This window comes from Variovorax sp. GrIS 2.14, from assembly GCF_046115955.1.
Taxonomy (GTDB): Bacteria; Pseudomonadota; Gammaproteobacteria; order Burkholderiales; family Burkholderiaceae_C; genus Variovorax.
The window spans coordinates 166,418-272,887 of record NZ_JBJXIA010000007.1 but is presented as its reverse complement, the minus strand read 5'-3'; the positions used below and the strand labels follow the sequence as shown (position 1 = coordinate 272,887).

90 protein-coding genes and 1 tRNA gene (1 of these 91 running past the window's edge) are annotated in these 106,470 nt (G+C 63.2%); 41 read left to right on the top strand and 50 right to left on the bottom strand.

The window, feature by feature from the left end:
* Positions 1-220 precede the first annotated feature (220 nt).
* Positions 221-490, top strand: a complete 270-nt coding sequence (locus tag RCH10_RS14275; RefSeq protein ID WP_187051385.1) for a glycine zipper domain-containing protein — start codon at positions 221-223, stop codon at positions 488-490.
* A 24-nt stretch (positions 491-514) separates the two neighbouring features.
* On the opposite strand, the gene RCH10_RS14270 is transcribed toward RCH10_RS14275, so the two are convergent.
* The 8 genes from RCH10_RS14270 to RCH10_RS14235 all read right to left on the bottom strand — a co-directional run bounded on the left by RCH10_RS14270 (position 515) and on the right by RCH10_RS14235 (position 7,788).
* The gene (locus RCH10_RS14270; RefSeq protein WP_409052856.1) at positions 515-1,186 is read right to left on the bottom strand and encodes a DedA family protein; all 672 of its coding nucleotides are present in this window, start codon (positions 1,184-1,186) and stop codon (positions 515-517) included.
* Between the two features lie 52 nt (positions 1,187-1,238).
* Positions 1,239-1,970: an SDR family oxidoreductase gene (locus tag RCH10_RS14265; RefSeq protein WP_323496173.1), complete on the bottom strand. Its 732-nt coding sequence runs from the start codon at positions 1,968-1,970 to the stop codon at positions 1,239-1,241.
* 15 nt (positions 1,971-1,985) lie between these two features.
* The gene (locus RCH10_RS14260) at positions 1,986-2,834 is read right to left on the bottom strand and encodes an ATP-binding cassette domain-containing protein (protein WP_409052855.1); all 849 of its coding nucleotides are present in this window, start codon (positions 2,832-2,834) and stop codon (positions 1,986-1,988) included.
* On the bottom strand, positions 2,827-3,762 hold the full coding sequence (locus tag RCH10_RS14255; protein WP_409052854.1) for an ABC transporter ATP-binding protein: 936 nt from the start codon (positions 3,760-3,762) through the stop codon (positions 2,827-2,829). Before RCH10_RS14255 ends, RCH10_RS14260 begins: the two co-directional genes overlap by 8 nt.
* A gap of 14 nt (positions 3,763-3,776) precedes the next feature.
* On the bottom strand, positions 3,777-4,625 hold the full coding sequence (locus tag RCH10_RS14250) for an ABC transporter permease (RefSeq protein WP_323496176.1): 849 nt from the start codon (positions 4,623-4,625) through the stop codon (positions 3,777-3,779).
* A complete protein-coding gene (locus RCH10_RS14245) occupies positions 4,622-5,614 on the bottom strand; it encodes an ABC transporter permease (RefSeq protein WP_409052853.1) in 993 nt (330 codons plus the stop codon). Before RCH10_RS14245 ends, RCH10_RS14250 begins: the two co-directional genes overlap by 4 nt.
* Positions 5,615-5,618: 4 nt before the next feature.
* Entirely contained in the window at positions 5,619-7,175 is a 1,557-nt protein-coding gene (locus tag RCH10_RS14240; protein WP_323496178.1) for an ABC transporter substrate-binding protein, read from the bottom strand.
* A 76-nt stretch (positions 7,176-7,251) separates the two neighbouring features.
* Positions 7,252-7,788, bottom strand: coding sequence for a VOC family protein (locus tag RCH10_RS14235; protein WP_187051377.1), 537 nt, complete (start codon positions 7,786-7,788; stop codon positions 7,252-7,254).
* A gap of 131 nt (positions 7,789-7,919) precedes the next feature.
* Between RCH10_RS14235 and RCH10_RS14230 the strand changes: the two genes are divergently transcribed.
* From RCH10_RS14230 to RCH10_RS14195, 8 genes are all read left to right on the top strand, one after another.
* Positions 7,920-9,149, top strand: coding sequence for a dienelactone hydrolase family protein (locus RCH10_RS14230; protein WP_409052852.1), 1,230 nt, complete (start codon positions 7,920-7,922; stop codon positions 9,147-9,149).
* A 48-nt stretch (positions 9,150-9,197) separates the two neighbouring features.
* Positions 9,198-11,078: a DNA mismatch repair endonuclease MutL gene (mutL, locus tag RCH10_RS14225; RefSeq protein WP_409052851.1), complete on the top strand. Its 1,881-nt coding sequence runs from the start codon at positions 9,198-9,200 to the stop codon at positions 11,076-11,078.
* Positions 11,079-11,215: 137 nt separating this feature from the next.
* Positions 11,216-12,100: an alpha/beta hydrolase gene (locus tag RCH10_RS14220; protein ID WP_187051374.1), complete on the top strand. Its 885-nt coding sequence runs from the start codon at positions 11,216-11,218 to the stop codon at positions 12,098-12,100.
* Between the two features lie 129 nt (positions 12,101-12,229).
* Complete coding sequence (locus RCH10_RS14215; RefSeq protein ID WP_409052850.1) at positions 12,230-13,444, top strand: multidrug effflux MFS transporter; 1,215 nt, start codon at positions 12,230-12,232, stop codon at positions 13,442-13,444.
* A gap of 91 nt (positions 13,445-13,535) precedes the next feature.
* Positions 13,536-14,435 (top strand): tRNA (adenosine(37)-N6)-dimethylallyltransferase MiaA, encoded by a 900-nt coding sequence (gene miaA, locus RCH10_RS14210; RefSeq protein ID WP_409052873.1) that lies wholly within the window; start codon positions 13,536-13,538, stop codon positions 14,433-14,435.
* Complete coding sequence (locus tag RCH10_RS14205) at positions 14,432-15,097, top strand: ABC transporter ATP-binding protein (protein WP_409052849.1); 666 nt, start codon at positions 14,432-14,434, stop codon at positions 15,095-15,097. The genes miaA and RCH10_RS14205 overlap by 4 nt, the downstream gene beginning before the upstream one ends.
* A 7-nt stretch (positions 15,098-15,104) precedes the next feature.
* Positions 15,105-16,394, top strand: a complete 1,290-nt coding sequence (otnK, locus tag RCH10_RS14200) for a 3-oxo-tetronate kinase (protein WP_323502262.1) — start codon at positions 15,105-15,107, stop codon at positions 16,392-16,394.
* A 2-nt stretch (positions 16,395-16,396) separates the two neighbouring features.
* Entirely contained in the window at positions 16,397-17,089 is a 693-nt protein-coding gene (locus tag RCH10_RS14195) for an aldolase (protein ID WP_409052872.1), read from the top strand.
* Between the two features lie 16 nt (positions 17,090-17,105).
* On the opposite strand, the gene RCH10_RS14190 is transcribed toward RCH10_RS14195, so the two are convergent.
* Entirely contained in the window at positions 17,106-18,080 is a 975-nt protein-coding gene (locus RCH10_RS14190) for a threo-3-hydroxy-L-aspartate ammonia-lyase (RefSeq protein ID WP_409052848.1), read from the bottom strand.
* 90 nt (positions 18,081-18,170) lie between these two features.
* On the opposite strand from RCH10_RS14190, the gene RCH10_RS14185 reads away from it, so the two are divergent.
* Together RCH10_RS14185 and RCH10_RS14180 are read left to right on the top strand one after the other, a co-directional pair.
* The gene (locus tag RCH10_RS14185) at positions 18,171-20,813 is read left to right on the top strand and encodes an FtsX-like permease family protein (RefSeq protein ID WP_409052847.1); all 2,643 of its coding nucleotides are present in this window, start codon (positions 18,171-18,173) and stop codon (positions 20,811-20,813) included.
* A gap of 122 nt (positions 20,814-20,935) precedes the next feature.
* On the top strand, positions 20,936-21,949 hold the full coding sequence (locus RCH10_RS14180) for a lipocalin-like domain-containing protein (RefSeq protein ID WP_409052846.1): 1,014 nt from the start codon (positions 20,936-20,938) through the stop codon (positions 21,947-21,949).
* A 17-nt stretch (positions 21,950-21,966) separates the two neighbouring features.
* Here RCH10_RS14180 and RCH10_RS14175 read toward each other — a convergent pair whose 3' ends face one another.
* The 10 genes from RCH10_RS14175 to RCH10_RS14130 all read right to left on the bottom strand — a co-directional run bounded on the left by RCH10_RS14175 (position 21,967) and on the right by RCH10_RS14130 (position 33,016).
* A complete protein-coding gene (locus RCH10_RS14175; RefSeq protein WP_187051367.1) occupies positions 21,967-22,944 on the bottom strand; it encodes a branched-chain amino acid ABC transporter permease in 978 nt (325 codons plus the stop codon).
* 10 nt (positions 22,945-22,954) lie between these two features.
* On the bottom strand, positions 22,955-23,830 hold the full coding sequence (locus RCH10_RS14170) for a branched-chain amino acid ABC transporter permease (protein ID WP_323496188.1): 876 nt from the start codon (positions 23,828-23,830) through the stop codon (positions 22,955-22,957).
* Between the two features lie 33 nt (positions 23,831-23,863).
* Positions 23,864-25,063 carry an ABC transporter substrate-binding protein gene (locus RCH10_RS14165; RefSeq protein WP_409052871.1) on the bottom strand — a complete coding sequence of 400 codons (1,200 nt, stop codon included), beginning with the start codon at positions 25,061-25,063 and terminating at the stop codon, positions 23,864-23,866.
* A gap of 11 nt (positions 25,064-25,074) precedes the next feature.
* The gene (locus tag RCH10_RS14160; RefSeq protein ID WP_409052845.1) at positions 25,075-26,268 is read right to left on the bottom strand and encodes an ABC transporter substrate-binding protein; all 1,194 of its coding nucleotides are present in this window, start codon (positions 26,266-26,268) and stop codon (positions 25,075-25,077) included.
* Positions 26,269-26,306: 38 nt separating this feature from the next.
* A complete protein-coding gene (locus RCH10_RS14155) occupies positions 26,307-27,014 on the bottom strand; it encodes an ABC transporter ATP-binding protein (RefSeq protein WP_409052844.1) in 708 nt (235 codons plus the stop codon).
* A complete protein-coding gene (locus tag RCH10_RS14150; protein WP_187051363.1) occupies positions 27,011-27,784 on the bottom strand; it encodes an ABC transporter ATP-binding protein in 774 nt (257 codons plus the stop codon). The genes RCH10_RS14155 and RCH10_RS14150 overlap by 4 nt, the downstream gene beginning before the upstream one ends.
* Positions 27,785-27,968: 184 nt before the next feature.
* Positions 27,969-29,531, bottom strand: a complete 1,563-nt coding sequence (locus RCH10_RS14145; protein WP_409052843.1) for a DHA2 family efflux MFS transporter permease subunit — start codon at positions 29,529-29,531, stop codon at positions 27,969-27,971.
* Between the two features lie 18 nt (positions 29,532-29,549).
* Entirely contained in the window at positions 29,550-30,935 is a 1,386-nt protein-coding gene (locus tag RCH10_RS14140; RefSeq protein WP_409052842.1) for an efflux RND transporter periplasmic adaptor subunit, read from the bottom strand.
* A gap of 55 nt (positions 30,936-30,990) precedes the next feature.
* Entirely contained in the window at positions 30,991-32,403 is a 1,413-nt protein-coding gene (locus RCH10_RS14135; RefSeq protein WP_409052870.1) for an efflux transporter outer membrane subunit, read from the bottom strand.
* Between the two features lie 55 nt (positions 32,404-32,458).
* Positions 32,459-33,016, bottom strand: coding sequence for a MarR family transcriptional regulator (locus tag RCH10_RS14130; RefSeq protein WP_323496194.1), 558 nt, complete (start codon positions 33,014-33,016; stop codon positions 32,459-32,461).
* 227 nt (positions 33,017-33,243) lie between these two features.
* Here RCH10_RS14130 and RCH10_RS14125 point away from each other — a divergent pair, with 227 nt between their 5' ends.
* On the top strand, positions 33,244-34,947 hold the full coding sequence (locus RCH10_RS14125) for an ABC transporter transmembrane domain-containing protein (RefSeq protein WP_409052869.1): 1,704 nt from the start codon (positions 33,244-33,246) through the stop codon (positions 34,945-34,947).
* A gap of 79 nt (positions 34,948-35,026) precedes the next feature.
* Here RCH10_RS14125 and RCH10_RS14120 read toward each other — a convergent pair whose 3' ends face one another.
* The 25 genes from RCH10_RS14120 to RCH10_RS14000 form a co-directional block, all read right to left on the bottom strand.
* On the bottom strand, positions 35,027-35,473 hold the full coding sequence (locus RCH10_RS14120; protein WP_323496196.1) for a DUF1178 family protein: 447 nt from the start codon (positions 35,471-35,473) through the stop codon (positions 35,027-35,029).
* Positions 35,474-35,481: 8 nt separating this feature from the next.
* Entirely contained in the window at positions 35,482-36,075 is a 594-nt protein-coding gene (locus RCH10_RS14115; protein WP_323496197.1) for an NUDIX hydrolase, read from the bottom strand.
* Positions 36,075-36,395, bottom strand: coding sequence for a DUF2818 family protein (locus tag RCH10_RS14110; protein ID WP_409052841.1), 321 nt, complete (start codon positions 36,393-36,395; stop codon positions 36,075-36,077). Before RCH10_RS14110 ends, RCH10_RS14115 begins: the two co-directional genes overlap by 1 nt.
* A 9-nt stretch (positions 36,396-36,404) precedes the next feature.
* Positions 36,405-37,895: an NADH-quinone oxidoreductase subunit NuoN gene (gene nuoN / locus RCH10_RS14105; RefSeq protein ID WP_409052840.1), complete on the bottom strand. Its 1,491-nt coding sequence runs from the start codon at positions 37,893-37,895 to the stop codon at positions 36,405-36,407.
* A gap of 13 nt (positions 37,896-37,908) precedes the next feature.
* Positions 37,909-39,387 (bottom strand): NADH-quinone oxidoreductase subunit M, encoded by a 1,479-nt coding sequence (locus RCH10_RS14100; RefSeq protein WP_323496199.1) that lies wholly within the window; start codon positions 39,385-39,387, stop codon positions 37,909-37,911.
* 27 nt (positions 39,388-39,414) lie between these two features.
* Positions 39,415-41,502, bottom strand: a complete 2,088-nt coding sequence (gene nuoL, locus RCH10_RS14095; protein ID WP_409052839.1) for an NADH-quinone oxidoreductase subunit L — start codon at positions 41,500-41,502, stop codon at positions 39,415-39,417.
* An 11-nt stretch (positions 41,503-41,513) separates the two neighbouring features.
* Positions 41,514-41,822 carry an NADH-quinone oxidoreductase subunit NuoK gene (gene nuoK, locus RCH10_RS14090; RefSeq protein ID WP_323501239.1) on the bottom strand — a complete coding sequence of 103 codons (309 nt, stop codon included), beginning with the start codon at positions 41,820-41,822 and terminating at the stop codon, positions 41,514-41,516.
* Entirely contained in the window at positions 41,819-42,502 is a 684-nt protein-coding gene (locus tag RCH10_RS14085) for an NADH-quinone oxidoreductase subunit J (protein WP_409052838.1), read from the bottom strand. Before RCH10_RS14085 ends, nuoK begins: the two co-directional genes overlap by 4 nt.
* Positions 42,503-42,538: 36 nt before the next feature.
* Entirely contained in the window at positions 42,539-43,081 is a 543-nt protein-coding gene (nuoI, locus tag RCH10_RS14080; protein ID WP_187051349.1) for an NADH-quinone oxidoreductase subunit NuoI, read from the bottom strand.
* Between the two features lie 11 nt (positions 43,082-43,092).
* Positions 43,093-44,169 (bottom strand): NADH-quinone oxidoreductase subunit NuoH, encoded by a 1,077-nt coding sequence (gene nuoH, locus RCH10_RS14075; RefSeq protein ID WP_409052837.1) that lies wholly within the window; start codon positions 44,167-44,169, stop codon positions 43,093-43,095.
* The gene (nuoG, locus tag RCH10_RS14070; protein WP_409052836.1) at positions 44,166-46,331 is read right to left on the bottom strand and encodes an NADH-quinone oxidoreductase subunit NuoG; all 2,166 of its coding nucleotides are present in this window, start codon (positions 46,329-46,331) and stop codon (positions 44,166-44,168) included. The genes nuoH and nuoG overlap by 4 nt, the downstream gene beginning before the upstream one ends.
* Before the next feature lie 16 nt (positions 46,332-46,347).
* The gene (gene nuoF / locus RCH10_RS14065; RefSeq protein ID WP_323496204.1) at positions 46,348-47,688 is read right to left on the bottom strand and encodes an NADH-quinone oxidoreductase subunit NuoF; all 1,341 of its coding nucleotides are present in this window, start codon (positions 47,686-47,688) and stop codon (positions 46,348-46,350) included.
* Positions 47,688-48,218 carry an NADH-quinone oxidoreductase subunit NuoE gene (nuoE, locus tag RCH10_RS14060; protein ID WP_409052835.1) on the bottom strand — a complete coding sequence of 177 codons (531 nt, stop codon included), beginning with the start codon at positions 48,216-48,218 and terminating at the stop codon, positions 47,688-47,690. The genes nuoF and nuoE overlap by 1 nt, the downstream gene beginning before the upstream one ends.
* An 8-nt stretch (positions 48,219-48,226) precedes the next feature.
* On the bottom strand, positions 48,227-49,480 hold the full coding sequence (locus tag RCH10_RS14055) for an NADH-quinone oxidoreductase subunit D (RefSeq protein WP_323496207.1): 1,254 nt from the start codon (positions 49,478-49,480) through the stop codon (positions 48,227-48,229).
* Positions 49,480-50,088, bottom strand: a complete 609-nt coding sequence (locus tag RCH10_RS14050; protein WP_323496208.1) for an NADH-quinone oxidoreductase subunit C — start codon at positions 50,086-50,088, stop codon at positions 49,480-49,482. Before RCH10_RS14050 ends, RCH10_RS14055 begins: the two co-directional genes overlap by 1 nt.
* 13 nt (positions 50,089-50,101) lie before the next feature.
* Entirely contained in the window at positions 50,102-50,581 is a 480-nt protein-coding gene (locus tag RCH10_RS14045) for an NADH-quinone oxidoreductase subunit B family protein (RefSeq protein ID WP_012748606.1), read from the bottom strand.
* A gap of 15 nt (positions 50,582-50,596) precedes the next feature.
* The gene (locus RCH10_RS14040) at positions 50,597-50,956 is read right to left on the bottom strand and encodes an NADH-quinone oxidoreductase subunit A (RefSeq protein WP_187051342.1); all 360 of its coding nucleotides are present in this window, start codon (positions 50,954-50,956) and stop codon (positions 50,597-50,599) included.
* Between the two features lie 68 nt (positions 50,957-51,024).
* Positions 51,025-51,109 (bottom strand) — tRNA-Leu (locus RCH10_RS14035).
* Positions 51,110-51,227: 118 nt separating this feature from the next.
* Positions 51,228-51,626 (bottom strand): preprotein translocase subunit SecG, encoded by a 399-nt coding sequence (secG, locus tag RCH10_RS14030; RefSeq protein ID WP_187051341.1) that lies wholly within the window; start codon positions 51,624-51,626, stop codon positions 51,228-51,230.
* A 29-nt stretch (positions 51,627-51,655) separates the two neighbouring features.
* On the bottom strand, positions 51,656-52,408 hold the full coding sequence (gene tpiA / locus RCH10_RS14025) for a triose-phosphate isomerase (RefSeq protein ID WP_323501245.1): 753 nt from the start codon (positions 52,406-52,408) through the stop codon (positions 51,656-51,658).
* Between the two features lie 5 nt (positions 52,409-52,413).
* Entirely contained in the window at positions 52,414-53,412 is a 999-nt protein-coding gene (locus RCH10_RS14020) for an NAD(P)H-quinone oxidoreductase (protein ID WP_323501246.1), read from the bottom strand.
* Positions 53,413-53,509: 97 nt separating this feature from the next.
* Positions 53,510-55,810 (bottom strand): polyribonucleotide nucleotidyltransferase, encoded by a 2,301-nt coding sequence (gene pnp, locus RCH10_RS14015; RefSeq protein WP_409052834.1) that lies wholly within the window; start codon positions 55,808-55,810, stop codon positions 53,510-53,512.
* Between the two features lie 208 nt (positions 55,811-56,018).
* Positions 56,019-56,285 (bottom strand): 30S ribosomal protein S15, encoded by a 267-nt coding sequence (gene rpsO / locus RCH10_RS14010; RefSeq protein ID WP_187051337.1) that lies wholly within the window; start codon positions 56,283-56,285, stop codon positions 56,019-56,021.
* A 271-nt stretch (positions 56,286-56,556) separates the two neighbouring features.
* Positions 56,557-57,777, bottom strand: coding sequence for a pyridoxal phosphate-dependent aminotransferase (locus RCH10_RS14005; protein WP_409052868.1), 1,221 nt, complete (start codon positions 57,775-57,777; stop codon positions 56,557-56,559).
* A complete protein-coding gene (locus RCH10_RS14000; RefSeq protein ID WP_409052833.1) occupies positions 57,774-59,072 on the bottom strand; it encodes a branched-chain amino acid ABC transporter substrate-binding protein in 1,299 nt (432 codons plus the stop codon). The genes RCH10_RS14005 and RCH10_RS14000 overlap by 4 nt, the downstream gene beginning before the upstream one ends.
* 448 nt (positions 59,073-59,520) lie before the next feature.
* Here RCH10_RS14000 and RCH10_RS13995 point away from each other — a divergent pair, with 448 nt between their 5' ends.
* Positions 59,521-60,282, top strand: a complete 762-nt coding sequence (locus tag RCH10_RS13995; RefSeq protein WP_323496213.1) for an alpha/beta hydrolase — start codon at positions 59,521-59,523, stop codon at positions 60,280-60,282.
* Here the strand turns inward: RCH10_RS13995 and tsaD are convergent.
* Positions 60,245-61,279 (bottom strand): tRNA (adenosine(37)-N6)-threonylcarbamoyltransferase complex transferase subunit TsaD, encoded by a 1,035-nt coding sequence (gene tsaD / locus RCH10_RS13990; RefSeq protein ID WP_409052832.1) that lies wholly within the window; start codon positions 61,277-61,279, stop codon positions 60,245-60,247. The genes RCH10_RS13995 and tsaD overlap by 38 nt on opposite strands.
* Before the next feature lie 75 nt (positions 61,280-61,354).
* On the opposite strand from tsaD, the gene RCH10_RS13985 reads away from it, so the two are divergent.
* The 13 genes from RCH10_RS13985 to RCH10_RS13925 all read left to right on the top strand — a co-directional run bounded on the left by RCH10_RS13985 (position 61,355) and on the right by RCH10_RS13925 (position 77,834).
* Positions 61,355-62,641 (top strand): nitrate- and nitrite sensing domain-containing protein, encoded by a 1,287-nt coding sequence (locus RCH10_RS13985; RefSeq protein WP_409052831.1) that lies wholly within the window; start codon positions 61,355-61,357, stop codon positions 62,639-62,641.
* 349 nt (positions 62,642-62,990) lie between these two features.
* Positions 62,991-64,235 (top strand): CmpA/NrtA family ABC transporter substrate-binding protein, encoded by a 1,245-nt coding sequence (locus tag RCH10_RS13980; protein ID WP_323496216.1) that lies wholly within the window; start codon positions 62,991-62,993, stop codon positions 64,233-64,235.
* Between the two features lie 10 nt (positions 64,236-64,245).
* Positions 64,246-65,169, top strand: coding sequence for a nitrate ABC transporter permease (ntrB, locus tag RCH10_RS13975; protein WP_323496217.1), 924 nt, complete (start codon positions 64,246-64,248; stop codon positions 65,167-65,169).
* Positions 65,166-65,972 carry an ABC transporter ATP-binding protein gene (locus tag RCH10_RS13970; protein ID WP_323496218.1) on the top strand — a complete coding sequence of 269 codons (807 nt, stop codon included), beginning with the start codon at positions 65,166-65,168 and terminating at the stop codon, positions 65,970-65,972. Before ntrB ends, RCH10_RS13970 begins: the two co-directional genes overlap by 4 nt.
* A gap of 1 nt (position 65,973) precedes the next feature.
* Positions 65,974-66,882 (top strand): GAF domain-containing protein, encoded by a 909-nt coding sequence (locus tag RCH10_RS13965; RefSeq protein WP_409052830.1) that lies wholly within the window; start codon positions 65,974-65,976, stop codon positions 66,880-66,882.
* A gap of 28 nt (positions 66,883-66,910) precedes the next feature.
* Entirely contained in the window at positions 66,911-69,406 is a 2,496-nt protein-coding gene (gene nirB / locus RCH10_RS13960) for a nitrite reductase large subunit NirB (protein WP_409052829.1), read from the top strand.
* A gap of 28 nt (positions 69,407-69,434) precedes the next feature.
* The gene (nirD, locus tag RCH10_RS13955; protein WP_409052828.1) at positions 69,435-69,860 is read left to right on the top strand and encodes a nitrite reductase small subunit NirD; all 426 of its coding nucleotides are present in this window, start codon (positions 69,435-69,437) and stop codon (positions 69,858-69,860) included.
* Positions 69,861-69,899: 39 nt separating this feature from the next.
* Positions 69,900-72,758, top strand: a complete 2,859-nt coding sequence (locus tag RCH10_RS13950; RefSeq protein WP_409052827.1) for a molybdopterin-dependent oxidoreductase — start codon at positions 69,900-69,902, stop codon at positions 72,756-72,758.
* An 83-nt stretch (positions 72,759-72,841) separates the two neighbouring features.
* Positions 72,842-73,759 (top strand): DNA-binding protein YbiB, encoded by a 918-nt coding sequence (ybiB, locus tag RCH10_RS13945; protein WP_409052826.1) that lies wholly within the window; start codon positions 72,842-72,844, stop codon positions 73,757-73,759.
* Positions 73,756-74,559 carry a uroporphyrinogen-III C-methyltransferase gene (gene cobA, locus RCH10_RS13940; RefSeq protein WP_409052825.1) on the top strand — a complete coding sequence of 268 codons (804 nt, stop codon included), beginning with the start codon at positions 73,756-73,758 and terminating at the stop codon, positions 74,557-74,559. Before ybiB ends, cobA begins: the two co-directional genes overlap by 4 nt.
* A 100-nt stretch (positions 74,560-74,659) precedes the next feature.
* The gene (locus RCH10_RS13935) at positions 74,660-75,787 is read left to right on the top strand and encodes a sterol desaturase family protein (RefSeq protein WP_409052824.1); all 1,128 of its coding nucleotides are present in this window, start codon (positions 74,660-74,662) and stop codon (positions 75,785-75,787) included.
* Complete coding sequence (locus RCH10_RS13930) at positions 75,787-76,572, top strand: YaeF family permuted papain-like enzyme (RefSeq protein WP_409052823.1); 786 nt, start codon at positions 75,787-75,789, stop codon at positions 76,570-76,572. Before RCH10_RS13935 ends, RCH10_RS13930 begins: the two co-directional genes overlap by 1 nt.
* A complete protein-coding gene (locus tag RCH10_RS13925) occupies positions 76,569-77,834 on the top strand; it encodes an NAD(P)/FAD-dependent oxidoreductase (protein WP_409052822.1) in 1,266 nt (421 codons plus the stop codon). Before RCH10_RS13930 ends, RCH10_RS13925 begins: the two co-directional genes overlap by 4 nt.
* On the opposite strand, the gene RCH10_RS13920 is transcribed toward RCH10_RS13925, so the two are convergent.
* Positions 77,831-79,009: a FecR domain-containing protein gene (locus tag RCH10_RS13920; protein ID WP_409052821.1), complete on the bottom strand. Its 1,179-nt coding sequence runs from the start codon at positions 79,007-79,009 to the stop codon at positions 77,831-77,833. The genes RCH10_RS13925 and RCH10_RS13920 overlap by 4 nt on opposite strands.
* Positions 79,006-79,731 carry a response regulator transcription factor gene (locus tag RCH10_RS13915; protein WP_323496228.1) on the bottom strand — a complete coding sequence of 242 codons (726 nt, stop codon included), beginning with the start codon at positions 79,729-79,731 and terminating at the stop codon, positions 79,006-79,008. Before RCH10_RS13915 ends, RCH10_RS13920 begins: the two co-directional genes overlap by 4 nt.
* A gap of 217 nt (positions 79,732-79,948) precedes the next feature.
* Between RCH10_RS13915 and RCH10_RS13910 the strand changes: the two genes are divergently transcribed.
* Genes RCH10_RS13910 through RCH10_RS13900 form a run of 3 tightly spaced genes read left to right on the top strand, consistent with a single transcriptional unit; the run spans position 79,949 to position 90,690 of the window.
* Positions 79,949-81,802: a ShlB/FhaC/HecB family hemolysin secretion/activation protein gene (locus RCH10_RS13910; RefSeq protein WP_409052820.1), complete on the top strand. Its 1,854-nt coding sequence runs from the start codon at positions 79,949-79,951 to the stop codon at positions 81,800-81,802.
* A 30-nt stretch (positions 81,803-81,832) separates the two neighbouring features.
* A complete protein-coding gene (locus RCH10_RS13905) occupies positions 81,833-89,953 on the top strand; it encodes a filamentous hemagglutinin N-terminal domain-containing protein (RefSeq protein ID WP_409052819.1) in 8,121 nt (2,706 codons plus the stop codon).
* A gap of 17 nt (positions 89,954-89,970) precedes the next feature.
* Positions 89,971-90,690: a helix-turn-helix domain-containing protein gene (locus RCH10_RS13900; RefSeq protein ID WP_409052818.1), complete on the top strand. Its 720-nt coding sequence runs from the start codon at positions 89,971-89,973 to the stop codon at positions 90,688-90,690.
* 35 nt (positions 90,691-90,725) lie between these two features.
* Here the strand turns inward: RCH10_RS13900 and RCH10_RS13895 are convergent, their stop codons facing one another.
* Entirely contained in the window at positions 90,726-93,239 is a 2,514-nt protein-coding gene (locus tag RCH10_RS13895) for a CHASE2 domain-containing protein (RefSeq protein WP_409052817.1), read from the bottom strand.
* A gap of 152 nt (positions 93,240-93,391) precedes the next feature.
* Between RCH10_RS13895 and rpsU the strand changes: the two genes are divergently transcribed.
* The 3 genes from rpsU (at position 93,392) to RCH10_RS13880 (ending at position 94,643) form a co-directional block, all read left to right on the top strand.
* Positions 93,392-93,604 (top strand): 30S ribosomal protein S21, encoded by a 213-nt coding sequence (rpsU, locus tag RCH10_RS13890; protein ID WP_068628364.1) that lies wholly within the window; start codon positions 93,392-93,394, stop codon positions 93,602-93,604.
* A 131-nt stretch (positions 93,605-93,735) separates the two neighbouring features.
* The gene (locus tag RCH10_RS13885; protein ID WP_409052816.1) at positions 93,736-94,188 is read left to right on the top strand and encodes a GatB/YqeY domain-containing protein; all 453 of its coding nucleotides are present in this window, start codon (positions 93,736-93,738) and stop codon (positions 94,186-94,188) included.
* Positions 94,185-94,643 carry an NUDIX domain-containing protein gene (locus tag RCH10_RS13880; protein ID WP_409052815.1) on the top strand — a complete coding sequence of 153 codons (459 nt, stop codon included), beginning with the start codon at positions 94,185-94,187 and terminating at the stop codon, positions 94,641-94,643. Before RCH10_RS13885 ends, RCH10_RS13880 begins: the two co-directional genes overlap by 4 nt.
* Here the strand turns inward: RCH10_RS13880 and pmbA are convergent.
* Positions 94,640-96,022, bottom strand: a complete 1,383-nt coding sequence (pmbA, locus tag RCH10_RS13875; RefSeq protein WP_409052814.1) for a metalloprotease PmbA — start codon at positions 96,020-96,022, stop codon at positions 94,640-94,642. The genes RCH10_RS13880 and pmbA overlap by 4 nt on opposite strands.
* Before the next feature lie 58 nt (positions 96,023-96,080).
* Here pmbA and yjgA point away from each other — a divergent pair, with 58 nt between their 5' ends.
* On the top strand, positions 96,081-96,737 hold the full coding sequence (gene yjgA, locus RCH10_RS13870) for a ribosome biogenesis factor YjgA (RefSeq protein ID WP_323496236.1): 657 nt from the start codon (positions 96,081-96,083) through the stop codon (positions 96,735-96,737).
* Positions 96,734-97,339 (top strand): molybdopterin adenylyltransferase, encoded by a 606-nt coding sequence (gene mog, locus RCH10_RS13865; protein ID WP_409052813.1) that lies wholly within the window; start codon positions 96,734-96,736, stop codon positions 97,337-97,339. Before yjgA ends, mog begins: the two co-directional genes overlap by 4 nt.
* On the opposite strand, the gene RCH10_RS13860 is transcribed toward mog, so the two are convergent.
* Complete coding sequence (locus tag RCH10_RS13860; protein ID WP_409052812.1) at positions 97,340-98,065, bottom strand: RNA methyltransferase; 726 nt, start codon at positions 98,063-98,065, stop codon at positions 97,340-97,342.
* Positions 98,066-98,196: 131 nt separating this feature from the next.
* Between RCH10_RS13860 and RCH10_RS13855 the strand changes: the two genes are divergently transcribed.
* The 7 genes from RCH10_RS13855 to mutS form a co-directional block, all read left to right on the top strand.
* Positions 98,197-99,252 (top strand): inositol monophosphatase family protein, encoded by a 1,056-nt coding sequence (locus RCH10_RS13855; protein ID WP_409052811.1) that lies wholly within the window; start codon positions 98,197-98,199, stop codon positions 99,250-99,252.
* Positions 99,252-101,555, top strand: coding sequence for an FUSC family membrane protein (locus RCH10_RS13850; RefSeq protein WP_409052810.1), 2,304 nt, complete (start codon positions 99,252-99,254; stop codon positions 101,553-101,555). The genes RCH10_RS13855 and RCH10_RS13850 overlap by 1 nt, the downstream gene beginning before the upstream one ends.
* Positions 101,555-102,706: a mechanosensitive ion channel domain-containing protein gene (locus tag RCH10_RS13845; protein ID WP_323496241.1), complete on the top strand. Its 1,152-nt coding sequence runs from the start codon at positions 101,555-101,557 to the stop codon at positions 102,704-102,706. Before RCH10_RS13850 ends, RCH10_RS13845 begins: the two co-directional genes overlap by 1 nt.
* 144 nt (positions 102,707-102,850) lie before the next feature.
* Positions 102,851-103,465, top strand: a complete 615-nt coding sequence (locus RCH10_RS13840; protein WP_409052809.1) for a PadR family transcriptional regulator — start codon at positions 102,851-102,853, stop codon at positions 103,463-103,465.
* A complete protein-coding gene (locus tag RCH10_RS13835; protein ID WP_409052808.1) occupies positions 103,465-104,319 on the top strand; it encodes a siderophore-interacting protein in 855 nt (284 codons plus the stop codon). The genes RCH10_RS13840 and RCH10_RS13835 overlap by 1 nt, the downstream gene beginning before the upstream one ends.
* A 174-nt stretch (positions 104,320-104,493) precedes the next feature.
* Positions 104,494-105,021 (top strand): hypothetical protein, encoded by a 528-nt coding sequence (locus tag RCH10_RS13830; RefSeq protein WP_409052807.1) that lies wholly within the window; start codon positions 104,494-104,496, stop codon positions 105,019-105,021.
* A gap of 180 nt (positions 105,022-105,201) precedes the next feature.
* Positions 105,202-106,470 carry the start of a DNA mismatch repair protein MutS gene (gene mutS, locus RCH10_RS13825; protein ID WP_409052806.1) on the top strand. Its footprint extends 1,407 nt past the window's final position, so 1,269 of the gene's 2,676 nt are visible here — the first part of the coding sequence; it begins with the start codon at positions 105,202-105,204; its stop codon lies beyond the right edge, outside the window.

Genomic DNA, 106,470 nt, shown 5'->3' with positions numbered 1-106,470 from the left:
GAGAGCTCGAACCCACTGGTGCCAAGGCTGATTTGACTCATCTGTGGTCAACGTTCAAGCAGATGTTGCGGTGGACTTATGCAGACCATCCCTAGGTGCAGCGGGTCGTTATCGCGCATCGATCGGTCGCTGTTGCGCGCAACCTTGCGGGGCGGTCACCTACAGCCCGCATGCACGCGGCTGCCTAAGTTGAGTGCACTACTACTCTAAGGTGGACATCATGCAAACACGTATCTGGATCGCGGCGGCCGTCGCAACGTCGGTGATGGCTTTGTCTGGCTGTGCCGGCACAGGCCCCAATCAGCAGTTGGGCGTTGCAGGCGGCGCGGTGGGCGGCGCACTTCTTGGAAACGCGATCGGCGGCAACGCCGCCGCCACGGTCGGCGGTGCCGCCATCGGCGGGTTGATCGGCAATGAAGTGGGCAAGAACTCCGACCAACGCAATAACGCCAATCGCGGGTACTACCCGAACAACGGCCCCCGCTACTGAGGCACTACCGGCTGCACGGCCCGCTCAGGCCTCGGCCTGAGCACCAGCGGCCCGCGCCTTCTCTGCACGGCCGGCGCGCCACGCGCCGAAGATCGCCAGCAGTCCCGGCACGAAGATCAAGGCCCAGATGATCTTGTCGAGATGTTCACGCACCCACGGCAAGTTGCCAAAAAAGTAACCCGCCGTGGTGATGCTGAGCACCCAGATCAGCGCGCCGACGACGTTGAACATGGTGAAACTTCCTCGCTTCATTTCAGCCACGCCTGCAACGAAGGGCGCAAAAGTGCGAATGAATGGCATGAAGCGCGCAAGGATGATCGTGATGCCACCGTACCGCTCATAAAAACCGTGCGCCTGGTCGAAGGCTTTGCGGTTGAACAAGCGCGAACTCTCCCACTGAAAAACCTTGGGCCCGATGTAGCGCCCGATGCTGAAATTGCACTGGTCGCCAAGGATGGCCGCAGCGACCAGCACCCCGCACGCCAGGGGATAGCTCATCAAGCCGATGCCACACAACGCGCCGACGATGAACAGCAATGAATCGCCTGGCAAAAACGGCATGACTACCGCGCCAGTCTCCACGAATACGATGACGAAGAGCAATGCGTACACCCACGGCCCGTAGGCGACGACGAAGGTCTCGAGGTGCTTGTCGACATGCAGAACGAAGTCGACGAGGTAGCTGATGAATTCCATGGCGGCCGATTATCCGGTGCGCGCCGCGGCGCCCGCCTAACGGGCAGCAAATTCAGGCCGGGAGGTACTTGGCGAGTTCGCGCTCGATGCTTTTCGGGTCGGCTCCGATGACGCCGTTGATCCAAGCGGCCATGTCGCCGTGATGGACCTCCTCGTCACCACGACGAAGGCCTTCGATCACCTCGTTCGCAACCTCGGCCGTAGACGATTTTGGCCCCTGAAAATCGCGGCTCATGTCGGTATCGACTGGGCCGGTCATCACCGCCATCACATGCGTGCCTTGCGCCGCGAGTTCCGCGCGGACGCCTTCGGTCATGCGCAGCCCCGCGGCCTTGGAGGCGCATAACGAACCCATCGCCGGCAGAGTCACCTTCGCCAGGATCGACAGCACGTTGACGATGGCGCCGCCCTTCGCCAGCTGCGGCGCGAAGGCGCGGCACATCGCGAGCGTGCCGAAGTAGTTGGTCGCCATCTCGGCCTGCGCATGGTCGAGCGATTGGGCCGCGATCAACCCCTGCCCGCGGTTGACCCCTGCGTTGTTGATGAGCAAGTTCACGTCGCCGCAGTGCGCCCGCACCGCCTCGACTTGCTCGGCATTGGTGATGTCGAGGGTTATCACTTCCAGCTTGCCGGGATGCGCCGCCACGAGGTCGGCGAGCGCGCCCGTGTCGCGCGCCGCGGCATAGACCTTGGGTGCACCGGCCGCCAGCAGCTTTTGAACGAGTTCGCGGCCGAGGCCCCGGTTGGCGCCTGTGACGAGGGCGGTTGCTTGATGCAGATCCATGGACGGTTCCTTTGGTTAATTGACGACGAATTTGGTGCGAGCCAGCCAGCTCGCATCGATTTCCGGCAACGGAATCGCTTCGAGCAGTGCTTGCGTGTACGGATGCTGAGGGTTCGCAAAAACGTCGGCCGTCGGTCCTTCTTCGACGATACGGCCTTCGCGCATCACGACCACGCGATCGCACAGCACTCGCACCACGGAGAGATCATGGGTGACGAAGATCATGCCCATGCCGAGTCGCGTGCGCAACTCACGCAGCAGCAACAGGATGCGGGCTTGCGTCGACACGTCGAGGCCCGAAACGATCTCGTCGGCGACGATCAGATCGGGCTCCAGCGCAATGGCGCGTGCAATGCCGACCCGCTGACGCTGCCCGCCCGACAACTCATGCGGAAAGCGCGTCGCGAACTCCGGCGGCAAGCTCACCTGTTGCAGCAATGCGCGCGCCTTTTCTTTCAGTGCCGCCGCCGTCGCCGCTGCGCCGAGGCGGCCATAACTCAACAAAGGCTGCACTACGATCTCGCCGACGCGCCGTCGCGGGTTCAGCGCCGAGAGTGGGTCCTGAAAGATCATCTGCATGCGCGCGCGCAGCGGTCGCAACTCGAGCTCGCTCATGTGCGTTGTCTCTCGGCCTGCAAAAACGATGTCACCTTGCTGAGGTTCATAGAGTCGCAGCACCGTGCGTGCCAGCGTCGTCTTGCCCGAACCGGACTCGCCGACCAGCGCTACGCATTCGCCGGGCGCCACCTGCAAGTCGATGTCGTGAAGAATCTGCCGAAGCGGCGGCTTACCGAACGCGCGACGGGTCGACCGGTCGGGCAACGACAAGCTCAGCCCGCGAACATCGAGCAGTGGCTCAGACATGTGGCGTCTCCGCGCGACGGGCTGCCGGATTCGCTGTGTCGCGCGCCGCGAACCAGCTCTGGTCATAGCTGTGCGCCGAGGCCCAGAGCGTATCCGTCACCTCTTCGGCGATCGGCTTCAACGTGTCTGCCGGCCGGTCGTAGCGCGGCGTCGCCGCGAACAGCGAGCGCGTGTAGGGCGTGCGCGGGGTCTCGATGATGCTGCGTACATCGCCGCATTCGACGATGCGACCCGAATGGATCACGCTGACCGAGTCGCACAGCTTGGCAACCAGCCCGAGGTTGTGCGTGATGAAAAGAACGGCAGCGCCTTCGTCGCGCTGCAGGTCGCGCAGCAGACGCAACACCTCGCGCTGCACCGTGACGTCGAGGGCGGTGGTCGGCTCGTCGGCAATGATGAGCTTCGGCTTGCACGAGAACGCGATAGCGATCAGCACGCGTTGCCGCATGCCACCGGACAACTCGTGCGGGTACTGCCGCACGACCGTGGCCGGCGAGCGCACCTGCACCGAGTCGAGCAGTTCGATGGCGCGCGCCGTCGCCTGCTTGTCATCGAAACCGAGGTGCAGTCGCAGCACGTCGTTGATCTGCGTACCGATGGTGTGACCGGGATTCAACGCGGTCAGCGGGTCTTGCGGAATCAACGCGATGTCGCGGCCCAGATGGACGCGGCGTTGCGCTGCCGTCAGCCCCAGCCAGTCGAGCCCTTGGAAGCGGACGCTGCCGGCCACCACCTCGATACCCGGTGGCGTGATGCCGAGCACGGTGCGCCCGACCATGCTCTTGCCAGCGCCCGATTCGCCGACCAGCGCATGCACCTCACCCGCCGCGATGTGCAGGTCGATGCCGCGCAGGATCAGGCGCGCCGCGCGTTTGCGGCCTGCGCGCAATGCCAGATGAAGACTGTCGATTTCGAGGCAGGCGGACATGTCGCTTGTCGTTCTTATTTAGACAGCAGGGGATCGAGCGATTCGCGCAATCCATCGCCCAGCGCATTGCACGCCAGCACCGTCACCGCGATGGCGCCGATCGGCAGGCCGAGCAGCCATGGCGTCTGGTTGACGTACAGGCGACCTTCCTGCACCAGTCCGCCCCAGGTCGGCATATCGCTCGACACCGAGAGCCCGACGAACGACAGGATGGCCTCGATGACCACCGCGATGCCCATCTCCAGCGTGAACAGCGTGAGCAGCAAGGGCACCACGTTAGGCAGCACTTCGCGCCACAACGCAGACGCGCGCGACTGGCCGATGGTGCGCGCCGAGGTCACGTAGTCGAGGCTGGCCTGCACTTGCGCCTCGGCCCGCACGACGCGGCAAAAACGCGTCCAGTCGATGATGGCGATCGCCAGCACCACGGAGGTCAGCCCGGTACCGATGACGGCCACCAGCACGATCGACAGCAGCACCGCCGGGAACGACATCCAGACATCGACCAGCCGTGACACCACCGTGTCGATCACGCCGCCGTAGAAGCCCGCCCAAAGCCCGAGCACCGTGCCGATGAGCGCCGCCAGCGTGGCGCCGGCCAGCGCCACCGTCATGGCCGGCCGCGCGCCGTAGATGAGCCGCGACAAGATATCGCGCCCGAGACTGTCGGTTCCGAACCAGTGCGCCGCATCACCGTCGGCGCTCCACGCGGGCGGCAGGCTCGACGCCATCAGGTCTTGCTCCAAGGGATCGTGCGGTGCGATCCAGTGGGCGAACACGGCGCACACCAGCATCAACAGGAGCAGACTCGCGCCGACCCACACGCGCTTTTGAAAATGAGGCATCGCTACGTGCAAGCTCATGTGCGCAGCTTGGGGTTGATGCGGGTGTTGAGTACGTCGACCGCCAGATTGACGGCGATGAACAGCACCGCGAAGGTGAGCACGATGCCCTGGATCAAGGGCAAGTCGCGGTTGATGACGGCATCGATCGCCATGTTGCCGAGGCCGGGCAAGCCAAAGAGCCGCTCGATGAGCACCGTACCGCCGATGAGAAAGGTGAACTGCACGCCTGTGAGCGTCAGCGCCGGGCCCAGCGCATTGCGCAGCGCCTCGCGCCACAGCACTTGCCACGGGCTGAAGCCCTTGACCTGCGCGACCAGGATGTAGTCTTGCGCCAGCACTTCGAGCAGCGACGCTTTCAGCACGCGCGCGATCATCGCGGCCAGCGGCAAGGCCAACGACAGCGCTGGCCACAGCATGTGATACAGGGCAGAGCCCAATACATCGAAGCGTCCGCGCACCAGACTCTCGAGCAATACGAAGCCGGTCACCGAATCGAAGCGCAGGCTGGAATCGAGCAAGCCGAAGACGGGTAGCACCGGCAGCAGCACGCCCAGAAAAAGAATGCCGGCCAGGCCCCATAAAAAGTCAGGGATGGCGGTGATGAACCCCGTCGCGACGTCGATGCCGCGCTCCAGCAAGCTACCGCGAAACGACACCGCCGCCAGCGCCGCCGCACCGCCGAGCAACACGGCAATGCCGAGCGCGAGCGCCGACAGCTCGAGCGTCAGCGGCAGGTGCACCATCACCAGATCGAGCACGTCCTGCTTGAGCGTGATCGACTGGCCGAAGTGGCCGAGGGCCGCCTGGCCGAGGTAGATGAAGAACTGCGCCGACAGGCTCTTGTCGAAGCCGTACAGCGCACGCAGGGCGAGGACGTCGTCGGGCGTCGCACCCGGACCGATCATCATCGCGATCGGGTCGCCCGGCGCCACCCGAAGCAACACGAACACCACCACCAGCACGCCCAAGAGCGTGGGCAGCGCCCACAACAGGCGCTTCAGCGGCATGCCGTCAAGCCTTGGCTGCCTTGCCGACCGACTGCGCGAGCAGGTAACCCGCCATATGCGGCTTCACTGCCAGCGTCTTCTTGAAGAGAATGGTCTGCACCTGCTGGTAGAGCGGCAACACGAGCGCGTTATCGGCGATGTACTTGTCGACCTTCTTCCAGCCGGCGATGCGCTTGGCTTCATCCTTCTCGCCCCACAGCGGGCCGATCATGGCGTCGACTTCCTTGGACTTCCAGCCGGAGTGCGGGCTCGGGCCGAACATGGCGAAGCCGGTCGAATCATTGGGGTCGCCGATGGCGTCACCCCAGTTGTAGAAGGCCATCGGCGCCAGCTTGTGGCTCAGGCGCAGCTCGAAATGCTTGGCGATTTCGTAAACCTCGATCTCGGCCTCGATGCCGACCTTGCGCCACATGCCGACGATGGCCTGCACCGTTTCGTAGTCCTTTGGCAGATAGCCGCGCGTCGTCTGGATCTTGAACTTGACCGGCTTGGCCACGCTGTAGCCCGATTTGGCCAGCAGGCTCTTGGCCAGTTCGGGGTCGTACTTGACCTTGGTGGTCGCATCGAAGGCGGCGTACTGCGGCGCCTGCAAAGTGTCGATGACCACGCCGTATCCACGCAGCAGCCGCTTCACGATGGCCTGCTTGTCGACCGCGAACACCGCCGCCTTGCGCACGTTCTCGTCGAGCATCGGCTCGACGTCGGTGATGAAGAGCATTGCGATGTCGGTGATGGGCGAGCTCACGCCGGTGAGGTGCGGCAGCGCCTTCAGGCGGTCGAACTCTTCGAACGGGACACCCAGCGTGATGTCTGATTTTCCGGTTTCGATTTCGGCCACGCGCGCGCTCGGGTCGGTCACGAACTTGATCGTCACGTTCTTGAACGCGGGCTTGGCGCCCCAGTACTTGTCGAAAGCCTTGAGCTTGACGAACGAGCCCTGCACGAACTCCTCGATCATGTACGGGCCCGAGCCGATGGGCTTCTTTTCGAAGCCCGCGGCGCCGGCCTTCTCGTAGTAAGCCTGCGGGATCATGAAGCCCGTCAAGAAGGCCATCCACTTGAAATAGTCGGCGACGTATTGCTTGACGTCGGCGGTGATCTTGTTGCCGGTGATCTGGAAGTTGTCGACGCTCGACCAGATGATCCCGGCAACCGGATTGCCCGACTTGGGGTCGCCTGCGCGCTTCAGGTTCCAGACCACGTCGGCGGCAGTAACGGGGGTGCCGTCGTGCCACAGCGCGCCTTGGCGCAGTTCGATTTCGATCTTGGTCTTGTCGGCGTTCCAGCCCCATTTGCTGATGAGGCCGGGCTTGAAAGAAAGGTCTGCGGCCTGATCGATGTACTGGTCGAACACCGACTTCCAGATGCCCTGAATCGACGGGTTGACGGCCGACGGCCCGGTGGTCGGATCCCAGCTCGGCAAGCCCACGTTGTAGGCAATGGTGAGCGTGTCCGCTTGCTGGGCTTCGGCGGATGTCAGCAACAGCCCGCTCAATGAGCCCGCTGCAAGCGCGGCACTGCCTCCAGCCTGCAGAAAACGGCGGCGATCGAATTCGGACATGAGATTCCCCGGTAGTAGAAGTGAGACGAGAGGTGAGACGAGAAGCGAAAGGCGAGAGGCTAAAACTGAAATGAAACTATTGGGCGGGCGATTTCGGCGACCACAGCACGGTCGGCGAAGTGGCTTCGTAGGCCATGCCTTTGGGGTAGCTGATCAGCTCGAGCTGCAAGCCCCACGGCGCCAGGAAATAGTTGATGGTCTGGCCGGCAGCCGGTCCTTCGGTCACCGCGAGTGGCCCGGCCAGCACGCGCACGCCGCGCTCCTTCAGGTAGGCGACAGCAGCGTCGATGTCGTCGACATAGAAGGCGATGTGGTGGCCACCGATGTCGCTGTTCTTCGGCAGGTCTTGCCGCTGGTCGGGGGCGCTGTACTGGAACAGCTCGATGTTCGAGCCCATGCCGCAACGCAGCAAAGCGATTTGCTCGACCACGGCGCGCGGGTGCACGTTGAGCGTGTCGGCCATGAAGCTGCCGGTGTCGTCCCGAAACGGACCGAAAGTCGTCGCCAGTTCGCAGCCGATGACGTCGACGAAAAAGTCGATAGCGGCCTGCAGGTCGGGTACGGTGATGCCCGTATGGTCCTGCCCGCGCAAGCTCGGAATGCCTCGTTTCATATTCTTTTGAAATCGTGTTGATCGATGGACAATCTACAAGCAGCTTTCGCGCCACCAAACTACTTTACGCCTAAACTATCTGTGCGTAAAGCTTCAAACCAGAGCTCGTTCACACCCCTACGGAGAATCAAATGACAGGTCAATACATCGACATGAAAGCCGGCGACGGCAGTGGCAGTTTTCGTGGCTATCTGGCGTTGCCCGCCGGTGGCAGTGGCCCCGGCCTGGTGCTCGCTCAAGAGATCTTCGGCATCAACAGCACCATGCGAGACGTTGCCGACTACTACGCAGAAGAAGGCTACGTGGTGCTGGTGCCCGACATCTTCTGGCGCCAGGAACCCAACGTCGAGTTGGGCTACACCGAAGCCGACTGGCAGCGCGCCTTCGGCTACTTTCAGGGATTCGACGAAGCCAAGGGCATGCAAGACATCCAGACCGCCATCACCACCCTGCGCGCCCGCGCCGAGGTGACCGGCAAGGTCGGCGTGCTGGGGTTCTGCCTCGGCGGCAAGCTGGCCTATCTGGCAGCCTGCCGCACGGATGCCGACGTGGCCGTGGGCTACTACGGCGTGGGCATCGACGCCGCGCTCGGCGAGGCTGACAGCATCAAATCGCCGCTGGTGCTGCACATCGCCGAGCTCGACAAGTTTTGCCCGCCCGAAGCGCGCGACAAGATCGTGCAAACGCTCAAGGGACGCCCCAACATAGCGCTGCATGTCTACCCCGGCATGGACCACGCGTTCGCGCGGCTTGGCGGCGAGCACTACGACAAGGCGTCGGCGCTGATGGCGCATGAACGCACCATCGGCGCACTCAAGGCCGCGATGGGCCCGCACTACGATTTGTCGGCGCTGTGGGACAAGCATTGCGAATACGAGTTCGGCACCCGCAACGTCGACGACACGATGAGTACGATGGTTGCCGAGCCTTACGTGAACCACATCCCGACCATGACGGGCGGCGTGGGCTACAAGCAGCTGCATCATTTTTACAGCGACCACTTCGTCAACAGCAACCCACCCGACACGGCGCTGACACCGATCTCCCGCACCGTCGGCGCCACGCAGGTGGTGGACGAAATGCTGTTCACTTTCACCCACACCACGGAGATCCCGTGGATGCTTCCCGGCGTCGCACCGACGGGCAAGCGGGTCGAAGTGCCGCTGCTCGCGGTCATCAAGTTCCGCGGCAACAAGCTCTATCACGAGCACATTTACTGGGACCAGGCCAGCGTGCTGGTGCAGGTCGGTTTGCTCGACCCCAAACTGCTGCCGGTGGCAGGTATCGAGACGGCGCGCAAGCTACTCGACGAAACGCTGCCATCGAACGCGTTGATGCCTGACTGGAAAGACGTCGCCTGAGCACAAGGTCGGCGAAGGCCGGCCGAGGGGCGCTCCTAGAATGTTGACGTGAGCGCCCTCCCCATCATTTCGGCCCCCCGCCGTCCCATCCGCGAACTCCCCGACGAGCTGATCAGCCAGATCGCCGCCGGTGAAGTGGTGGAGCGGCCCGCCTCGGTGGTACGCGAGTTGCTGGACAACGCGCTCGACGCCGGCGCGACGCAAATCACCGTGCGCCTGTCCGCCGGCGGCGTGCGCTTGATCGCCGTCGAAGATGATGGCCAGGGCATTCCGCGCGATGAACTGACGGTGGCTCTGCGACGCCACGCCACCAGCAAGATTGCAAGCCTGTGCGATCTCGAAACCGTCGGCACGATGGGCTTTCGCGGTGAGGCGCTGGCGGCCATCAACGCGATCGCCGACATGACGATCCAGTCGCGCAATGCCGATGGCACCAGCGCCTGGGCACTCGACGGCCGCACCGGCGAACTGCGACCGGTGGCGCGCGCAATCGGCACCACGCTGGAGGTGCGCGAGCTGTTCTTCGCCACGCCGGCGCGTCGCAAATTTCTGAAGACCGATGCCACCGAGCTTGCGCACTGCGTCGAGGCCGTGCGGCGCCATGCCCTTGCGCGGCCCGATGTCGGCTTCGCGGTCTGGCACGACGGCAGGCTGGTCGAACAATGGCGCGCCGCCACCAGCCGGGAGCAGCGACTGGGCGATGCGCTGAGCGATGACTTCGTGGCCCGCAGCGTGGCGGTCGATCACACGGGCGGCGTTGTGCACGTGGCGGGCCGTGCGGGCATTCCCGATGCGGCGCGGTCCCGTGGCGACCAGCAATTCTTCTACGTCAACGGCCGCTTCGTACGAGACAAGGTGCTCGCACACGCCGTGCGCAGTGCCTACGAAGACGTGCTCCATGGCCAGCGCCAGCCGGTGTATGCGCTGTACCTGCAGATCGATCCGTCGCGGGTCGACGTCAATGTGCATCCGACGAAGATCGAAGTGCGCTTCAGGGATGGGCGGGAAGTGCACCAGGCGGTGCGCCACGCCATCGAGAATGCGCTGGCCGCACCGCGTGCGGGTGAGGCGGCAACGACGGTGAATGCCCCGTTTTTCCGGCAGGTTGCACCGGCCGCCCCGGCGCAATGGGCGCAATCGGGCATGCACTTCGCCGCGGAACGGGGCGCCGGCGATGCCTTCGCGATGTGGCCGCAAAGCGCAGCCCAGCCAGCGCCGGCCGAAGACTCTTATTCTGCAATTGCGCCCTGGCTGCAATCGTCATCGCCGGATCGCACCGCATATGCTTCGGCGAGCACTTCTGCGAGCGCCGTCCCGATGATCGGCGCCGCCTCCACCGACGAGGCCTGGCCTCTCGGCCGCGCCCTCGCCCAACTTCAGGGCATCTACATCCTGGCCGAGAACCGGCAAGGCTTGGTCATCGTGGACATGCATGCGGCGCACGAGCGCATCGTCTACGAGCGGCTCAAGACGCAGCTCGACGGCGCAGCGATCACCAGCCAGCCGCTGCTGATTCCAGCGACTTTTGCCGCCACGCCGCAAGAAGTCGCGACGGCCGAGGCCTGTGCCGCGATATTGCCGACGCTGGGGCTCGAAATCACGCCGTTTTCGCCGCGCACGTTGGCGGTTCGCGCCGTGCCGGGCACCTTGGCCGATGGCGATCCGGTCGAACTGGCGCGCAGCGTGCTGGCCGAACTGGCGCAGCACGACGCCAGCACGGTGGTGCAACGCGCCCAAAACGAGCTTTTGTCGACCATGGCGTGCCACGGCGCGGTGCGCGCCAACCGCAAGCTGACGATTGACGAGATGAACGCCTTGTTACGTCAAATGGAAGCGACCGAGCGTTCCGACCAGTGCAACCACGGCCGCCCGACTTGGCGGCAGCTCTCGGTGCGCGAACTCGACGGGCTGTTTCTGCGCGGTCGCTGACCCTTTCCGACAAGTTCCTGCTGGTTTCTCAGGGTTTTCCAGCGTCATCCGAAAGGCGGGCACGGGCGTTGCATGGCTTCCCCCGTGCAACCTTTCGTTGAACTTTTGGCCCCCGAGGCCAGTCTGCTAACGACCCCATGAAGCGTTGGTCTCTTTTTGCTGCCGTCATCACCCTGTTCGCCCTGTTGGCCGGCGGGTGCGCGACGCTCGACGAGCGTCAGCGCGAATGGATTTTTCAGCCTAGCGACCTGAGTTGGGGCAACAGCGCCGCCATGACCGAAGGCATGACCGACGTCTGGATCGACTTCAAATCGAATATCACTTCAGAGCCCGCCCGCCTGCATGGTCTGTGGCTCGGCGGCGCGCCCGAATCGGTCGACACCCCCGTTTTGCTTTTTTTGCACGGCGCCCGTTACAACGTCGCCGGCTCTGCGCCCCGCATTCGCCGCATGCACGAACTGGGTTTTTCGGTACTCGCCATCGACTATCGCGGCTTCGGCAAGAGTTCGGCCGGCCTGCCATCTGAAGCAACGGCGCGCGAGGACGCCCGCGCGGCCTGGGAATGGCTGGCCGCAGCGCACCCGCAGCAACGTCGCTACATCTTCGGCCACTCGCTCGGCGGCGCCATCGGAATCGACTTGGCCGCGCACGTCAGCGACGAGAGCGGCACCATCGTAGAGAGCACCTTCACATCGATTGCCGATGTGGCGAGCAGCTTCAAGTGGGGCTGGCTGCCGTTCGGCCCTTTCATCACGCAGCGCTTCGACGCGATCGACAGCGTAAAGAACATCGGTGCGCCGCTGCTGGTGGTGCACGGCTCGGCCGACAGCCTCATCAACCCGACGCTCGGTCGCAAGCTGTACGACGCGGCCACCGTGCCGAAGATGTTCGTGCTGGTCAAAGGCGGCTCGCACCACGACACCAACTCCATCGGCGAATCGCAGTACCGCGCGGCGCTGGCGCAGTTGTTTCGCATGAAGCCGCCATTGACGATGGCGAGCCTGCACGAGCCGCAGAGCTGACGCGCGGCGCTCAAGCGAAAGCTTGACCTCAAACAGCGCCGAAGTGGCGCGTTTGTTACCCTCGGACCAATGCAGTCCACCGCCGTTCCGGCCGATTCAAAACCCGCGACGGCTGTCGAAGCTCCAGCGATGAAAAGCGCGGCTTCTTTGCCGATGTCGCCCGCGCTGGCCGTCGTCACGCTGGCCTTCCTCCTCGGCATTCAGCCGGTCACCACCGATCTCTATCTCCCGGCCCTCCCTGCGCTGACCACCGGTTTCGGCGCGCAGATGAAGCACGCGCAACTCACCTTGAGCGCCCTGCTGCTGGCGTTCGGCTGCTCGCAACTGGTGCTCGGCCCGCTGTCGGACCGCTTCGGCAGGCGGCCAATATTGCTGTGGGGTCTGGCGGCCTACGTCCTCGCCGCCATCGGCGCGATGCTGGCGCCGTCGATGCTGCTGCTGATCGTCTGGCGCACCGTGCAGGGCGCAGCGATGGGTGCCGCGGTGATGTCGGCGCGCGCCATAGTGCGCGACCTCTATCCGCCGGCAGAAGGTGCCCGCGTGATGTCGCGCGCGCTCACCGGCCTGGGCATCATCGCCTGCCTGTGCGCGCCGCTCGGCGGCGTGGTGTCCGACGGTTTCGGCTGGCGCTTCGCACTGCTTTTACCCGCGTTGTTCGGCGCTGCGACGATGGCACTGATCGCACTGCGCTTCAACGAAACGCTGACGCGGCGCAACCCCGATGCACTGCGGCCAGCCACGCTCGTCAGTACCTGGTCGACCGTCGTGCGCAACCCGACCTTTCTGTCGTTCACCGCGCTGACGACCGCGGCCTATGCCGTGCTCTTCACTTTCCTGGCCTCGTCGTCGTTCGTCTTCATCCAGGTGCTCGGCCTGACGAAGACGCAGTACGGGCTGGTGATGCTCTGGAACTCGCTGGCCTACATCGCCGGCACCTTTTTGTGCCGCCGTTGGCTGACCCGCTATGGCCTGCGCGGCTGCATTGCGAGGGGCGGCGTGCTCACGCTGACCGGCGGCACAATCATGGGCGCGCTCGCCCTAGGCGGTGTGCAGTCCACCTTTGCCATCGTGCTGCCGCTGACACTGGTGATGCTCGGCCACGGCATCCATCAGCCATGTGGCCAGACGGGTGCCGTCGGGCCCTTTCCGCAAGCGGCCGGCGCCGCGTCGGCACTCAACGGCTTCGTAATGATGCTTGCCGCCTTCTTCATAGGCGGCTGGCTCGGCACGCACATGGACGGCACCGTGCGGCCGCTGGCTTACGGCATGTGGTTTTGGTGCGCCTGCATCGCAGCCATCGCCTGGACGCTGGTGCAGAAGTTCGGGGAACCGCGTGGCGGTTGATGTCGACCTGATTGATGTCGACCTGGTTGCTGGCGACATTGCCTACATCGCCATCGCAGGGCCGACGGCCAGCGGCAAGACGGCCGCCGCCATGGCCATCGCACGCACGCGCCCGGTCGAGATCGTCAGCGTCGATTCGGCGCTGGTCTACCGCGGCATGGACATCGGCACCGCCAAGCCAAGCGCGACTGAGCGGGCGGAAGTGCCGCACCATTTGATCGACATTCGCGACCCTGCCGAGCGCTACAGCGCGGCCGCCTTCGTCGAGGATGCGCAGCGCGCCATCGCCGACATCCGCGCGCGCGGCAAGCTGCCTCTGCTCGTCGGCGGAACGATGCTGTACTTCAAGGCACTGATCGATGGCCTCGACGCGATGCCGTCGGCCGACGCCGCCCTGCGTGCGAAGCTCGCAGCCGAAGCTGCCGACGTCGGCTGGCCCGCCATGCACGCGAAGCTCGCCGAGGTCGACCCCATCACTGCGGCGCGACTCGCTCCGGCCGACAGCCAGCGCATCCAGCGCGCGCTCGAGGTCTGGCACGCCAGCGGGTTGCCGCTCTCGCACTTTCATGCAGTCAAAGTGGACAACGAAAACTCGATGACAGACGACCACACGAAGATCGGCACCGGCATCCTCTTCTCACTCGAGACCGAAGACCGCGCGTGGCTGCACACCCGCATCGCGCAGCGCTTCGACACCATGCTTGCCGACGGGTTCATGGATGAAGTCAACACCCTGCGCGCTCGCGGCGACCTGACGCCCGACCTGCCCTCGATGCGCTGCGTCGGCTATCGGCAAGCCTGGGAAGCACTCGACGGCGACTGGCCGATGGCCGAGTTGCGTGAGCGCGGCATCGCGGCGACGCGGCAACTCGCCAAGCGGCAGATGACGTGGCTGCGCAGCATGCCGAAGCGCCGCATCGTCGCCTGCGATGCGCCGGGCGCAGTCGCCGAGATCGTGCGCCAGGTCGGTCGGATCGCAGGACGTGCATGACCTTGCGCATCGACAACCTCGGCAAGCACTACGGCGAAGCGGCGGTCTTCGAGCACGTCACGCTCGAAGTGGCGAGCGGCGAGTTCGTCGCCATCGTCGGCGAATCGGGCGTCGGCAAGTCGACATTGCTCAACTGCATGGCCGGACTCGACAGTTGGGACGCCGGCAACGTCACGCACGACGGCACCGACATCGGCAAGCTCGACGACACCGCCCGTGCCTTGTGGCGCCGCGCGAACGTCGGCTTCGTGTTCCAGGCCTTCCACGTGCTGCCGCATCTCGACGTGACGCAGAACGTGGCCCTGCCCTTGATGCTGATGGGCCGCAACGACCCGGTGCGGGTCGAACGCATGCTCGACGTGGTCGGACTTGCCGGGCTCGGCGCCCGCTTGCCGCAGCAGCTTTCGGGCGGCCAGTTGCAACGCGTTGCCATCGCGCGCGCGCTGGTGCACCGGCCGGCATTGCTGCTGGCCGACGAGCCGACCGGCAACCTCGACCCGACGACCGCGGCCCGCGTCATGGACGTGCTCTTCGCGCAAACGCGCGAGCACGGCGCGTCGCTGGTGCTGGTGACGCATTCGGTCGCCGCGGCGGCGCGGGCCGATCGGGTGCTGCACCTGCGGGTCGACGGCATCTACACAGAAGCCCGTGCCGATGTTTAATTCGAATATGAACAAACTCACACTCGGCTGCATCGCCGACGACTTCACCGGCGCAACCGACCTCGCCAACAACCTGGTGCGCGCCGGCATGCGCGTGGTGCAAACCATCGGCGTGCCCAACGAGGCGTTCAGCGACGAGGTCGATGCCATTGTGGTCGCGCTCAAGACGCGGACCTTGCCCGCGGCCGATGCTGTGTCGCAATCACTGGCGGCATTGACCTGGCTGCAGGCGCAAGGCGCGCAGCAGATCTACTTTAAATACTGTTCGACCTTCGACTCGACGGCCAAGGGCAACATCGGCCCGGTGACCGACGCGTTGATGGACGCGCTGCACACCGACTTCACCATCGCCTGCCCCGCCTTCCCGGAGAACGGCCGGACGGTCTTCAAGGGTTACCTCTTCGTCGGCGACGAGTTGCTGCACGAGTCGGGCATGCGCAACCATCCGCTGACGCCGATGACCGACTCGAATCTCGTGCGCGTGCTGCAAGCACAGACCTCGCGTCGCGTCGGGCTCATCGACTACCGCACCGTGGCGCGTGGCGTCGACGCCATCAAGGCGCGCATCGAGACACTGCGCCGTGAAGACGTTTCGATGGCCATCGTCGATGCCACCAGCAACGACGATTTGATGCGCATGGGCGAGGCGTTTCGCGCCATGCCGCTGCTCACCGCCGGCTCCGGCGTGGCGATCGGCCTGCCGCAGAACTTCGGCATTTCCCCACAACCGCAAGCGGCCGAGTTGCCACCGGCACGCGGCCTGCGCGCCATCGTGTCGGGCAGTTGTTCGACCGCCACCAACGCGCAGGTGGCCGACTTCATAGGCCGCGGCGGCGCAGCCTTTGCGATCGACCCGTTGCGCCTGGCCGAAGGTGTCGATGTCGCGAGCGAGGCGCTGCGCTGGGCAGAGCCCCTCCTGAAAGCCGGGCCGGTGCTGGTCTATGCAACCGCGGCACCCGATGCGGTGCGCGCAGTGCAGGCGCAACTGGGCGTGCAACGCGCTGGCGAAATGGTCGAGCACACGTTGGCCGCCTTAGCGCGAGGGCTGGTCGAACGCGGCGTCGGGCAACTGGTGGTAGCGGGCGGCGAAACGTCGGGCGCCTGTGTGCAGGCGCTCGATATCGCCATGTTGCGCATCGGTCCGCAGATCGCGCCCGGTGTGCCGTGGTGCCATGCGCCTTCCACGCACTCCGCGAGTGGCGCCGTGCACGTCGCGCTCAAGTCGGGCAACTTCGGCGCAGTCGACTTCTTCACTCACGCGTTCTCATTGCTTTCACTTGAACCCGGAATGCCATGACGCTGGACGAAGCGACTGCCCGCGACGAGATCTGCCGCATCGGCCGCAGCCTCTTCGAGCGTGGCTACGTGCACGCGACCGCGGGCAACATCAGCGTGCGATTCAATAGCTCGGAGGGAGGCGGCTTTCTGATCACACCGACCGATGCCTGCCTCGGTTTTCTGGAGCCGGCGCGACTGGCGCTGCTCGACGAAGACGGCGTGCAGCAGAGCGGCGACCGCGCGAGCAAGACCATCGCGCTGCATCGGCGCATCTACGGCGCCAGCCTCGCCACCGCGGCGCCGGCGCATTGCATCGTTCACACGCACAGCACGCATTGCGTCGGTCTGACGCTCGACGGGGCCATGTGCGACGCGCCGCAAGGCCGCGAGTTGCTGCCCGCGCTCACGCCCTATTTCGTGATGAAGGTCGGCCGCGTGCCGTTGATCGGCTACGCACGGCCGGGCGCGACTGAAGCCGCGGACGCAGTCGAAAACACCATCGTGCGCTACCACGCTGCACGCACGGCGATCCGTGCCGTCATGCTGGAGCGGCTCGGCCCCACCGTGTGGCATGACACGCCGGCCGCTGCGATGGCGACGCTCGAAGAACTGGAAGAAACCGCGCGACTCTGGACCATGCGGCCCGCGAAGCCGGCACCACTCGATGAAGCGCAAATCGAAGAACTGCGCGAGCGCTTTGGCGCGATTTGGTAGAGCGCAGCGCTAAAGATCAGTCGCCAGCCAGCAGCGCGGCGTAGCGCGCCAGGTCGACATTCCCGCCGCTGACCACGATACCCACTCGCTGTCCGGCGATGGCCGCACCCGCAGCGCATGCAGCCGCGAACGACAGGCACCCCGTCGGTTCAACCACCATCTTCATGCGCTCGGCGAAGAAGCGCATCGCTTCGACCAGTTGCACATCGCTCACGGTCAAGATGTCGTCGACGTCCCGCTTGATGATCGCGAAGGTGTATTGGCCGAGGTGCTGGGTCTGCGCGCCGTCGGCGATGGTGCGGGGCGTTTCGATGTGGACGATCTTCCCCGAACGAAACGACTGCTGACCATCGTTACCTGCCTCCGGCTCCACGCCGTAGACCTTGCAACCCGGCGCCAGCGCGCGTGCTGACAACGCAGAGCCGCTGCTCAGGCCACCGCCGCCGAGACAGATGTACAGCGCGTCGAGCGGGCCATCGGCGGCCGTGTCTTCGATCAATTCCTTGACGGCCGTGCCCTGCCCGGCAATGACATCGGGATGGTCGTAAGGCGGAATCAACGTCATGCCGCGTTCTTCTGCGAGCTGCCGCGTCACTGCCTCGCGGTCTTCGGTGAAGCGGTTGTACTGCACGACCTCGGCACCGTACTCACGCGTGGCGGCGAGCTTGGCGGCCGGCGCGTCGTTGGGCATGACGATGACGGCCGGCATGCCGAGCAGGCGGGCCGACAGCGCGACCGCCTGCGCATGGTTGCCGGACGAAAACGCGATGGCACCGGCCGTGCGCTGGGCAGCATCGAACTTCGACAATGCGTTGAAGGCACCACGAAACTTGAAGGCGCCCATGCGCTGGAAGTTCTCGCACTTGAAAAAGAACTGCGCGCCATAGCGTGCGTCTGCCGTAGCAGAGCGAAGCACGGGGGTGCGGTGGGCGTGGCCTTCGAGCCGCGCGGCGGCGTCGATCACGTCTGCATAAGTCGGGAGCTGGAGCATTTGGCGAGCATATCGGACCGAGCGACGCACCGGAAGCCCTCGGTAAACCGCGCCCGTGCAAGCCTGATATCGGACCGGCACAATTGCGTCATGCGGGCCCTGCTCATCACTTTCTCCTGGCAGGAACTGCGACATCACCCGTGGCGCAATGCAGCCGCGGTGCTGGCCGTCATGCTCGGCGTGGCGCTGGCCTTTTCGGTGCAGCTCATCAACGCTTCGGCGCTCGATGAATTTTCCAGTGCGGTGCGCTCGGTCAACGGGCAGCCCGATCTTGAATTGCGTGCGGCGCAGGGTGGATTCGACGAGGGGGTGTACGCGCGCGTGGCGCGGCAACCGCAGGTCCTCCTCGCGAGCCCTGTTCTCGAGCTTCAAACCGTGGTCTTCGCAGGAACAGGCGGGTCCGAACGGGCCGGTCAATCCAAAGAACAGCGTGTGCCGCTGCGCATCGTCGGCATCGATGCGCTGGTGCTCCCCACCATCGCCCCCGCGCTGCTGCCGCGACCTTCAGCCAACAGCGCGCGGTTCGCATTGTTCGCGCCGGCCACTGTCTTTCTCAACGCCGCCGCGCGTGCTGCACTCGGCGAACGCACTGCGGCATTGCGCCTCTCGGTCAACGGCGCATGGCGCGACGTGCAGGTTGCCGGCACCGTCGCAGCGGGCGGCAGCGCACTGGCGGTGATGGACATCGGTGCCGCACAAGACCTGTTCGGCCGCGCCGGACAACTCACTCGCATCGACTTGAGGCTCGCAACCGGCACCGACCGCACCGCCTTCATCCGCTCACTGGAAAGCTCGCCGGACTGGCCGGCTGGCATCCGCATCGCCGAGCCGGGCGATGCGGCCGAACGTGTGAGCAACCTGTCGCGCGCCTACCGCGTCAACCTCACGGTGCTGGCGCTGGTCGCGCTTTTCACAGGCGCGTTTCTGGTCTTCTCGGTGCTCGCTCTCAGCGTGGCCAAACGCGCGCAGCAGTTCGCGCTGCTCGGCGTGCTGGGGCTGACGCCGCGCGGCCGCTTGCAACTGGTGCTGATCGAATCGCTGGTGCTGGGCGTGATCGGCAGCGTCGCCGGCATCGCGCTCGGCGCTGCCCTCGCCGCCTTCGCACTGCGTGTGCTGGGCGGTGATCTCGGCGGCGGGTACTTCGACGGCGTTGCGCCGACCCTGCACTGGAGCACGCCTTCTGCGCTGCTCTACGGCGGCCTCGGCGTGATCGCTGCACTGGTCGGCGGCTGGTGGCCGGCACGGGCTGCCATGTTGTTGCCGGAAGCGCAGACGCTGAAGGGGCTCGGTGCAGCGCCGGCGGCTGGCAACGGCCACTGGCTGGCGATCGCGCTCGTCGCGCTCGGCATCGCCTTGGCCACCGCGCCCGCCATCTTCGGCATCCCGATCGCCGCGTACCTTTCGGTCGCGTGCCTGCTGGTCGGCGGCATCACCGCGCTGCCCTGGTTGATCGCGCTGTTGTACGACCGCATCGCACCGCTGTTCGCGCAACACGTGCTGCCGATGCTCGCCATCGAGCGCGCTCGACGCATGCGCGGCACTGCCGCGGTCGCGGTGAGCGGCGTGGTCGCCAGCCTGAGTCTTGCCGTCGCGCTGACGGTGATGGTGGCGAGCTTTCGTGACTCGGTCACGCGCTGGCTCGACGTCGTGCTGCCGGCCGATCTCTATGTGCGAAGTGCGTCGGCTGGCAATTCCGGCAGTGGCGATCTCGCGCCTTTCATGCCCAGCTTCGTGCAGTCGCTGGCGCAAGTGCCGGGCGTGGCGCGCACCGGCACGCTGCGCACCCGACCTTTGCTGCTCGATGCCACGCGGCCCGCCGTGACGCTGATTGCACGCAACCTCGACGACGACGTGTCCCGCTCCCTACCGCTGATGACGGCGGCATTGCCGGTGCCGGCGGGGCAGATCGGCATCTACGTCAGCGAGGCGATGGTCGAGTTGTACGGGGCGAGGCCCGGAGATGTCTTCGCGCCGCTGTCGAAGGCGTTTGGCACGAGCACGACGAATGCGCCGGGTGCTGGGAGTGCCGCGAACGCGTCACAGGCAATGCCACCGATCTTCTTCGTCGCCGGCATCTGGCGGGACTACGTGCGGCAGTTCGGCGCCATCACATTGGGCGCGCGCGATTTTGAGAAGCTGACGGGCGACCGCAACGTCAGCGACATCGCGCTGTGGCTCGCACCCGGCGCGGAAGAAGCATCGGTGCAGGCAGCAGTGCGTGCATCGGCAGCGCGCAGCATCGCGGCCGGTGGGGCGGGCGGCGAGCCGATCGAGATCTCGTCGGTCAGTCAGATTCGCGCGACCTCGTTGCGCATCTTCGACCGCAGCTTTGCCGTCACCTACTGGCTGCAAGCAGTTGCGATCGCCATCGGGCTGTTCGGCATTGCCGCGAGCTTCAGCGCGCAGGTGCTGGCGCGCCGCAAGGAATTCGGTTTGCTCGCGCACCTCGGCTTCACGCGACGACAGGTGCTGGCGATCGTTGCCGGCGAAGGCGCGGCGTGGACCGGCATCGGCGCGGTGGCCGGCCTGGTGCTCGGGCTGGCGGTATCGGTGGTGCTGGTGAAAGTGGTGAACCCGCAAAGCTTTCACTGGACCATGGATCTGCTGCTGCCATGGCTGCGCTTGATCGCGTTGTGTGCGGCAGTGGTCGCCGCCGGCACTGTGACCGCCTGGCTCGCAGGGCGTGCGGCGGCCGGGCGGGATGCGGTGTTGGCGGTGAAGGAGGATTGGTGATGGCGACACGACGGGAAAGTCCTCCGAGGCCGGCAAATTCGGCAGCGCAATCAGGCGCATCGAGCCCCTCGCGTCGAACGCTGCTGCGAACTGCACTGGCCGCGCTCGCTGTTCCTTTCGCGATGCCTCTCTGGGCGTTGCCGCCCCGCACACTGCAGTTCCCACGCGACTTCGGCAGCCATCCCGATCTCGCGACAGAGTGGTGGTACGTCACCGGCCATGCACGCTCGCAGGACGGTCGCGAGTTCGGCTACCAGGTCACGTTTTTTCGCTCGCGGATCGATGCTGCAAAGCCTTTGAATTCGGCCTTCGCCGCCAAGCAGATCGTGTTCGCGCATGCCGCCATCACCGATCTGGAGGGCAAGAAGCTCTGGCACGACCAGCGCATTGCGCGCGAGGGGTTCGGCGTCGCTTCGGCCAGTCAGAGCGACACCGACGTCAAGCTGCGCGACTGGTCGCTGGTGCGTCGACCTGACTCACAAGGCACCTACGAAGCGCATGTCGCAGCTGAAGGATTCGCCATCGACCTGCACTTTGCACCGACGCAGCCGGTGCTGTTGCAGGGCGATGCCGGCCTCTCGCGCAAGGGGCCCTCGCCCGATCAGGCCAGCTACTACTACAGCGAGCCTCAGCTCGCCGCGCAAGGCCGGCTGACGCTGCAAGGCCGCGCCTTCGATGTCACCGGAACGGCCTGGCTCGACCACGAGGTCAGCGAAGCGCTGCTGCATCCGGACGCGGTGGGTTGGGACTGGATCGGCATGAACCTGGACGATGGCAGCGCCCTCACCGCCTTTCATCTGCGGCGTCGCGACGGCAGTGCGTTGTGGGCCGGCGGCTCGATGCGCCAAAAGGGCGGCGCGTCGCGTTCGTTCAGCGAGAACGAGGTTCGGTTCCAAGCCGAAAGCACATGGACCAGCCCGCGCACAAAGGCGATCTACCCGACGCGCTGGCGCGTGCAGACTTCTGCTGGCACGTTTACCGTGCGCGCCTTGCTCGACGATCAGGAACTGGACGGTAGCGGTGCGACCGGCGGCGTGTACTGGGAAGGCCTGAGCGAACTGCTCGACGCGCAGGGCAAGCGCGTGGGCAGGGGCTACCTGGAGATGACGGGCTACGCCGCGCCGCTCCAGCTTTGACCCGCTGATTCGCTGCGCTACTTGCGCTTGATCAGCGCGATGATCTCGCCCATGATCCCGCGTCGGAATGCCAGCACGCAGATCACGAAGATCAAGCCGGTGACCATCGTCACCGACTCGCCCAGCGTGTTGAACCACTCGATGGACGTGAGGCGGGCCAGCAGGTTGCCGAACTCGCCGATCTTGTTCTCGAGCAGCTCGACCACGGCCGCGCCGACGATCGGGCCCGACAGCGTACCGAGACCACCGACCAGTGTCATCAAAACGACCTGACCCGATGCGGTCCAGTGCACGTCGCTCAATGTCGCGAAGCCGAGCACCAAGGTCTTGAGCGACCCGGCCAGACCCGACAATGCGGCAGAGATCACGAACGCCAGCAGCTTGAATCGCGCGACGTCGTAACCCAGCGAGAGCGCACGCGGCTCGTTTTCCTTGATGCCTTTCAGCACCTGGCCAAACGGCGAATGGATGGTTCGCGCGATCAGCAGGAATCCCGCCACCACCACCGCGAGCGCGACGTAGTACATCGTGAGGTCGCTCGACAAATCGAGCAGGCCAAACAGCTTGCCACGCGGCACGCCTTGCAGGCCGTCTTCGCCGCCGGTGAATTTGGCCTGCAGCGCAACGAAGAACATCATCTGCGCCAGCGCCAGCGTGATCATCGCAAAGTAGATGCCCTGACGACGAATCGCCAACACCCCGAACAACCAGCCGAGCAGTCCACCGGTGACGGTGCCAAGAAGAAGCCCCAGCTCAGGCGTCAGGCCCCAGGCCTTCATCGAGTAGCCGGCCACGTAAGCCGAGCCGCCCAGAAACGCAGCGTGGCCGAACGACAGCAAGCCGGTGTAGCCCAACAGCAAGTTGAAGGCCGCGGCGAACAGCGCGAAGCACATCAGCTTCATCACGAACACCGGATAGGCACCGAAGAACGGCGCGAACAGCAATGCGATGAACAACAGTCCGTAGACGATCGTGGATATCTTTTTCATGTTCATGCCGGTCGCCTTACTTTTCTTTGCCGAACAGGCCGGCGGGGCGAATCAACAGCACGATGACCATGATCAGGAAAACGACGGTGGACGATGCCTCCGGGTAGAACACTTTGGTAAAGCCTTCGACGATGCCGAGCCCGAGGCCGGTGAGGATCGATCCCATGATCGAACCCATGCCGCCAATGACCACCACCGCGAACACCACGATGATCAGGTTCTGCCCCATCAGCGGCGTGACCTGAATCACGGGTGCCGCCAGCACGCCCGCGAAGGCCGCCAGCGCTGCGCCGAAGGCGTAAGTCAGCGTCACCATCAACGGCACGTTGACGCCGAACGCTTCGACCAGCCGCGGGTTCTCGGTGCCGGCTCGCAGGTACGCGCCGAGCTTGGTCCGCTCAATCACGAACCAGGTCGCGAAGCACACGACCAGCGACACGACGACGACCCAGGCGCGGTAATTGGGCAGCACCATGAAGCCGAGGTTGGTGGCGCCGTCGAGCAGCTCCGGTGCGTCGTAGCCGAGGCCCGATACCCCGTAGACCGAGCGAAAAGCGCCCTCGATGAGCAAGGTGAGCCCGAGCGTGAGCAGCAGGCCGTACAAATGATCGAGCTTGTAGATCCAGCGCAGCAACAGGCGCTCGATAAGCACCCCGAAAATTCCGACCACCACAGGCGCGATGAAGAGCATGGGCCAGTAGCCCAGCCCGAGGTAGTTCAGGGCCATCCATGTCAGCAGCGCACCCATCATGAACAAGGCGCCGTGCGCGAAGTTGATGACGTTGAGCAGGCCGAAGATCACGGCCAAGCCAAGACTCAACATGGCATAAAACGAGCCGTTGACCAGCCCCAGAAGGAGCTGGCTCAGAAGGCCGGGCAATGAGATGGTCATGAAAACGTTCGAGGCGTCACGGTGTAGAGGGCGTTACTTCCAGAGAGCGCACTTGCTCTCTGCCTTGGTGGTGAACACCTGGTCGCCGGGCAATTTGGAGACGACCTTGTAGTAGTCCCAAGGCTGCTTGGACTCGGCCTGCGATTTAACCTGCATCAGATACATGTCGTGCACGAAGCGACCATCGGGGCGCACCGTGCCCTGGGCATAGAAGTCCTTGATGGGCGTGCTCTTCAAGTGCGCCATGACCTTGTCGGAATCGGTTGATTTGAGCGCCTGCACGGCTTTCAGGTAAGTCGTCGTGGCCGAGTAGTCGGCGGCCTGGATGTCGGTCGGCATGCGCTTCATCTTCTCGAAGTAGCGGTTGCCGAACTTGCGCGATTCGTCGTTGAGATTCCAGTCCCAGCTGGTGGTGAGCAACAGGCCCTCGGTGTTCTTCAGACCAAGGCTGTGGATGTCGCTGACGAAGACGAGCAGGCCCGCCATTTTCATCGTCTTGGTGATACCGAACTCACGCGCCGCCTTGATGGCGTTGACGGTGTCGCCGCCCGCGTTCGCCAGACCGAGGATCTGCGCCTTGGAGTTTTGTGCCTGCAGCAGGAACGATGAGAAGTCCGGCACATTGAGTGGATGGCGCACCGCACCCACCACGGTGCCGCCCTTTGCCTTGACGACATTGGCCGTATCGGTTTCGAGCGCCTGTCCGAAGGCGTAGTCGGCCGTCAGAAAGAACCAGCTCTTGCCGCCCTGATCGACCACCGCGCCGCCCGTGCCCTTGGCCAGCGCCACCGTGTCATAGGCGTAGTGAACCGTATAGGGGCTGCACTGTTCGTTGGTAAGCGCCGAGGAGCCGGCACCGATCGCGATGAAGGGCCGCTTTTTCTCCAGCGCCACCTTTGCCATGGCGAGACCGGTACCAGAGTTGGTACCCCCTATCAGCATCGACAGGCCCTGCGTGTCCATCCATTCGCGCGCCTTCGATGCGGCGATGTCGGCCTTGTTCTGGTGGTCGGCGGTGAGCAGCTCGATCGGCATGCCGTTGACCTTGCCGCCGAAATCGTCGATCGCCATCTGGATGGCAGTCACGCCGCCCTTGCCGTCGACGTCCGAATACAAGCTGGACATGTCGGTGATGAAACCGATGCGTACTTTGTCGGTGGCTTGGGCATGCGCTGCGCCGACGCCAAACGCTATGGCGGCCGACAAGACCGAGAGGGCAAATGCCTTGTTCATGGTCGACGCCATCACTTCCAAGTCGCGCATTTCGTTTCGGCCTTGGTCGTGAAGACCTGCTCACCCGGCATCACCTTGATGACTTTCAGGTAGTCCCAAGGCTGCTTCGACTCCGCCGGCGACTTGGCTTGCACCAGCAACATGTCGTGGATGTACTGGCCGTCCGCGCGAATCTGGCCCTTGCCGTAGAAGTCGTCGATCTTCATGCTCTTGAGCTGCGCCATGACCTTGTCGGCATCGGTCGTCTTCGCGGCTTCGATGGCCTTCAGGTAGTTCGTGGTGAACGAGTAATCGGCGGCCTGCACGTCGGTCGGCATGCGCTTGGTCTTGTCGAAGAACTTCTTCGACCAGGCGCGTGTCTTGTCGTTCAGGTCCCAGTAGAAACTGGTGGTGTGCAACAGGCCTTCGGTGTTCTTCAGACCCAAGCTGTGGACGTCCGAAAGGAACACCAGCAGACCGGCGATCTTCATGGTCTTGTTGATGCCGAACTCTTTCGCGGCCTTGATCGAGTTGATGGTGTCACCGCCAGCGTTCGCCAGACCGAGAATCTGCGCCTTGGAGTTCTGTGCCTGTAGCAGGAACGACGAGAAGTCGGACGCGTTGAGTGGGTGACGAACCGCGCCCAGCACCGTCCCACCCTTGGCTTTGACGATGGCGGTGGTGTCGGCTTCTAGCGCCTGGCCGAATGCGTAGTCGGCCGTCAAAAAGAACCAACTCTTGCCGCCTTGGTCGACCACCGCGCCACCCGTGCCCTTGGCCAGCGCCACCGTGTCGTACGCATAGTGGATGGTATACGGGCTGCACTGATCGTTAGTGAGCGCAGAGGTGCCGGCGCCGTTGTTGATGTAGACACGCTTCTTTTCTTGCGCCACCTTCGCCATCGCCAGCGCGGTGCCGGAGTTGGTGCCGCCGAACAGCAGCGTGATGCCTTGCGTATCGATCCACTCGCGCGCCTTCGATGCGGCAATGTCGGGCTTGTTCTGGTGGTCTGCCGACATCAGCTCGATCGGCTGGCCCAGCACCTTGCCGCCGAAATCGTCGATCGCCATCTGGATGGCCGTCACGCCGCCCTTGCCTTCGACGTCCGAGTAAAGGCTGGACATGTCGGTGATGAAGCCGATCTTGACCTTCTCTTGCGCCTGAGCGGCGGTGGCAAGAGCGAGAGCACCCATGGCGATTGCGAGTGCGGTAAGTTTCTTGTTCATGAAGATTTCTCCGAAAGAAAGATGAAATTTAAGAGCAGTCAAACGCCGAGCAGTTCGTGGAGGACCGGCATCTTGGCTTCGAGTTCGGCAGCGCCGAACTTCTCGACCATGCGTCCGTGCTCCATCACGTAGAAGCGATCGGCCAGCGGTGCGGCAAAGCGGAAGTTCTGCTCGACCATGACCACGGTGTAGCCCTTGCTACGCAGCATGTGAATCATGCGTGCGAGGGCTTGAACAATGACGGGCGCGAGCCCTTCGGATATCTCGTCGAGAAGCAGCAGCTTGGCTCCCGTGCGCAAGATGCGCGCGACCGCCAGCATCTGCTGCTCACCGCCCGAGAGACGCGTACCCTGGCTGTGGCGGCGCTCGGCCAGGTTGGGGAACATGTCGTAGATTTCTTCGACCGACATGCCCGGGCCAGCGCCTTTAAGTTGCGGCGGCAGCATCAGGTTTTCTTCGCACGAGAGGCTGGCGAAAATGCCGCGCTCTTCCGGGCAATAGCCGATGCCGTGGTGCGCGATGCGGTAGGTCGCCATCGAAATGGTTTCGACGCCGTTAACCTGGATGCTGCCTTTGCGCGCACCCGTCAGCCCCATGATGGCGCGCAGCGTGGTCGTGCGCCCGGCCCCGTTGCGGCCGAGGAGCGTGACGACTTCGCCGGGCTGCACGACCATGTCGACGCCGTGCAACACGTGCGACTCGCCGTACCAGGCTTCCAGGCCCTTGATCTCCAGTGCGGCGGTCATGAATGAGCGCCGGCGAGCTGTCCGTCGGTGGTGCCCATGTAGGCCTCCATCACCAGCGGGTTCTTCGAGACTTCAGCGTACGGCCCCTCGGCCAGCACGGCGCCGCGCTGCAGCACGGTGATGGTGTCGGCGATGGTCGACACCACGCTCATGTTGTGCTCGACCATCAGGATGGTGCGGCCTGCGGCCACGCGTTTGATCAGTTCGGCCACGCGGTGCACGTCTTCGTGGCCCATGCCCTGCGTCGGCTCGTCGAGCAACATCAGCTCGGGCTCCATCGCCAGCGTGGTGGCGATCTCGAGGGCGCGCTTGCTGCCGTACGGCAGGTTTACCGTCTGCTCCTCAGCCAGGTCCTCCAGCCCGACCTCCGCCAGCAAAGCGCGAGCGCGATCGTCGAGCGGCTTCAGCGAATTTTCGCTTTTCCAGAAGTGGTAAGAGGTGCCGAGTGAACGCTGCAATCCGAGGCGCACGTTTTCGAGCAACGTGAGGTGCGGGAACACTGCGGAAATCTGGAACGAGCGAATGATGCCGCGGCGCGCGATCTGCGCCGGCCGCTCGCTCGTGATGTCATGGCCGTTGAAGAGGATCGTGCCGGACGTCGGCTCGAGGAATTTGGTCAGGAGGTTGAAGCAGGTCGTCTTGCCGGCGCCGTTGGGGCCGATCAGGGCGTGGATCGATCCGCGCTTGACTGCCAGATCGACCTTGCTGACCGCGGTGAAACCTTTGAATTCCTTGGTGAGCTGACGTGTTTCGAGAATGACGTCGCTCATCTCGCGCGGTCGCCCGGTTGCTGGAAGGAAATTTCGATCATGCGGTCCATTCGAGCGCGCCACCATGGCTGCGCGGACGCATGTTATCTCGCGGTTCGGCGCTTTCTACTGGGGCAAATGCCTATGCTGCACTGCAACCCGGCGCTCTCCTACGCGGCCGGAAGCGCGTCCGGCCGCGCAGGATTCAGTGCGCACCAGCCGCAGCATCGGAACCCGCGCCGCCCTTGGCCGGTTTGGCGAGCCAGACCAGCGGAATCAGGAAAATGAACAACACGGCCGACGCGTAGAAAACATCGTTGGCCGCCAGCATGAAGGATTGCTGGTCTATCAGCCGGTTGATCTGCGCCAGTACCTGATCGGCACTGAAGCCGTTGCTTTGCAATCCGGAGATCATGCCGGTTGCTGCAGAGTTGCCCTGGTTGATCGACTCGGCCAGTTGCGCGTGGTGCGTCGTCGCGCGGTTGTCCCAAACGGTCGTGACGATCGAGGTGCCCATGGCGCCCGCGGTGATCCGTAAAAAATTCGACAGGCCCGAAGCTGCAGGAATTCGATCGGGCGTCAGGCCCGACAGGGTGATGGTTACCAGCGGGATAAAGAAGAACGCCATCGCCACGCCCTGGATGATCGTCGGCACCATGATGGTGGCGATGTCGGCCGACGTGTTGAAGCGCGAACGCATCCACAGCACGAGCGCGAACACCAGGAACGAGAAGGTGACGTAGCGCCGCGGATCGACTTTGGCCACGGTGAGCCCGACCAGCGGAGACAGCACGATGGCCAGTGCGCCGACGGGCGCCAGCACCATGCCGGCCTGTGTCGCGGTGTAGCCCATGTACTGCTGCAGCCACAAAGGCAGCAACACCACGTTGCCGAAGAACAGGCCGTAGCCCACAGCTGTCGCCAGTGCGCCCGACCAGAAGTTGCGCCGTTTGAAGAGCATCAGGTCGACCACCGGATGCTTCTCGGTCAGCTCCCAAACAATGAAAAAGGCAAAGCCCACGACAGCGACGACAGCCATCGTTACCACTTCGGGTGAATGAAACCAGTCGAGCTCCTTGCCCTTGTCGAGCATGAGCTGCATCGCGCCGACCCACAGCACGAGCAGGGTCAGTCCGACCGAATCGATCGGCGCCTTGACCGTGACGGAGTCACGCTTGCGATACAGCGCCCAAGTGATCGAAGCCGCAACGATGCCCACCGGAATGTTGATGTAGAAGATCCACGGCCACGAGATGTTGTCGGTGATGTAGCCGCCGAGCAGTGGCCCCATCACCGGCGCGACCAGTGTGGTCATCGCCCACATCGCCATCGCCAAGCCAGCGAGCGCGCGTGGATAGCTTGCCAGCAGCAAGGTTTGGGACAACGGAATCATGGGCCCGGCGCAAAAGCCCTGAAGTGCGCGAAACAGGATCAGCGTCGTCATGTTCGGCGCGATACCGCACAGAAACGACGCCACCATGAACAGGATCACACTGGCCATGAAGAGCTTGACCTGGCCGAAGCGTTGCGACAGCCAGCCGGTGAGAGGCACCGCGATGGCGTTGGCCACCGCGAAGCTGGTGATGACCCAGGTGCCCTGCGTCGAACTGACGCCGAGGTCGCCGGAGATGGCGGGGAGCGATACGTTCGCGATCGACGAATCGAGCACGTTCATGAAAGTCGCGGCCGAGAGCGCTATCGTGCCCCAGACGCGCGCAGCGCCTTCGAGCGGCGCGTGGACGATGTGAGCGGCGGGTGCGGTGGCCATCGCGTGCGTGTGCGGCTACTAGCTGTGGTTGCCCGACATGGCAACTGCAGCGGGCCGCGCGGCGCTGGCCTGCGGCGGCACGGCCGACGACGAAGCGCCGGGAACCATCGTTTTGGCAGCGGGCGCACCCAAGCCTTTGACGCCGCTCGCCGTTGCGGCCACTGCACCGCCGAGGTTGGCCGCGATGATGCTTTGCACGACGGCGTCGGAGCCGTTGTCTTCCGAGTTGTAGACCTGAGTTTGCGACAGCGCGGAGGCACGTGGCGCGTCGGCCAGCATCTTGCCGTCCTTGACGCTGACGTCGATCTCTGCGTCCATCGACAAACCGACACGCAGCGGGCTCGACTTGAGTTGCTCGGGGTCGAGCGTGATACGCACCGGCACACGCTGCACCACCTTGATCCAGTTGCCGGTCGCGTTTTGCGCAGGCAGCAGTGCAAAGGCCGCACCGGTGCCGACGCCGAGGCCAGCGACCTTGCCGTTGTATTTGATCTTTTTGCCGTACAGGTCGGCGGTGAGTTTCACGGGCTGACCGAGACGGATGTTGCGCAGCTGCACTTCCTTGAAATTGGCATCGACCCACACTTGGTTGAGCGGCACGATCGACATCATCGGCGTGCCGGCAGCGACGCGCTGACCTAACTGCACCGTACGCTTGGCGACGTAGCCATCGACCGGTGCGGGCATCGCGACGCGCTGCGTGGCGAGGTAGGCCTCCCGGACCTTGGCCGCGGCGGCGAGCACGCTCGGGTGTTCGGCCACGCTGGTGCCATCGGTCAACGACTGGTTGCTCAACAGCTGCTCACGTGCAGTGACGACGCCGGCCTGGGCCGCAGCCAGCGCGCTCTTGGCGTTGGCAAGAGCGGTTTCGGAATGGTTCAGTTCTTCTTTCGACACCGCCCCGTTGCCCGAGAGCGCTTGTCGGCGTTGCAGGTCGTCTTGCGCACGCGCGATGTCGCTCTGCGCCCGGACGATGTCCGACTGGCGGAACGTGACCTGTGCAGCCAGCGACCCGTTGTTGGCATAGAGCGTACGTACCTGGCGCACGGCTTGCGCGAGCGCGGCTTCGGACTGGTCGAGCGCGACCTTGGCGTCCGCCGGATCGAGCTGCACCAGCGGCTGGCCGGCTTTCACGAAGTCGGTGTCGTCGGCCATGATGGACATGACGGTGCCGCTGATCTGCGGTGTGATCTGGATGACGTTGCCTTGCACGTAAGCGTTGTCGGTGTCTTCGTAGTGGCTTGCGACCAGCCATTCGTAGACGCCCCAACCGCCACCCACGACGATGACGACCGCTGCCAAAGCGGTCAGTGCGCGACGGCGCTTGCCGTTGCTGGCCGCAGGCGCTTCAGAAGAGACGGAGGCTGCAGGAGCTGCCGTTGGCGGAGTGTTGTTGTCGTTCATGGTGATGCGTCTTCTTGATCGATAAATTCAGCGAAGTATTGGGGTCGACAGTTCGTCAGTTGATCGCTGCCGAGGCAGTGTTCACCGGCGGCTGGTAGCCGCCGCCGAGGGCACGCGCCAACGACACCTGCGTGTCGAGTGCGCGCGCCGCCAGGTCGACCGCGAGCCGGCGCTGCGCCAGCACAGTCGTTTCGGCCGTCAGCACCTGCAGGTAGTTGCCAAGGCCGGCGCGGTAACGCTGCACCGCAATGTCATAGGCGCCTTCGGCAGCGACTTCGGCATTGCGTTGTTCTGTTTGCTGCCGCGTGATCGACTGTGCGCTGGCGACCTGGTCGGCCACGTCGCGTACCGCGTCGATCACGGTGGCGTTGTAGGTTTCGATCGCAGCGTCGAGGTCCGATGCCTTGCCGCGCAGGTTGGCGCGCAGACGGCCACCTTCGAAGATAGGCAAGCGGATGGCGGGGCCCACGCCCCACTGCTGGCTGCCACTCTTTACGAGGTTGCTGAAGCCGATCGACTGGAAGCCCGCAAACGCGGTCAGATTGATGTTCGGATAGAACTGCGTGCGCGCGTTGGCCACGTCGCTCGTGGCCGCTTCGACGCGCCATCGCGCTGCCGCGATGTCGGCGCGGCGGCCCAGCAGGTCGACCGGAATGTTCGACCGCAGTGCGATCGCCTTGACCGAGTCCAGCGAAGGTGGAACCAGGCTTTGCGTGACATTCGGCTTGGCGACGAGCGCATCGAGCGCGTGCTGTGCAAGGGCGATCTGCTCGTTGAGCGATTCGATCTGCTGGCGCGCTTCTGGCAGACCGCCTTCGCTCTGGCGCAGCTCGAGGCGCGTATCGAGGCCGGCGGACACCCGGTCGCGCACCAGCTTCAAGGTTTCGTCGCGCTGCGCCAAGGTGCGTTGTGCAACCGCGAGCTGGCCGGTCAAGCGTGCCCACTGAAAGTATCCACGCGCCACATTGGCCGCGAGCATGACGCGCGACGCTTGCTCATCGGCAGCTGCAGCATTGGCCGAACCGATGGAGGCGTCGAGCGCAGTGCGGTTCTTGCCGAAGAAGTCGAGTTCCCAGCTGCCATTGAGCTGCAGAGTGCCGATCTCCTGAATCGATCCACCCAGCGGCGACGGGTAGATGTAGTTCTTGCTGAACTTGGTGCGGTTGGCATCGAACTGGCCATTGAGCTGCGGCTTGTCGGCGGCGCCGATGACATCGACCGAAGCCTGCGCGCGAGCCAGCCGGGCGCGGGCCACTTGCAGGTTCGGATTGCCCTCGACCGCCTGATCGATCAGCGTATTGAGTTGCGCGTCGCCGAAAGCGGTCCACCAGCGCGGATCGACACCTTCCGATGGGTTGAGGGTTGCAGTGCCGTTTGAAGGTACTGCAGCAGTAAAACCAAGCGAATCGGCATCGCGCAGCTTGGCGTGCGAGCCGATGCCGGCCATGTCGGCGCAACCGGCCAGCATCAGTGCAGATGCGAGCGCCAGCGCACCTAATGCGAAGGTGCCGGAAGCGGAAGACTCAAGGGGACGAGGAAGTGTTTTCATTTTTTTCTCCACGAGCCGACAGGGCTTGTGCGTTGTCGAGGATGCGGCGCAGGTAGCCTTTGAGCTGTTCCCACTCTTCATGGCTGAAACCGGCGAGATGTTCGTTTTGCACACGACTCAACACGTGCGGTACTTGTTCTGCGGCAGAGCGGCCCTCATCGGTCAGCTCGATGTTGACGACGCGGCGATCGGTCAGTGAACGCACGCGCTTGCAAAGTCCTTTACTCTCAAGACGGTCGAGCAGGCGTGTCATGGCGCCGGTATCGAGCTCGCATTCGCGCGCCAATTCGGCCACTGTGGTTGCCTTGCCCATCTGCAATTTGTGTAGCGGAATCCACTGCGGATAAGTCGGATTGCCGGGGCCGCACATCTTGGATTCCACCGACTGGCCCACCGCGGTCATGATCCGCCGCATCAGATAGCCCACACTCTCCTCAGCGCGATAAGTCTCCGCTTTATAGAAAGCAGGCACCGATTCGACTGGGGTTTCCCCTAGCGAAGACGCTGTTTCTTGGCTTTTTGACTCGTTCATGATGAATAAATATTAGCTGCCGCGGCAATTACTGTCAAGGCGACCTTTGTAACGACAGCATTCGTTAGAATCATCCGATGCCTCTTCCTGCTGTGCCGTCTGCACCTTCCGCCGCAGCCCCTGCTGCGTCTTCCCCTGTGTCGTCTACTGCCGCTTCCGGTACCTCCGCTGGCGCCAAAGGCGAGCCCAAGTCACTGTCTGGGTTGCGGCCCTTCCTCCGGCCCTACATGGTCCAGATCGGCATGGCAGCGCTGTTTCTGGTCCTGGCCGCCGTGACGACGCTGGTATTTCCGTTGGCGTTACGCAGCTTGATCGATGGCGGGCTCGTCTCGACCGACAAAGGCGCTCAGACGATGGCCCTGCGCGACCATTTTCTGGAACTGTTTGGCGTCGCCGTGGCGCTGGGCCTCTTCTCGGCGTTGCGCTTCTATACGGTGAGTTGGCTCGGCGAGCGCGTCACGGCCGACTTGCGCAACGCGGTGTACGCGCACGTGTTGCGCCAGAGCCCCGTGTTCTTCGAATCGACTCAGACCGGCGAGGTGCTGTCACGCCTTACCGCCGATACGACGCTGGTGCAAACGGTGGTCGGCTCGTCGCTCAGCATGGGCCTGCGCAATGCGGTGATGGGCATCGGCGCGCTGGCGATGCTGGTGTGGACGAATCCGTACGTGATGACGCAAGTGCTGCTCATCCTCGTGCTGGTGGTGCTCCCGAGCATGTGGTTCGGTCGGCGCGTGCGGAAGCTGTCGCGGGCCAGCCAGGACCGTGTCGCCGATTCGAGCGCCATTGCTGCGGAGGTGCTCAACGCCATTCCCGTGGTGCAGAGCTACACCGCAGAGAAGCGGGAGGCCGAGCGCTTCGACGCATCGACCAACGCGGCCTTCAACACTGCCATACGTCGAACCAAAGCGCGATCGGTGCTCGTGGCATTCATCATCATCGCCACATCGGCGGCGCTGCTCTGGGGCCTTTACCAAGGCACGCAAGCCGTGCTGCACGGCGAGATCACCGCCGGCCACCTGGGCCAGACGGTCGTGTACGTGATCATTCTGGCCAGCGCGGCCGCGGTGCTCGGCGAGGTCTACGGCGACTTGCTGCGTGCAGCCGGCGCCACCGAGCGTTTGATGGAATTGCTCCACGCGGTGCCCGCCATCGTGTCGCCCGTGCGGCCGGTCGCTGCGCCGGTGCCGCCCTCCGGCAGCGCGGTGAGCTTCGACGCGGTGACCTTTCACTACCCTTCGCGCCCCGGCACCCCGGCGCTGCGCGATTTCAGCCTCGCCGTCGCGCCGGGCGAAACCGTGGCGCTGGTCGGCTCCAGTGGTGCCGGCAAGAGCACGGTGTTCCAGTTGCTGCTGCGCTACTACGACCCGCAGTCGGGTCAGCTGTTGCTGGACGGCGTACCGCTGGCTGATTTGTCACTCGATCATTTGCGTCATCGCATTGGTTTGGTGCCCCAGGATGCGGTGATCTTTTCGACCAGCGCATTCGAGAACATCCGCTACGGTCGGCCCGAAGCCAGCGCGGATGAGGTTCATGCCGCCGCACGCGCCGCCTTTGCGCACGACTTTTTGACTGCGCTGCCTGAGGGCTACGAAACCTTTCTCGGCGAGCGCGGCGTGCGGCTGTCAGGCGGCCAGCGGCAACGCATCGCCATCGCGCGCGCCATGCTGAAGAACCCTCCTCTGTTGCTGCTGGATGAAGCGACAAGCGCGCTGGATGCCGAAAGCGAACGCATGGTGCAGGCAGCTCTTGAAACCGCGATGGCGGGCCGAACGACGATCGTGATCGCGCACCGATTGGCGACCGTGCAAAAGGCAGATCGCATCATCGTGCTCGATCATGGCGCCATTGTCGAACAGGGCACGCATGCGGCGCTGGTGGCGCAAGGCGGCATCTACGCGCGTCTCGCAGCATTGCAGTTCACAGCTTGAGGCCGGGCCTGAGACTCGGTTCGGGTGCAGCGCAACAAGTGCGCTGATCGGCGGGCACAGGTGCCGACGAGGCAGTCGATTACTGCAGCGTCTCTTTGAGCGCCGGCGGCAACGGCAATGGCATCACCGCGATGCCTTCGTCGAGTAACGCTTCGGCTTGCTCGCGCGTCGCCTGACCGCGAATGCTGCGCTCTTCGGCTTCGCCATAGTGCATCTTGCGTGCCTCGTCGGCAAACCGATCGCCGACGTTTTCAGTGTTGGCCATGACCTCGCGGACAGCACGCATCCAACGCGCCTCCGGTGTGGTCGGTGCCGAGACTTCGCGCGATGAAGACGGCTCGGATTCTGGCGCTCTGGAGTTGCCGAGATTCAGACGAGGCGCCGTCAGGAGCTTGACGATGCCAGTGTCGCCGCACATCGGGCATTCGACCAGACCACCAGCATGTTGCATGTCGAAGGCTTCGTTCGACGCGAACCACCCCTCGAAGCCGTGGCCCTGTGCGCATTGGAGGTTGAGGACCTTCATGCGACCGATTATCGGTTGGCGGCTGCGTGCGTGGCCATCTGCCAATCGAGCGTCCAGGCACCGGAGAGGACATTTTGCAGCCACAGCGCACAAGTCAACGTCTTGGCATCGGTCAGGGTACCGTCGCGGCACCATGAGAGCAGCTCAGCGGGAGTGGCGGTGAAAACATCGAGAAACTCGCCATGGTCCAGCTGACGCTCCCCCAAAGACAAGCCCCGCGCAAAGTAGATGTGAATGATTTCGGTCGAATAGGCCACGGCAAGGTGCATCGCACCCGCATGGGCCCACTCGATGGCCGTGTAGCCGGTTTCTTCCAGCAGTTCTCGCTGTCCGCATACCAGCGGCGCTTCACCGGCATCGAGCTTGCCGGCAGGAAACTCGATCATCACCTGCCCGATCGGGTAGCGATATTGCCGCTCGAGCACGATGCGGCCGTCGTCGAGCATCGGAATCACCACCACGGCGCCGGGATGAACGACGTACTCACGCGTGGCACTTGCACCGTCAGGCAACCGCACGGTGTCGCGCCTTGCGTGCAGGAAGTTCCCGTCGAGCAGCACTTCACTGCCGATGGCTTCTTCTCTAAGGTGCGCGTCGGTCATCAGCCAGCCCGGTGTTTGCGGTGTTTTAGCAAATAGCGCCAGGTGAATCCCGGGAAAGCCAGCACGATAAAGAGCGCGCCGGTCACCGCGTAAAACTCCCAGCCTTGCGGCGAGATCTGGCCGAGTCGGCGCTCGAAGAGCAAACCGACACCGCCCACCAAGAAATACAGCAGCACCAGTTCACCAAATCGTGCGGCGAGCGGTTTGCTGGCGTGCTTCCAGAGCGGCACCAGTGCCAGCAGGCGCTCGTTGGCGAACGGCAGGTTGGCCGCAATCAGCGCCACGATGAGCACCAGCCAGACCGAAGCGCTCTGCGACACCCGGCGCGCTCAGCTCGTCAGCGTGGCGATGATCGCCTTGGCACACAGCGTCATCAAGCCGCCCGGCACGATGCCGAGGATCAGGATCAACGCGCCGTTAAGCGTCAGCACGAAGCGCACGTCGATGCTGGCGGAGACTGTGCTGGCAGTGACCGGCTTGTCGAAGTACATCACCTTGACGATGCGCAGGTAATAGAAAGCGCCGACGAGCGACATGATCACCGCGAAGACCGCGAGGCCGATGTAGATGGCCTGCCCCGAGGCGATGAGCGCCTGCAATACCGCCAGCTTGGCGTAAAAGCCGACCAGCGGCGGCAACCCGGCCAGCGAGAACATCGCGACCGCCATGACGCCGGCATACAGCGGGCTACGTTGGTTGAGGCCCGCCAGATCGACGATCTCTTCGCTCTCGAAACCTTCGCGCGCGAGCAGCAGGATGATGCCGAAGCTCGCCAGAGTCGTAAGCACGTAGGTCACGATGTAGAACATCGACGCGCTGTAGGCAAACTGTGCGTTGTACGTGTTGCCGTTGACCACGCCTGCGACCAAGCCCAGCAGCATGAAGCCCATCTGCGAGATGGTTGAGTACGCCAGCATCCGCTTCAGGTTGGTCTGCGCGATGGCGGCCAGATTACCGACCAGCAGCGACGCGATGGCCAACAAGGCGAGCATCTGTTGCCAGTCGATCGCAAGTGGCAACAAGCCTTCGACCAGCAAGCGAATGATGATGGCGAAAGCCGCCAGTTCAGGCGCGGCGCCGATCAGCAAAGTGACGGCGGTCGGCGCACCCTGGTACACGTCGGGTACCCACATATGGAACGGTGCGGCACCGACCTTGAAGCCGAGACCGGCCACGATGAAGACCAGACCGAACACCAGCACCTGGTGATTGACCTTGTGCGTCGATATCGCCTTGAAGACTTCGTTGACATCGAGTGAGCCGGTCGCGCCGTACATCATCGACAAGCCATAGAGCAAGAAGCCGCTCGCCATCGCGCCGAGCACGAAGTACTTCATGGCGGCTTCGCTGGCAACCGCGTTGTCGCGTCGCAGCGCGACCAGCGCATAGCTCGACAAGGTGAGCAGCTCCAGCCCGAGGTAGATCAACAGAAAATTGCTGCCGGACATCATGACGAAGATGCCGAGCAGCGCGAACATGCTGATCGTGAACATCTCGCCACCGCGGAGCATGTCGCGATCAGCCGCATAAGGCCGGCCATAGATCAGCGTCACCATCAAGGCGATCGTCGCGAAGCACTTGAGCCAGTTGCCCATCGGGTCACTCACGACCATGCCGCCGAAGCCGTAGATCGTCTTGCCGTCAGCCGCGTTCAGGCCAGTCAGCACTGCGACCACCGCCAGCGTGGCAAGCGTCAGTACATAGGTGCGCGTGCGGCGTGCGCCGGGCTCGCCCGACAGGTCGACGAGCGCAATGATGCAGGCCATGACCAGGAGGACGACCTCTGGGTAAATCGTGATCCAGCTGAGTTTGTCAATCATCTCGTTCTCTTCTTCAGCGGGGAATCTTGGACACGGCGACGTGCTTAAGCAAACCGTCGACCGACGCGTTCATCGCGTCGGTGAACGGCTTGGGATACAGGCCCATCCACAGCACGGCGATGGCGAGCAGCGACAGCATCACGAACTCGCGTGCATTGATGTCTTTCAGCTCCTTGACGTGATGGTTGCCGACCGGGCCGAGGTAGACGCGCTTGTACATCCAGAGTGTGTAGGCAGCACCGAAGATCAACGCCGTAGCGGCACCGAAGCCGATCCAGAAGTTGTATTTGACTGCGCCCAAAATGACCATCCATTCGCCGACGAAACCGGCCGTGCCCGGAAGACCGCAATTGGCCATGGCGAACAACAGCGCGAAGGCGGCGAATTTGGGCATGGTGTTGACGACGCCACCGTAGTCGGCGATCTGGCGCGAATGCACCCGGTCGTACAACACGCCGATGCCGAGGAACATGGCGCCTGAAACAAAGCCGTGCGCGATCATCTGAACGATCCCGCCCGACACGCCGAGTTCGCTGAAGATAAAGAAGCCGAGCGTGACGAAGCCCATGTGCGCCACCGACGAATACGCCACCAGCTTCTTCATGTCCTGCTGCACAAGGGCGACCAGGCCGACATAGATCACTGCGATCAGAGACAGCGTGATCATCAACCACGCCCACTCGTGCGAGGCGTCGGGAGCGATCGGCATCGAGAAACGCAGGAAGCCGTAGGCGCCGAGCTTCAGCATGATGGCCGCCAGCACGGCAGAGCCGCCGGTGGGCGCCTCGACGTGCACGTCGGGCAACCACGTGTGGACCGGCCACATCGGCACCTTGACAGCGAATGCAGCGAAGAAGGCGAAGAACAGGAAGGTCTGCACGCTGCCCGTCAGAGGCAACTGGTGCCACGTCAGGATGTCGAAACTGCCGCCGGATTTGTTGTACAGAAAAATCAGCGCGACAAGCATCAGCAGCGAGCCGAGCAGCGTGTACAGAAAGAACTTGAAGGCCGCGTAGATCTTGTTCGGCCCGCCCCAGATTCCGATGATGAGGTACATCGGAATCAGCGTGGCTTCGAAGAAGACGTAGAAAAGCAGCCCGTCCAGCGCGGAGAACACGCCGATCATGAAGCCCGACAAGATCAGGAACGCACCCATGTACTGGTTCACCCGCTCGGTGATCACCTCCCAAGCAGAGATCACCACGACGACGGTGATGAACGACGTCAGCAGCACCAGCCACATCGAGATGCCATCGATGCCCAGGTGGTAATTGACGTGGAAGCGATCGATCCAGCCCTCTTTTTCGACGAACTGCATCGCGGCGCTGCCGTTCTGGAAGCGCGTGAAAAGCGGAATCGTGACGATGAAGCTCAGGATGGAGCCAATCAAAGCGATCCAGCGCACAGCCGTCGCATGCTCGTCACGGCCAAAAGCCAGCAACACGGCGCCGAATGCAATCGGCACCCAAATGGCAAGGCTCAACAAACCCATTTTTATTTTTCTCCAGCGCTCGGCAATTTAGCGGTTGAACCAGACGAAGTACGTCATCAAAACGAAGATGCCCACCAGCATCGCGAAAGCGTAGTGGTAGATGTAGCCGGACTGCAGCCAGCGCACCGCACCGGAAATGCGACCGACCAGCTTCCATGAGCCATTGACGAGGGCGCCATCGATGATGGCTTGGTCGCCGCCCTTCCACAGACCGGTGCCGAGTGCCCGCGCACCGCGCGCGACGATGTTTTCGTTGATCCAGTCGAGGTAATACTTGTTCTCGAGCAGGCGGTAGACCGGACCGCACGTGCGCTTGATCGCCGCCGGCAAGGCCGGATTGATCATGTACATGTACCAGGACAACACGACGCCCGCCAGCGCGAGCCAGAACGGCAGCGCGGTGAAACCGTGCAGGGCCATGCCGACGGCTGAACCGGCGTGCTCGAAGCCTTGCGCCAATTCCTCCATCGCCGGATGCTTTTCCGCATTGATCAGGATCGCGTCCTTGAAGAAGCCGCCGTACAACATTGGCTTGATCGTGAGGAAGCCGATCACCACGGATGGGATGGCCAGCAACACGAGCGGCAGCCAAACCACCCAAGGTGACTCGTGCGGCTTGGCGTGCGGATCATGGCCGTGGGCGTCGTGCGACACGTTGGGCTCGTCGTGGCTTGCGTGTTCGTCGTGCGCGTCATGCGTCGCGTGTGCATCGTGATGCGTGTCCGGATTCTGGTCGTAGCGCTCTTTGCCATGAAACACCAGGAAGTAGAGCCGGAACGAATAGAACGCGGTGATGAATACACCGGCCAGCACGGCAAAGTAGGCAAAGCCGGAACCCCACAAATGGCTCTCGTGCACCACTTCGATGATGCTGTCCTTGGAGTAGAAGCCGGCGAAGAACGGCGTGCCAATCAGCGCCAGCGAGCCGAGCAGGAAGGTGATCCAGGTGATCGGCATGTACTTGCGCACGCCGCCCATCCAGCGGATGTCCTGGTTGTGGTGCATGCCGATGATGACCGAGCCGGCGCCGAGAAACAGCAGTGCCTTGAAGAAGGCGTGCGTCATCAGGTGAAACACCGCGACCGAATAGGCCGAGGCGCCGAGCGCGACCGTCATGTAACCGAGCTGCGACAGCGTCGAGTACGCGATGACGCGCTTGATGTCGTTCTGGATGATTCCGAGGAACCCCATGAACAGCGCGGTGATAGCACCGATCACCATGATGAAACTCAACGCGGTGTCGCTCAACTCGAACAGCGGCGACATGCGCGCCACCATGAAAATGCCGGCTGTCACCATGGTTGCCGCGTGGATCAATGCCGAGATCGGAGTCGGGCCTTCCATCGAATCGGGCAGCCAGACGTGCAGCGGAAACTGCGCACTCTTGCCCATCGCGCCGATGAACAGGCAGATGCAGATCACGGTGATCAGCATCCAGTCGGTACCGGGAAAGGTGAGCGTGGCCAAGCTATCGGCCTTGAGGAAGGCTTCACCGTAGTTCAGCGTGCCAGCGTACGCCGCGACCAGTCCGATGCCCAGGATGAAGCCGAAGTCGCCCACTCGGTTGACCAGAAACGCCTTCATATTCGCGAAGATGGCTGTCGGCTTGTTGAACCAGAAGCCGATCAACAGATACGACACCAGACCCACCGCCTCCCAGCCGAAGAACAACTGCAGCATGTTGTTGCTCATGACGAGCATCAGCATCGAGAAGGTGAACAGCGAGATGTACGAGAAGAAGCGGTTGTAGCCTTCGTCTCCTTCCATGTAGCCGATGGTGTAGATGTGCACCATGAGCGAGACGAAGGTGACGACGCACATCATCATCGCGGTCAGGCCGTCGACCAGAAAGCCGACTTCCATCTTCAGGCCGCCGACCACCATCCATTCGTACAACGTCGCGTTGAAACGAGCGCCATCGACGACGACGCTTTTAAGCGTCAGGGCCGAAATGACGAAAGCTACCAGGACGCCGAGGATGGTCAGCCAATGCGTGACTTTGCGACCGATGTGATTGCCGCCGAACTTCGTGCCGAAAAGACCGGCGATGACGGAGCCGACCAGCGGCGCCAGGGGAACCGCCAGCAGGGTGGATGCAGAAAGCGTTGCGCTCATGGTTGAAACTCTTAGCCCTTGAGCGAGTTGAGCTCGTCGACATTGATGTTCGACTTGTTGCGGAACAGCAGTACGAGCAACGCCAAGCCGATGGCCGACTCGGCAGCGGCCACCGTCAGAATGAAGAACACGAAAATCTGACCATGCATGTCGCCGAGGTAGTACGAGAACGCGACGAAGTTGGTGTTGACCGCAAGAAGCATCAGCTCGATGCACATCAAGAGAACGATCAGGTTCTTACGGTTCAGAAAGATACCGATGACAGACAACGCGAAGAGCATCGCACCCAGCGATAGAAAGTGTCCGAGCGAAAGTGTCATGCCTTGGTGCCCCCTGTCGCAGATGTCGTGGGTGCTGCGGCTGCGGCAGATGCAGCAGGTGTGGCCGGCACGACCGGTTGTGCCGGCTGCGTGACGCCCATTTGCACGACGCGCACGCGGTCGCGCGCCTTGACGCGGACCTGATCCGACGGGTTCATGTGCTTGCTGTCCTTGCGTGTGCGCAACGTCAGCGCGATAGCGGCAATGATGGCGACCAGCAAGATGACGGCCGCAATTTCAAGCGGATAGAGATACTGGCTGTACAGCAGCTTGCCGAGTTCCAGCGTGTTCGAACTGTCGGCAGCCGAAGCCATGGCATGCGGCGACTCGTTGAGGCGGAAACCGCCCATCAACACGCCGGCCATCTCGAGCGCGATGATCGCGCCGACCGCCGCCGCCAACGGAAAGTGCTTCCAAAAGCCCTCACGCAAGCTGTCGACATTGATGTCGAGCATCATCACTACGAACAGAAACAAAACCATCACCGCGCCGACGTAAACCAACACCAGCGCGATGGCCAGAAACTCGGCACGCAGCAACAGCCAGATAGCAGACGCCTGGAAAAATGCAAGCACCAAATACAGCGCCGCGTACACGGGATTGCGCGATGTGATGACGCGGAAGGATGCAAACAGCAGCACCGCGGCAAATAGATAAAACAGACCGGTCTTGACGTCCATGGAGCGAGTTCGTTGCGAGTTTCGGGCCAGTCCGCGTTAGCGGTATTTGGCGTCGGCAGCCTTGTTGGCCGCGATCTCTTTTTCGTAGCGATCGCCCACGGCCAGCAACATGTCTTTGGTGAAGTACAGGTCGCCGCGTTTCTCACCGTGGTATTCGAAGATGTGCGTTTCGACAATCGAATCGACCGGGCAACTCTCTTCGCAGAAGCCGCAAAAGATGCACTTGGTCAGGTCGATGTCATAGCGCGTGGTGCGGCGCGAGCCGTCGTCACGCACATCGGTTTCGATGGTGATCGCCAGCGCGGGGCAGACGGCCTCGCACAGCTTGCAGCCGATGCATCGCTCTTCCCCGTTCTCGTAGCGGCGAAGTGCATGCAGGCCACGAAAGCGCGGCGACTGCGGCGTCTTTTCTTCTGGGAACTGGACCGTGATCTTGCGGGCGAAAGCATATTTTCCGGTGATCGCCAAGCCCTTGAACAACTCGAACAGCATGAAACTGCCGAGAAAGTCTTTCAAGGAGAAAGGCGCGGACGGGATCGTAGAAGAGCGCGCAATCGCGCTGGCGGTGGGCGCAGTCATGGCAGTTCTGTTTATTTCCAAATGTTGAAAGGGGTCTGCATCCAGGCGCCGACCACGACCAGCCACACGAGCGTGATCGGAATGAAGATCTTCCAACCGAGCCGCATGATCTGGTCATAGCGAAAACGCGGGAAGGTCGAGCGAACCCACAGGAACATCGTGACCACGCAGAAGGTCTTGATGCCCAGCCAGATCCAGCCCGGAATGAAGCTGAGGAACTCGAACGGCGGCAACCAGCCGCCCAGGAACAGGATGACGGTCAGGATCGAAACCAGCCACATGTTGGCGTATTCGGCCAGAAAGAACATGGCAAAGCTCATGCCCGAGTACTCGATCATGTGGCCCGCGACGATCTCGGACTCGCCTTCGACCACGTCGAACGGGTGGCGGTTGGTCTCTGCCAGGCCGGAGATGAAGTAGACGACGAAGATTGGCAGCAAGGACAACCAGTTCCACGACAGCAAACCGACGCCCATCGATGCGAAGGTGCCCCTGCCCTGCCCCATCACGATGTCGGTCATGTTGAGACTGGCCGACACCATCAGCACGACGACGAAGCAGAAGCCCATCGCGATTTCGTAGCTGACCATTTGCGCCGATGCGCGAAGTGCACCAAGGAACGCGTACTTCGAATTTGAAGCCCAACCAGCAATGATCACGCCATAGACCTCCAGCGAGGTGATGGCCATGACGAACAGCAGCCCGGCATTGATGTTGGCCAACGCGACTTCAGGCCCAAACGGAATCACCGCCCAAGCCGCCAGGGCCGGCATGATCGTCATGATCGGGCCGAGCAGGAACAGGCCTTTGTTGGCGACCGTCGGAATGATGATTTCCTTGGTCATCAATTTGAGCGCGTCCGCGATAGGCTGCAGCAAGCCGAGCGGGCCGGTGCGGTTTGGACCAATGCGGATTTGCGTGAAGCCGATCGCCTTGCGTTCCCACAGCGTGAGGTAGGCCACGGCGCCCATCAACGGCAACACCACCACGACGATTTTGATGAGCGTCCAGACGATTGGCCAGACCACGGCGGTCCACCAGCCAGCCCCGATCAGGCCATGGCCGAAGCCAAAAATCGCGTCGATCATGATGCCAGCGCCTCTGCGGCCGGGACTGCTTGGTGCCGGTCGTAGGTGCTGCGAGCATCAGCGGTGAGTTGCAGCGACGGCGCGCGCCGGACGATGGAGTCGAGCTGATAGATGCTGGCCACCACGGGTGCCGCAGCAGCTTCGTTCGACGCTGCTGCAACGGCTTGCGTAGCATTGCTCAGCTTGTCGGCCGACACCTGCGTGCCCTCGCCAATACTGCGAAGCACGTCTGCCGTCGACTCGAATGCGAAGCCTTGAAGACCGAGCAAATTGGCAAGCACGCGCAACACTTTCCACGCCGGACGCGCTTCGCCGAGCGGCTTGACCACCGCATGGAAACTTTGCAGCCGTCCTTCGGCGTTGACGAACGTACCCGGTGTTTCTGTGAACGGCGCGATGGGCAACAGCACATCGCTGAATTCCAGATTGGCCTTGAACGGGCTCAACGTCACGACCATCTGAGCATTGAACAGAGCATCGGATGCCGCAGCGCCGATGGCGGAATCGAACACCGGTTCGTTGTTGAGAATCAACGCCGCCTTGAGGCCGCCCGCCATCATTTGCGCGGCGTTCAGGCCATTGCTCTTCGGCATCGCGCCGACGAGTTGGGCGCCGACGGTATTGGCCGCTTCGGTGAGGTAACCGACGCTCGCGCCGGTTTGTGCGCCAATCCACTGGGCCAGCGCAAGCAGCGCTCCCGCGTCGGCGTGGTGTGCGGCGGCATTGCCTAGCAGGATGGCTTTGCGCTCGCCACTGAGCAGCGACTTTGCAATGGCTTGCGCCACATCGCTCGGCGCGTCTTTGCTTTCGACTGGCGAGGTAGTGCCAGCGCTTTGCCCGATGGCGGAAGCGATGCCTGCCAATGCGGCGAACCATTGTTCGGCGCCAACGCGCACAACGCTGGCCGCCTTCATAGCCCACGCGTCGTCATCGGCCATCAACGTGGACGACGTGATGACGCTGAGCGCCCCGCCCTTGCGCACAGATTGACGAATGCGCTGTGCAAACAGCGGGTGCTCTTTACGCAGGTTCGAACCGATGACCAGCACGCGCTGTAGTTGCGACAACGATGCGATCGATGTGCCGAGCCAACGAATACCTTCGAACGCGCCGAACTCTGCATTGCGCAGGCGGTAGTCGATGTTGTCGCTGCCGAGTTCGCGTGTCAGCAGGGTCGCTAGCTGCAGTTCTTCGAGCGTGCTGTGCGGGCTGACCAGCGTGCCGATGCTTTGCGGGCCGTGATCGGTCTTAATCTGCTTCAACCCGTTGGCGACGTATTCGAGCGCGGTTTGCCAGTCGACTTGCTGCCATTGGCCACCCTGCTTCAGCATGGGCTGCGTCAGGCGCTCAGGGCCGTTGAGCGCTTCATACGAGAAACGGTCGCGGTCGGCGATCCAGCATTCGTTGACATCTTCGTTCTCCAGCGGAACGACGCGCATCACCTTGTTGTTCTTGACCTGAACGATCAGGTTGGCACCGGTCGAGTCGTGCGGACTCACCGACTTGCGGCGCGACAGTTCCCACGTGCGGGCACTGTACCGAAACGGCTTGCTGGTCAGTGCGCCGACCGGACAGATGTCGATCATGTTGCCGGACAGTTCGGAGTCGACAGAGTCACCGACGAAGGTTTCGATCTCGGCGTGCTCGCCACGGTGCGACATGCCGAGCTCCATCACGCCTGCCACCTCCTGGCCGAAGCGGACACAGCGCGTGCAATGGATGCAGCGGCTCATCTCTTCCATGCTGATCAACGGGCCGACGTCCTTGTGAAAGACCACGCGCTTTTCTTCTTCGTAGCGCGAGCTCGATCCACCGTAGCCGACCGCCAGGTCCTGCAACTGGCATTCGCCGCCCTGGTCGCAGATCGGGCAGTCGAGCGGATGGTTGATGAGCAAAAACTCCATCACGGACTGCTGCGCCTTGATGGCCTTGTCGCTTTTGGTACGAACGATCATGCCTTGCGTCACAGGCGTGGCGCAGGCCGGCATCGGCTTGGGCGCCTTCTCGACGTCGACCAGGCACATGCGGCAGTTGGCCGCGATGCTGAGCTTCTTGTGATAGCAGAAGTGCGGGATGTACGTCCCCGCCTTGTCGGCCGCATGCATGATCATGCTGCCCTCGATGATGTCGACCTTCTTGCCGTCGAGTTCGATTTCAACCATTTTTGTTTACCGGGCCTCAGGCTTTGGCAGCCGCTTTGGGCGCGTAGCCCGGAATCAGTGCCTCGAACTCGTGGCGGAAGTGCTTGATCATGGCGCGCACCGGCATTGCGGCAGCGTCGCCCAATGCGCAAATCGTGCGACCCTGGATGTTGTCGGCGACGGAGTTGAGCAGGTCCATGTCGGTCTGCTTGCCGAGTCCGTTGTGGATGCGGTCGACCACCCGCCAGAGCCAGCCCGTGCCTTCGCGACACGGCGTGCATTGACCGCACGACTCGTGCATGTAGAAGTACGACAAGCGGCGTAGCGACTCGACCATCGAACGGCTGTCGTCCATGACGATGACCGCGCCCGAGCCGAGCATCGAGCCGGCCTTGGCAATGGAGTCGTAGTCCATCGTGCAATCCATCATGATTGCCGCCGGCAGCACCGGTGATGACGAACCACCGGGGATCACCGCCTTGAGCGTGCGGCCCTTGCGAACGCCGCCTGCCAGTTCCAGAAGCTTGCTGAACGGCGTGCCCATTGGCACTTCATAGTTGCCGGGCAACTCGACATCGCCGCTGACCGAATAGATCTTGGTGCCGCCGTTGTTCGGCTTGCCGCATTCGAGGTAAGCCGGCCCGCCGTTGCGGATGATCCACGGCACGGCTGCAAACGTCTCGGTGTTGTTGATCGTCGTCGGCTTGCCGTAGAGACCGAAGCTAGCCGGGAACGGCGGCTTGAAGCGCGGCTGACCCTTCTTGCCTTCGAGCGATTCGAGCAAGGCGGTTTCTTCACCGCAGATGTACGCGCCAAAACCATGCGCTGCGTGCAACTGGAAGTTGTACGTGCTGCCCATGATGCCGTCGCCAAGGTAGCCGGCAGCGCGTGCCTCTTCCAGCGCTTCTTCGAAGCGGTCGTAGCTCGTGAAGATCTCGCCGTGGATGTAGTTGTAGCCGACACTGATACCCATCGCGAATGCGGCGATCGCCATGCCTTCGATCACGATGTGCGGATTGAACTGGAGGATGTCGCGGTCCTTGCAGGTTCCGGGCTCGCCCTCGTCCGAGTTGCAGACAAGATACTTCTGGCCCGGAAACTGGCGCGGCATGAAGCTCCACTTGAGCCCCGTCGGAAAGCCGGCGCCGCCGCGGCCACGCAAGCCCGATGCCTTGACTTCGGCGATCACCTGGTCAGAGGTCATGCCCTCGCCCAGGATTTTGCGCAATGCTGCGTAGCCGCCGCGCGCTTCGTAGTCGGACAGGCGCCAATTGGTGCCATCGAGCCCGGCGTAGATCTGTGCGCCGATATGTCGGTCATGGAAACAGGTCTGAACGCCCGTTGCCTGAAACTGTGAAAGCACTTGATCGGGCGACATCAGGAAGCCTCTCCGGTGGTTGCACCGCGCAAACCGTCAATGAGTTGATCGAGCTTTTCGTTGCTCATGAAGCTGCACATCGTGCGGTCGTTGACCAGCATGACCGGCGAGTCTGCGCAGGCGCCCAGACACTCGCTTTGCTGCAGCGTGAAGAAACCGTCGGCCGTGGTGCCGCCCATCACGATACCCAGCTTCTTTTCGAGATGCGCCAGCGCCTTGGCGCCATCGCGCAGCAGGCACGGCAGGTTGGTGCACACGTTGAGCTTGTACTTGCCCACCGGATGCTGGTTGTACATGTTGTAGAAGGTCGTCACCTCATGCACCGCAATCGGCGCCATGCTGAGGTACTCAGCTACATCACGCTCGCGCTGCAGGCTCACGAAGCCTTCTTCCTGCTGGATAAACGCCAGGCAAGCCATCACTGCAGAGTCTTTGCCTGCAGGCGGGTACTTGGCAACTTCTCGCGCGAACTTGTCTAGCATCTCTTTCGACAGAGGCGCCGACGCATGCTTCAAGGTGTCTGAATTCATAGGTTGAATCACCTGTCAATTTCGCCGAACACGATGTCCATCGTGCCGATCACGGCGACGGCATCGGCAATCATGTGACCACGCGCCATCTCGTCGAGCGCAGCCAAATGCGGAAAACCTGGCGGCCGGATCTTGAGGCGGTATGGCTTGTTGGCACCGTCGCTCACCAGGTAGATGCCGAACTCGCCCTTGGGGTGCTCGACAGCGGCATACGCCTCGCCTTCGGGCACATGAAACCCTTCGGTGAAAAGCTTGAAGTGGTGGATCAACTCCTCCATGTTCGCCTTCATCGATTCGCGCGCCGGTGCCGCCACCTTATGGTTGGCGGTTATCACGGGGCCATCGTTCGTGCGCAACCAGGCAGAGCACTGCTGGATGATCCGATTGGCCTGGCGCATCTCTTCGATGCGAACCAGATAGCGGTCATAGCAGTCGCCAGTCTTGCCGATGGCAATGTCGAAATCCATCTGGTCGTAGACGTCGTAAGGCTGCTTCTTGCGCAGATCCCATTCGATGCCGGAACCACGCAACATCGGACCAGTAAAGCCGAGGTTCAACGCGCGCTCCGGCGTCACGACGCCAATACCTACCGTGCGTTGTTTCCAGATGCGGTTGTCGGTGAGAAGTGTTTCGTACTCGTCGACCATCTTCGGAAAGCGCTTGCTGAAATCGTCGATGAAATCAAGCAACGATCCCTGGCGATTTTCGTTCAGCCGATCAATCGCCTTGGCGTTCTTGATCTTGCTGACCTTGTATTGCGGCATCGCATCCGGCAAGTCGCGATACACGCCGCCAGGACGGAAATAAGCGGCATGCATGCGGGCGCCTGACACCGCTTCATACATGTCGAACAGGTCTTCACGCTCGCGGAAGCAGTAGATAAGCACGTTCATGGCACCGCAGTCCAGACCATGCGCACCCAGCCACAGCAGGTGGTTCAGCAACCGCGTAATCTCAGCGAACATGACACGGATGTACTGCGCCCGGATGGGCACATCGAGGTCAAGAAGCTTCTCGATGGCAAGGCAATACGCGTGCTCGTTGCTCATCATCGACACGTAGTCGAGGCGGTCCATGTAGGGGAGCGACTGAATGAACGTGCGCGACTCGGCGAGTTTTTCAGTCGCGCGGTGCAGCAGACCGATGTGCGGATCGGCGCGCTGTATGACTTCGCCGTCGAGCTCGAGCACGAGGCGCAGCACACCGTGCGCCGCCGGATGCTGCGGGCCGAAATTCAGCGTGTAATTCTTGATTTCGGCCATCAGTGCAGTCCGCCGTAGTTGTCTTCGCGAATCACGCGTGGAGTGACCTCTCGCGGCTCGATCGAGACGGGCTGATAGACGACTCGCTTCTGCTCGGCGTCATAGCGCATTTCGACGTGGCCCGACACCGGGAAGTCTTTGCGGAACGGATGGCCGATGAATCCGTAGTCGGTCAGGATGCGGCGCAAGTCGTCATGCCCTTCGAACACGATGCCGTATAGGTCGAAGGCCTCGCGCTCAAACCAGGTCGCGGCACTCCATACAGGCTGCAAAGAATCGACGACCGGCAAATCTTCGTTGGGCGCGAACACCTTGAGTCGCACACGCTGATTCAGGCTGACCGAAAGCAGGTGCGTCACGACGCAAAAGCGTTCGCCCTGCCATTCCCCGTCGCGGTACTCGGAGTAGTCAAGCCCGCACAAATCGATGAGCTGCTCGAAGCGGCAGGCAGGCGCATCGCGCAGCATGACTGCCGCTTCAATGTAATCGGTAGCGTCGACCACCACAGTCACTTCACCCAAAGCCAGCTTGATGCTCTTGGCCTTGACGCCCAGCGTCTCGGTGATGTTCGCCAGAAGCGCGTCGGGCGAAATTGCAAAGTCCGTCATCGTTTGCAATTCCTCAAGCGCGGGCAATGGTGTTGGTGCGGCGAATTTTTTGCTGCAACTGGATCACTCCGTACAGCAGTGCCTCGGCGGTGGGCGGGCAGCCCGGCACATACACGTCGACAGGGACGATGCGGTCGCAACCACGCACGACGGAATAGCTGTAATGGTAGTAACCGCCGCCATTGGCACACGATCCCATCGAGAGCACCCAACGCGGCTCGGGCATCTGGTCGTAGACTTTGCGCAAGGCAGGCGCCATCTTGTTGCAGAGCGTGCCCGCAACGATCATCAGATCGGACTGACGCGGACTCGGCCGAAACAACATGCCGAAACGGTCGATGTCGTAGCGGGCCGCGCCTGCATGCATCATTTCAACTGCGCAGCAGGCCAGACCGAATGTCATCGGCCACAGTGATCCGGTCTTCGCCCAATTCACCACTGAGTCGTATGTGGTGGTGACGAAGCCTTCTTTCATGACGCCTTCAATGGCCATTGCGCAAATTCCTTTTCATTCCCAATCCAGGGCGCCTTTTTTCCACTCGTAGGCGAAGCCCACGACGAGGATGGCGAGAAAGATCATCATTGCCCAGAAGCCAACGGCCCCGATCTCCTTGAGGGCAATAGCCCATGGAAACAGGAAGGCAATTTCCAGATCGAACAAGATAAAGAGAATAGCGACCAGGTAATAGCGCACATCGAATTTCATGCGTGCATCCTCGAAGGCTTCAAAACCGCACTCGTAGGGCGCGTTTTTTGCGGCGTCAGGGCGGTTGGGACCGAGGACGTAACCGATAGCTTGGGGGAGGATGCCGACGCCGACGCCGACCAGGATGAACAGCAGGACTGGAAGGTAGGAATCGAGATTCATCGGATGTTTTTATCACCGCTTGCCACCGACACACCGCAACGTGGTCGTTGCTGCGTGTCGGTGAGATTTGGTGCGGTCGGCGAGACTCGAACTCGCACAGCTTTCGCCACTACCCCCTCAAGATAGCGTGTCTACCAATTTCACCACGACCGCGGTTTTTTCTGTCCGGATGGCATGAGGAACCCGTGAAGGTTTGGCTTTCCAGACAGCTTAAGAGTTTACCCTCAAATGCAGCGTTTTCTGTTGGCACGTCGCACCGAAAGCAACATCATTACTTCGACGGAATCTGCGCAGCTCCCGATGCCGGTGCGGCCGGTGCCGATGCTGGTGCAGGCGCACTGCTCGACGGGATCTGCGACGCTGCGCCCGCCGCCGGTGCAGCAGGTGCGCCGATCGCAGCGCGCTCCAGCAAACTATCACCGCCAGTGGGACGCGCGTGGCTGAAATAGGCCAACAGCAAGGTGCACACGAAGAAGACCGCAGCAAGCACAGCCGTAGTGCGCGAAAGAAAGTTCGCACTCCCGCTGGCGCCGAAGAGGCTACCGGCACTGCCGCTGCCAAACGCCGCGCCCATGTCGGCGCCCTTGCCATGTTGAATCAGGATGAGGCCGATCATCACGAGCGCCGACAGCATCTGCACGCCGACCAAAAGATTGAGGACTATGTTCATTCGTTTTTACTCCAGGGGTTGCAGCGCGCTCAGGCGGCTGCGGCAATGATTTGCAAAAAGTCAGAGGCCTTGAGCGATGCGCCGCCAATGAGGCCGCCGTCGATGTCAGCTTGCGCGAGCAGTTCTGCAGCGTTCGCTGCGTTCATGCTGCCGCCGTAAAGGATGCGGATGCCGGCAGCGTGTTCACTGGCCGCGTGGTGCAACTGCGCACGCAACACCGCATGTACCGCTTGCGCTTGTTGGGGCGTAGCCGTCTTGCCTGTACCGATAGCCCATACGGGCTCGTACGCTACGACGATTTCGCTGATGCAATGCCCGTTCACATGGATCACTGCGGCCAGCTGCCGCTTGACGACTTCCTCGGTTTGGCCTGCTTCGCGCTGCGTCAATGTTTCGCCGACGCAGATGATCGGCGTGATGCCGTTGGCCAACGCTGCCGCGGCCTTTGCGGCAACGACTTCGTCAGTTTCACCGTGGTATTGCCGACGCTCCGAGTGGCCGACGATCGCATAGCGAACGCCGAACTCTTTCAGCATCGCGGCCGATTGCTCACCGGTGAAAGCGCCCTGAGGATGCGCAGAGATGTCTTGCGCGCCCAAAGCGAGCTTGGAGCCGGCGATCAACGACTGCACTTGCGCGAAGTATGGCGCCGGAGCGCAAAGCGCCACATCGCATTCAATATTGCCAAGGCCTTGCAGAAGCGCGCGCACCAACGTCTCGTTGACATCGAGGCCACCGTTCATCTTCCAATTACCGGCAATCAACTTGGCGTGTTTCGTCATCGCATTCACCACGTCAACACGATCTTGCCGATGTGCTGGTTCGATTCCATCAACGTATGAGCCTGCGAAGCGCCACTCGGTTCGCCAACAGCTGCAAAAGTGCTGTGAATGACAGGCTTGATCGCGCCAGATTCGAGCAACGGCCAGACATTTTCGCGCAGCGACTTGGCGATGGCACCCTTGAAGGCGATCGGCCTCGGTCGCAATGTCGAACCGGTCACGGTGAGCCGACGGCGCAGCACGAGCCCTGCATTGAACTCGCTGTTCACGCCACCCTGTACCGCGATCATCACGAGACGGCCGTCTTCGGCCATGCATTCGATCTCGCGCGCGACGTAGCTGCCGGCGACCATGTCGAGAACGACATCGACGCCCTTACCGCCCGTGATCGTCTTCACCTCCGCCACGAAATCGGCGGTCTTGTAGTTGATGGCGTGATCCGCGCCCAGCTTCCGGCAGGCAGCACACTTTTCATCGCTGCCAGCCGTGACGATTACGGTTGCACCAAACGCCTTGGCAATTTGAATCGCCGTGACGCCAATGCCGCTCGAACCGCCCTGGATCAACAACGTTTCGCCCTTTTGCAGCCGCCCGCGGTCGAACACATTGCTCCACACGGTGAAGAAGGTTTCAGGCAAAGACGCAGCATCTACTTCGCTCCAGCCCTTGGGCACCGGAAGGCATTGCGCTATCGGCGCCACACAATATTCAGCGTAGCCGCCGCCCGCTACGAGTGCGCAAACGGCATCGCCGATAGCAAAGCCTGCCTCGGCCATCGCTTCGGGATCGCCTGAGAGGATGCGCCCCGCCAATTCGAGGCCCGGCAGATCGGACGCACCGGGCGGCACTGGATAGTGACCCGTGCGTTGCAACACGTCGGGCCGGTTGACGCCGCTCGCGACCACGCGAATCAGCAGTTCGCCCGCGCCGGCCACCGGCTCCGGACGTTCCACCACGCGCAGCACCTCGGGAGCGCCGTACGAACTGATTTCAATGGCTTTCATGATCTTTCCAGGCTGCAGCGCCTGCCTCGTGGACAGGCGCGGGCTCCCGTGAGAAGGCAGCGGTAGTGGCTCCAAAGCCAACACCGCTGCGCCCTTCTCACTCTTGCGATTCGCGAGGTGCTTGCTCGGCGACAGGCGCCGGCTGGTCATTGCGCGAGTCGCTACGCGGCTCATTGCGCTGCTCGTTGTTGAAACGCGGCTGACGCTCACCACGGTCACCACTGCGGTCACCACGGTCTGAGCGCTCACGGCGCTCGCCACCACGGTCTTCACGCGGCGCGCGTTCCTGGAACTCCATGCCAGCCGGACGCTCCGTCAGTGCCTTCATCGACAGCTTGACGCGACCCTTTTCGTCGGTCTCCAACACCTTGACCTTGACGATCTGGCCTTCGGTCAAATAGTCCTGCACCCGCTCGACGCGTTCGTGCGCGATCTGGCTGATATGCAGCAAGCCATCCTTGCCCGGGAGCAGGTTGATGAGCGCGCCGAAATCCAGAATTTTGGTGACCGGGCCTTCGTAGATCTTCCCGATTTCGACTTCGGCGGTGATTTGCTCGATGCGCTTCTTCGCTTCTTCGGCCTTGGCCGGATCGGTCGAAGCGATCGTGATGGTGCCGTCTTCGTCGATGCTGATCTGCGTGCCGGTTTCTTCCTGCAGGCCGCGGATGACAGCGCCGCCCTTGCCGATCACATCGCGGATTTTTTCCGGGTTGATCTTGAGGGTCATGAGACGCGGTGCAAAGCTAGAAATTTCGGTCTTGGCTTCGCCCATCGCTTCCTGCATCTTGCCCAGGATGTGCATGCGCGCTTCCTTGGCTTGCGCCAGCGCAACCTGCATGATTTCCTTGGTGATGCCTTGGATCTTGATGTCCATCTGCAACGCGGTAATGCCGTTGGTCGTGCCGGCCACCTTGAAGTCCATGTCGCCCAGATGATCTTCATCGCCCAGGATGTCGGTCAGCACCGCGAACCGGTTGTCTTCCTTGATCAGGCCCATGGCGATGCCGGCGACGTGCGCCTTCATCGGCACGCCGGCATCCATCATCGACAGGCAGCCGCCGCAGACCGAGGCCATCGACGACGAACCGTTCGATTCCGTAATTTCCGAGACCACGCGAATGGTGTACGGAAATTCTTCCTTGGTCGGCAGCATCGCGGCGAGCGCACGCTTGGCCAAACGGCCGTGACCGATTTCGCGGCGCTTGGTCGAACCCATGCGGCCGGTTTCGCCGGTGGCAAAGGGAGGCATGTTGTAGTGGAACAGGAAGCGGTCTTCGTACTCGCCGGCCAGCGCGTCGATGCGCTGTGCATCGCGTTCGGTGCCCAGCGTCGTGATGACCAGCGCCTGCGTCTCACCACGGGTGAACAAGGCCGAGCCGTGCGTGCGCGGCAGCACTGAGTTACGAATTTCGATCGGGCGCACGGTGCGCGTGTCGCGACCGTCGATGCGGGGTTCACCCGACAGGATTTGGCTGCGAACGATCTTCGATTCGATAGAAAACAACAAGTCGTTGACCTTGCCGGCATCGAACGGTTCGCCGCTCGCCTTCAGCGATGCCATGACACTGGCGTTCGCTTCGCGCAGCGCTTGCGTACGCGCTTGCTTGCTGCGGATCTGATAGACCGCGCGTAGTTTTTCTTCGGCCAGACCCTTGACCTTCGAGACGAAGGCTTCGTCCTCGGCGGGTGCCGTCCAGTCCCACATCGGCTTACCGGCGTCACGCACCAGTTCGTGAATCGCATTGATTGCGATGTTGGCCTGCTCGTGCCCGAACACCACGCCACCGAGCATGATTTCCTCGGACAGTTGCTTGGCTTCCGACTCGACCATCAGCACAGCGGCTTCGGTGCCGGCGACGACCAGATCCATCAGCGAATCCTTGCGTGCTGTCTGACCCGGGTTCAGCACGTACTGGCCGTTGATGTAGCCGACACGTGCGGCGCCGATCGGTCCGCTGAAAGGAATACCGGAAATCGACAGCGCGGCGCTGACGCCGATCATGGCAGCGATATCGGCGTCGATTTCAGGGTTGAGCGACAGCGTGTGGATGACCACGTGCACTTCGTTCAAAAAGCCTTCCGGGAACAACGGGCGGATCGGGCGATCGATCAGGCGGCTGGTCAGCGTTTCGTGTTCGCTTGGCTTGGCTTCGCGCTTGAAGAAGCTGCCGGGGATCTTGCCCGCAGCGTAGGTCTTCTCGATGTAGTCGACGGTCAGCGGGAAGAAATCCTGGCCGGGCTTGGCCGACTTGGAAGCGACCACGGTCGCCAGGATCACGGTGCCTTCGATGTCGACGATGACTGCGCCGCCAGCCTGGCGGGCGATCTCACCGGTTTCCAGAATGACCGTCTTGTCGCCCCATTGGAACGACTTGGTGACTTTGTTGAAGAGGCTCATGTCTTACTCCTGTTTTAGCTGACGAACCCACACGGGTTCGCCGGGAGGGAGCGCTTCTCAGAACACGATGCCATTCCAGTGAAGCTCGGCTCGAACTTCAGTGGAATGACACAGCTTCGCTCTGTTTCGGCACTCCTGAATCGATTCGCGAAGCAAAAAACGCCTGAGCTAGTCGTGCTAACTCAGGCGTTTTTGCATGCGATTCGGCTTACTTGCGCAGACCCAGCTTGGCAATCAGCGCGGTGTAACGTGCGGCATCCTTCGACTTCAGATAGTCGAGGAGCTTGCGTCGGCGGCTCACCATGCGCAGCAGGCCACGGCGACCATGATGGTCTTTGGCGTGCGTCTTGAAGTGGGGTGTGAGCTCGTTGATGCGGGCGGTCAGCAGTGCGACTTGCACTTCTGGACTTCCGGTGTCGTTGGCGGCGCGGGCGTTGTCTTTGACGACTTCGGCCTTGATGGAGGCTGCGATCATTTGATATTTCCTTGTTCCGATTCCGACCAGCCCAAAGGCCTGCCCGGAGTGTTTGACTTGCGGTGTGCGCTGGAACTGCACGCACCGTGCGCCTTGCGGCATGCAAAGCCGTGGAATTATAGCTCGCCCCCAGGGCGCGCTCACTCCGTGTAGCACTCCCACCCCCTTGACCGGGGGCAACACCGGCGGCCTGGCGGAGCCAGTTCCGCGGTGTTTCACCAACGGGCGCCAGGCCTGCGGCCGGCGCCAGACGGCTGCTTCGATGCCTGTTCTACTTTTGGGCGGCCAGCCAGGTTTTTAGTCGGTCTACCCCTTGAACCAGGCGAGCGGGATCTTTGGACGCGAAGCACCAGCGGAGCCAGCCTTGGGCTTCGGGGGCAAAGGCGTTGCCGGGCGCCAGGCCCAGGCCGGCTTCTACGACGAGGCGCTTGGCGACTTGCAGGGAGTCGCCAAAGCCTTCGAGTTGGAAGAACGCGTACATGCCGCCCTTGGCCGCGGCGACGTTGACGCCGGGCACCGCCGCCAGCAACGGCACCAGCGTGTCGCGGCACAGCTTCAGGTGCGCCACCACCCGTGGCGTGATGTCGTTGCCGTGCTCGATGGCTGCGACGCCGGCGCGCTGGGTGAAGACACTGGCGCACGAAGTGTTGAATTCGATCAGCTTGCCCATGCCGTCCACCATTTCGGGCGGCATCACCAGCCAGCCAAGGCGCCAACCGGTCATGAGAAAGCTCTTGGAAAAACTGTGCGCCACCACGAGTCGGTCGTCGGGCACCGAGAGGTCGAGAAAACTAGGGGCGCAGCCATTCGGCGTCGGTTCGTAGTAAAGGCGCTCGTACACCTCGTCGGCAAGGATCCATGTGCCTGTCTCGCGGCAATGATCGAGAACGGCCTGCTGCTCGGCACGGCTCATGGTCCAGCCGGTCGGGTTGTTGGGCGCATTGACAATCAGCAGCTTGGTCTTTGATGTGATGGCTGTGCGAAGCTTGTCGAGATCGAGCGTCCACTCGCCTTGCACCGGCACCAGCGGCACGCAGACAACGTTGGCGCCGAGGATGGCAGGCTGCGCCGTCAGATTCGGCCAGACCGGCGTCACTGCGACCACCTCATCGCCTGCATCGACGAGTGCCTGCACCGCCAGCATCAGCGCGTTGACGCCGCCGGACGTGATGGCGATGCGCGACGCATCGACCGCGGGGTGCATCGCGCTGGTGTAGCGAGCAACCGCCGTGCGCAATTCGGGCAACCCGAGGTTGTGCGCATAAAACGTTTCACCGCCGTTGATCGAATCGATCGCCGCCTGACGAATCACCTCCGGCGTGACTTCGTCGCTCTCGCCGAACCAGAAGGCCAGCACGTCGTCGCGGCCGAGCCCGGCGTTGGCGACTTCGCGGATCTTGGAGGCTTCGAGGTTCTGGATTGCTTTGCGCATGTGTTGATTCCTGCCCTGTGGAAATTCGTTGACTGCCGGTGATCGATCGCTTGATTTCAGCGTTCAGGCCGCTGCATTTTGCAGGTGGTCGGCAACTCGGCGCGCGCAGCGTCGATGTTCTTCACGACGCGAAAACCGTAGCCCGAGCCTTCGACGTCGAACGGGACGCCCGGCGCGCCCAGACGGTCCATCATGCCGACGACCAGCGACTGCTGGAACTGATGGTCGCTCGCACGCATGCGCCCGTTGCGACCCGCGAGGCTGACGTTGGCCTGCTCCAGTTTCTGCGCGACCGGCATGGCCTCGACGCTCCCGGCCTGTTCGACGGCCTTGGCCAGCGCTTCGATCATCAGTTGCATCCGCATATGCACATAGTCATCGGTCGGATTCGGAAAGCGCTGCCTGAACGCACGGTAGAACGTTGCCGACTCCGGCGTCGGCACATTCGGCAGCCAGTCCGCAACGGCGAGCACGCGGCCGACGCCCGCATCCCCGATGGCGGCCGGCGCACCGAGTGCGTTGCCATAGAACGTGTAGAACTTGCCCTCGTAGCCGACCTCGCGCGCCGCCTTCACCAGCAAGGTGAGGTCATTCCCCCAATTGCCTGTAATCACCGCTTGTGCCCCACTCGACTTGATCTTCACCGCATAGGGCGCGAAGTCTTTCACGCGGCCCATCGGGTGCAGTTCATCGCCGACGATCTGCACATCGGGGCGCTGGACACCCAGTTGTCGCCGGCTCTCGCGCAACACGGCCTGGCCAAAGCTGTAGTCCTGCCCGATCAAGTAGACACGCTTGACGTCCTGATCGTCTTTCACCACGTCCATCAGGGCAGCAACGCGCATGTCGGCGTGCGCATCGAAACGAAAGTGCCAGAAGCTGCAGCGCTCGTTGGTCAGCGCCGGATCGACCGCCGAATAGTTGAGGAACAGCACGCGTTTCGAAGGATCGCGCTCGTTGTTCTTGTCGATGGCATCGACCAGCGCTGCCGCAGTGGCAGACGAGTTGCCCTGCATCACAATGCGAGCGCCGTTGTCCATGGCCGCGCGCAACGCCGACAGTGCTTCTTCGTTCTGGCCCTTGCTGTCGTAGCGATCGAGTTGGAGCATTCGTGCACCGCCCGGCAGCGGGATGCCACCGCGTGCGTTAACGCGTTCGACAGCCCACAGCAGGTTGCGAGAGACGGCTTCGCCGGTGTTTGCGAACGGGCCGCTGAGGCTCTCGATCAATGCGATACGAATCGGTGCCGGAGACTGCGCGCGAACCAGCGAAACAGCCGACAGCAATGTCGACGCGCATAGCGCCAGCGTGCTGAATTTCAAGGCCTTGCGACGCCAAATAAAGCGGGAGTTCATTGTCTTGAAACGCGTGGCGCGGTGCCTGGATAAAGTGGCAAGCGGCACTCTTGAATTGAAAGGCCGCGCAGTGTACGGGACACACGTTTCTTGCCCCCGCCGTTCACACCACCCGTGGCTTTTCTCCCAGTGCGCCTGTTCAGCGGTGCCCGTCGCCCTGGCAACGTCGAATAAGACAAACTGGAAAATTGCGCCCTGCTTTTACAGCTCGGAAAATTGTTGCCTGTGAACAACGTCACAGAGCTTCAAATCAAGTGATCTCGGGGTCTTAGCCCCTCACTAAACGCGTCAGTGACTTTTTGTTTCCGACCTTTTTTGTTTCCGAACTCACAATTAGTGCGAAGAACATCACGAAAGTTGATGTTTTTACAGACTTTTCTCTTACATCGGCGCGAGCACGTTCAGCGGGCCTTCAGGTTTGCAACGGTTTGCGACTATCGGGATGACGATGGAAACGCACTTGAAATTGGTCAATGGCAATACGCCCTCAGACACCCTCCTGGTGTTCTTGCCGGGAGCTTTTTTGCAACCCGACGCGTTCGAGCGTGAGGGGTTTGTCAGCGCTGTCCAGGAACGCAATCTGGCGGCGGACGTTTTGTTGGTCGACGCCAACGTTTCGTACTACTACGACCAGACGTTCATCGAGCGCCTGCATACCGACGTGCTCGCGCCACAACGCGCTGCCGGATACAAATCGCTCTGGCTGGTCGGAATCTCGATCGGCGGTTTCGGCGCGTTGATTCATGAGCTGGCCCGCCCTGGTGCCGTCGAAGGCATCGTGGCGCTGGCGCCATACCTCGGCCGACGCCCGCTGGGTGCGGAGATTCATAAAGCCGGTGGTCTGCGCGCTTGGAAAGCCCCGACAGGCCCCGCGCCCGACGAGGAAGTCGACCGCCAACTCTGGCCTTGGCTGCAGCAATATGCCAGCGCGAAATCTGCCGAAAAGCTGCCGCCGCTCTACCTCGGCTTTGGCTTGGCGGACCGCTTCGCTTCAAACCACCGGCTGCTGGCCGATGCGCTGCCGCAAGACCGCGTGTTCACGACGGAAGGCGGACACGACTGGCCGCAATGGTCGCAACTCTGGCGCAAGGTGCTGGATGTGTTGCCGCTGCCTTCCAGCGTCGGTGCCGACGTCGGCGCTCGACCTGTACCCCGCGGCGTTCCGGCCCACGCTACGTGGTCAGCGACGCCATTGGCCATCGCGGCTTGACGTCGAAGGCGTAGCGCTCGCTCGCCTCTTCCAGCCCCGACTGCAGCCGCATGGCCGCAGCCATGGCAATCATCGCGCCGTTGTCCGTGCACAGATGCAACTCCGGGTAGTGCACTCGCACGCCGCGCTTCGCGCACGCCGCATTCAGCTGCTCGCGCAATGCGTGGTTGGCACCTACGCCACCTGCCACCACCAGCCTGTCGAGTCCGCTTTGCTCCAGTGCAGCCATTGATTTCTTCAGCAGCACTTCGACGATCGCAGCCTGTGTCGACGCCGCGAGATCGGCCTTGCGCGTTTCCAGTTCGCCTCCCAGCTTTTTCGCTTGGGTCATTACGGCGGTCTTCAGCCCCGCGAAAGAGAAATCGAGGTCGCCACTGTGCAGCAGTGGCCGCGGCAGCTTGAACGCCATCGGATCGCCCTGCTCTGCCAGCTTGGCCAACCACGGGCCACCGGGATAGGGCAAACCCATCAGCTTGGCGCTCTTGTCGAACGCCTCGCCCGCCGCATCGTCGATGGTTTCGCCGAGCAGCTGGTAGCGACCCACGCCGTCGACCCGCATCAGTTGCGTGTGACCGCCCGACACGAGCAGTGCAACGAAAGGAAATTCGGGCGGATCGGCGCTCAGGAACGGTGAGAGCAAATGCCCCTCGAGGTGATGGACGCCGAGCACCGGCTTGCCCAGCGCCGCACCCAACGCACAGGCCACGCCCGCGCCGACCAGCAGCGCGCCCGCCAGCCCCGGCCCCCGGGTGTAGGCGACGACATCGATCTCTGCGAGCGAGCGCCCGGCCTCGGCCATGACGCCCTGCGTCAGCGGCAGCACGCGCCGGATATGGTCACGACTCGCCAGTTCGGGGACCACGCCGCCGTAGGCCTGGTGCATGGCGATCTGGCTGTGCAACGCATGCGCCTGCAACATCGGCAGTGCCGTGCCCTGCGATTCGACCAGCGCCACGCCGGTTTCGTCGCATGATGATTCGATTCCCAATAAAAGCATCCAGCGAGTTTAGGGTGGTCCCCATACCGGGGCACGGATGTTGCTGGATGCCCGTCAGTTCCTATTGCCCCACACATGAATTCAGGATTGAGCTTTCTGGTCGCAGCCAGGCGATGCGAAATCGATGAGCTAGAGCAGCTGGCGCGTACCAGCGAACTGGTCAGCACCATCGGCCGGCTGGTTCACGCGCTGCAGCGCGAGCGCGGGCTTTCCAACGTCCTGCTCGCCTCGCAAGGACGTCGCTTCGCGGCGCAACGCAGCGCCCAGATCGGTGAATGCGGACGCTTCGAACGCGAGGTTCGGGTCGGGTTCGACTTCCTCGAGAGCGAAGGCCGGCGTGCGGGCAGTGGCACTCGCCTGTTCAGCCGCATCGCCTGGGTGCTGCCCGGGCTGGACGCCCTTCCCACGCTGCGTCGCCGCATCGGTGCGCTGGAAACCAGTGCTGCAGAAGCGACAGCGGCCTTCGCGAAGCTGATTGCCGGCCTGCTGGCCGTGGTGTTCGAGGCGGCCGACGGCGCCACCGACCCAGAAATTTCGCGCCTGTTGGCGGCGATGTTCAACTTCATGCAGGGCAAGGAGTTCGCCGGCCAGGAGCGCGCCTGCGGTGCCGCGGCTTTTGCGACGGGACAGAACGATCCGCTGCGCCAGCAGCAGTGGCTTCAGCTCATCGCCGCGCAGGAGCGCTGCTTTCACGTGTTCGCCGACTTCGCCGGGCCGGCAATGAGCCAGCTCTGGCGCGAGCGCGAACCGGACGCCGAACTCGCCGAACTCGAACGTTTGCGCCGAATAGCATGCGCCGCGCCCGCCGGCGTGCCGCTCGACCCCGAACTCAGCGCGGTCTGGTTCGACTGCTGCTCACTGCGCATCGACGCCATGAAGGATGTCGAAGATCGGCTGGCCGCGGATTTGCGCGACCTGTGCCGCGACAAGACGCTGCAGGCACGCGGAGAAGCAGAGTCGTACGAGGTCCTGCTCGAGCAACTGGCCGGAGAGCCTGACACAGCTGCCACCGCTTTTTTTGACGAACCGGGCGCCGAGCCTGGCCCGCAAGTAGCCGTTGGCGGACTCACTTCCGCCGCAGCGCCGTACGGCCATCAGCTCGAACGCTCCATTCTCGAGATGATGCAGGAGCAGGCGCAACGCCTCCAGGCCATGAGCGACGAACTCGACGCCGTACGTACCGCCCTGAACGAACGCAAGCTCGTCGAGCGCGCCAAAGGCTTGCTGATGGCGCATCGTCGACTGACTGAGCCCGAGGCGCACCAGATGCTTCGGCAAACCGCGATGAACCAGAACCGGCGGGTGGTCGATGTCGCCGAATCAGTGCTTTCTATGGCCGACTACCTGCCCATCGGCAGCTGAAATGGTGCATTGCACAAACGAAGTGCGAAATTGCAATTTCGGATGAAATCTTCTCCGAAACCAATCTCAGCCTAGCTTCAATGCTATCGATTGAGTAGCAATCACGGTGGCCGCAATGCTGGCACGCTGCTTGCACTCAGCTCTCACATAGACCAACGACGGTCTCCAGGCAGGCGACATCCAATGGCGGGTGTCGCCGACCCAACGGACAAAGGCGTCCTTATCTGCATGCGCTCGCTTTCGAGCGGCACATGCGCGGTGAGGACGCCTTTTTTGTTTTTCGCTTTGCCTTTTGTCTTTGTCTTTTGGCCTTGTTCATCCTTTTCATTTTTTCGGAGTTCGCCCCTCAATGACCGATCTGCTTAAAACGAAGCTCAGTCGCCGCAAGATCTTGCAAGCCGCCGCCCTCGGCGCGGTCGGCCTCGACCCGGCTTTGCGTGCCGCCGTCTGGGCGCAAGGCTCCGACAAACCCGAGAAAGAAGAAGTCAAGATCGGCTTTATCCCGCTGACCGATTGCGCCAGCGTCGTGATGGCATCGGTGCTCGGCATCGACAAGAAGTACGGCGTGAAGATCGTGCCGAGCAAAGAGGCCAGCTGGGCCGGCGTGCGCGACAAGCTGGTCAATGGCGATCTGGACTTCGCCCACGTGCTCTACGGCCTGGTCTACGGCGTGCACCTGGGCATCGCCGGTCCCAAGAAGGACATGGCCGTGTTGATGACGCTCAACAACAACGGACAGGCCATCTCCCTGAGCAAGAAGCTGGCTGACAAGGGCGCGGTCGACGGCCCGTCGCTCGCCAAGATGATGGCCAGCGAAAAGCGCGAATACGTCTTCGCGCAAACCTTTCCAACGGGCACCCATGCGATGTGGCTCAACTACTGGCTAGCGGCCAACGGCATCAGCCCGATCCAGGACGTCAAGTCGATCGTCGTTCCGCCTCCGCAGATGGTGGCCAACATGCGCATCGGCAACATGGATGGCTTCTGCGTGGGCGAGCCCTGGAACCAGCGCGCCATCATGGACGGCATCGGCGTCACGGCTATCACGACGCAAGACATCTGGAAAGACCATCCGGAAAAGGTGCTCGGCACCACCGCCGAGTTCACCAAAAAATACCCCAACACCTGCCGCGCCGTAACGGCCGCGATTCTGGAAGCGGGCCGCTGGATCGACACCGGTCTGCAGAACAAAAACAAGATGGCCGAAACCATCGCCGAAAAGAGCTACGTCAACACCAGCGTCGACGCCATCAACCAGCGCATCCTCGGCCGCTACACCAACGGCATGGGCAAGAGCTGGGACGACCCCAACTACATGAAGTTCTACAACGACGGCGCGGTCAATTTCCCGTACCTGTCGGACGGCATGTGGTTCATGACCCAGCACAAGCGCTGGGGTTTGTTGAAAGAGCATCCGGATTACCTCAAGGTCGCGACGGAGATCAACCGCATCGACCTCTACAAGCAGGCCGCCACGGCCAGCAAGACGCCGGTGCCCAAAGACACGATGCGCACCAGCAAGTTGATGGACGGCATCGTCTGGGATGGCAAAAACCCGAAGGCCTACGCCGACGGCTTCAAGGTTCACGCTTAAGGAGCACAGCATGGTCAGCGCCGTCTTTCACTCTCCGCTCGACGCTTCCGCCGCAGTCCCGCTGCCGGCGAATGCGGCCGTCGCAACAAGCCCGGTGCGTGCGCCCGCTGCGACCCCCAGTGGCTCGGCATCGGGCGTGCGCAAGCCGCTCGACCTGCGCAAGTTCTGGATGCGCGTGCTGCCGCCGCTCGCGGGCTTCGGCATCCTGGTGCTGATCTGGGAACTGATCGCCGTACGAAGTGCCGGCACCTTTCCCGCACCGTGGGAAACCTGGCTGCAAGCGGTCAAGGTTTTCAGCGATCCGTTCTACAGCAACGGACCCAACGACCAGGGCGTGGGCTGGAACGTTCTCGCATCGCTGCAACGTGTCGCGGTGGGCTTCGGCCTGGCGGCGGCGGTCGGCATTCCGGCGGGCTTCGCGATCGGCCGCTTCGAGTTCCTGGCGCGCATGTTCAACCCGCTGATCAGCCTGCTGCGGCCGGTGTCACCGCTGGCCTGGTTGCCGATCGGCCTGCTGGTGTTCAAGGGTGCCAATCCTGCGGCCATCTGGACCATCTTCATCTGCTCGATCTGGCCGATGGTGATCAACACCGCCGTCGGCGTGCAGCGCGTGCCGCAGGACTACATGAACGTCGCCAAGGTCTTGAACCTGAGCGAGTGGAAGATCATCACCAAGATCCTGTTCCCCGCCGTGCTGCCCTACATGCTGACCGGCGTGCGCCTGGCCGTCGGCACCGCCTGGCTGGTGATCGTCGCCGCCGAGATGCTGACCGGCGGCGTCGGCATCGGCTTCTGGGTCTGGGACGAGTGGAACAACCTGAACGTGATGAACATCATCATCGCGATCTTCGTGATCGGCATCGTCGGCATGCTGCTCGAATACGCGCTCATCAAGATCGCGACCGCTTTCACGTTCGAAGAGGTGAAGTCATGAACGACGACAAGAAGTTCATCGATATCAGCGATGTCGAACAAACCTTCAAGACCGCCAAAGGCAGCTTCCAGGCGCTGCGTGACATCAACCTCACCGTGGCGAAGGGCGAATTCGTCGCACTCATCGGTCACTCGGGGTGCGGCAAGTCGACGCTGCTGAACCTGATCGCGGGTCTCACCATGCCGACGCACGGCACGCTGCTGTGCGCCAACCGGGAGATCGCCGGCCCCGGCCCCGAGCGCGCGGTGGTGTTCCAGAACCATTCGCTGCTGCCCTGGCTCACCTGCTACGAAAACATCTACCTGGGCGTCGAACGCGTGTTCGCGCCGACCGAAAATAAGGCGCAGTTGAAGGTCCGCACGGATGCGGCACTGGCGCTGGTTGGATTGACGCCGGCAACGAACAAGCGCCCTGGCGAAATCTCCGGCGGCATGAAGCAACGCGTCGGCATCGCCCGCGCGCTGGCGATGGAGCCCAAGGTCTTGCTGATGGACGAGCCCTTCGGCGCACTCGACGCGCTGACCCGCGCACGGCTCCAGGACGAACTGCTCTCCATCGTGCACAAGACGCAGAGCACCGTCGTCATGGTCACGCACGATGTGGACGAAGCGGTGCTGCTGTCGGACAAGATCGTCATGATGACCAACGGCCCTTCGGCCACGATCGGCGAGGTGCTCAAGGTCAATCTCGAACGGCCGCGCAATCGCGTCGAGCTGGCGGAAGACCGGCACTACGTGCAGTACCGCAAGGCTGTCATCGACTTCCTCTACACGCGGCAAGGCCACGTCGAAAAAGCGGCCTGATATGACATCCGCTCCAAACCTCGTGCCCAAGACCTTCATCCGCGTGATCGAGTATTGGGTGCCCAGCGAAGAAAGCGGCGTGCTCGAATTTGGCGGTGGATTGTTCGGTACGGCCACGCGCTTCGAAGCCGCCAGCCGCAACCTGTGTTTCGGCCGCGGGGAAGGCTTGCCAGGCCAGGCGTGGGAGGCCGGGCATCCGATCGTTCTGAAGGAGTTCGAAGGCTCGTACTTTCGTCGCGCCGTGCCCGCCAAGGCCGAAGGACTGACCTGCGGCATCGCGTTGCCGATCTTCAAGGGGCAGCAACTGAGTGCCGTGGTCGTGATCTTCTGCGGCGACGACGCAGAACATGCCGGCGCGATCGAACTCTGGGCCAACGATCCGGCAGAGTCGAAAGACATGGACCTGGTCGACGGTTACTACGGCACCACCGGCGACACCTTCGAATTCATTTCGCGCGCTACCAGCTTTCGTCGCGGAAACGGATTGCCCGGCATGGCGTGGGACAAACAAACGCCGGTGTTCCTGCCCGACCTGGGCAAAGCATCGGGATTTTTGCGGGCCGATGGCGCCATCAAGGTCGGCATCAACCGTGGCTTTGCGACGCCCTGCTCGACCATCGATGGCACCAACTACGTGATGGCCTTTTTGTCGGCGCTGGCCACGCCGATCGCGCGGCGCGTCGAAATCTGGGAGCCGGACGTGACCGGCACGCAACTGGTGCGCAGCTTCGGCTTCTCAGAAGCCGAAGGCATGCTCGGCGAATCCGAGATCGTGGCCGCCAGCGAAGAGGCGTCGAACGCGCTCGGCCGAGCCTTTGCGACAGGTGTGCCCGCGGTGGCCGCGCCGATGATCGCGATCCCGGTCGCGCCCGAAGGCAACATCACCGCGGTGATGGCTCTGTATTTCTGATCACGACTCGATCCGGAGGGATGAACCCATGAAAAAGATGAATCTCGTGCTGGTCGGCAATGGCATGGCCGGCGTGCGCGCGGTCGAAGAGCTGATCAAGTTGGCACCCGATCTGTACGACATCACAGTGTTCGGCTCGGAGCCGCACCCCAACTACAACCGCATCCTGCTGTCTCCCGTGCTGGCCGGCGAACAGACGGTCGACCAGATCATCCTGAACTCGTGGGAGTGGTACACCGAGAACAACATCACGCTGCATGCCGGCAAGACAGTGACCGAGGTCGACCGCGTGAAGCGCATCGTGCGCGCGGTCGCTGCCGACGGCAGCGTGATCGAGGCGCCCTACGACCGGCTGCTGCTGTGCACCGGCTCCAATCCGTTCATCCTGCCGGTGCCGGGCAAGGACTTGAAGGGCGTGATCGCTTACCGCGACATCGCAGACACCAACACGATGATCGAGACGGCCAAGACGCATAAGCATGCGGTCGTCATCGGTGGCGGCTTGCTCGGCCTCGAAGCCGCCAACGGTCTGATGCTGCGCGGCATGAGCGTGACCGTGGTGCACGTCAACGCGTGGTTGATGGAGCGCCAGCTCGACGATGTCGCCGGTGGGCTGCTGCGCAAGTCGCTCGAACAACGCGGGCTCGAGTTCCGTCTCAATGCGCAGACCCAGGAGTTGATCGACGATGGCGCAGGCCGCGTCAAGGCCGTCAAGTTCAAGGACGGCACCGAAGTACCGGCCGATCTGGTCGTCATGGCAGTCGGCATCCGCCCCAACACCGCATTGGCAGAATCGATGCGACTGCACTGCAACCGCGGCATCGTCGTCAACGACACGATGCAGACGGTGACCGATGCCCGTATCTATTCGGTCGGTGAATGTGCCGCGCACCGCGGCATCGCTTACGGACTGGTCGCGCCGCTGTTCGAGCAGGCCAAGGTCGCGGCCAACCATCTTGCGCAGTTCGGCATCGGCCGCTACATGGGCTCGCTGACGTCGACCAAGCTCAAGGTGACGGGCATCGACCTGTTCAGCGCCGGCTCGTTCATGGGCGGCGAAGGCACCGAAGAAATCGTGATGAGCGACCCGTTCGGCGGTGTCTACAAGAAGCTCGTCATCAAGGACGACAAGCTGGTGGGCGCTTGCCTTTACGGCGACACGGTCGATGGCAGCTGGTACTTCAAACTGCTGCGCGACGGCCGCAGCGTGAGCGACATCCGCGAGAAGCTGATGTTCGGTGAGTCGAACATCGGCGATACCGGCCACGAAGGCCACAGCAGCGCCGGGGCGATGCCCGACGAGGCCGAGGTCTGCGGATGCAACGGCGTGAGCAAGGGCGCGATCTGCAAGGCGATCAAGGACAAGGGACTCTTCACGCTGGACGAGGTGAAGAAGCACACCAAGGCGAGCGCATCGTGCGGTTCGTGCACCGGACTGGTCGAACAGATCTTGATGTTCACCGCCGGGGGCGACTACTCGGCTGCACCCAAGAAAAAGGCGATGTGCGGTTGCACCGACACCAGCCATCAGGACGTGCGCGAGGCCATCCGCGCCCAAAAATATCTGTCGCATGTCGAGGTGTACGAAGGCCTCGGCTGGCGCACGCCCAACGGCTGCGCGAGCTGCCGGCCGGCCGTCAACTACTACCTGATCAGCAGCTGGCCGAAAGAAGCGAAGGACGATCCGCAAAGCCGCTTCATCAACGAGCGCAGCCACGCGAATATCCAGAAGGACGGAACCTATTCGGTGATCCCACGCATGTGGGGTGGCCACACGACGCCAGACGAGCTGCGTCGCATCGCCGACGCAGCCGACAAGTACAAGATCCCGACGGTCAAGGTCACGGGCGGCCAGCGCATCGATCTGCTCGGCGTAAAGAAAGAAGACCTGGCCGGCGTGTGGAAAGACATCGGCATGCCGAGCGGCTTTGCCTATGCGAAATCGCTGCGCACGGTGAAGACCTGCGTGGGCAGTGAATGGTGCCGCTTCGGCACGCAGGACTCGACGCAGATGGGCAAGGACATCGAGCACGCGCTGTGGGCAATGTATTCACCGCACAAGGTCAAGATCGCGGTGAGCGGCTGCCCGCGCAACTGCGCCGAAGCCGGCATCAAGGACGTCGGCGTGATCGGCGTCGACTCGGGCTGGGAGATCTATGTCGGCGGCAACGGCGGCATCAAGACCGAGGTCGCGCACTTCCTGGTCAAGGTCAAGACGAGCGAAGAAGTGATGGAGTTCACCGGCGCCTTCCTGCAGCTCTATCGCGAGGAAGGCTGGTACCTGGAGCGCACGGTGCACTACATCAGCCGCGTCGGGCTCGACCGCGTGAAAAAGCGGATTCTCGAAGACGTCGCCGGTCGCAAGGCGCTCTGGGAAAAGCTTCAGTTCGCGCTCGATGGCGAGCCCGATCCGTGGTTCGAGTCGAGCCGGGCGGCGGTCGACGTGCGGCAGTTCGTGCCGGTCGCCGGGGCGGATACGACGCCGCCGGCGAGCGCTGCGGCACCTGTCGCGCAGCCCGCTTGATGTCCGACGCACTGAAGGAGAGCAACCCATGAGCGAATGGAAATTCATCTGCCGCGTCGACGAGATTCCTGTGCTGGGATCGCGTCGCGTGGTGCGGCCGGTCGGTGTGGCGGTCGCGGTCTTTCGCAACAGCCAGGACGAGGTCTTCGCGCTGCTCGACCGCTGTCCGCACAAGGGCGGTCCGCTGTCGCAAGGCATCGTGTTCGGCACCAGCGTGGCGTGTCCACTGCATAACTGGACGATCGGCCTGGACGATGGCTGTGCACGTCAGCCCGACGAAGGATGCGTGCCGAAATTCGCGTGCAAGGTCGAAGGCGGGCAGGTGATGCTCGATGCGCACGAGTTGGCGACGCATGCGCTGGATTTAACTGCCCCGCGTGCGGGACCGGGGGCCGCAACGGCCGGCGCTATCGGTGACGGGACGTTCGATGTTCAGACGCCGCACAGCGCTTGAATGTTGCCTCGATACGCAAAGAGGCGGCAAGAGCCAGGAATGAAAGAAACAAGGTCAACCTGCCCCTACTGCGGCGTCGGCTGCGGCGTGATCATCGAGTCCGATGGCGCGCAGATCACGGGTGTGCGTGGCGATCCGGACCACCCCGCCAACTTCGGCCGGCTGTGCACCAAGGGCTCGACATTGCACCTTACTGCGACAGCGGAAGTGACGCGCCAGACCCGGTTGTTGCAGCCGATGCAACGCCTCGTGCGCGGGCAAGCTGCGACACCGATCACCTGGGAGGCGGCGCTCGACACCGCAGCCGACAAGTTCGCCCAGGTCATTCGCGACCAGGGTTCCGATGCGGTGGGCTTCTATGTCTCGGGCCAGTTGCTGACCGAGGACTACTACGTCTTCAACAAGCTGGCCAAGGGCCTGATCGGCACCAACAACATCGACACCAACTCGCGCCTTTGCATGAGCAGCGCGGTGGCCGGGTACAAACAGACGCTCGGCTCCGATGCGCCGCCCGCCTGCTACGACGACTTCAACGACGCGCAGTGTTTGTTCATCGTCGGCAGCAACACGGCATGGGCGCATCCCATCCTGTTCCGCCGCATCGAGGATGCCAAGCGTGCCAACCCGGCGATGAAGATCGTCGTGGTCGATCCGCGCCGTACCGACACCTGCGAGATCGCCGATCTGCACCTGGCGATCCAGCCGGGCACCGACGTCATGTTGTTCCACGGCATGCTGCACCTGATGTTGTGGGAAGGCTGGACAAAGCCCGACTACATCGCTGCGCACACCAACGGCTTCGACGCGCTCAAGGCCACCGCGCGCGACTGCACGCCCGACAAGGTGGCGCAAATTTGCGGCATCGACAAGACCGCCTTGCTCGAAGCGACGCGCCTCTTCGCGACCTCGACCGCGACCCTCAGCCTGTACTGCCAGGGGCTGAATCAATCGTCTTCAGGCACCGCGAAGAACGCGACGCTCATCAACCTGCACCTGGCTTCTGCGCAGATCGGCCGGCCCGGTGCCGGGCCGTTCTCGTTGACCGGACAACCCAATGCAATGGGCGGGCGCGAAGTCGGCGGCATGGCCAATCTGCTGAGCGGGCACCGTGATCTTGCTAACGCAGCACACCGGGCTGAAGTCACTGCGCTGTGGGGCCTGAGCGAGGGCAACGAAGTGCCCGCCAAGCCCGGCAAGACCGCCATTGAAATGTTCGAGGCCGCAGCCGATGGCGAGATCAAGGCGCTGTGGATCTCTTGTACCAACCCGGCCCAGTCGATGCCCGACCAGGCAACCGTCCGGCGTGCGCTCGAACGCGCCGAGTTCGTGGTCGTGCAGGAAGCCTTTGCGACCACCGCCACCTGCGCTTATGCCGACCTGCTGTTGCCTGCGACCACCTGGGGTGAGAAGACCGGCACGGTGACCAACAGCGAGCGCCGCATCTCTCGCGTGCGCGTCGCAGTGCCGGCGCCCAGCGAAGCGCGTCACGATTGGTCGGCGGTGGTCGACTTCGCGCAACGGCTCGAAGTGCGGCTGCCCAGGCGCTCCACCACCACGCTGTTCCCCTACCCGCTGCAGCACTCGCTGGCAGGCGACGATGCCGGCGCCGAAGCGATCTGGAACGAGCATCGCGAATCGACGCGCGGTCGCGACCTCGACATCACCGGCCTCGACTGGAAGATGCTCGATGCGCTAGGGCCGCAGCAATGGCCGTTGCCTGAAGGCCGATCGGTCGGTCGCGTGCGGCTGTACGAAGACGGCATCTATCCGACGCCCGACGGCAAGGCGCGCTTCGTCGACACGCCTTACAAGCCGGTAGCCGAACAACGCGAGGCGCGCTTTCCGTTCTCGCTGAACACCGGGCGGCTGCGCGATCAATGGCATGGCATGAGCCGCACCGGCACGCTCGGCAGACTTTTCGGCCACGTGCCGGAACCCGTGGTGCAGATGAACGCGCAAGACATGGCGCGGCGTCAGCTGAAGGACGGTGATCTGGTGCAGCTCACTTCGCGGCGCGGCGCGCTCGTGTTGCCGGCACAAGCCAGCGCCGAGGTGGGCCTGAGCCAGTCGTTCGTGGCGATGCATTGGGGCCAGGAATACCTTAGCGGTCGATCGCCAACCGGCGAGCGATTGGCCGGCATCAACGCGCTGACCAGCCCGGCCTACTGCCCCGACTCGAAGCAGCCTGAACTCAAGCACGCGGCCATCCGCATCGCCAAGGCGGAGCTGCCGTGGACACTGCTCGCGATCGCCTGGCTGCCCGACGATCGCGCGCTAGAGACCGAACGTGCGCTGCGCGACCTCATGGCGAGCTTTGCCTTTGCGAGCTGCGTGCCGTTCGGTGCCGGCGGTGCGTTGACGTCGGGTACGGCCGAGCGCACCGGGGTCCTGTTCCGCGCGGCCGACCTCGAAGCCGCACCTGATGCGGTGCTTGAGCAAATCGAAGACTTGCTCGGATTGCCGAGCCCCGACACCTTGCGCTATGCCGACGCCCGCCATGGCCAGCGCCGCACCGTTCGTCTGGTACGCACCGGCACCAACGACGAAGAGGCCAGGCTCGAAGGTTTCTTGCTGGGCGGCGACACCCGGGCCGAGGCCTGGATCAAGACATTGCTGCAAGACCAGTTGCCGGCGCAAGCCTTCGGTCGCCAGTTGCTGCGGCCGGGCTCGACCCCGCCGGTCGAAGTGGCGTCGCGTGGCAAGGTCGTCTGCAGCTGCTTCGGCGTGACCGAAACTGCCATCGGCGACAAGCTGCGGCATTGCGCGGGTACCGATGCCGAACGACTGGCGTCGCTGCAGGGGGCGCTGCAATGCGGCACCAACTGCGGCTCATGCCTGCCCGAACTGAAGCGCATGGTGCGCGCCACCACGCCCGACACTGCAGAAGCCGTGCCGTGAGCCTGTCGATCGCTCAGGCCCTCAATAAACCCATAAGCCCCTTCGACTTTCGGCATAAGCCTTGCGGGACAATGGGCGCACCCATGGGAATCAGCCACTACATCAAGGAAATCGGCCGCGGCGCGCGAGGCGCCAAGCCACTCACGCGCGAGCAGGCAACCGACCTGTTTGGGCAGGTGCTGGACGGCACCGTGACCGACCTCGAAGTCGGCGCCTTCTGCCTCGCGATGCGCATCAAAGGCGAAACGCCGGAAGAGATGGCCGGCTTTCTCGATGCCACGCATGCACGGCTCGATCTTTTCCCCGCGAGCGACCTGCCGCTCATCGTGCTGCCCAGCTACAACGGCGCGCGCAAGTTGCCGGTGCTGACGCCGCTGCTCGCGCTGCTGCTGGCGCGCGAAGGTTTGCCGGTGCTGCTGCATGGTGCGGCCACCGAATCGACACGCGTGCTCACATCGAACGTGCTTGCGGCGCTGGGCACCAATCCGATCACGGTCGTAGGAAAGATCGCCGTGGGCGAGATTGGATTCGCACCGACCGAACTCCTGAGCACCGGCCTCAAACGACTGCTCGACGTGCGTCGCGTCGTCGGGTTGCGCAATCCGGCACACAGCGTCGTCAAGCTGATGCAGCCGACCGCGGGCTCGTGCATCGTGATCGCCAGCTACACCCATCCGGAATATGCGCAGTCGATGGCCGCGACCTTCGAGCTGACGGGCACGAGCGCCCTGCTGTCGCGCGGACTCGAAGGCGAAAGCGTGGCCGATCCGCGCCGCACTGCGCAGGTCGACGGCTTCATCAGGGGCCAGCGCATCGCAATGCAGGAGCAACAGGCCGGCACGCTGAGCGAGGTGGCCGGTCTGCCTAGGGAGATCGACATCGACACCACGGCGGACTACACGCGGCGTGTGTTGGCAGGCACGCTGCCTTTGCCCATGGCCATCGCCCGGCAAGTCGAACACATCAAGCAACTGGCCCAACAACTGGCGGACAGCCCATGAACTCACTTTCCCATTCGCATCGAGGCAGCTGCACCCTGGTCGGCGCCGGCCCGGGCGATCCCGATTTGCTCACGCTGAAAGCCGTCAAGGCGATCCACGCGGCGACGGTGTTGTTCGTCGATGACCTCGTCAACGACGCGATCCTGAGCTATGCGCGGCCCGGTGCCCGCATCGTCCATGTCGGCAAACGCGGCGGTTGCAAGAGCACGCCCCAAGCCTTCATCGAAAAGCTCATGATCACGGCGGTGCGCGAAGGCGAAGCCGTCGTGCGCCTGAAGGGTGGCGACCCGTTCATCTTCGGCCGCGGCGGTGAAGAGGTCGAACACCTGCGCGAAGCAGGCATCGAATGCACGGTGGTCAACGGCATCACCGCCGGCCTCGCGGCTGCGACGTCGCTGGGCGTGCCGCTGACCCATCGCGATCATGCACAAGGCGTGGTGTTCGTCACCGGCCATGCCAAAACCGGTGCCGGCGCAGGCGACGACCCTACCGACTGGCGGGCGCTGGCTGCGATGGCGTACCACGCACGCCTCACGCTGGTGATCTACATGGGCGTGGCGGGCGCTGCGCACATCCAACGGCAATTGCTCGAAGGCCTGCCGGGCGAGACGCCCGTTGCGGTCGTTCAGCACGCCAGCCTGCCCCAGCAACGGCACATCGTGACGACGTTGAGCGACCTGCATACCGGCATCGCCGACGCCGGCCTCGCGAGCCCGTCGGTTATCGTCGTCGGCAATGTATTGCAAGGCATCGCAGCGGCGACAGTCGCTTTGCCGGAGCGCGACAAATTCGGCACCTGACCGCCTGAACTAGGCTGTTCGCACGGTCGGCCTGGCGTCGAGACAGAAGTCGGCCAACTAAAATCCCGGCCACTCATACAACAATGCCAAGAGGGTCGGGATGCTCGAAAAACTGAACGAATTCACCGCAAGCCACGGGCAGCTGCAGCGCGGCAGGGGCCTTGTCACAGGCACCGTTGCACTGAGCCTGGGCATCCTTTGCTTTCTGGGCGTGCTGGCTTTTCACTTCCCGCAGTACCTCACGACGCCCGAGCTTCGCAAAAGCTACAACGTCGACGTGATGCGCTTCATCCTGCTGGCGGCGATGGTCATCTCAGGTGGGATGGCGCTGGTGAACATCATCTTCAATCGCTCGCGCTGGTTGTCGTCGGGCGCCTTCTTGTTGATCGTCGCGGCCGCACTGCTGGGCGGCAACAAGGTGCCGGTCGACAGCAACTTTCCGGATCACACGCCCTACATCGGGCTCGACTGGTTCATCCTCGATTTGCTCGGCTCCTCCTTGATCTTCATCTTCGTCGAGAAGTTATTCGCACATCGCAAGGACCAACCGATCTTTCGTGAAGAGTGGCAGACCGACTTTCACCACTTCGTGGTGAACCATATGATCGTCGGCTTCGTGCTGCTCGCAACCAACCTGCTGGTGCACAGGCTGTTCGGCTGGGCTGCCAACGACGGCCTTCGCGGCTGGATCGCCAACCTGCCCTTCTGGGCTGGCGTGCTGTTGATCGTGCTGGTGGCCGACCTGGTCCAGTACTGGACCCACCGCAGCTATCACGAGGTGCCGCTGCTTTGGCGTCTGCACGCGGTGCATCACAGCGTGAAGAGCATGGACTGGATGGCGGGCTCGCGGCAGCACATCCTCGAGTTGTTGATCACACGCACGCTGGTGCTGGCACCGATCTACGTGCTGGGCTTCTCGAAAGAAGTGATCGACGCATACATCGTCATCGTCGGCTTCCAGGCTGTGTTCAACCATTGCAACGTGAGCGTGCGCCTGGGGCCACTGCGCTATCTCATCGTCACGCCCAATTTTCATCACTGGCATCACGCTCAGGACGATGAGGCCATCGACAAGAACTACGCGGCGCACTATGCGTTTCTCGACTACTTCTTCGGCACCGCCGTGAAGAGCACCAAGCTGTGGCCGGAGCAATATGGCGTGGTCGGCGACTACGTGCCGAACGGCTTCTTCAAGCAGCTGAAGTTCCCGTTCGTGTGGAAGGGATGATGGGCGCCGCTCGATGGATTGCGGTCGGTGCAGCTGCTCTTCTCCTTTCCGCCTGCGCGTCGCAGATCGACCTGCCCACCAAAGAAGCCGGCCTGCGCGTGCGCATGCAGAACTCGGCCATCGCGCCAGGCAACGGAGGCGAGCTGATCAAGGCAGATGCGCTGCAACCCGGCGACATCCTCCTGACCTCGGTTGCCACGGTCAGTTCGTTCGGTATCCGGCTCGGCACTTTTTCCCCTGTGAGTCATGCGGTGCTGTACCTCGGTGACGGCGTCGTGGCCGAAGCTGTCGGCACGGGCGTACGAGAGCGCGGCCTCGACGCGCTGGTCGACGACGAGCAGATGGTCGTCGCCTTCCGCCTGCCAGGCGTCACCGGTGCGCACGTCGACAAGCTGCGCGCCTGGTCGCATTCGCAGGTCGGCACGCGCTACAACACGGTCGGCGTGATGCTCGACGCGCCTTTCGTGCTGAACCGTCGGGTGTGTGAGCTTCCACTGATTCCAGGTGCCGTGCGCAGTTTTTGCGTCAGCGGCTTCGCGACGGTTCAGCTCGGCGCCAGTCGCAACGACCAGTTCTTCTGTTCGCAGTTCGTGCTGGAGGCCTACAACCAGGCTGGCCTGCCGATCACGACGACAGACCCGCGTTGGGTCAGCCCGGCCGACTTGCTGCATATGCGCGAAGGCGACGTGCCCTCGGTGGCGTCGAGCAAGCCGTTGCGGTACATCGGTCACCTCAAATACAACCCGCCGCCGACGATCACCGCCGATGGGGCGACGACCCGGTGAGCGCGTCGAGTTCGCCGGGCGCCTCGCGCTTCGACGTCGTCGTCATCGGCGCCGGCGCAGCCGGTCTTTTCTGTGCCGGCATCGCAGGGCAACGCGGGCTCAAAGTCTTGCTGCTGGACCACAGCGAACGCGTGGCAGAAAAGATCCGCATCTCCGGTGGTGGCAGGGCCAATTTCACCAACCGCGATCTCGACGTAAGTGCGCCGCAGCGCCACTTCATCGGGGACAACCCCAACTTTTGTCGCTCGGCACTTTCACGCTACACGCCGCAGCAGTTCATCGATCTCGTGCAGCGGCATGGCATTGCATTCCACGAAAAGCACAAAGGGCAGTTGTTTTGCGACGGCTCCTCGCAGCAGATCATTGACATGCTGTTGGCTGAATGCGCTGCGGGTGGCGTTGCGCGTTGGCAGCCTTGCAAGGTGCAAGAAGTCGCCGAACGCAGCCAAGGCAGTGACGGCAGTGACGGCAGCGAAGGCATCGACGCAAACCGCTACCGCATCGAGACGGATCGCGGGCCCATCGACGCGGCCAGCGTGGTCGTTGCCACCGGTGGACTGTCGATCCCGCAAATCGGCGCCAGCGACTTCGGCTATCAACTCGCCACACAATTCGGCCTCCGCGTCGTCACACCGCGACCTGCGTTGGTGCCCCTGACCTTTGGCGGCGAAGCGTGGGCGCCGTACGCCGAACTGGCCGGGTTGGCATTGCCGGTGCGCATCGAAACCGGCACCAAGAAAGAACGCATCGCGTTTCTCGAAGATCTGCTCTTCACGCACCGCGGGCTATCAGGCCCCGCCGTGCTGCAGATTTCGAGCTACTGGAAGCCGGGCGCGCCACTCACGCTCGACTTCGCGCCGGGCGTCGACATCGCCGTAGCACTCGGCGATGCCAAGTTGCGCTCCAAACGTCGCACGGTGAACGAACTTGCATCGCTGGTGCCCTCGCGTCTGGCAGATGCGTGGGTGGGTCAGGAAGCCGCATTGCAACGGCCGATCAACGAGGCACCTGACCGGGCCATCGCAGAGCTTTCACAGCGAATCGCACGCTGGCAAATCACGCCAAGCGGAACCGAGGGATACAAGAAGGCCGAGGTCACTGCAGGCGGCGTCGACACACGCGATCTTTCCTCGCAAACCATGGAGTCGAAACAGCCCGGCCTCTATTTCATCGGTGAAGTGGTCGACGTCACTGGCTGGTTGGGCGGCTACAACTTTCAGTGGGCGTGGGCCAGCGCCCATGCATGCGCCCACGCGCTTTAGGGTTTGCCCGTTGCGGCCGGTGAGCGATGCGGCTGTTTTGCCGGCGCAACGATATCGACTTCGTTGATTGTCCAGTCGATCAATGCCGACGCGACTCCGCCCTGCTCTTCCGCCACGCGCCACCAGTAATGCCGGGGCGGCAGGTCCGGAAGCACGAGGCCATTGCCATTCACTCCCGCACGACGCGTCACGAACGAGTTGAATTGTGGGTCGCGCGCCAGCTCGACCACATAGCGACGGTCGGCGTGCCGCGGCTCCCACGCCAGGACTTGCCGCCCATCGGCTGCGACATCGACGCGACTGGTCAACGTGCTGTCACGCGGCACGAAAGCCAATGTTTGCCCTGGTAGTCCCTCGAAGCCATCGACATCGAGCGCTGCCATGCGCAGGTGATAGAAGCCAGCCGGCAGATGCGGCAACGTGAACGTCGGGGCCAGCGCCTGCAGTTCCCAAAGCAAGTGCTCGAAGCCATCGTCGCTAGCGACTTGAAGCTGGTATGCCGAAGCGTTGGATACCGGCTGCGCAGTCACGCGACGCGTGTCTCGCGCGACGAGTACGCCGTCGCGTTCTTCAAAAACGGGCGCCGACAACAAGGCCCGCGTCTCCGCGGAGGAATCTGCCGTGAGCTTTGCACCAAAGCCGCCAAGCACTAGCGCGGGTTGCGCGGCAGGTGCTGTGGTCAATGCAGAAACAGCCCCTTGCATCACATCCAGGGTGATGCGGTCGCCGTCATCGCAAACCACGAAATGCGTGCCGCGTACGCCGAGCACACCACGTCGCGTCTCGATCTCGTAGGCGCGCTGCACAACCGGTGTCACGCGCGACTCGACGCGACCTGCAAGGAGTTTGAGTCGCATATGTCGACGCTGCGACACCAGAAGTTGCACCCGACTGTCAGACGGCACCAGCGCGCGACTTCCGTCTTCGAAACGCAGCATGGCGAAGGCACTGGCGCCGGTCGACAACACATCACCAGGAAGCATCTTCTCGCCGCCATTGACGCGGTCGATGCGACCTTCGTGCACGAGTTCGACGGAACCGACGAGATTCGAAAGGATGCCGGCAGATGTCTTGTCTGCTGTCTTTGCAGATACCCTTTCAGATACCGAAGATTGTGCGACGGCGGAGGCTGCGCTGACAGCGATCAGCAGCGCGATAAGGGTGCCGCGATTCATAGAGCGGGCGTCCCAACGAAGTCGTCGACGTCGAGCCGATAGCCAATGCCGTAGACGGCCTGGATTCGCGTGTCGCTCTTCTGATTGAGTGCCAGTTTCTGGCGAAGACGGTAGATACGGGTTTCGAGTGCGCGCAACCCGGAAAGATCATCCGCCAGTCCGCAGACTTCGAGAAGATAGTCACGCGATACCGCGCGTCCAGAGTGTCGAAACAGTGCAAGCGCCAGTTTCGATTCCGAAGGACGAAGTTCGATCGGTTCGTCAGCACCCGCGTATTGCACACTCGCCGCTCCGACGTTGAAAGTCCATCGACCCCATTGCAGGCCTTCGTTTTCGCTGGTCCTGAAAGGCGCAAGCAGTCGATAGACCCGGGCACTCAATTCGTGTGGTCGAAAAGGCTTGACCACATAGTCGTCGGCGCCCTCGGCCAATGCCGCACTCACCTCCTGCTCGCGCCCGCGTGAGCTGAGCATGAGGATGGGCATCGTGAGGCCACCGGTACGCCGCACCAACCGCAACAGTGCCATGCCGTCGAGGTCTGGCACGGACCAGTCGAGCACCATGAGATCGAAGGTATCGGTGCGTGTGGCCTCAAGCAATGCACGACCGGACTGGAACATCACGCAGCGCACTGGAAGACCGCGCTCGCTCAACTGCATCTCCAGTGTGGTGGCGAGGTGAACCAACTGGGATGGATCGTCTTCGAGAAGGGCAATGCGCATAAAAGTCATTTTTGCATCGGCACCTCAATGCAAAACGGAGATAAGTCACCGATCGTGTAGAGGAGGTTCGTCGCAATTGTGAAATTGCTCACCGGCACTCACCGGGGCCGCATTAGTTCACGCGCTGATTGATCGATACATCCAGACACTGCGACACCGCACAACGAATGCGTCGAACAACACACCGTGGCAAGCGCCACTCTCAGCGAGAACCACCATGCATATTTTTGGAACTTCATCCCTGCTGGCCTTGAGCCTGGCCGCGGCCTGCGCCGGGGGCGCACAAGCGCAAGCCGTCCCCGACAAAACGAAAGCAGCGGCCGAGTCTGCTGCATCGCAAGTTGCGCGCAAGGCACCCGTGCTGCGTGGCCTGCTGTTCGTGACGCAAGAACGTGCCGAGGTGAGCTCACCGACGGCAACTGCCGCAGCTGCACGCGCTCTGTGCCGGCCCAGCACCGATGCGGTGCCAGCGGTCACCATGTCGACGCAATCCGCAGGAGAAGTGCAAGCGCTTCGTGCCCAGCTGGTTCAAGTTGCAACGACCGAAGCAGCTGCCGCTCGCGTGAAGAGCGCGGTGTCCGCTGAACTCCTGCCAACGGATTTGTTGCGCGCCCGTGTAACAGACTTCATCGGGCGCCCAGTCGACGCCGCGCTCACGCAAGGCGTTGTAACCGAAGTGGTCAAGCTCATCAACGAGCAAGGCCGCTACCTTGCCGATGTGTTCTTCCCAGAACAAGTCACCAGCGATGGCATTCTTGTCGTTGTCGTACGGCCCGCGCTGCTCGGCAACGTGACGGCGATCGGCCAGAAATACCATGACGCCAACGACTTCACTTGCCGCGTTCGCCTGCAAGCCGGTCAGCCGGTCGACCTGAAGGTCATTGCAGACGACCTCGCACAGCTCAACAGCCAGAGCAGCTGGCACTACACCGCCGTTCCGGAGTTCAAGCCCGGCACCGCAGCGGGCACAACCGATCTGGTGCTGAACACCGCAGACGACAAGCCGGTGCGCTACTTCGTCGGCGCCGACAACGGCGGCACGCGCGTCACCGGGCAGGGCCGCTACCACGCAGGCGTCAACGTCGGCAACTTTCTCGGCAAGTTCGATCATGAGTTCGACTACACGCTGACGACCGCCGGCGACTACAGCGCATTCCACAACCACAGTCTGGCTTACCAGATACCGCTCGAGAACAGGCAACGCCTGACCGCGCGTCTGGACTTGTCGAAGAGCGATGTGCTGCTCGAACAAGGCGCCTTTCGCTCCAATGGCGACAACCAGATCGCGAGCCTCGAATGGCTGGTGCCGCAACTCACTGTGCCGGGTTTGCTCGACTGGGGCAAGAACATGGCGAGCGAGACATCGTTCGGCGCCGAATACAAGCGAATCGGCAATGCGTTGGCCTTCAACCAGGAGCAGGTCTCCAACGTCGCACCCAAGGTACTGCAGGGCTACGCCGCGTGGCGTGGTGCCTGGCAAGACAGCATGGGCGCGAGCCAGATCTACACGCGGCTGACGCTGTCGCCTGGTGGTGTGGTCGATCGCAATGACGATCGAACCTTCGACGCATCGCGCACCAACGCGAGCTCGAGCTACTGGCGCCTGAACGGCAACTACAACCGCAGCTTCGCATTACCGGGCGACTGGTCGATAGGCGCCACGCTCAATGGCCAGCTGGCACGCAAGCCGCTCATCTCGAGCGAACGCATGACGCTCTCCGGCATGGGCGGCGTACGCGGCTACTACAACGACACGCTGACCGCCGACGCCGGCATCACCGGTTCGCTGGAGCTTCAAAGCCCGCGCCAGAGCTTCACGCTCGGCAACCAAACCGCCTTCTGGTACGCGCTCGCATTCCTCGATGCCGGCCGTAGCTGGAACGCTACGCGGGAATACAACGCCGACCTGAACAAGACGGGCAGCCAGTTCAACCTGGTCTCGCATGGCGTGGGGTTCCGCGTCGAAACGTCGAAGCACTCGTTCTTGCGCTTCGACATCGCGCGCCGCCACTTCGGCATGGACAACGACCGCAAGTGGCTGTGGAACGGCTCCTTGCAGGTCGCCTTCTGAACACCCCCCAAATTTATTGAGACCAAGATCATGAACAAGCACATCCATCGCGTCATTTTCAGCAAGGCCCGCGGCCAGTTCGTCGCCGTCAGCGAAACCGCCACGTCGCACACCAAAGGCGCCAGTGGCAGCACCGAAGGCGGTGGCGGCATCGTTCGCATCGCCGCGATCGCATTGGCAGTCGGTCTTCTCTGCAGCGGTGCCATGGCGGCGCCCTTTGGCGGACAAGTCGTCAATGGCGGTGCCACCATCAACGGTGGCGGCAACCTCACCACCATCAACCAGACCACCAACCGCGCGATCATCAACTGGCAAGGTTTCGGCATCGGCAACGGCCAGACCGTTCAGATCAACCAACCGGGCGTCAACGCCGCGTTGCTCAATCGCGTGACCGGCAACCTGCCGACGCAGATCGACGGCAGCCTGCTTGCCAACGGCAAGGTATTTTTGATCAACCCGAACGGCATCGTCGTCGGCGCCAACGGGCTGGTCAACGTGAATGGCGGCTTCGTCGCCAGCACCCAGAACGTCGGCGACAGCGCCTTCATGGCCGGCGGTGCGCTCAACTTCAGTGGTGCGCAAGGCGGTGAGATCACCGTGCTCGGCCGCATCGAAAGCGCCAGCGGCCCGATCACGCTGATCGCGCCCAAGCTCACCGTGGCGGCAGGTTCGGCCCTGACGGCCGGCCCGTCCATCAACCTCGTCGCGGCAAGCGACGTGACGCTGTCGAACGGCACATTCAACGTGACGCCGCATGCTGGCGATGCAGGTGAACTGACCAGTGCCGGCGCGTTGCAGGCCGCACAAGTGCAGTTGGCCGCGGTCAACAACAACCTGGGCGCACTGGCCATCAACACCAGCGGCACGATTCGCGCCACGGGTGTGCAAAACAACGCCGACGGTTCGATTCGCATCGTGGCCATCGGCCAGGGCACGGTCGAACTGCACGACGCCGGCCTGACCGCGACCAACGCAAACGGTACGGGCGGCAAGATCGACGTGACCGGAACGTACACCGGCCTCTTCGGCAACACGACGCTCGACGCATCGGGCACCACGGCGGGCGGCAGCATCCGCGTCGGTGGCGGATTCCAGGGCAAGGAAAGCGACATCGCGAATGCGCAAGCCACCTACGTCGACCAGGGCGTCAAGCTCAACGCCGACGCGACGGCACAAGGCAACGGCGGCCGCGTCGTGGTGTGGGCCGACGGCACCACACGCTACAACGGCGACCTCAGCGCCAAGGGCGCGGGTACCGGCAACGGCGGTGACGCCGAAGTGTCGGGCAAGGGCACGCTGGCGTTCAATGGCACGGCCGACCTGCGCGGTGGCGAGGGCGCAAAGACCGGCACACTGCTTTTGGACCCGAGTGACATCACCATCAGCAATGCGGCGAACAGTACCGCCTTCGCCAACCCGTATGACCCGGCCGCCAGTTCCAACCTGAATATCGGCACGCTGACGACTGCATTGCAAACCGCCAGCGTCACGGTCAAGACCAGCGGCGGCAGTGGCGGCGTGGGTGACATCACGATTGCCAATGCAATCGACTTGGCGAACTCGACAGCCAATACGACTTTGAATCTGCAGGCCGATCACGACATCAACGTGAATGCAGCGGTGACCAATTCCGGAGCCGCTGCGCCCGGCATTTTCTTCTTGGCCAATCGGGACGTGAACTTCAATGCCAACGTGTCGGTGGGATCTGTATTGGCTGCCGCCGGGCGCGACATCAATGTCAACAGTGCAGTGCAGAGCGGACGGACCATATTGGCCGCCGCCGCGGTCGCACCCTTGACTTACTTTCTATCGGACTCCGTAGGTGACCTCTACACCAGCAACTGGCAATCCGGCACCGGCGTGATTCGGTTCGGAGGCGCGGGCACCGTCAGCAGCACCGAGCTGCTGGTCCTCAACTCCGGGAAGGACGCCGGCGGCAACCGTACCAACCTGACGATGTCGACCAATGTAGTGGGCACCGCCACCGTCATCCTCAGTTCCGGATTCGACACGGTAAACCTGGACACCAACCGTTCCGGCAGGCGGCTGGACATCGATGCCAAGACCATCAATATCTCAGCGACAACGCTGGGCGACCAGTCGAATACCTTGAACGCCGCGAGTTTCGATGCCTCGAACAACTATGTTGCATCAGGCTGGCATGACCAACAAGGGCTGATCAACTTCATCAATCCGAGCGTTGCCTTCACAGGTGTGGGGGAACTGAATCTGGCTTCTGGCTTGGCCGGGACCGTTCGCAATGACCTTCAAGGCAGTGTGCAACTCGCTGGGCCAAGCGGTTCGCATGATCAGATCGCGCTGAATGGGTTCAGGGATGTCACGATCAACGAAGCCCTGACGGCGACAGATCCTGCACGATTGGGCATTAACGTTACAGGCCGCAACATTTCCGTTGCTCAGAGTCTGACGTCGCTCGGAAGCGTCCTCCAACTGGAAGCTGCGGCCTACGACACGGGTGCTACGGTTCAAAACGCATATACGACCGGCGGATGGCGCAGCCAGCCAGGCTTGCTGCGTTTCATGAACCCGGCCACAACCACGCTGACAGGCGGAGTCAACCTGTATTTGACGTCAGGGGTGGACTATGCGGGCAATTCGTTCAGCGCCAACCCCGGCGGCCCAGGCGCTGCTACCTCGGCCGGAATCGAGGCGCGGGTCGATCTTCCAGCCAACCTGTCGTTTGCCACTCGACCCGGTGACCTGACCATGCCAGGAGGCGTTTCGTTGGAAGGGTTCCGCGATGTCACGCTGCCCTACCAAACCATAGGCGGCGCATATGACGTGAATGCACGAAACATCACTGTTCCAACCGCTTTTACAGGAATCTATGCCGGAAGGATCGCCATCAATGCGGGCGCTTTCACTGACTTGCCAGGCTCTCCCAATTTTCCCGGTAGTCCGGCAATGGTCAGCACGCAAACTGCCACCCGCGACGGCAGTGGCAACAACGAAGGAACTTTTAACCGCCCCGGCGATAAGACGCTCGATCTTGGCGGCAGGTACATCTGGCTCAATTCCGGCATCGGCGCGGGTGGAACGCACCCCAATCTGAATTTAGGCGCCATCACACCAGGCGGCACTGCGGGCGCTGCCATCGGGATTCACGGCTTTGGCACCCTCACCACCATGGCAAACGCCCCCATTTCAAGGCTTGCGTTCGACAACAGCTTCCCCGGCATCGTGCAACTTTCCGCCTCTTCGATCGTTGTTCGCTCCGACATCACGTCGTATGCCGTGCAGTTGTCGGCAGGGAGCTACAACACCACCACCGGTGCCAGCACTGGCTCGGACGCGAACACCGGCACTCTCACGTTCGAGAACAACCCGGTCTTGCGGGCCGGAGTGAATCCACAAATTGGTGGAGGCCCGGGCATCGGCTTGGCCGCCGGCACCGACAGCGGCCCTCTGAGCTCCACAGGCCCTGGCGGTGTCACCTTCGGTTATGCCGACCCGACATCACCAACAATGCCGTCCTTTACCGTCAGCGGCTTCAACGGCACCGAGATCCTGATGGAAAACGGGCAAGCGTTGCATGTCAACGAGATCGCCCCCTACACCTCTATTGGCTATGCCCCGTTTTTCATCACGCAGCGCCCCACCGCCAGCGGTGACGTGGTGCTGCTCAGCGATGTGACCACCAACGGCAACACGTTCATCGGTTACAGCGACGGTGGCATCGATGCCGGCGGCGGCGGCATCCGCAACGGCAACCACACCATCACCACTCCGAACAGTTTCTACTTGATCGCAGGCAAGGACAGTGCGGTGAACATGGCCGCGAATGTCCTGTCGGTTGCGGCAACCGGCGCAGGCGCCACGCTGGTGGTCAATGAAAAAGACAACGTCACGGTGCTCGATCGAATTCCGTCGGCGGCCGGCAACATCGAGATCAACGCCCGCGGCGAGATCGATTTGCCCACTGACTGGACGCGCACAAACGATGCCAGCCTGACTTTTCATGCCGACGCGCAGTACGGCAAAACACTCGCTCCAGGCGCAACGACCGCCGTTGTTGCAGACCTCAACTCGATCTACACCAACACCGGCGTCTACGGCGAGACCGGTGGGGACGGCCTAGGCGCCGTCACGCTGCGCAGCGCAGGTCCGATCCTGATCACGCCGGTGTTCCGCAGCGTGCTGGTGGTCGAAGCCAACACGGTGGCACCCGCCGGCCTGTTCGACCTGAACGGGGTTGCCATCCCTGTCGGTACTACGCTGACCCGCGGGCAGCAAGTCTCGTACGGCACGGCCGGCGCGTTGCCCAGCTTCGACTTCGATACCGTGACGGCCAGTGGCAACCCGATCCGTACGGCGACGCAAGCCGCGCTCGGCGGCTTTACCGTGCCGGCCGGTGGCGCGCTGCAGTACTACTACAGCAACGTCGATGCACTGGGCGCACCACTTCCGCTGGCACAGCAGTACCAGCCGATTCCTGTCGGGACGTTCATCCCGACAGCCACGCCCGTGCTGGTCAAGGAGGGCGCGCCGATTCCCACCCAACTTGCCGGCATCAATGCCACGCCGTGGTCCGGTTCAGGGCTCCAGGACTATGTTGTCGGCGGCTACCAGACCGCTGCCGCCAGCACCGTGCCCAACTACACCTCGCTGGGTGCAGGCACGACCTCGGCACACCAGACCATCACGACCACCGGCACGGCAGGCGCACTGGCGGGCGACACTCCCGTCAATGCCGCACTGGCTGCCGATTACTACGGCAACCCAGTTGCCGGCACCAACACGACGCTCAACTTGTCGGGCCAGTTCTACACGCTCAACGGGACGCAAACCGGACCGACGACCTTGAACCAGCTGGCAGCCGGCACAGGCAACAACTCGGCCAGCGGCAACGGCTGGGACATCGGCTACGGCACGGGCACGCTGTCGACCAACACCGGCGACCTGCGCATCTACTCGGGACCGGCCCACGCGACCGCAGGCCCGAGCTATGCACAAGGCGATGCCGCCGACCTGAACATCTTCACCAACCCGGCAGCGACGACTTTCGGCAACGGCGTCCTGGTGCGCGATGGCGCAATCAAGGTATCGACGGGCACCGGCAACCTCGTGGTGCTCGGCTACCGTGACGTCAACGTCGAACCGAACGGCACGCTAGCTTCGCAAGGCAACGTCACCATCGGCGCATCGCGTGACCTGAACATCAATGCGCCCGTGCCGGTCGACAACGCCGGCAAGCTGACGACGTTGATTGCCGGCAACATGATCACGGCGACCCAGACCATCGGCACCACGGGCACCGGCAATCTGATGCTCGTCGCAGGCGGTGGCGTCAACGTCGACACCAACGTGGCCGTGCTTTCCGGCAGCCTGCAAGACAGCACACCGCGCACCGGCGTGCTGGCAGGCGGCCAGACGGCGACAGGTACCTTCTCGGTGACCAACACCGGCGCACTCGTCGTCGGTGGCCCTCAGACCAACAACGAAGTGAACGACATCACTTTCGACGGCACCAGGGGCATCGTTTACGACGCGACCACGCCGTTGACGCGGGCCGGCATCGTGAGCAGCACGGCGGTTGGCAGCAAGGCGCCCGCCTTCGGCAACATCGCTGTGGCGACAAGCTCGGGCAACCTGACGATCGATCAGCATGTCGACAGCACCACCACTGGCGGCACGATCAGTCTGACGGGTGCGCAAGACGTGGTGTTCAACGCGCTCAGCACAGACAGCACCAAGAGCACGCACGCACAGACCACCGGCACCGTGAACGTCACCGCCGTGGGCGGCAGCATCGTCAACGCGAGCGGTCTTGGCGGCGCGGGTCAGGAACAGGTGATCGGCAACGTGGCCAATCTGCAAGCAGGCACTGCAATCGGTGGCGGCATCATCGACAACACGGCGACCGGTTTCAACAACGTCAACGACCTGAACCTGAACGTGCTGACGCTTACGGCCAAGGCCAGCGCCGGCGACGCCGTGCTCTGGAACCGCGGCGCGGTGGATATGGCCGGCGCGAGCGGTGCATCGGGCTACTTCGGCATCAACGCCGGTGGCCTGATCCAGCAGAACGCAGCGGCGACCCTGACGGCCGCCAATGCCGAGTTCGACACCATGCGCGACACCACCATCGGTGTCGTCGATCTGCGCAATCGGACTGCGCTGAATATTGCCGGCACCAACCTATCCGGTGGCAACTACACCGCCACCAGCGAAAGCGCCGGCGTCGCGATGACGGCGGGCTCGACCCTCAACGCGAACGGAAACGTCACGTTGAACGGTGCGCCGATTGACACGTCGCTCGGTAACGTCCATGCGGCCGGTCTGGTCACGCTCAATGGCTCGGTCATCGGCACCCTGCCCGGCAATTCGTCGGCACTCGCGATCGTCGGCACCACGGCCACCGTGACCGCTTACGGCAGCGGCAAGGACTTCGATCTGCACTCGGTGCTGAGCCCTGCAGTGCTGGCACAGCTGACCACACTGGGCGTGACGGATGTCGTCGTGAACCTGGGCAACAAGTCGACCGGCTACTCGGTGGCGCAACTGACCGGCAACGCGATCCTGGTGAACAACACCGGCAATGTGGTGGCAGGAGGATGGACGGTTCGCACCGGCCCGGCGGCCATCACGACGCCTGCGACGGGTGTGCAGCAGTACAACCTGACGGACACCGGTGGCGCGGTGAACCTGGGCGCGATGAACGCCACGGTCAACGCAGCGTTGGGCACAGGTTATGCGACTGGCTCGCAAGCCAGCCCGATCGTCGCTGCGGTCAGCACGCTCAACACGGCATCCGGCTTCGACACGACCAAGGGCTCGAACGTGACGCTGTTGAACACCACGAGCAGCGGTGTCTACTCGGTGAAAGATGCCAACGACGTGACCATCGACAGCACGGCGAGCATCAACGCTAGCTACATTCGCGGCAACAACGATGTGGCGCTGATTGCAGGCAGCACGAACAATGGAAACCTGACGACTTCGGGCGCGTTGTATGCGGGCAGCGACCTGATCGGCGTGGCCGGCAACAGCGTCGTGCTCAATGGCGGCACCAGCATCACGGCAGCCAATGGCAACGTGACGCTCGTCGCGGACGAAACGGCTGGCAGGGCTGCAGGCACTGGTCAGTTCATCAACAACGTGCCGGGCCTGAACATCCATGCGAATAGCGGCAACGTGGCGATCTATGCAGTCGCAGGCGGCGCAGTGCCGGCAGGCTACACGCAGGTGCCGACCCAGGTCGCCTTCAATGGCCTGCAGGCCAACGGCGTGACGCTGTCCGAAGCGCAACCCTTCGAGCAATGGAACCAGAGCTATCAGGCGGACACCGGTGGTAGGAGCTACGTGCCGGGCACCGGCATCGGCAGCGCACCCCACGTCCGTTACAAGCAGGTGCTCGCCGTCGCGCCGCCGGCACCTCCTGCAACGCCTGGCGCGGCCTTCGAGTTTGCGCCGACATCGCTGCGTATTCCGCGGCCACTGCCTGCTGCGCCAAGCATCTTGCCGACGCTGCAAGCGGCCATGTGGGTGCAGACGCCTGAAGATGGCGGGTGTGCCTGGGCCGACCAGTACGGCAGGCGCTACATGCCAGGCGAATACGGACCAGAGTCCTACTTCGCTGTACCGACCTACCTGGCCAGCTCGCTCAACGGTCGCGAGATTGAAGGCGGATCGGCAGGTCCATGCAACGTCGTCGCCAAGCCCTACTTCCCCGTAGTGGCCAACCCGGAAATTACGCTGGAAGTCGTCGTGGCACGACCTGGTCCCGGCGCTATCGAAACGCATCGCGTGTCGATCGGTGCCGACGGCCTGTTCCGGTTCGATCGCTCGGACATGAAGGATTTGCTCCCTGAAGGTAAAGCGAAGATCGAACGGCTCGCGAATGAAATTCGCAGCGGTTTCGTCAGCATCGTCGGCATTAAAGTGATCGGTCATGCCGACCGTTTGGGCACCGCGGCGTACAACCTGCCGCTGTCGAAGAAGCGCGCAGACACCGTGCGCGCCCTGCTGATGCAAAACGGGCTGGATGGCAAGCTCATCACGACCGAAGGCCGAGGCGAGGCGGAGCCGGTAATGGTTTGCACCGGAACCGAAGCAACGGCTGCGCTGACCAAGTGCCTGCAACCGAACCGTCGAGTGACCGTCGACCTGACCGCGCAAGCAGGTCGATAAGCGAGCGGGAGAAAGCAATGCGCTATGCGATCTACGGCGGACCGAACGGGCTGAATCGGCTGATCGCGCGCTCGCTCACGCGCATACCAGGGTGTGAGCCCCAGGTATTCGCGAGCGGGTTGTTGCTGCAGCAAGCATTGGCCGCTGGGCCGAAGATCGACTCGGTGCTGTTGACAGGCCCGGGCACCGATCTCGAAGTGCCCGCGCTGGTTCAATGGCTGCAGACGCGACCAGCCGACCGCGTGCCACGGCTGGTCGCGTGGCAGCATGAGAATGCTGCGATCGACGAACAAGCAGCCGACGTTCAACTGAACAACGTCACGCTTTCGGAGTGGGCGCCGGCGGCACGCGAGAAGAAGGTCGGCAGGGCCCCCGTGCAGACCGAGTGCACACCGGCTGCAATATCGAGCACATCGGGCGAAGCGCCGCAACGGGTTTTCGGGCGCTATGTTTTTCGTGAAACGTCCGGCGGAATGCTGCTGGATTGTCAGTTCATTCCTCTACCCGGAAAGCTTTACAAGTTGGCGTGGTTCCTGTTCCAACACATGAACCAGGTAGTCAGCAGAGAAGACCTCTATCGGCAGATCTGGGGCGACGGCAGCAGCACGGCTTCGCGCTCGCTGGACACGCACATTGCCCGCCTCCGCACGAAACTGCAGCTCGGGCATGGCAACCCCTACGTGCTGTCCGCGACGTATGGCCAGGGCTACGCCTTGACAGAAGAAAAACCGGACTGAGCGAGACCGTCCGAAGATAAGGTCGACGTTGCCGGTTAGGCGATGTCGACCTTTTTTTCCTTCTGATCTTGCCCATCTCGATGGTCTTCGTCGTCGACGTCGACGTCGACGTCGACGGCAATGTCCGCGGTATCGGCAATCGGCAGGCCGAACCAGAACGTGCTGCCGAGGCCCGGTGCACTGTCGACCTCCAACCAGCCGCGATGCTGCCGTATCACCGCCTGCACGATCAGCAAGCCGATGCCCCTGCGCCGCACCATCCCCGGCGCAGCGGGAAGCACGCCCGCACTGGGCGAGGCGAGCGCTTCGTTCGCAAAAAGCGATCGACGTTGGCTTTCGTCCATCCCGTCGCCCTCGTCCACCACGGTGCACACAGCCTCGCGCTTGTCGGCGTCGAACCCCAGGCACATCGTGACCGACTGCCCCTGCCGGCTGTGCCGGATCGCGTTGCCGAGCAGATTGACCACGGCACGCGTCAGCAGGCTCCCGTCTGCCAGCACGAAGCATTGCCCTTCCCGAAACCGTTCCGTCAGCGTGACGCCGCGCAGTTGCGCCTGCGCATAGACCTGATCCATCGCGTCGAGCAACAGGTTGCCCAGTTCGACGGGGGCATACCGATAGCGGCCCGACTGTGCGCTGGTGAGGTCGATGAGGTCGTCGGCCAGTCGAATCGTGCGCTCGGCCTCGGCGCGGATTCGGCTGCGCAGCGCGGGTGCGCTCGGGTCTAGGTCAACGTCGATGGCACGACGCGCTTCTTCCAGCGTGAGCATGCTGAGGATGGTGGTCTGCGGGCTGCGCAAATCGTGCGACAGAAAGCCGAGCCACTGGTCATGCTGTTCGCGACGTCGATACTCTTCGGTCAACTCGTGCAGCACCGCCAACCAGCCCCCTGCGCCGCTCGGCTGCGCGATGTCGACCGTCACGATGTCGAGCCGGAACACCCTGCCCGCAGGCGTCATCATCACGGCGCCGCTGAGCGTCTCCGTCGGCTGCGTCATGTCCGGGCGTGTCATCCAGCCGCCGCCCAGCGGCACTGAATGCCCGGCGATGACAGACAGCAGCTTTCGTCCCACGAGCGCGGCGTCGGAGCCCAACGCATTGGTGCCCAGACCCAACAGCGACCTCGCAGCATGGTTGGCAAGGACGATGTCGCCGTCGACGCGGCACACGAGCACGGCGACGTCCAGACGGGCGACGGTGTTTCGCAGCAGCCCTTCGAGCGTACGCAAGCGCACCATGATGTTGTCCAACGCGTCGGCGCGCCGCAGCAACGCGGTCGGCGCGTCAGCGCTGCGGATATCGCCTGCTGCAATCAATTCAAGCGACAGCGCCGATGCGCGATCGACCTGCCGTAGCCGCTGCTCGAAGTAGCGCCAGAGCCGCGCCGATTCACGCCATGTCCATAGCAGGTAGGCGGTGAACAAAGCCAGAAGCGGCGCCACCGGCGGAAGCCACAGACGGCCTGCGGCGAACGCACTCACACACAAGATGACGACGGCACCGGCACTGCCCAGCAGCAGCAACGTGCTGTGCCGCGATCGCCCGAGACACGCAAGAAGCGCCCAGCAGGGCAACGAAATCCAAGCCCATCGCCACAATGCCGGCGCACCGTCGAGCAACGACGGACTTGCGTCCTGTCTGAGCGTGTCGAAAGCATTGGCGTGGATTTCAACGCCGGGCATTGCACCGGCAGCACCTGCGTTCGGCACAGGCATCTGGTCGCCTAACCCTGCGGCCGACGCGCCCACGAACACCGTCTTGCCGCGCCAGAAGTCTTGAGGGACTTTGCCGTTGACCACGTCGATGTACGAGAGGGTCCGATAACTTCCAGCAGCACCGGCAAATGAGAGCACCAAGGGGCCACGCAACTGCCAGCCGCTGCTCTTGCTTTTGGGGTCCAGCGCCGACAGCGATGTACCGTCGGCTTTGGGCACCCCCGGCAACAAGCTCACAAGATAAGGCTGCACTCCCGCAGCGGGTCCCTCCTGCAGAAAGAGCCGCCTGACCAAGCCGTCGGTGTCGGCACCGACATCGACGTGACCCAGACCCGCGGATGCTTCCGCGAGCGCGGTAATCGGCCTTGCGAACATTGGGCTTGCGGATGGGCCGGCGCCCCCGCTTGCGTCGTAGCCCAAGCTGAAGAGCAGGGGCAGGTACACCGGCACTTTGTGCATGGCGCCGACCAGCGCGACATCGTCGGCAGGGTCGACGGATGGCTCTGTCATAAAGACATCCATCAGTACGGCCTGCGGGTTACCGGCGGCAATCTTTTCCAGAAACGACGCATGTACAGCGCGCGACCAGGGCCAGCGGCCCAGCGTGGCCAGGCTCGCATCATCGATGGCGACGATGACGACATCACCACCGGGTGTAATTGGTCGCGCCTTGAGTGCCTGGTCGTAGACGATGGCGTCGACTGTCGCAAAGTTACCGTGATGAATCGCCAGATAGGCCATTAAAGGCGCCAGCAGCGCGATGCAGACCATCTCAGCAACCGATTTGACGCGCCCTCCCCAGGCAATCCTGGGGAGTTTTGGTCGAAGCTTCATCGAGGAATTTTGCAGCATGGCCGCCGGGCAAAGCTCACGCTATAATTGCGGGCTAACTTTCGGCCTCCCCTCAACGGCCACAAAGATTTTCGAGTTGAGGAACCCGGCCCGGGGCCTGATCTTCCCTGAGCCAAATTCAACAGACCTTTTAAATGACCACTATCCGCGTTAAAGAAAACGAGCCCTTCGACGTCGCACTGCGCCGCTTCAAGCGCACCATCGAAAAGCTCGGCCTGCTGACCGATCTGCGTGCCCGCGAGTTCTACGAAAAGCCGACCGCAGAGCGCAAGCGCAAGAAGGCTGCAGCCGTCAAGCGCCACTACAAGCGCGTTCGCAGCATGCAGCTTCCCAAGAAGCTGTTCTAAGTACTGCATTCGCTGGCCGCTCGCCGGCGAAACCAAGCCGCGCCAGGGAAACCTGCCGCGGCTTTTGTCTTTTCCGACGGCCTTTTCGAGGCCTTCAAACACCTTTCAACGACCTTCGCCAGGAGATGACCATGAGCCTTAAAGAACAAATCACCGAAGACATGAAGACCGCCATGCGCGCAAAGGACGCCGAGCGCCTGGGCACCATCCGCCTGCTGCTCGCCGCCCTGAAGCAAAAAGAAGTCGACGAGCGCATCGAACTCGACGACGTCATGGTGATTGCCATCGTCGACAAGCTGGTCAAGCAGCGCAAGGATTCGGTCACCGCTTTCACTGAAGGTGGGCGGCAGGATCTGGCCGACAAGGAATCCTCCGAAATCAAGGTGCTCGAGGTTTATCTGCCAAAGCGCATGACCGCAGAAGAGGTCGCCGTCGAGGTGAAGGCGATCGTGGCGGAGCTGGGCGCCTCGGGCCCAGGCGACATGGGCAAGGTGATGGGCACCGTCAAGACGCGGCTCGCCGGCAAGGCCGACATGGGTCAGGTGTCTGCTGCGGTCAAGGCCGCCCTTTCCGGCGCAGCATGACGGTCATCCACAAGGCCTGCGCATGCCTTGTGGATGCGCAAAACCGCTTGCTGGTATTTTTGCATCCGGGCGATGGCGGTATGCAGTTGCCCAAGGGCACGGTGGAACCGGGAGAGTCGCCTCAAGACGCAGTGCGTAGAGAACTGCTCGAAGAATCGGGCATCGCTTATTCCGGTGCGCTGCAAGAGCTTGGCACGATGGATCGGCACTGCAATGTCGGCATCGAGGGCAACACGCACGAACACCAGCAACTCTGGCATCTTTATCTGATGCGACAGATCGAACCGCTGCCGGAGCGCTTCGACCATATCGCCGTCGGCAGCCCAGAAGAAGAAGGCCTTGTCTTCTGCTTCCAGTGGCTGGCGAAGGACGCACCGATCGACGGCTTTACGCCGCCGTTTACGTCGCCATACGTCCGCGTGATCGAACGGGTGCGCGAAGCGCTTGCCAGTTAGCTCCCCGCCACCTTCATCTTGTTGACAAGGATCGAGCCGGTAGTCTTGGCGCCGTAGTTGTAGGCATCGGCACCCACCGCCTGAATGCCCATCAACATGTCTTTCAGGTTGCCGGCGATCGTGATCTCTTCCACCGGGAAAGCGATCTTGCCCTTCTCGACCCAGAAGCCGCTGGCGCCGCGCGAGTAGTCGCCCGTCACGTAGTTAACCCCTTGGCCCATCAGCTCGATAACGAAGAGCCCGGTGCCGAGCTTGCGCAGCATCTCGTCGAGGTCGTCGCCCGGCTTGGTCAAGCGCGAAGTCAATGTCAGGTTGTGCGAGCCGCCCGCGTTGCCGGTGGTCTTCATGCCCAGTTTGCGAGCCGAGTAGGTCGACAAGAAGTAGCCTTCGAGCCGACCCGCATCGACCACCTTCCGCGCTTTGGTCGTCACGCCTTCGTCGTCGAACGGCGAGCTTCCCTTGCCACGCTTCAAGTGAGGGTCTTCGACCAGGTCCATGTGCTTCGGCAGCACCGGCTTGCCGAGCGAATCGAGCAAAAAGGTGCTCTTGCGATACAACGCGCCGCCACTGGTGGCCTGCACCAGCCCACCGAGCAGGCCCGCGGCCAATGGCGACTCGAACAGCACAGCGCATTGCGTCGTCTTGATCTTGCGCGACTTGAGGCGGCTCAGCGCACGTTCGGCGGCATAGCGGCCAACCAATTGCGGGCTCGCGAGTTCGTCGGCGGAACGCATCGAGCTGTACCACGCATCGCGCTGCATGTCGTTGCCCTTGCCCGCGATCGGCGCCACCGAAATCGAGTGCCGCGAGCTGGCGTAACCACCTCTGAAGCCATGCGTATGCGCGCTGAAAAAATGACTCTGCTGGGCCGAAACGCCGGCGCCTTCACTGTTGGTGATGCGCTTGTCGGTCGAGAGCGCGGCTTCTTCGCATTCGAGCGCCAGCCTGGCCGCCTCTTCGCTGGTGACAGCCCACGGGAAGAACAGGTCGAGTTCCGGCTGCTCCTTGACGATGTCGTCTTCGTCCGGCAGTCCGCTCACCGGGTCTTCGGCAGTAAAGCTGGCGATGTCGTAAGCCGCCTGCACCGTTCGCGCGATAGCCGCTTCGGAGAAGTCGGACGTGCTCGCATTGCCGCGCCGGTGCCCGACGTAGACCGTGATGCCGAGCGACTTGTCGCGGTTGCGCTCGACGTTTTCGAGCTCGCCCTTGCGCACCGAGACGCTCAGGCCGCAGCCTTCGGACGCCTCGGCACCGGCGTCGGTCGCGCCGAGCTTTTTGGCATGCGCCAAAGCCGTGTCGACCAAGTTTTCAAAGAAAGGGCGGGTGTAGGCGAAGCCGGAGTCGGGGCGCGAGGCCGGTTGCAAGCGGGATGTCTTCATGTGTTGGCTATGATACTTCTGCCCCCTGTTTCCGATGGTGCGGCCAAAGATTTAACCCATGTCCCGCAAACCCAAAAAAGGCTACTACGTCCGTGGCGAGTTCGTTGCTGAAGGCAGCGAGCTCGATCTGGAGCTCAAACGTGAGCTCAAAGGCACCGACGAAGCGAGCCGAACCGACCTCAAGCGTGAAAGCACCGAGCTGCAAAAGCTCGGCGAAGATTTGCTCACGCTGCGCGCCAGCCTGTTCGAAGCATTGCCCCTTGGCGAAAAGCTGTCGGACGCCGTGCTGGAAGCCAAGCGCATCACCAACTTCGAGGGCAAACGCCGGCAGATGCAGTTCATCGGCAAGCTGATGCGCAAGCTCGACGAGCCCACGCTCGACGCCGTGCGCTACGCGCTGGCAGAGCAGAACAGCACGCCTGCCGCCGAGACCGCCGCGCTGCACGAAGCCGAGCGTTGGCGTGATCGCCTGATCGCCGACGACGACGCGCTCGGCGGCTGGATCGAGACGCACGCCGGCACCGATGCGCAGCAACTGCGCGCGCTCGTGAGGCAAGCCCGCAAGGACATGAAGGTCGGCCCCGCAGGCGAGGCGCCGCGCCAGAGCAAGGCCTATCGCGATGTGTTCCAGCTGGTGCGCCAGCAATTGGCGGTGCATGGCAGTGGCGACCATGCTGCTGCGGCTGCCGCACAGGAGCTCGAGGACGACGCATGAGCGCAGCGCTGCCGCCGACGCCCGAACCGGTGCGCATCGGCATCGTCTCCGTGAGCGATCGCGCATCGAACGGCGTTTACGAAGACAAAGGCTTGCCGGCACTCGAGGAGTGGCTGACGCGTGCGCTTAAAAACCCGATCGCCTTCGAGCCGCGCCTGATTCCCGATGAAGCCGAGCGGATCAGCGCCACGCTGGTCGAACTCGCCGACGCCGGCTGCACGCTGGTGCTGACCACCGGTGGCACCGGCCCTGCCCTGCGCGACGTTACGCCTGAAGCGACGCTTGCCGTGGCGCACAAGGAAATGCCAGGCTTCGGCGAGCAGATGCGGCAGATCAGCCTGCGCTTCGTGCCCACTGCCATCCTGTCGCGGCAAGTCGCCGTGATTCGCGACAAGAGCCTGATCCTGAATCTGCCCGGCCAGCCCAAAGCCATCGCCGAGACGCTCGAAGGCTTGAAAAACGCCGATGGTTCGCAGGCCGTTCCCGGCATCTTCGCGGCGGTGCCCTATTGCATCGACCTCATCGGCGGACCGTATCTGGAAACCGACGACGCGGTGTGCAAGGCGTTCCGGCCCAAAACGGCGATCCGGACACGCACCTGATCAGCGCTTGGGCTTGGGTTCGACCATCGCCTTCGCGATGCCGCGCAGGATGTGAATCTCTTCGGGCGTCGGCTGCGCCCGGTTGAAAAGCTGCTGCAACCGCGGCATCAGCTTCTTCGGCGCTGCAGGATCGAGAAATCCGATGTCGACCAGCGAACGTTCCCAGTGGTCCAGCATGCCGGCGACGGCCTGTGCATCGGCCGCCGGCGATGACGAGACGGCGCCTTTCACTTCGTAGCCACCCAGCGCCAATCGCCACTCGTACGCAATCACCTGGATCGCAGCGCCTAGGTTGAGCGAGCCGAAGTTCGGGTCGGTCGGAATGCTGAGCGCGACGTTGCAGCGATACACGTCTTCGTTGCGCATGCCGAAGCGTTCGGAACCGAACAAGAAGGCCACGCAACCGTCGACTGCAGATGTATCGAGCACCCCGAGATGCTCGCGCGGCGTGCGCGTCGGCGGTCCGAAATCACGCGGCACCATCGCAGTCGCACACAAATGCGTCACGCCGTCTAGCGCCTCGTCGAGCGTCTCCACGATGCGCGCGTTGTCCAGCACGTCGAGCGCGCCGCTGGCGCGTTGAATCGTCTCCTCGCGCCGCAGCACGTTGGGCCAGCGTGGAGCGACAAGCACGAGGTCGGTGAAGCCCATGGTCTTCATGGCGCGAGCGGCAGCGCCCACATTGCCGGCATGGCTGGTCTGTATCAGGATGAAGCGGGTGCGCATGGGAGGACGAAAAACGAGGGGTAACGGGCCGACCGCGGCCGGGTAAAATGCTCCGATTCTCGCTGCCCGCATCGCCGGGCTGCATCCTGCGGAGCCGCATCGCGCGGTGTCGCCGTTCTTCTCACAATCCAATGTCGTCCCCCAACCTGCATCCCATGCTCAACGTGGCCGTCAAGGCCGCACGCGCCGCTGGCGCCATCATCAACCGCGCGGCGCTCGATGTGGAGGCCGTGCGCATTTCGCAAAAGCAGGTCAACGACTTCGTCACCGAAGTCGACCATGCAAGCGAAAAAGTGATCATCGAGACACTGCTCGCCGCATACCCGGGGCACGGCATCCTGGCCGAAGAATCGGGCTCCGAATACGGCGCCAAAGACTCGGAATTCGTCTGGATCATCGATCCGCTGGACGGCACCACCAACTTCATCCACGGTTTCCCCGTGTATTGCGTGTCGATCGCGTTGGCAGTGCGCGGCAAGGTCGAGCAGGCCTGCATCTACGACCCGAGCCGGAACGATCTTTTTACCGCCACCAAGGGTCGCGGCGCCTACATGAACGACCGCCGCCTGCGCGTTTCCAAGCGCACGCGGCTCAACGAATGCCTGCTTTCCACCGGCTTTCCGTTTCGCACCGGGGACAACTTCAAGCAGTACCTCGCGATCATGGCTGACCTGATGCCGCGCACGGCCGGCTTGCGCCGCCCCGGCGCTGCAGCGCTCGACCTCGCCTACGTGGCCGCCGGTTTCACCGATGGTTTTTTCGAAACCGGCCTCAGTCCGTGGGACGTTGCTGCGGGATCCTTGCTGGTCACCGAGGCCGGTGGCCTGGTCGGCAATCTCACCGGCGAGCCTGAATTTCTCGATCAGCGCGAATGCCTGGCCGCTGCGCCCCGCATCTACGGTCAACTCGTGCCGTTGCTCTCCAAGTATTCGAAGTTCGCAGGCGTGGACGAAAAGATGCGCGCCAGCGACCGCGTGCGCGCCGTGTCCGCCGCGGCCAACCCGGATGTGGACGAATCGGTCGACTTGTACGCACGCTCTACCGTCGCTGATTTCGAAAGCTCCGGCAGCGATGGGGTCTCCGTCGAGCACGCAGCCGTCGCGCCTGCTCCGCGCAAGCTCACACGCATCAAGCGCGACGTCGCAGCAGCGCCTTTTAACGACCCGGCCGATTCCACGGGCAAGTGATGCAGACGCTGAGCTCGGCCGGGGCCGCCGCGCGCCGAACCCGCGCCGCGTTGCGCATCGCCCTGAGCCACTACGTCGCCAACGGGCTGTCGGTGGCCTTCGGGCTGCTGCTTATATCGGGCGGCCTGCACCTCTGGCTGGGCACCGTCGCAGGCGCTGCCGCGTCGGTGGGCGTCATCGTCGCTTCGCCGCCCGACCTCGCTGCGCCACGCCGCGGCAAGTTTTTCCAGATGCTGCCGGCGCCACTCATCAGCATGCCGCTTTTCTTCGTGGTCCAGTGGTTGCACACCGCGCCGCTGAAGCTCGGGCTGGTGCTGGTCCCCGCCACTTTCCTGTCTTTCACGCTCATGGCATGGGGCAAACGCGGCATTCCGATTGCCATCGCGATCATGCTGGCGATGATTTTTTCGATGGCCACGCCGCCACCAACCGATCTGCACGAGGCACTCGAACGCACGCTGCACTTCGGCATGGGTGCCGGGCTGTACGTCATCTACGCCACCTTGGCCAACCTGGCACTCAACGCCCGCTACCGCGTGCAACTCATAGCCGACGTGCTGTTGGCGCTGGCGAACCTGATGCGCACCGAGGCGCGCCAGTTCAGTGCCAAAGACGAAACCGACGACGTGCGCGATTCGCCGGCGCCGATGCTCGGCCAGTTACTGACGCAGCAGGCCGCCCTCGCCGATCAGATTCAGGCGGCGCGGGACATCGTGCTCGAGTCGCCGCGCACGCCGCGCCGGCAACGGCTCGCCGGCATGCTGGTGATCGTGCTGGAGATGCGCGACCACCTGTTGGCCAGCGAACTCGACCTCGACGTATTGCGCACGCACTCCGACCATGCAGGCTCGCTCGGCGAGATGCGCGCGGTGCTCGAATTGATTGCGAACGACGTCACGCGTCTGGCAGATTCACTGCTGCTCGGCCGCAAACCCCAAGCGGGACAAGACCGCCGGCCCACCCTTTCGGCCATCGCCATTCCAACCTACACGGGCCGGCCCGACGGCCTGGCCGCACCCAACACGGCCGTGTTGGCGCGCGGACTGGCGAGCCGCATCGGCCACCTCAACGATGAAGTGATGCGACTCACCGCACTGGCACGCGGCGAGCGCGAGCCCGACCTGGCCGTGGTGCGCGCCAACTGGCAAATGTTCGTGAGCCCGACGGCGTGGTCGTGGCGCCCTTTCCTCACGCTCTTCAACTGGGACGCACCGCCGCTGCGCCACGCCATCCGCGCAGCACTGGCGATTGCCGCTGGCTACAGCATCGCGGTGTTGCTGCCGTGGGGCTCGCACGACTACTGGATTTTGCTGACCATCGTCGTCGTGCTGCGCGGCAGCCTCTCGCAAACGCTGGAGCGGCGCAATGCGCGCGTGGCCGGAACGATGCTGGGATGCGTGCTCGCTGTCGGCTTGTTGTCCACCCATCCGTCAGCGTTGGTGCTGCTGCTTTCGGTGACCTGCGCGCAGGCTGTGGCGCACGGCTTTGCGGTACGGCGTTACCTGATCACGGCCGTCGCAGCCACCGTGCTCGGTCTGGTGCAGGCACACCAGCTGTACGCCGGCGCCGCCCCGACCTTCGCGCTCGTCGAACGCATTGCCGACACCTTGATCGGTGCGGCCGTGGCGTGGGGCTTCTGCTACGTTCTGCCGTCGTGGGAGCGCAGCCAAATCCCCGCTCTGGTGGCGCGCACGCTGCTGGCGCAAGCGCGCCATGCCCGACTCGCGCTCGGCCTCGGGCAACTGCAGGCCGTCGACACCAGCCCCGAGCTCGAATGGCGACTGGCGCGCAAGGAGGCTTTCGACAGCCTCTCCGCGCTGGTGCAGGCCACGCAGCGATCGCTGTCCGAACCACGCGCAGTGCGGCCGCCCATCGAGCCGCTAGAGCGCCTGCAGGCCCACAGCTACCAGTTGCTGGCCCAGCTCAGCGCGGTCAAGTCGATGCTGGTGTTGCGGCGCGACCGGTTGACGCCCACTGAAATCGAGGCGCCGCTGGCACGTGCGGCCGAGCAGATCCAGTCGGCGATCGGCAACCCGGCCGATGCGTCTGCCAAAGCTGCCAAGGCGGTGGAGGCCGCACAGTCTGGCGAGGCACCCGCAGAAACGACGTCTGCACCGCGCACACGGGTGGTTGGCCCGATCCCGCTGCCCGACCCTTTCGACAACGACATCAGTCCCTGGCTGCTGCGCCGACTCGATCTCGCAAGCGGCCTGGCACTGCAGCTGCACGACGACGCGGCGCGCATCTTGCAGGCCGAAGCGGAGGCCGAAACGATGGCTGGACTGTTGCCGAAGGAAGCTTGATGGAGTTGCATGCATTGCTTGGCCACCCGTGGTTCGGCACGTGGATCGCGGCGCTGATCGCCAGCGCATCGGGCCTGCTCGTCTACCGCGTGGGCGGCATGCTGTTGCTGCGCCTGACGCGTCATGCGGTCGTTCTGCATTCGACGATCTCGAAGGCACGCACGGCGGCGCGGTGGGTTCTGCCGCTCGTGGCGCTACAGATGGTGTGGCAGGCCGCGCTCGACGACCTTCGCTACATCGACAGCGTGCGGCACCTCAACGGATTGCTGCTCATCGCGTCATGCACCTGGCTGGCCGTGCGGTGCATCAACGGCTTCACCGAAGGCCTGCTCGCCAAGCATCCTCAAGACGTCGACGACAACCTGCAGGCGCGCCGCATCCACACGCAGGCCAAGGTGCTGGCACGCACCGCCAGCACGATGGTTCTGGTGGCCGGGGCGGCGCTCATCCTCATGACGTTTCCGGGCGCGCGGCAGGTCGGTGCCAGCCTGCTCGCCTCTGCCGGCGTCATCGGCATCGTGGCCGGTCTTGCTGCCAAGCCGGTGCTGAGCAACCTGATCGCCGGCCTGCAGATCGCCTTGGCGCAGCCGATACGCATCGACGATGTGCTCATCGCCGAGGGTGAGTGGGGCAAGGTCGAGGAGATCACGGGAACCTTCGTCGTGATGAAGCTGTGGGACGAACGCCGCCTCATCCTGCCGCTCAGCTATTTCATTGAGAAGCCGTTCCAGAACTGGACGCGACAGAGCGCGCAGTTGCTGGGTTCGACCTTCATCTACGTCGACTACACGATGCCGCTGGCGCCGCTGCGCGCGGAGATGGAGCGCATCGTGCGCGCGGCGCCGGAGTGGGATGGTCGCGTGTTCGTGCTTCAGGTGACCGACGCCACCGAGCGCACGATGCAGCTGCGCATCCTTGCCACTGCGGCCACCGCGCCGCTGGCGTTCGATCTGCGCTGCCGCATCCGCGAAGGGCTCATCGACTTCGTGCAGCGCGAGTATCCGGAATCGCTTCCCAAGCTGCGCATGCAGGACATGGGTGGGCCGTCCGCTTCAGCGGTCGCACAAGGCCCGGCGGCACCCGCGCCGACCGTGGCAGCAATGGGCACGGCCAATCCAGCCAACCTCATGCAGCCGTTGCCGCACCGCTGAGCTGCACGCTTGCGCATCAGCGCCCGGCGCCCCACAACCTCCAGCACGGCGCCAATTCGTCGATGCTCGAACTCCCGCCTGACTTGACTCGTCTTCAATTTAGATATATCTTTTGTGTTTTAGATACACACGAGAGAGATCGACATGCGACATTTCAGATCATTCGAGCGATGCACACGCCGCGCCGAACACGGTGACGGTTCCGACGGCGGACGCGGCGGGCCCGGCCATCGACATGACCATGGCGACGGCCCGCGAGGCATGGGCGGTGGTGGCCGTGGCGGTAGTGGCAGGGTCTTCGGCCACGGCGGCCTGCGCTTCGTGCTGCTGCAACTCATTGCTGACAAGCCGAGCCACGGCTACGAGCTGATCAAGGAAATCGAAGAACGCCTGGGCGGCAGCTACAGCCCGAGCCCCGGCATCGTCTACCCGACCCTGACGCTGCTCGAAGAGCTGGGCTACGTCAGCGTCAATGCTGCCGATGAAGGTGGCCGCAAGCGCTACAGCATCACTGCAGCAGGCACCGAGTTCCTGGCCGCCAATCGCGACACAGCCGACGCGATGATGGCGCGTATGAACGGCGGAGTCGACGGTGCGGGGCCACGCGGCGGCCGTCCGCCGCAAGTCGTTCGTGCCCTCGAGAACCTGAAGCTGGCGATGCGCATGCGCCTGTCGTCGCGAGAACCGATGACCGATGCGCAGGCCCATGCCTTCGCTGCCGTGCTCGACAGCGCGGCGCAACAACTGGAGCGCATTTGATGAGCGACACGACAACCGCTTCGATCGCAGACGCCTCGCCGAAAAGCGCGCCTGATCGACTGCCGCGCCGCGTGCGCCACGCGCTTCGGTTCCGAAAGCTCAAAGTGCGCAGCGTGCAGCGCGTAACCCCGCACCTGATACGCATCACCGTCGACGGCGAGTCGCTCGCGGGCTTCACCAGTCCAGGCTTCGATGACCACGCGAAGCTCTTCTTTCCCGACGCGGCGACCGGCGAGTTGACCTTGCCGACCGCCGGCCCCGACGGTCCGATCTGGCCCGAGGGCCGCAAGCCGACCATGCGCGACTACACGCCGGGCCGCTTCGACGCCGTCGCCGGCACGCTTGAGTTCGACTTCGCGCTGCATGACGCCGGCCCCGCGACGCAATGGGCCGAGCGCGCCAAGCCGGGCGATGTGCTCGGCGTCGGAGGACCACGTGGCTCTTTCATCGTTCCAACCGATTTCGACTGGCATTTGCTGATCGGCGACGACACCGCATTGCCGGCGATCGCACGGCGCCTTGCCGAGTTGCCACGCAACGCCCGCGCGATCGTGCTGGCGGAAGTCGACGGGCCGGACGATCAGATCGCTTTCGAGACGCATGCCGAGCTGACAGTCCAATGGGTGCATCGCGGCGGCGCCGCGCCGGGTACGTCGACGTTGCTACTCGACACGCTGCGCGGCCTTACGTTTCCGGCAGGCGACTTTCATGCGTGGGTGGCATGCGAATCTTCCGCAGCCAAAGCCTTGCGTGCGCTCCTCGTCGGCGAGCGTGGTGCCAACCCGAAATGGACGCGCGCGTCAGGCTATTGGCGCAAGGGCGCCGCGGCAACGCACGACACCTACGAAGAGTAAAAATCCAGCGGCTCACTACTACAACATGTCGCAAACCGTCTGCAATAGGCCGTTCGGCGATTGGCAACTGAATACCAAAGAACTAGGATTAAACCCTTGGGAGCGGACAACAGAAGAGGAACAACAGCGAATCGGCGGCCGTCGCGCTTTTCGTAACTGCAGAAAGGGAACCGCATGGGATCCGATCTCGAAAAATGGCAATTCGTTGCGGCGGTGATCGTTGGCGGTCTGGTGGTTCTCGGCCTGGTCGGCTTCGGCTGGAATCGCATCGCGGCCCGTCGCCGTTCCCAATACCTTATCGCCGCAGCGCGGGTGCGCTCCGGCTATGTTCCAGGTGGCTTGCCGACCGTGCGAGGCGGGCCTACAGGTTCCACCGGCATGGGAGAACTCGGCCCCGCGAGTGCGCCACAGCCGCTGGCAGCCAACGAAGGCGAATTCGAAGAAATGGTCGATGAGCAGCCGCTCATCCGCATCCGCTATCTAGACGCGCTGTCCAGGAAGGTCAGTGCCGAGCTGCAGGTCGAGCATCTGGATATTCATAAGCGTCTCGTCGTCGGCTATTGCGACCATCCCGGCGACACGCGGCGCATTCCCCTGCGCAATATCGTCGGTGCGCGCATTGCCGAAACCGGCCAGCGCTTCGATGTCGACACGTGGGTCGACGCGGTGCGCGTCGCACGGCGTCGCCGCGGACAGGGCTGAGCCGACGACAACGGCGACGCTGCTCATACCCCGACCTCTTCGACGTTCGCCAGATTCATTGAGTGCATCGCCGATGGTGAGTGCCGCATCCAGCGTCGTCTCGGCGCTGGCCACGTCGTTGACCAGGAAGCCGAAGCGGTGGGTGAAGTCTCGACAAAGACATGATCCAATCCGCTCTCCATGCCCGCCTCATCCCCTGCCCCGACCCCTGCCGCGACCCCTGCAGACTACTCAGCCCACACACCCATGATGGCGCAATATCTGCGCCTCAAATCGGACTTCCCGGAGACGCTTCTGTTCTACCGGATGGGCGATTTCTACGAGCTTTTCTACGCCGACGCAGAGAAGGCCGTGCGCCTGCTCGACATCACGCTGACGCAGCGCGGCAACTCTGCCGGTGCGCCGGTGGTCATGGCGGGCGTGCCGTTCCACGCGGTCGATACTTACCTGGCGCGACTCATCAGGCTGGGCGAATCGGTAGCGATCTGCGAGCAGATCGGCGAGGTCGGTGCGACCAAGGGGCCAGTCGAGCGCAAGGTGATGCGGGTGGTCACCCCCGGCACGTTGACCGATGCCGAGTTGCTCAACGACAAGAGCGAGTCGATGCTGCTCGCGGTGCACGCCGGCACGCGCAACGTGTGCGGGCTGGCCTGGCTCAGCGTGACGGGTGCTGAGTTGCGTCTTGCGGAGTGCGCGGCCGACGCGCTCGAAAGCTGGATCGCGCGCATCGCGCCGAGCGAGTTGATCTACAGCGCCGAAGTGACGACGACCTTTGAGCAGCGCCTCAAAGCCGCGCGCACGGCCACGCCATTCACGCTCTCCATCCGGCCTGCCTGGCAGTTCGATGGCGGACTCGGCGAGCGCAAGCTCAGCCAGCAGATGGGCAGCAACAGCCTCGCTGCGTGGAACGCCGAAGGTCTCCCCAACGCGCATGCTGCCGCGGCCGCGCTGCTCGGCTATGCGGAACATACGCAAGGCCGCGCGCTGCCGCATGTGCAACGACTTTCGGTCGAGCGCGATGGCGAATTGATCGAGCTGCCGCCCACGACGCGCCGCAATCTCGAACTCGTGCAGACCTTGCGCGGGGAAGACTCGCCGACGCTGTTCTCGTTGCTCGACACCTGCATGACCGGCATGGGAAGCCGCCTGCTGAAGCGATGGCTGCTGTCGCCGCGCCGCGACCGCGATGAGGCGCAGTCGCGCCTCGAAGCCATCGCCGCGCTGCAGACGAGTGCACCCGGCAGCACCGCTGCACCATGGCGCACGTTGCGGGAGCAACTGAAGAACATCAGCGATATAGAGCGAATCGCTGCCCGCATTGCGCTGCGCCAGGTGCGCCCTCGCGAGTTGGTCGCGCTGCGTCTTGCGCTGTCGAAGGCGGAGCAACTGGCGCCATCGTTGCCGGGCGTTGCAGTTCTGCTCAATCAGATCTCGGAGCATTGCAAGCCT

Coding starts and splice junctions, on each gene's coding strand:
- RCH10_RS14275 (WP_187051385.1), top strand. CDS start 221: ATGCAAACACGTATCTGGATCGCGGCGGCCGTCGCAACGTCGGTGATG.
- RCH10_RS14270 (WP_409052856.1), bottom strand. CDS start 1,186: ATGGAATTCATCAGCTACCTCGTCGACTTCGTTCTGCATGTCGACAAG.
- RCH10_RS14265 (WP_323496173.1), bottom strand. CDS start 1,970: ATGGATCTGCATCAAGCAACCGCCCTCGTCACAGGCGCCAACCGGGGC.
- RCH10_RS14260 (WP_409052855.1), bottom strand. CDS start 2,834: ATGTCTGAGCCACTGCTCGATGTTCGCGGGCTGAGCTTGTCGTTGCCC.
- RCH10_RS14255 (WP_409052854.1), bottom strand. CDS start 3,762: ATGTCCGCCTGCCTCGAAATCGACAGTCTTCATCTGGCATTGCGCGCA.
- RCH10_RS14250 (WP_323496176.1), bottom strand. CDS start 4,625: ATGAGCTTGCACGTAGCGATGCCTCATTTTCAAAAGCGCGTGTGGGTC.
- RCH10_RS14245 (WP_409052853.1), bottom strand. CDS start 5,614: ATGCCGCTGAAGCGCCTGTTGTGGGCGCTGCCCACGCTCTTGGGCGTG.
- RCH10_RS14240 (WP_323496178.1), bottom strand. CDS start 7,175: ATGTCCGAATTCGATCGCCGCCGTTTTCTGCAGGCTGGAGGCAGTGCC.
- RCH10_RS14235 (WP_187051377.1), bottom strand. CDS start 7,788: ATGAAACGAGGCATTCCGAGCTTGCGCGGGCAGGACCATACGGGCATC.
- RCH10_RS14230 (WP_409052852.1), top strand. CDS start 7,920: ATGACAGGTCAATACATCGACATGAAAGCCGGCGACGGCAGTGGCAGT.
- RCH10_RS14220 (WP_187051374.1), top strand. CDS start 11,216: ATGAAGCGTTGGTCTCTTTTTGCTGCCGTCATCACCCTGTTCGCCCTG.
- RCH10_RS14215 (WP_409052850.1), top strand. CDS start 12,230: ATGAAAAGCGCGGCTTCTTTGCCGATGTCGCCCGCGCTGGCCGTCGTC.
- miaA (WP_409052873.1), top strand. CDS start 13,536: ATGGCCATCGCACGCACGCGCCCGGTCGAGATCGTCAGCGTCGATTCG.
- RCH10_RS14205 (WP_409052849.1), top strand. CDS start 14,432: ATGACCTTGCGCATCGACAACCTCGGCAAGCACTACGGCGAAGCGGCG.
- otnK (WP_323502262.1), top strand. CDS start 15,105: ATGAACAAACTCACACTCGGCTGCATCGCCGACGACTTCACCGGCGCA.
- RCH10_RS14190 (WP_409052848.1), bottom strand. CDS start 18,080: ATGCTCCAGCTCCCGACTTATGCAGACGTGATCGACGCCGCCGCGCGG.
- RCH10_RS14185 (WP_409052847.1), top strand. CDS start 18,171: ATGCGGGCCCTGCTCATCACTTTCTCCTGGCAGGAACTGCGACATCAC.
- RCH10_RS14180 (WP_409052846.1), top strand. CDS start 20,936: ATGCCTCTCTGGGCGTTGCCGCCCCGCACACTGCAGTTCCCACGCGAC.
- RCH10_RS14175 (WP_187051367.1), bottom strand. CDS start 22,944: ATGAACATGAAAAAGATATCCACGATCGTCTACGGACTGTTGTTCATC.
- RCH10_RS14170 (WP_323496188.1), bottom strand. CDS start 23,830: ATGACCATCTCATTGCCCGGCCTTCTGAGCCAGCTCCTTCTGGGGCTG.
- RCH10_RS14165 (WP_409052871.1), bottom strand. CDS start 25,063: ATGAACAAGGCATTTGCCCTCTCGGTCTTGTCGGCCGCCATAGCGTTT.
- RCH10_RS14160 (WP_409052845.1), bottom strand. CDS start 26,268: ATGAACAAGAAACTTACCGCACTCGCAATCGCCATGGGTGCTCTCGCT.
- RCH10_RS14155 (WP_409052844.1), bottom strand. CDS start 27,014: ATGACCGCCGCACTGGAGATCAAGGGCCTGGAAGCCTGGTACGGCGAG.
- RCH10_RS14150 (WP_187051363.1), bottom strand. CDS start 27,784: ATGAGCGACGTCATTCTCGAAACACGTCAGCTCACCAAGGAATTCAAA.
- RCH10_RS14145 (WP_409052843.1), bottom strand. CDS start 29,531: ATGGCCACCGCACCCGCCGCTCACATCGTCCACGCGCCGCTCGAAGGC.
- RCH10_RS14140 (WP_409052842.1), bottom strand. CDS start 30,935: ATGAACGACAACAACACTCCGCCAACGGCAGCTCCTGCAGCCTCCGTC.
- RCH10_RS14135 (WP_409052870.1), bottom strand. CDS start 32,403: ATGCTGGCCGGTTGCGCCGACATGGCCGGCATCGGCTCGCACGCCAAG.
- RCH10_RS14130 (WP_323496194.1), bottom strand. CDS start 33,016: ATGAACGAGTCAAAAAGCCAAGAAACAGCGTCTTCGCTAGGGGAAACC.
- RCH10_RS14125 (WP_409052869.1), top strand. CDS start 33,244: ATGGTCCAGATCGGCATGGCAGCGCTGTTTCTGGTCCTGGCCGCCGTG.
- RCH10_RS14120 (WP_323496196.1), bottom strand. CDS start 35,473: ATGAAGGTCCTCAACCTCCAATGCGCACAGGGCCACGGCTTCGAGGGG.
- RCH10_RS14115 (WP_323496197.1), bottom strand. CDS start 36,075: ATGACCGACGCGCACCTTAGAGAAGAAGCCATCGGCAGTGAAGTGCTG.
- nuoN (WP_409052840.1), bottom strand. CDS start 37,895: ATGATTGACAAACTCAGCTGGATCACGATTTACCCAGAGGTCGTCCTC.
- RCH10_RS14100 (WP_323496199.1), bottom strand. CDS start 39,387: ATGGGTTTGTTGAGCCTTGCCATTTGGGTGCCGATTGCATTCGGCGCC.
- nuoL (WP_409052839.1), bottom strand. CDS start 41,502: ATGAGCGCAACGCTTTCTGCATCCACCCTGCTGGCGGTTCCCCTGGCG.
- nuoK (WP_323501239.1), bottom strand. CDS start 41,822: ATGACACTTTCGCTCGGACACTTTCTATCGCTGGGTGCGATGCTCTTC.
- RCH10_RS14085 (WP_409052838.1), bottom strand. CDS start 42,502: ATGGACGTCAAGACCGGTCTGTTTTATCTATTTGCCGCGGTGCTGCTG.
- nuoI (WP_187051349.1), bottom strand. CDS start 43,081: ATGACTGCGCCCACCGCCAGCGCGATTGCGCGCTCTTCTACGATCCCG.
- nuoH (WP_409052837.1), bottom strand. CDS start 44,169: ATGATCGACGCGATTTTTGGCTTCGGCCATGGCCTGATCGGGGCTGGC.
- nuoG (WP_409052836.1), bottom strand. CDS start 46,331: ATGGTTGAAATCGAACTCGACGGCAAGAAGGTCGACATCATCGAGGGC.
- nuoF (WP_323496204.1), bottom strand. CDS start 47,688: ATGTCGCCCGATCAAGTGCTTTCACAGTTTCAGGCAACGGGCGTTCAG.
- nuoE (WP_409052835.1), bottom strand. CDS start 48,218: ATGAATTCAGACACCTTGAAGCATGCGTCGGCGCCTCTGTCGAAAGAG.
- RCH10_RS14055 (WP_323496207.1), bottom strand. CDS start 49,480: ATGGCCGAAATCAAGAATTACACGCTGAATTTCGGCCCGCAGCATCCG.
- RCH10_RS14050 (WP_323496208.1), bottom strand. CDS start 50,088: ATGACGGACTTTGCAATTTCGCCCGACGCGCTTCTGGCGAACATCACC.
- RCH10_RS14045 (WP_012748606.1), bottom strand. CDS start 50,581: ATGGCCATTGAAGGCGTCATGAAAGAAGGCTTCGTCACCACCACATAC.
- RCH10_RS14040 (WP_187051342.1), bottom strand. CDS start 50,956: ATGAATCTCGATTCCTACCTTCCAGTCCTGCTGTTCATCCTGGTCGGC.
- secG (WP_187051341.1), bottom strand. CDS start 51,626: ATGAACATAGTCCTCAATCTTTTGGTCGGCGTGCAGATGCTGTCGGCG.
- tpiA (WP_323501245.1), bottom strand. CDS start 52,408: ATGACGAAACACGCCAAGTTGATTGCCGGTAATTGGAAGATGAACGGT.
- RCH10_RS14020 (WP_323501246.1), bottom strand. CDS start 53,412: ATGAAAGCCATTGAAATCAGTTCGTACGGCGCTCCCGAGGTGCTGCGC.
- pnp (WP_409052834.1), bottom strand. CDS start 55,810: ATGAGCCTCTTCAACAAAGTCACCAAGTCGTTCCAATGGGGCGACAAG.
- rpsO (WP_187051337.1), bottom strand. CDS start 56,285: ATGATCGCAGCCTCCATCAAGGCCGAAGTCGTCAAAGACAACGCCCGC.
- RCH10_RS14000 (WP_409052833.1), bottom strand. CDS start 59,072: ATGAACTCCCGCTTTATTTGGCGTCGCAAGGCCTTGAAATTCAGCACG.
- RCH10_RS13995 (WP_323496213.1), top strand. CDS start 59,521: ATGGAAACGCACTTGAAATTGGTCAATGGCAATACGCCCTCAGACACC.
- tsaD (WP_409052832.1), bottom strand. CDS start 61,279: ATGCTTTTATTGGGAATCGAATCATCATGCGACGAAACCGGCGTGGCG.
- RCH10_RS13985 (WP_409052831.1), top strand. CDS start 61,355: ATGAATTCAGGATTGAGCTTTCTGGTCGCAGCCAGGCGATGCGAAATC.
- RCH10_RS13980 (WP_323496216.1), top strand. CDS start 62,991: ATGACCGATCTGCTTAAAACGAAGCTCAGTCGCCGCAAGATCTTGCAA.
- ntrB (WP_323496217.1), top strand. CDS start 64,246: ATGGTCAGCGCCGTCTTTCACTCTCCGCTCGACGCTTCCGCCGCAGTC.
- RCH10_RS13970 (WP_323496218.1), top strand. CDS start 65,166: ATGAACGACGACAAGAAGTTCATCGATATCAGCGATGTCGAACAAACC.
- RCH10_RS13965 (WP_409052830.1), top strand. CDS start 65,974: ATGACATCCGCTCCAAACCTCGTGCCCAAGACCTTCATCCGCGTGATC.
- nirB (WP_409052829.1), top strand. CDS start 66,911: ATGAAAAAGATGAATCTCGTGCTGGTCGGCAATGGCATGGCCGGCGTG.
- nirD (WP_409052828.1), top strand. CDS start 69,435: ATGAGCGAATGGAAATTCATCTGCCGCGTCGACGAGATTCCTGTGCTG.
- RCH10_RS13950 (WP_409052827.1), top strand. CDS start 69,900: ATGAAAGAAACAAGGTCAACCTGCCCCTACTGCGGCGTCGGCTGCGGC.
- ybiB (WP_409052826.1), top strand. CDS start 72,842: ATGGGAATCAGCCACTACATCAAGGAAATCGGCCGCGGCGCGCGAGGC.
- cobA (WP_409052825.1), top strand. CDS start 73,756: ATGAACTCACTTTCCCATTCGCATCGAGGCAGCTGCACCCTGGTCGGC.
- RCH10_RS13935 (WP_409052824.1), top strand. CDS start 74,660: ATGCTCGAAAAACTGAACGAATTCACCGCAAGCCACGGGCAGCTGCAG.
- RCH10_RS13930 (WP_409052823.1), top strand. CDS start 75,787: ATGGGCGCCGCTCGATGGATTGCGGTCGGTGCAGCTGCTCTTCTCCTT.
- RCH10_RS13920 (WP_409052821.1), bottom strand. CDS start 79,009: ATGAATCGCGGCACCCTTATCGCGCTGCTGATCGCTGTCAGCGCAGCC.
- RCH10_RS13915 (WP_323496228.1), bottom strand. CDS start 79,731: ATGCGCATTGCCCTTCTCGAAGACGATCCATCCCAGTTGGTTCACCTC.
- RCH10_RS13910 (WP_409052820.1), top strand. CDS start 79,949: ATGCATATTTTTGGAACTTCATCCCTGCTGGCCTTGAGCCTGGCCGCG.
- RCH10_RS13905 (WP_409052819.1), top strand. CDS start 81,833: ATGAACAAGCACATCCATCGCGTCATTTTCAGCAAGGCCCGCGGCCAG.
- RCH10_RS13900 (WP_409052818.1), top strand. CDS start 89,971: ATGCGCTATGCGATCTACGGCGGACCGAACGGGCTGAATCGGCTGATC.
- RCH10_RS13895 (WP_409052817.1), bottom strand. CDS start 93,239: ATGAAGCTTCGACCAAAACTCCCCAGGATTGCCTGGGGAGGGCGCGTC.
- rpsU (WP_068628364.1), top strand. CDS start 93,392: ATGACCACTATCCGCGTTAAAGAAAACGAGCCCTTCGACGTCGCACTG.
- RCH10_RS13885 (WP_409052816.1), top strand. CDS start 93,736: ATGAGCCTTAAAGAACAAATCACCGAAGACATGAAGACCGCCATGCGC.
- RCH10_RS13880 (WP_409052815.1), top strand. CDS start 94,185: ATGACGGTCATCCACAAGGCCTGCGCATGCCTTGTGGATGCGCAAAAC.
- pmbA (WP_409052814.1), bottom strand. CDS start 96,022: ATGAAGACATCCCGCTTGCAACCGGCCTCGCGCCCCGACTCCGGCTTC.
- yjgA (WP_323496236.1), top strand. CDS start 96,081: ATGTCCCGCAAACCCAAAAAAGGCTACTACGTCCGTGGCGAGTTCGTT.
- mog (WP_409052813.1), top strand. CDS start 96,734: ATGAGCGCAGCGCTGCCGCCGACGCCCGAACCGGTGCGCATCGGCATC.
- RCH10_RS13860 (WP_409052812.1), bottom strand. CDS start 98,065: ATGCGCACCCGCTTCATCCTGATACAGACCAGCCATGCCGGCAATGTG.
- RCH10_RS13855 (WP_409052811.1), top strand. CDS start 98,197: ATGTCGTCCCCCAACCTGCATCCCATGCTCAACGTGGCCGTCAAGGCC.
- RCH10_RS13850 (WP_409052810.1), top strand. CDS start 99,252: ATGCAGACGCTGAGCTCGGCCGGGGCCGCCGCGCGCCGAACCCGCGCC.
- RCH10_RS13845 (WP_323496241.1), top strand. CDS start 101,555: ATGGAGTTGCATGCATTGCTTGGCCACCCGTGGTTCGGCACGTGGATC.
- RCH10_RS13840 (WP_409052809.1), top strand. CDS start 102,851: ATGCGACATTTCAGATCATTCGAGCGATGCACACGCCGCGCCGAACAC.
- RCH10_RS13835 (WP_409052808.1), top strand. CDS start 103,465: ATGAGCGACACGACAACCGCTTCGATCGCAGACGCCTCGCCGAAAAGC.
- RCH10_RS13830 (WP_409052807.1), top strand. CDS start 104,494: ATGGGATCCGATCTCGAAAAATGGCAATTCGTTGCGGCGGTGATCGTT.